This window comes from Novosphingobium sp. HII-3 (genome assembly GCF_002916655.1).
In the GTDB taxonomy this organism is placed as follows: Bacteria; Pseudomonadota; Alphaproteobacteria; order Sphingomonadales; family Sphingomonadaceae; genus Novosphingobium; species Novosphingobium panipatense.
This window is the reverse complement of sequence record NZ_PPSM01000025.1, coordinates 115,344-230,686: the sequence shown is the minus strand read 5'-3', so window position 1 is coordinate 230,686 and position 115,343 is coordinate 115,344. Positions and strand designations below refer to the sequence as shown.

At 65.0% G+C, this 115,343-nt stretch carries 97 protein-coding genes and 1 tRNA gene (2 of these 98 cut by a window edge); 58 read left to right on the top strand and 40 right to left on the bottom strand.

Annotation, left to right across the window (positions count from 1 at the left end):
* From C2R25_RS10765 to C2R25_RS10750, 4 genes are all read left to right on the top strand, one after another.
* Positions 1-929 carry the 3' portion of a quinone-dependent dihydroorotate dehydrogenase gene (locus tag C2R25_RS10765; RefSeq protein WP_103729178.1) on the top strand. 118 nt of this gene lie to the left of the window's left edge, so 929 of the gene's 1,047 nt are visible here — the last part of the coding sequence; its start codon lies off the left edge, out of view; it ends in the stop codon at positions 927-929.
* Between the two features lie 11 nt (positions 930-940).
* Positions 941-2,674 carry a gamma-glutamyltransferase gene (ggt, locus tag C2R25_RS10760; protein WP_103729177.1) on the top strand — a complete coding sequence of 578 codons (1,734 nt, stop codon included), beginning with the start codon at positions 941-943 and terminating at the stop codon, positions 2,672-2,674.
* Positions 2,675-2,752: 78 nt separating this feature from the next.
* A complete protein-coding gene (locus C2R25_RS10755; RefSeq protein WP_103729176.1) occupies positions 2,753-4,582 on the top strand; it encodes a long-chain fatty acid--CoA ligase in 1,830 nt (609 codons plus the stop codon).
* 59 nt (positions 4,583-4,641) lie between these two features.
* Complete coding sequence (locus C2R25_RS10750) at positions 4,642-5,760, top strand: putative zinc-binding metallopeptidase (RefSeq protein WP_103729175.1); 1,119 nt, start codon at positions 4,642-4,644, stop codon at positions 5,758-5,760.
* Here the strand turns inward: C2R25_RS10750 and C2R25_RS10745 are convergent.
* The 3 genes from C2R25_RS10745 to C2R25_RS10735 are packed head-to-tail and all read right to left on the bottom strand — an operon-like array spanning position 5,757 to position 7,194.
* The gene (locus C2R25_RS10745) at positions 5,757-6,539 is read right to left on the bottom strand and encodes a bifunctional sulfur carrier protein/thiazole synthase protein (RefSeq protein WP_103729174.1); all 783 of its coding nucleotides are present in this window, start codon (positions 6,537-6,539) and stop codon (positions 5,757-5,759) included. The two genes, C2R25_RS10750 and C2R25_RS10745, sit on opposite strands and share 4 nt — an antisense overlap.
* A gap of 53 nt (positions 6,540-6,592) precedes the next feature.
* Positions 6,593-6,805 (bottom strand): sulfur carrier protein ThiS, encoded by a 213-nt coding sequence (thiS, locus tag C2R25_RS10740; protein ID WP_103729173.1) that lies wholly within the window; start codon positions 6,803-6,805, stop codon positions 6,593-6,595.
* 17 nt (positions 6,806-6,822) lie between these two features.
* Complete coding sequence (locus tag C2R25_RS10735; protein WP_103729320.1) at positions 6,823-7,194, bottom strand: MerC domain-containing protein; 372 nt, start codon at positions 7,192-7,194, stop codon at positions 6,823-6,825.
* On the opposite strand from C2R25_RS10735, the gene C2R25_RS20425 reads away from it, so the two are divergent.
* From C2R25_RS20425 to rpsI, 5 genes are all read left to right on the top strand, one after another.
* Positions 7,193-7,330, top strand: coding sequence for a hypothetical protein (locus tag C2R25_RS20425; protein ID WP_158250649.1), 138 nt, complete (start codon positions 7,193-7,195; stop codon positions 7,328-7,330). The genes C2R25_RS10735 and C2R25_RS20425 overlap by 2 nt on opposite strands.
* Entirely contained in the window at positions 7,327-8,397 is a 1,071-nt protein-coding gene (locus C2R25_RS10730) for a COX15/CtaA family protein (protein ID WP_103729172.1), read from the top strand. Before C2R25_RS20425 ends, C2R25_RS10730 begins: the two co-directional genes overlap by 4 nt.
* Positions 8,394-8,714 (top strand): divalent-cation tolerance protein CutA, encoded by a 321-nt coding sequence (gene cutA / locus C2R25_RS10725; protein WP_103729171.1) that lies wholly within the window; start codon positions 8,394-8,396, stop codon positions 8,712-8,714. Before C2R25_RS10730 ends, cutA begins: the two co-directional genes overlap by 4 nt.
* A 132-nt stretch (positions 8,715-8,846) precedes the next feature.
* Positions 8,847-9,326: a 50S ribosomal protein L13 gene (gene rplM / locus C2R25_RS10720; protein WP_103729170.1), complete on the top strand. Its 480-nt coding sequence runs from the start codon at positions 8,847-8,849 to the stop codon at positions 9,324-9,326.
* Positions 9,326-9,844, top strand: coding sequence for a 30S ribosomal protein S9 (gene rpsI / locus C2R25_RS10715; RefSeq protein WP_103729169.1), 519 nt, complete (start codon positions 9,326-9,328; stop codon positions 9,842-9,844). Before rplM ends, rpsI begins: the two co-directional genes overlap by 1 nt.
* 126 nt (positions 9,845-9,970) lie before the next feature.
* Here rpsI and phbB read toward each other — a convergent pair whose 3' ends face one another.
* Both phbB and C2R25_RS10705 read right to left on the bottom strand, forming a co-directional pair.
* On the bottom strand, positions 9,971-10,693 hold the full coding sequence (gene phbB / locus C2R25_RS10710) for an acetoacetyl-CoA reductase (RefSeq protein WP_103729168.1): 723 nt from the start codon (positions 10,691-10,693) through the stop codon (positions 9,971-9,973).
* Between the two features lie 128 nt (positions 10,694-10,821).
* Positions 10,822-11,547, bottom strand: a complete 726-nt coding sequence (locus C2R25_RS10705) for a hypothetical protein (protein WP_103729167.1) — start codon at positions 11,545-11,547, stop codon at positions 10,822-10,824.
* Between the two features lie 308 nt (positions 11,548-11,855).
* Here C2R25_RS10705 and C2R25_RS10700 point away from each other — a divergent pair, with 308 nt between their 5' ends.
* From C2R25_RS10700 to C2R25_RS10680, 5 genes are all read left to right on the top strand, one after another.
* Positions 11,856-12,335 (top strand): DUF3576 domain-containing protein, encoded by a 480-nt coding sequence (locus tag C2R25_RS10700; protein ID WP_103729166.1) that lies wholly within the window; start codon positions 11,856-11,858, stop codon positions 12,333-12,335.
* A 56-nt stretch (positions 12,336-12,391) separates the two neighbouring features.
* Positions 12,392-14,911 carry a leucine--tRNA ligase gene (gene leuS / locus C2R25_RS10695; RefSeq protein ID WP_103729165.1) on the top strand — a complete coding sequence of 840 codons (2,520 nt, stop codon included), beginning with the start codon at positions 12,392-12,394 and terminating at the stop codon, positions 14,909-14,911.
* Complete coding sequence (lptE, locus tag C2R25_RS10690) at positions 14,908-15,408, top strand: LPS assembly lipoprotein LptE (RefSeq protein WP_103729164.1); 501 nt, start codon at positions 14,908-14,910, stop codon at positions 15,406-15,408. Before leuS ends, lptE begins: the two co-directional genes overlap by 4 nt.
* A 6-nt stretch (positions 15,409-15,414) precedes the next feature.
* Positions 15,415-16,449 (top strand): DNA polymerase III subunit delta, encoded by a 1,035-nt coding sequence (gene holA / locus C2R25_RS10685; protein ID WP_103729163.1) that lies wholly within the window; start codon positions 15,415-15,417, stop codon positions 16,447-16,449.
* A gap of 144 nt (positions 16,450-16,593) precedes the next feature.
* Positions 16,594-17,994, top strand: coding sequence for a sugar transferase (locus C2R25_RS10680; RefSeq protein WP_103729162.1), 1,401 nt, complete (start codon positions 16,594-16,596; stop codon positions 17,992-17,994).
* Between the two features lie 27 nt (positions 17,995-18,021).
* Here the strand turns inward: C2R25_RS10680 and C2R25_RS10675 are convergent, their stop codons facing one another.
* The 3 genes from C2R25_RS10675 to C2R25_RS10665 are packed head-to-tail and all read right to left on the bottom strand — an operon-like array spanning position 18,022 to position 19,843.
* A complete protein-coding gene (locus C2R25_RS10675) occupies positions 18,022-18,546 on the bottom strand; it encodes an LptA/OstA family protein (RefSeq protein WP_103729161.1) in 525 nt (174 codons plus the stop codon).
* Positions 18,543-19,190, bottom strand: a complete 648-nt coding sequence (lptC, locus tag C2R25_RS10670) for an LPS export ABC transporter periplasmic protein LptC (protein WP_103729160.1) — start codon at positions 19,188-19,190, stop codon at positions 18,543-18,545. Before lptC ends, C2R25_RS10675 begins: the two co-directional genes overlap by 4 nt.
* Before the next feature lie 29 nt (positions 19,191-19,219).
* Positions 19,220-19,843: a ribonuclease D gene (locus C2R25_RS10665; RefSeq protein WP_103729159.1), complete on the bottom strand. Its 624-nt coding sequence runs from the start codon at positions 19,841-19,843 to the stop codon at positions 19,220-19,222.
* An 80-nt stretch (positions 19,844-19,923) separates the two neighbouring features.
* Here C2R25_RS10665 and C2R25_RS10660 point away from each other — a divergent pair, with 80 nt between their 5' ends.
* Positions 19,924-20,655: a uracil-DNA glycosylase gene (locus C2R25_RS10660; RefSeq protein WP_103729319.1), complete on the top strand. Its 732-nt coding sequence runs from the start codon at positions 19,924-19,926 to the stop codon at positions 20,653-20,655.
* On the opposite strand, the gene C2R25_RS10655 is transcribed toward C2R25_RS10660, so the two are convergent.
* The 5 genes from C2R25_RS10655 to C2R25_RS10635 all read right to left on the bottom strand — a co-directional run bounded on the left by C2R25_RS10655 (position 20,616) and on the right by C2R25_RS10635 (position 30,369).
* Positions 20,616-20,924: an antibiotic biosynthesis monooxygenase gene (locus C2R25_RS10655; RefSeq protein ID WP_103729158.1), complete on the bottom strand. Its 309-nt coding sequence runs from the start codon at positions 20,922-20,924 to the stop codon at positions 20,616-20,618. The genes C2R25_RS10660 and C2R25_RS10655 overlap by 40 nt on opposite strands.
* Before the next feature lie 159 nt (positions 20,925-21,083).
* Positions 21,084-22,517, bottom strand: coding sequence for a glutamate synthase subunit beta (locus C2R25_RS10650; protein ID WP_103729157.1), 1,434 nt, complete (start codon positions 22,515-22,517; stop codon positions 21,084-21,086).
* A gap of 19 nt (positions 22,518-22,536) precedes the next feature.
* Positions 22,537-27,174, bottom strand: a complete 4,638-nt coding sequence (gene gltB, locus C2R25_RS10645) for a glutamate synthase large subunit (RefSeq protein WP_103729156.1) — start codon at positions 27,172-27,174, stop codon at positions 22,537-22,539.
* Positions 27,175-27,436: 262 nt separating this feature from the next.
* Positions 27,437-29,098 (bottom strand): hypothetical protein, encoded by a 1,662-nt coding sequence (locus C2R25_RS10640; protein WP_103729155.1) that lies wholly within the window; start codon positions 29,096-29,098, stop codon positions 27,437-27,439.
* 35 nt (positions 29,099-29,133) lie between these two features.
* On the bottom strand, positions 29,134-30,369 hold the full coding sequence (locus tag C2R25_RS10635; protein ID WP_103729154.1) for a TIGR04063 family PEP-CTERM/XrtA system glycosyltransferase: 1,236 nt from the start codon (positions 30,367-30,369) through the stop codon (positions 29,134-29,136).
* 67 nt (positions 30,370-30,436) lie between these two features.
* Between C2R25_RS10635 and C2R25_RS20715 the strand changes: the two genes are divergently transcribed.
* From C2R25_RS20715 to ctrA, 3 genes are all read left to right on the top strand, one after another.
* On the top strand, positions 30,437-30,613 hold the full coding sequence (locus C2R25_RS20715) for a hypothetical protein (RefSeq protein ID WP_199183810.1): 177 nt from the start codon (positions 30,437-30,439) through the stop codon (positions 30,611-30,613).
* On the top strand, positions 30,606-31,973 hold the full coding sequence (locus C2R25_RS10630) for a putative O-glycosylation ligase, exosortase A system-associated (protein ID WP_103729153.1): 1,368 nt from the start codon (positions 30,606-30,608) through the stop codon (positions 31,971-31,973). Before C2R25_RS20715 ends, C2R25_RS10630 begins: the two co-directional genes overlap by 8 nt.
* A 181-nt stretch (positions 31,974-32,154) precedes the next feature.
* The gene (gene ctrA / locus C2R25_RS10625; protein WP_007688003.1) at positions 32,155-32,850 is read left to right on the top strand and encodes a response regulator transcription factor CtrA; all 696 of its coding nucleotides are present in this window, start codon (positions 32,155-32,157) and stop codon (positions 32,848-32,850) included.
* Between the two features lie 68 nt (positions 32,851-32,918).
* On the opposite strand, the gene C2R25_RS10620 is transcribed toward ctrA, so the two are convergent.
* Complete coding sequence (locus C2R25_RS10620) at positions 32,919-33,617, bottom strand: LrgB family protein (RefSeq protein ID WP_103729152.1); 699 nt, start codon at positions 33,615-33,617, stop codon at positions 32,919-32,921.
* The gene (locus C2R25_RS10615) at positions 33,614-33,970 is read right to left on the bottom strand and encodes a CidA/LrgA family protein (RefSeq protein WP_199183809.1); all 357 of its coding nucleotides are present in this window, start codon (positions 33,968-33,970) and stop codon (positions 33,614-33,616) included. The genes C2R25_RS10620 and C2R25_RS10615 overlap by 4 nt, the downstream gene beginning before the upstream one ends.
* A gap of 128 nt (positions 33,971-34,098) precedes the next feature.
* Here C2R25_RS10615 and C2R25_RS10610 point away from each other — a divergent pair, with 128 nt between their 5' ends.
* Complete coding sequence (locus tag C2R25_RS10610; protein ID WP_103729150.1) at positions 34,099-34,815, top strand: tRNA (guanosine(46)-N(7))-methyltransferase TrmB; 717 nt, start codon at positions 34,099-34,101, stop codon at positions 34,813-34,815.
* Between the two features lie 57 nt (positions 34,816-34,872).
* On the opposite strand, the gene C2R25_RS10605 is transcribed toward C2R25_RS10610, so the two are convergent.
* Positions 34,873-37,137: an NADP-dependent malic enzyme gene (locus C2R25_RS10605; protein WP_103729149.1), complete on the bottom strand. Its 2,265-nt coding sequence runs from the start codon at positions 37,135-37,137 to the stop codon at positions 34,873-34,875.
* Between the two features lie 116 nt (positions 37,138-37,253).
* Here C2R25_RS10605 and mutS point away from each other — a divergent pair, with 116 nt between their 5' ends.
* Positions 37,254-39,857 (top strand): DNA mismatch repair protein MutS, encoded by a 2,604-nt coding sequence (gene mutS, locus C2R25_RS10600; RefSeq protein WP_199183808.1) that lies wholly within the window; start codon positions 37,254-37,256, stop codon positions 39,855-39,857.
* Between the two features lie 19 nt (positions 39,858-39,876).
* Here mutS and C2R25_RS10595 read toward each other — a convergent pair whose 3' ends face one another.
* From C2R25_RS10595 to gluQRS, 5 genes are all read right to left on the bottom strand, one after another.
* Entirely contained in the window at positions 39,877-40,194 is a 318-nt protein-coding gene (locus tag C2R25_RS10595) for a hypothetical protein (RefSeq protein WP_103729147.1), read from the bottom strand.
* Between the two features lie 88 nt (positions 40,195-40,282).
* The gene (locus C2R25_RS10590) at positions 40,283-41,152 is read right to left on the bottom strand and encodes a 3-hydroxyacyl-CoA dehydrogenase family protein (protein WP_103729146.1); all 870 of its coding nucleotides are present in this window, start codon (positions 41,150-41,152) and stop codon (positions 40,283-40,285) included.
* Between the two features lie 62 nt (positions 41,153-41,214).
* Positions 41,215-41,784, bottom strand: a complete 570-nt coding sequence (locus tag C2R25_RS10585; protein WP_103729145.1) for a cob(I)yrinic acid a,c-diamide adenosyltransferase — start codon at positions 41,782-41,784, stop codon at positions 41,215-41,217.
* Between the two features lie 118 nt (positions 41,785-41,902).
* The gene (locus C2R25_RS10580; RefSeq protein ID WP_103729144.1) at positions 41,903-42,136 is read right to left on the bottom strand and encodes an HIG1 domain-containing protein; all 234 of its coding nucleotides are present in this window, start codon (positions 42,134-42,136) and stop codon (positions 41,903-41,905) included.
* Complete coding sequence (gluQRS, locus tag C2R25_RS10575) at positions 42,133-42,978, bottom strand: tRNA glutamyl-Q(34) synthetase GluQRS (protein ID WP_103729143.1); 846 nt, start codon at positions 42,976-42,978, stop codon at positions 42,133-42,135. The genes C2R25_RS10580 and gluQRS overlap by 4 nt, the downstream gene beginning before the upstream one ends.
* Positions 42,979-43,134: 156 nt before the next feature.
* Here gluQRS and C2R25_RS10570 point away from each other — a divergent pair, with 156 nt between their 5' ends.
* Positions 43,135-43,743, top strand: coding sequence for an HNH endonuclease (locus tag C2R25_RS10570; RefSeq protein WP_103729142.1), 609 nt, complete (start codon positions 43,135-43,137; stop codon positions 43,741-43,743).
* An 18-nt stretch (positions 43,744-43,761) separates the two neighbouring features.
* On the opposite strand, the gene C2R25_RS10565 is transcribed toward C2R25_RS10570, so the two are convergent.
* Complete coding sequence (locus tag C2R25_RS10565) at positions 43,762-45,042, bottom strand: dicarboxylate/amino acid:cation symporter (RefSeq protein ID WP_103729141.1); 1,281 nt, start codon at positions 45,040-45,042, stop codon at positions 43,762-43,764.
* A 233-nt stretch (positions 45,043-45,275) separates the two neighbouring features.
* On the opposite strand from C2R25_RS10565, the gene glmM reads away from it, so the two are divergent.
* From glmM to thiD, 3 genes are read left to right on the top strand one after another with little or no spacing between them, the layout of a single operon-like run.
* Positions 45,276-46,616 carry a phosphoglucosamine mutase gene (gene glmM, locus C2R25_RS10560; RefSeq protein ID WP_103729140.1) on the top strand — a complete coding sequence of 447 codons (1,341 nt, stop codon included), beginning with the start codon at positions 45,276-45,278 and terminating at the stop codon, positions 46,614-46,616.
* A gap of 31 nt (positions 46,617-46,647) precedes the next feature.
* Positions 46,648-46,884 carry a DUF1272 domain-containing protein gene (locus C2R25_RS10555; protein WP_103729318.1) on the top strand — a complete coding sequence of 79 codons (237 nt, stop codon included), beginning with the start codon at positions 46,648-46,650 and terminating at the stop codon, positions 46,882-46,884.
* Between the two features lie 29 nt (positions 46,885-46,913).
* A complete protein-coding gene (thiD, locus tag C2R25_RS10550; RefSeq protein WP_103729139.1) occupies positions 46,914-47,663 on the top strand; it encodes a bifunctional hydroxymethylpyrimidine kinase/phosphomethylpyrimidine kinase in 750 nt (249 codons plus the stop codon).
* Between the two features lie 3 nt (positions 47,664-47,666).
* Here thiD and C2R25_RS20420 read toward each other — a convergent pair whose 3' ends face one another.
* Complete coding sequence (locus C2R25_RS20420; protein ID WP_158250648.1) at positions 47,667-47,834, bottom strand: hypothetical protein; 168 nt, start codon at positions 47,832-47,834, stop codon at positions 47,667-47,669.
* A 120-nt stretch (positions 47,835-47,954) separates the two neighbouring features.
* The gene (locus C2R25_RS10545) at positions 47,955-48,830 is read right to left on the bottom strand and encodes a TIGR00730 family Rossman fold protein (RefSeq protein ID WP_103729138.1); all 876 of its coding nucleotides are present in this window, start codon (positions 48,828-48,830) and stop codon (positions 47,955-47,957) included.
* 91 nt (positions 48,831-48,921) lie between these two features.
* Between C2R25_RS10545 and C2R25_RS10540 the strand changes: the two genes are divergently transcribed.
* Positions 48,922-49,986: an LD-carboxypeptidase gene (locus C2R25_RS10540; RefSeq protein ID WP_103729137.1), complete on the top strand. Its 1,065-nt coding sequence runs from the start codon at positions 48,922-48,924 to the stop codon at positions 49,984-49,986.
* A 7-nt stretch (positions 49,987-49,993) separates the two neighbouring features.
* On the opposite strand, the gene C2R25_RS10535 is transcribed toward C2R25_RS10540, so the two are convergent.
* The 3 genes from C2R25_RS10535 to C2R25_RS10525 form a co-directional block, all read right to left on the bottom strand.
* A complete protein-coding gene (locus C2R25_RS10535; RefSeq protein WP_103729136.1) occupies positions 49,994-51,244 on the bottom strand; it encodes an MFS transporter in 1,251 nt (416 codons plus the stop codon).
* Positions 51,245-51,534: 290 nt separating this feature from the next.
* Positions 51,535-52,839 (bottom strand): MFS transporter, encoded by a 1,305-nt coding sequence (locus C2R25_RS10530; protein ID WP_103729135.1) that lies wholly within the window; start codon positions 52,837-52,839, stop codon positions 51,535-51,537.
* Positions 52,840-52,902: 63 nt separating this feature from the next.
* Entirely contained in the window at positions 52,903-53,700 is a 798-nt protein-coding gene (locus C2R25_RS10525; protein WP_103729317.1) for a 2-keto-4-pentenoate hydratase, read from the bottom strand.
* Between the two features lie 275 nt (positions 53,701-53,975).
* On the opposite strand from C2R25_RS10525, the gene C2R25_RS10520 reads away from it, so the two are divergent.
* From C2R25_RS10520 to C2R25_RS10500, 5 genes are all read left to right on the top strand, one after another.
* Positions 53,976-54,995 (top strand): LacI family DNA-binding transcriptional regulator, encoded by a 1,020-nt coding sequence (locus C2R25_RS10520; RefSeq protein ID WP_103729134.1) that lies wholly within the window; start codon positions 53,976-53,978, stop codon positions 54,993-54,995.
* A gap of 103 nt (positions 54,996-55,098) precedes the next feature.
* The gene (kduI, locus tag C2R25_RS10515) at positions 55,099-55,935 is read left to right on the top strand and encodes a 5-dehydro-4-deoxy-D-glucuronate isomerase (protein WP_103729133.1); all 837 of its coding nucleotides are present in this window, start codon (positions 55,099-55,101) and stop codon (positions 55,933-55,935) included.
* A 76-nt stretch (positions 55,936-56,011) separates the two neighbouring features.
* A complete protein-coding gene (gene kduD / locus C2R25_RS10510; protein WP_103729132.1) occupies positions 56,012-56,767 on the top strand; it encodes a 2-dehydro-3-deoxy-D-gluconate 5-dehydrogenase KduD in 756 nt (251 codons plus the stop codon).
* Complete coding sequence (locus C2R25_RS10505; protein ID WP_103729131.1) at positions 56,767-57,792, top strand: sugar kinase; 1,026 nt, start codon at positions 56,767-56,769, stop codon at positions 57,790-57,792. Before kduD ends, C2R25_RS10505 begins: the two co-directional genes overlap by 1 nt.
* A gap of 117 nt (positions 57,793-57,909) precedes the next feature.
* Positions 57,910-59,460, top strand: coding sequence for a carboxylesterase/lipase family protein (locus C2R25_RS10500; RefSeq protein WP_103729130.1), 1,551 nt, complete (start codon positions 57,910-57,912; stop codon positions 59,458-59,460).
* 4 nt (positions 59,461-59,464) lie between these two features.
* Here the strand turns inward: C2R25_RS10500 and C2R25_RS10495 are convergent, their stop codons facing one another.
* Entirely contained in the window at positions 59,465-59,815 is a 351-nt protein-coding gene (locus tag C2R25_RS10495) for a cupin domain-containing protein (RefSeq protein WP_233203926.1), read from the bottom strand.
* A gap of 349 nt (positions 59,816-60,164) precedes the next feature.
* On the opposite strand from C2R25_RS10495, the gene C2R25_RS10490 reads away from it, so the two are divergent.
* The 3 genes from C2R25_RS10490 (at position 60,165) to C2R25_RS10480 (ending at position 65,231) form a co-directional block, all read left to right on the top strand.
* Positions 60,165-63,056 (top strand): TonB-dependent receptor, encoded by a 2,892-nt coding sequence (locus tag C2R25_RS10490; RefSeq protein ID WP_103729128.1) that lies wholly within the window; start codon positions 60,165-60,167, stop codon positions 63,054-63,056.
* 74 nt (positions 63,057-63,130) lie between these two features.
* Positions 63,131-64,129: an alpha/beta hydrolase gene (locus C2R25_RS10485; RefSeq protein ID WP_103729127.1), complete on the top strand. Its 999-nt coding sequence runs from the start codon at positions 63,131-63,133 to the stop codon at positions 64,127-64,129.
* A gap of 49 nt (positions 64,130-64,178) precedes the next feature.
* Positions 64,179-65,231: a LacI family DNA-binding transcriptional regulator gene (locus C2R25_RS10480; RefSeq protein WP_103729126.1), complete on the top strand. Its 1,053-nt coding sequence runs from the start codon at positions 64,179-64,181 to the stop codon at positions 65,229-65,231.
* Here C2R25_RS10480 and C2R25_RS10475 read toward each other — a convergent pair whose 3' ends face one another.
* Both C2R25_RS10475 and uxaC read right to left on the bottom strand, forming a co-directional pair.
* Positions 65,232-66,662, bottom strand: coding sequence for a mannitol dehydrogenase family protein (locus C2R25_RS10475; protein ID WP_103729125.1), 1,431 nt, complete (start codon positions 66,660-66,662; stop codon positions 65,232-65,234). It lies immediately after the preceding gene.
* A complete protein-coding gene (gene uxaC / locus C2R25_RS10470; protein WP_103729124.1) occupies positions 66,659-68,116 on the bottom strand; it encodes a glucuronate isomerase in 1,458 nt (485 codons plus the stop codon). The genes C2R25_RS10475 and uxaC overlap by 4 nt, the downstream gene beginning before the upstream one ends.
* 80 nt (positions 68,117-68,196) lie before the next feature.
* Between uxaC and C2R25_RS10465 the strand changes: the two genes are divergently transcribed.
* The 10 genes from C2R25_RS10465 to C2R25_RS10420 all read left to right on the top strand — a co-directional run bounded on the left by C2R25_RS10465 (position 68,197) and on the right by C2R25_RS10420 (position 82,488).
* Entirely contained in the window at positions 68,197-69,711 is a 1,515-nt protein-coding gene (locus C2R25_RS10465) for a UxaA family hydrolase (RefSeq protein WP_103729123.1), read from the top strand.
* 109 nt (positions 69,712-69,820) lie between these two features.
* Entirely contained in the window at positions 69,821-71,449 is a 1,629-nt protein-coding gene (locus C2R25_RS10460; protein ID WP_103729122.1) for a family 43 glycosylhydrolase, read from the top strand.
* Positions 71,450-71,463: 14 nt separating this feature from the next.
* Positions 71,464-72,615 carry a fumarylacetoacetate hydrolase family protein gene (locus C2R25_RS10455; RefSeq protein ID WP_103729121.1) on the top strand — a complete coding sequence of 384 codons (1,152 nt, stop codon included), beginning with the start codon at positions 71,464-71,466 and terminating at the stop codon, positions 72,613-72,615.
* Between the two features lie 24 nt (positions 72,616-72,639).
* Positions 72,640-73,431 carry an SDR family NAD(P)-dependent oxidoreductase gene (locus C2R25_RS10450; RefSeq protein ID WP_103729120.1) on the top strand — a complete coding sequence of 264 codons (792 nt, stop codon included), beginning with the start codon at positions 72,640-72,642 and terminating at the stop codon, positions 73,429-73,431.
* The gene (locus C2R25_RS10445) at positions 73,431-74,294 is read left to right on the top strand and encodes an SMP-30/gluconolactonase/LRE family protein (protein WP_103729119.1); all 864 of its coding nucleotides are present in this window, start codon (positions 73,431-73,433) and stop codon (positions 74,292-74,294) included. Before C2R25_RS10450 ends, C2R25_RS10445 begins: the two co-directional genes overlap by 1 nt.
* 41 nt (positions 74,295-74,335) lie before the next feature.
* Entirely contained in the window at positions 74,336-75,775 is a 1,440-nt protein-coding gene (locus tag C2R25_RS10440; protein WP_103729118.1) for a sugar porter family MFS transporter, read from the top strand.
* Positions 75,772-76,614: an aldose 1-epimerase gene (locus C2R25_RS10435; RefSeq protein WP_103729117.1), complete on the top strand. Its 843-nt coding sequence runs from the start codon at positions 75,772-75,774 to the stop codon at positions 76,612-76,614. Before C2R25_RS10440 ends, C2R25_RS10435 begins: the two co-directional genes overlap by 4 nt.
* Before the next feature lie 69 nt (positions 76,615-76,683).
* Positions 76,684-77,760 (top strand): LacI family DNA-binding transcriptional regulator, encoded by a 1,077-nt coding sequence (locus tag C2R25_RS10430; RefSeq protein ID WP_103729116.1) that lies wholly within the window; start codon positions 76,684-76,686, stop codon positions 77,758-77,760.
* Positions 77,761-77,917: 157 nt separating this feature from the next.
* Positions 77,918-81,775 (top strand): LamG-like jellyroll fold domain-containing protein, encoded by a 3,858-nt coding sequence (locus C2R25_RS10425; RefSeq protein ID WP_103729115.1) that lies wholly within the window; start codon positions 77,918-77,920, stop codon positions 81,773-81,775.
* Positions 81,775-82,488, top strand: coding sequence for a LamG domain-containing protein (locus C2R25_RS10420; protein ID WP_103729114.1), 714 nt, complete (start codon positions 81,775-81,777; stop codon positions 82,486-82,488). Before C2R25_RS10425 ends, C2R25_RS10420 begins: the two co-directional genes overlap by 1 nt.
* Before the next feature lie 236 nt (positions 82,489-82,724).
* Here the strand turns inward: C2R25_RS10420 and C2R25_RS10415 are convergent.
* Positions 82,725-82,798, bottom strand: a tRNA-Gln gene (locus C2R25_RS10415).
* Between the two features lie 153 nt (positions 82,799-82,951).
* Here C2R25_RS10415 and C2R25_RS10410 point away from each other — a divergent pair.
* On the top strand, positions 82,952-84,310 hold the full coding sequence (locus C2R25_RS10410; protein WP_103729316.1) for a Ppx/GppA phosphatase family protein: 1,359 nt from the start codon (positions 82,952-82,954) through the stop codon (positions 84,308-84,310).
* Positions 84,307-84,966 carry an RlmE family RNA methyltransferase gene (locus tag C2R25_RS10405; protein ID WP_103729113.1) on the top strand — a complete coding sequence of 220 codons (660 nt, stop codon included), beginning with the start codon at positions 84,307-84,309 and terminating at the stop codon, positions 84,964-84,966. Before C2R25_RS10410 ends, C2R25_RS10405 begins: the two co-directional genes overlap by 4 nt.
* A gap of 112 nt (positions 84,967-85,078) precedes the next feature.
* Here the strand turns inward: C2R25_RS10405 and C2R25_RS10400 are convergent, their stop codons facing one another.
* Positions 85,079-85,735, bottom strand: a complete 657-nt coding sequence (locus C2R25_RS10400; RefSeq protein ID WP_103729112.1) for a cytochrome c family protein — start codon at positions 85,733-85,735, stop codon at positions 85,079-85,081.
* A 136-nt stretch (positions 85,736-85,871) separates the two neighbouring features.
* Between C2R25_RS10400 and C2R25_RS10395 the strand changes: the two genes are divergently transcribed.
* Entirely contained in the window at positions 85,872-86,771 is a 900-nt protein-coding gene (locus C2R25_RS10395) for a prephenate dehydratase (RefSeq protein WP_103729111.1), read from the top strand.
* 139 nt (positions 86,772-86,910) lie between these two features.
* Here C2R25_RS10395 and C2R25_RS10390 read toward each other — a convergent pair whose 3' ends face one another.
* On the bottom strand, positions 86,911-87,924 hold the full coding sequence (locus C2R25_RS10390) for a M48 family metallopeptidase (RefSeq protein ID WP_103729110.1): 1,014 nt from the start codon (positions 87,922-87,924) through the stop codon (positions 86,911-86,913).
* A gap of 430 nt (positions 87,925-88,354) precedes the next feature.
* Here C2R25_RS10390 and C2R25_RS10385 point away from each other — a divergent pair, with 430 nt between their 5' ends.
* The 4 genes from C2R25_RS10385 (at position 88,355) to ispG (ending at position 93,194) form a co-directional block, all read left to right on the top strand.
* Positions 88,355-88,597, top strand: coding sequence for a hypothetical protein (locus tag C2R25_RS10385; protein WP_233203911.1), 243 nt, complete (start codon positions 88,355-88,357; stop codon positions 88,595-88,597).
* 768 nt (positions 88,598-89,365) lie between these two features.
* On the top strand, positions 89,366-91,189 hold the full coding sequence (gene glmS, locus C2R25_RS10380; RefSeq protein WP_103729109.1) for a glutamine--fructose-6-phosphate transaminase (isomerizing): 1,824 nt from the start codon (positions 89,366-89,368) through the stop codon (positions 91,187-91,189).
* Between the two features lie 192 nt (positions 91,190-91,381).
* Positions 91,382-91,894, top strand: coding sequence for a GNAT family N-acetyltransferase (locus C2R25_RS10375; protein ID WP_103729108.1), 513 nt, complete (start codon positions 91,382-91,384; stop codon positions 91,892-91,894).
* 172 nt (positions 91,895-92,066) lie between these two features.
* Entirely contained in the window at positions 92,067-93,194 is a 1,128-nt protein-coding gene (gene ispG, locus C2R25_RS10370) for a flavodoxin-dependent (E)-4-hydroxy-3-methylbut-2-enyl-diphosphate synthase (RefSeq protein ID WP_103729107.1), read from the top strand.
* A 145-nt stretch (positions 93,195-93,339) separates the two neighbouring features.
* On the opposite strand, the gene C2R25_RS10365 is transcribed toward ispG, so the two are convergent.
* The 3 genes from C2R25_RS10365 to rpoB form a co-directional block, all read right to left on the bottom strand.
* Complete coding sequence (locus C2R25_RS10365; protein ID WP_103729106.1) at positions 93,340-93,915, bottom strand: opacity protein; 576 nt, start codon at positions 93,913-93,915, stop codon at positions 93,340-93,342.
* 328 nt (positions 93,916-94,243) lie between these two features.
* Positions 94,244-98,542 (bottom strand): DNA-directed RNA polymerase subunit beta', encoded by a 4,299-nt coding sequence (gene rpoC / locus C2R25_RS10360; RefSeq protein ID WP_103729105.1) that lies wholly within the window; start codon positions 98,540-98,542, stop codon positions 94,244-94,246.
* A gap of 74 nt (positions 98,543-98,616) precedes the next feature.
* Entirely contained in the window at positions 98,617-102,783 is a 4,167-nt protein-coding gene (rpoB, locus tag C2R25_RS10355; protein ID WP_103729104.1) for a DNA-directed RNA polymerase subunit beta, read from the bottom strand.
* 614 nt (positions 102,784-103,397) lie between these two features.
* On the opposite strand from rpoB, the gene rplJ reads away from it, so the two are divergent.
* Positions 103,398-103,913, top strand: a complete 516-nt coding sequence (gene rplJ, locus C2R25_RS10350; protein WP_103729103.1) for a 50S ribosomal protein L10 — start codon at positions 103,398-103,400, stop codon at positions 103,911-103,913.
* An 88-nt stretch (positions 103,914-104,001) separates the two neighbouring features.
* Positions 104,002-104,379 (top strand): 50S ribosomal protein L7/L12, encoded by a 378-nt coding sequence (rplL, locus tag C2R25_RS10345; protein WP_103729102.1) that lies wholly within the window; start codon positions 104,002-104,004, stop codon positions 104,377-104,379.
* A gap of 209 nt (positions 104,380-104,588) precedes the next feature.
* Here the strand turns inward: rplL and C2R25_RS10340 are convergent, their stop codons facing one another.
* On the bottom strand, positions 104,589-104,957 hold the full coding sequence (locus C2R25_RS10340) for a nuclear transport factor 2 family protein (RefSeq protein WP_103729101.1): 369 nt from the start codon (positions 104,955-104,957) through the stop codon (positions 104,589-104,591).
* Positions 104,954-105,391: a cytochrome c family protein gene (locus tag C2R25_RS10335; protein WP_103729100.1), complete on the bottom strand. Its 438-nt coding sequence runs from the start codon at positions 105,389-105,391 to the stop codon at positions 104,954-104,956. The genes C2R25_RS10340 and C2R25_RS10335 overlap by 4 nt, the downstream gene beginning before the upstream one ends.
* A gap of 133 nt (positions 105,392-105,524) precedes the next feature.
* Between C2R25_RS10335 and C2R25_RS10330 the strand changes: the two genes are divergently transcribed.
* From C2R25_RS10330 to C2R25_RS10315, 4 genes are all read left to right on the top strand, one after another.
* Positions 105,525-106,943: an MATE family efflux transporter gene (locus C2R25_RS10330; protein ID WP_103729099.1), complete on the top strand. Its 1,419-nt coding sequence runs from the start codon at positions 105,525-105,527 to the stop codon at positions 106,941-106,943.
* 183 nt (positions 106,944-107,126) lie between these two features.
* Positions 107,127-107,414 (top strand): co-chaperone GroES, encoded by a 288-nt coding sequence (gene groES / locus C2R25_RS10325; RefSeq protein WP_103729098.1) that lies wholly within the window; start codon positions 107,127-107,129, stop codon positions 107,412-107,414.
* A 45-nt stretch (positions 107,415-107,459) separates the two neighbouring features.
* Positions 107,460-109,103: a chaperonin GroEL gene (gene groL, locus C2R25_RS10320; RefSeq protein WP_103729097.1), complete on the top strand. Its 1,644-nt coding sequence runs from the start codon at positions 107,460-107,462 to the stop codon at positions 109,101-109,103.
* A 263-nt stretch (positions 109,104-109,366) separates the two neighbouring features.
* Entirely contained in the window at positions 109,367-110,413 is a 1,047-nt protein-coding gene (locus tag C2R25_RS10315) for a serine hydrolase (RefSeq protein ID WP_103729096.1), read from the top strand.
* Positions 110,414-110,482: 69 nt separating this feature from the next.
* Here C2R25_RS10315 and C2R25_RS10310 read toward each other — a convergent pair whose 3' ends face one another.
* Positions 110,483-110,809: a hypothetical protein gene (locus tag C2R25_RS10310; protein ID WP_103729095.1), complete on the bottom strand. Its 327-nt coding sequence runs from the start codon at positions 110,807-110,809 to the stop codon at positions 110,483-110,485.
* A 203-nt stretch (positions 110,810-111,012) separates the two neighbouring features.
* Here C2R25_RS10310 and polA point away from each other — a divergent pair, with 203 nt between their 5' ends.
* Both polA and C2R25_RS10300 read left to right on the top strand, forming a co-directional pair.
* Entirely contained in the window at positions 111,013-113,868 is a 2,856-nt protein-coding gene (gene polA / locus C2R25_RS10305) for a DNA polymerase I (RefSeq protein ID WP_103729314.1), read from the top strand.
* A gap of 87 nt (positions 113,869-113,955) precedes the next feature.
* Positions 113,956-115,107 carry a mechanosensitive ion channel family protein gene (locus C2R25_RS10300; protein WP_103729094.1) on the top strand — a complete coding sequence of 384 codons (1,152 nt, stop codon included), beginning with the start codon at positions 113,956-113,958 and terminating at the stop codon, positions 115,105-115,107.
* A gap of 50 nt (positions 115,108-115,157) precedes the next feature.
* On the opposite strand, the gene C2R25_RS10295 is transcribed toward C2R25_RS10300, so the two are convergent.
* A protein-coding gene (locus C2R25_RS10295) for a DUF4142 domain-containing protein (protein WP_103729093.1) crosses the window boundary here: on the bottom strand, positions 115,158-115,343 show its final stretch. It continues 357 nt past the right edge of the window; the window shows 186 of its 543 coding nt (coding positions 358-543); its start codon lies beyond the right edge, outside the window; the stop codon is at positions 115,158-115,160.

Genomic DNA, 115,343 nt, shown 5'->3' with positions numbered 1-115,343 from the left:
CGCTTGCCACCGAGGTTGCCGGTATCGCTTTTCCCAACCCGGTGGGAATGGCGGCCGGGTTCGACAAGGACGGAGAAGTGCCCGATGCCCTGCTGGGACTGGGCTTCGGTTTTGCCGAAGTGGGCTCGATTACCCCTTTGCCGCAGGCTGGCAATCCCAAGCCGCGCCTGTTCCGCCTGGAAGAGGATAAGGCGGTCATAAACCGCATGGGCTTCAACAACGGCGGCGCGCAAGCGGCGGTCTACCGGCTTGAAGCGCGACTCGGGCGCCCGGGCGTCGTCGGCATCAACATCGGGGCGAACAAGGATTCGAACGATCGCGTGGCCGACTATGCCATCATGGCCCGCCTGATGGCGCCGCTGGCGAGCTACCTGGCCGTGAACATCTCCAGCCCGAACACCCCCGGCCTGCGGGCGCTGCAGGACGAATCGGCATTGGTCGGCCTGCTCGACGCCGTCATCGAGGCTCGGGACGCCGCCTGCTCGGAAGCGGTCCGCCCTCCCGTGTTCCTCAAGGTGGCGCCGGATCTCGAGCCTGCGGACATCGATGCGATCGCACGGATCGCAATCGAAAAAGGGCTGGGCGCGCTGATCGTCTCTAACACCACGATCTCACGGCCGGCTCTGGCCTCCGCCCACAGGAATGAAACCGGCGGGCTCTCCGGGGCTCCGCTGCGCGACCTCGCGCAGCAGCGGCTCCGTGACTTCCGGCAGGCGACCGGCGGCGCCGTGCCGTTGATCGGTGTTGGCGGCATCGCTACGGCCGACGATGCCTGGGCGCGGATCAGGGCGGGGGCGAGCCTCGTTCAGCTGTACAGCGCGATGGTCTACGAAGGGCCGCGGATTGCCAGATCGATCGGCAAAGGCCTGCGCGAGCTCATGCGCCGTGATGGTTTCGCCTCGATTGCAGAGGCGGTGGGAAGCGAATAAGCCTGCCCCTGATGTCCGGAAAGCTGATCCTGGGGCTCGCCGCCTCGCTCGTCCTGTCTGGTTGCGCCGGCCTGGTGGCAACCACCTCCCCCACGACCCGTCCCGAAGCGGCGGCACCGGCTGCGCCTGCCGTGTTCGATGCCGGGATGGTCAGTGCCGCCGATCCGCGCGCCGCAGAGGCCGGCGCAACGATCCTGCGCCGGGGCGGGAGCGCGACCGATGCGGCCATAGCCACCATGCTGGCCCTCACCGTGGTCGAGCCGCAAAGCTCGGGCATCGGAGGAGGCGGATTCCTTCTTCTGGCGGACGCAGCGGGCGCCGTTCAGTCCCTCGACGGGCGTGAAACGGCACCGCAGGCGGCTACGGCGAACCGCTTTCTCGATGAAGCGGGCAAGCCCCTGCCATTTCGCAGTGCCGTCGTCGGTGGCCGCAGCGTGGGCGTGCCCGGCAACATCGCCCTTGCCGCAAAGGCGCATGCCGCGAAGGGCCGCCTGCCCTGGGCGGATCTGTTCCAGCCCGCGATCCAGCTTGCCCGTGACGGGTTCACGCTGACGCCTCGCGGATACCGTTCCCTCTCGAGGCAACCCGATGCGGGGGCTCACGACGAAGAGGCCCGGGCGATCTACTACGGAGCGGACGGAAAGCCGCTCCCGCTCGGCACGACGATCCGCAACCCCGCGCTTGTCCGCACGCTGGAGGAGCTTGCGCGCAACGGCCCGGACGGTTTCTACAAAGGCGAACTGGCGCAGCGGATCGTGGCCGAGGTCGCGGCGGAGACGCCGTCGGACGGAAAGATGACCGAGGCCGACCTGGCGGCGTTCACCGCGCCGGAACGCCCTGCTGTCTGCGGTACTTACCGCGTTTACCGGATATGCGGCATGGGGCCGCCGTCTTCCGGAGCCACGACGGTGCTCGCGGCGCTGATCCAGCTGGAAGGCTTCGATCTTGCTGCCCTCGGGCCGGATTCGCCGGTTGCCTGGCATCTGATCGCGGAGTCCCAGCGGCTGGCCTACGCCGATCGCGACCTGTTCCTGGCCGATCCTGATTTCGTCGACGTGCCGGTAGCGCAATTGCTGGACCGCACGTATCTGCGCCGCCGCGGCGCGCTCATCCAGCCTGACCGGACGATGGAGACAGTGACGGCCGGTCTTCCGACCAGGACCCTCGCGCGCGGAGCGGGATACGAAGAACGCGGCACCACCCATTTCGTCGTGATCGACCGGCAAGGCGAAGTCGCCTCGTGGACGTCGACGATCGAGAGCGCGTTCGGCTCGGGTATCATGGTCGGGGGATTCTATCTCAACAATGAGTTGACGGACTTCAGCTTCGTGCCGCATCGGGACGGCCGCGAGGTGGCGAACCGGGTCGAGGGCGGCAAGCGGCCGCGCAGTTCGATGTCGCCCACCGTCGTCTACGGACCCGATGGCAAGCTGCTCCTCGTCGTCGGCGCCGCTGGCGGCGCGACGATCCCCGTGCAGGTGATCCGTGCGCTGGTGGGGGTGCTCGACTGGAAGCTGCCGGTCGATCGCGCTCTCGCCCTGCCGGTGCTGTTCGCCCCGGGCGACACCGTCACCGTCGAACAGGGGTCGAAGCTGGAGACGATGATCCCGGCGCTCCGGGCGCTGGGCCATGGTTCTGTCCGCGCGGCGGAGATGCCGCTCAAGACCAACGCGGTCCAGGTCATCGACGGCCGCCTCGCCGGGGCCGGGGATCCGCGCTCCGAAGGCGTGGCCATCGCGCAGTAACTTCGCGGCAACCTGCCGCCGCACACAGACGTTCGAAAAGATCAGCCAAAAAGACAGCCGAGAGGATACCGGGCCACTATGGAAATCGCCGACTTCGATCGGAGCCCCAATGTTGTGTCGTTGTTCTTCGCCCGTGCGGATGCACTGGGCGAGGTTCCCATGCTGTGGTCCAAGCAGGGCGGCCAGTGGCGCTGCATCACCTGGGCCGAGGCGGCTCGCCGCGTCAGCCTGATCGCGGCCTCCCTGCGCCGGAACGGCCTGAACGATGGGGACCGCGTGCTCATCGTGGCGGAGAACCGCCCGGAATGGTGCCTGGCCGACATCGGGATCATGGCTGCAGGTTGCGTGACGGTTCCGACCTACACGACCAACACGATGCGCGATCATACCCATATTCTCGAAAATTCGGGTGCTCGCGCGGCCATCGTTTCCACCGAGAAGCTGGCACGTACCCTGCTTCCGGCCGTGGTCCAGACCGACCTGTGCCAGCTGGTGGTGGGCATGGAGACGCTGCCGGCCATGCAGGGCGGGGCCTACGAGACGCTCGCCTGGGAGGATCTGCTGCAGGGAGATGCGGCCGCCGCGCGGGCGGAAGTGGACCAACGGATCGCCGGGATCGGGCGTGGGGACCTGGCATGCGTCATCTACACCAGCGGCACGGGCGGGGCGCCGCGTGGCGTGCGCCAGCATCACGGTATGCTTTTGTGCAATGTCGCGGGCGCGGCCGAAGTCATCGCCGACGATTTCGGCTGGGATCAAGGCGGCCGCTCGGGCCAGGGGCAGCGAGAGATCTTCCTCTCCTTCCTGCCTCTTAGCCATGCCTACGAGCATACCGGCGGGCAGTGGCTGCCGATCGGCCTGGGTGGCGAGATCTACTACTCCGAAGGACTGGAGAAGCTGGCGGCCAATATCGAAGAGGTCCGCCCTACGGTCATGGTGGTGGTGCCGCGCCTGTTCGAGGTGCTGCGTACGCGGATCATGAAGCAGATCGAGAAGCAGGGCGCCGTGGCCAGCCGGCTGATGGACTGGGCCATCGCGGGGGGCGTGCGCAGCCAGTCGGGCAAGCCCGGTCTGCTTGATCGCCCGCTGGATCTCCTGCTCGAACGCACGCTGCGGCCCAAGGTGCGGGCACGCTTCGGCGGCCGGATCAAGGCGCTCGTGTCGGGAGGAGCGCCGCTGAACCCGGAAATTGGCGTGTTCTTCGAAGCGATGGGGCTGACGCTGCTGCAGGGGTACGGACAGACCGAAGCCGGCCCGATCATCAGCTGCAACCGGCCGGCGGCGGGCGTGAAGTTCAGCACGGTCGGCCCGCCGCTGCGGGGGGTGGAGCTCAGGATTGCCGACGATGGCGAGATCCTCGTCCGGGGCGAGCTCATCATGTCCGGCTACTGGCAGAACGAGGCGGCGAGCGCGAACGTCCTCAAGGACGGCTGGCTGCACACAGGAGACATCGGCTTTATCGACGAGCGTGGCCGCATCGCCATTACGGATCGCAAGAAGGACATGATCGTCAACGACAAGGGAGACAACGTCTCCCCGCAGAAGGTGGAGTCGATGCTCACGCTCCAGCCAGAGATCGCGCAGGCCATGGTGTCGGGTGATCGCCGCCCGTACATCGTGGGACTGATCGTACCGGACGCGGATTGGGCCTTTCAATGGTCCCGGGAGAATGGGGAGACGTTCGATTTCCGCAGGCTGCAGGATCTTCCCGCTTTCCGCGCCGCCATCCGCGGTGCGATCGACCGGGTGAACGCCGAACTCTCCGTCATCGAGAAGGTGCGCCAGTTCACCTTCGCCGATGAACCGTTCTCCATCGAGAACGAGGAGATGACACCCAGCCTGAAGATCCGGCGGCACAAGCTGAAAGACCGGTATGGCGCTCGTGTGGACGCACTGTACCGGGCTTGAGGAAACGGTCGCGCGGCTGCTGCGTTGACGGGCCGAACGTCAACGATAGCGAGTGCGCGATGCGTGCCTTCCCGTGCCCCAACTGCAGCCGCCTCAACCACTTCGAGGTGCGGGTCTGTCCCGGCTGCGCGGCGACGCTGGGCTATGATCCGGCCATCGACGGTTTTCGCTTCCTGGCGGACGAGGCGACCGTGTGGAAGGATGAAGCCGGAAGCGTCGCGTCGGTCGTCGTGTGTGCCAACAACAACGACTACCAGATCTGCAACTGGCTGGTGGGCACCAACGACTGGACGCCCATGTGCCGCGCCTGTCGGCACAACCGCACCATACCGGACCTTACCGAACCTTCAGTCCCGCCGCGCTGGAGCAAGATCGAGGCTGCGAAGCGACGGCTCTTCCACACCCTTATGAAGCTCGGGCTCCCGCTGGACACCAAGGCGCAGGAGGCCGCCGGGACGGCATCCGGGGTACAGGGCCTCGCCTTCGATTTCCTTTACGACGCGGCGGCGGAACGGGCGGGGAGCCCCCGGATATTCACCGGCCATGACGGGGGCGTGATTACCCTGAACCTGATCGAAGCCGATGATTCGCAGCGCGAGCGCATGCGCAGCGCGATGGGGGAGCCGTACCGCACACTGCTGGGGCACTTCCGGCATGAAGTGGGGCACCACTTCTGGTCGCGCCTTGTCGAGACCGACCAGGCCGAGCTGGACGCGTTCCGCTCGCTGTTCGGCGATGAGCGCAGCGATTATCAGCAGGCGCTAAAGGCGCATTATGGCGAACAGGAAGCGAAGGTCTGGTCGGAGGACTATGTCAGCTACTACGCGACCGCGCACCCCTGGGAGGATTTTGCGGAAACGTTCGCGCACTACCTCCACATCGTCGACGTCCTGGCTACCGCAAAAGGCTTTGATCTGACCTTTGCGCCCTTTCCCAACGCGCCAGGCGACAGCGGGCTGCAGCTGGATATGGATCCCTATACGGCAGACGCCCGCACTCTCGTGCGGGCGATGAAGCCGCTGTCCTTTGCCATGAACGCCATGAACCGTTCGATGGGCCAGCCGGACCTCTATCCCTTCCACCTGTCGGACACGGTCGTCGGCAAGGTGGACTACGTCCGCAAGCTGGCCTGCAAGGCCCGGGCCGTTCCGGCCCGGGCCCTGATGGCGAACGGTTAGATCAGGCCGGCCAGAGGGCTGGAGGGATCGGCGTAGCGGCGCTGTCCCATGCGGCCGGCGAGATAGGCATGACGGCCCGCCTCCACCGCAAGCCTCATCGCGCGGGCCATGCGGACCGGGTCTTTCGCTTCCGCGATGGCGGTGTTCATCAGCACGCCGTCGCAGCCAAGCTCCATCGCCACGGCTGCTTCGGAGGCCGTTCCCACGCCCGCGTCCACAAGCACCGGCACCTTCGCGCCTTCGACGATCAGGCGCACGGTTACCTTGTTCTGGATGCCCAGTCCGGAGCCGATCGGTGCGCCCAGCGGCATCACGGCGACCGCTCCGGCGTCCTCAAGCTGCCGGGCGGCGATGGGATCGTCCACGCAGTAGACCATCGGAAGGAAGCCTTCCTTGGCGAGAATCTCCGTGGCCTTCAGCGTCTCGCGCATGTCGGGATAAAGCGTGCGAGCCTCGCCCAGAACTTCCAGCTTCACGAGATCCCAACCGCCCGCCTCGCGCGCGAGCCGCAGGGTCCGGATGGCGTCCTCGGCGGTGAAGCAACCTGCCGTATTGGGCAGGTAAGTGATCTTCTTTGGGTCGATGAAGTCCGTCAGCATCGGTGCCTTTGGATCGGACACGTTCACCCGGCGTACCGCCACCGTGACGATTTCCGCGCCGGATGCTTCGACTGCGGCGGCGTTCTGCGCGAAATCCTTGTACTTGCCTGTGCCCACGATCAAGCGCGAGGTGAAGGTTCGTCCTGCAACGGTCCAGGTGTCGGCGGAAGTATCAGTCACGAAGCGCGTCCTTTCGGGAAGCGGAAGATCAGGAAGGGCGGAGAGGGGAAGGCTCAGCCGCCACCGACGAAGTGAACGATCTCCAGTACGTCGCCGTCGGTGAGCGTCACGTCGCCGAGCGTGGAGCGCGGGGCGATCTCGCCGTTGCGCTCGACCGCAACTTTCTTCGGATCGAGCCCGATGGCGGCGACAAGGTCGGCGACGCTGGAGCCGGCAGGAACGCGACGGGATTCGCCGTTGACGGTAAGCAGGAGTTCGTCAGCCATGTGCGGCGAAATAGCGTTCAGCCGCCGCGGTGCAAGTTCCGAATGTGCGCGTAAGCCACCAGGGACACGCCGATGATCGTCAGCACGGTTTCCGCAGGGCCATGGCCAACCGCCAGAGCAAGCCCCATCAGGCCAAGACCTGCGCCGCCGATGACCAGGGGCGCGAGCTTGCCATGGCGCGCCACCCCGAATCCCAGCGAAACAAGGCCGACGACCAGCGCCAGGCCTAAGCCGATTCGGTGGATTTCCGGTGCCAGCAGCACCTCGCCGCCAAGTCCAAGTATGCCGACGAGCAGCACGCCAAGAACGCAGTGGACCGCACAAAGGCCGCTGAGGATGATTCCGGCGCGGTCGAGGCGGTCACGAAGGGCAAGGATGGCTGTGCGCATGAAGGTCATGTATGTGATGTTGTATCATTATTCAAGGCCGGACTCGGCAGGGGCACATCCGGTCGACGCAGCCCTTGCGCTCTTCGTCGCGAAACCGCAGGGGAGGGGTGTGCCGGAAAAAGAAGCGGAAACATGAGAGTGAATGACGGGCGCCCGATCATCGGGACCAGTGACGACATAATCGCAATGGTACGTTGGCTGCTCTTCGTGGCGGTGCTCGTCATCCTCATTGTGGCGGTGGGGGGCATAACGCGCCTCACCGAATCGGGACTGTCCATCACAGAGTGGAAACCGATAACGGGTGCGATCCCACCACTGACGGAGGTCCAGTGGGAGGCGGAATTCGCGCGCTACAAGCAGATCCCGCAGTACGTCGATGTAAACGGCCCGGCGGGAATGACGCTCGCGCAGTACAAGTTCATCTACTTCTGGGAGTGGGTCCACCGCCTGCTGGCGCGCGTGATCGGGTTAGCCTTCGCAATTCCCCTGGCGTGGTTCTGGTATCGGCGCACGATCCCTGGCGGGTACAAGCCGCGCCTTGTCGCCCTGCTGGCGCTTGGCGGCCTGCAGGGGGTGGTGGGATGGTGGATGGTGTCCTCCGGCCTCAGTCCGGAGGCGCTGGACCGGGTCAGCCACTTCCGCCTCGCCGCACACCTGCTGGTGGCGCTGTTTACTCTTGCCGGGCTGGTCTGGACCGCGCTTGACCTCAGGGGCTTGAAGCGGGGCGAACCGCGCGCCCGACTGACCGCCTTCGGTGCGCTGGCGCTGGGCGTGCTGGCGCTGCAGCTCTTCATGGGAGCGATGGTGGCGGGGCTGCGCTCCGGCTATGTAGCCGGTGCCGGATGGTGGAACTGGGACGCCTGGCCGCTGATGCAGGGCAGCTTCTTCCCCGAAGGTGTCGAATGGACACGTGGCGCGCTGTCGGCACTGGTCAACGATCCTTACCTCACGCATTTCGTCCACCGCTGGTGGGCCTGGGTGGTCGTGCTCATCCTCGTCGTGATGGGCCGCAAGCTGCGGGCACGGCGGCAGCGATTGGTCTCCGTCGCGGTGCACAGCGCGTTCGGCCTGCAGGTCCTGCTCGGCATCTTCACAGTCTGGTCGGGCCTGACGCTCTGGATCGCCGTCGCGCACCAGCTGTGCGGTGCGCTGCTGGTGGCCGCAACCGTTTGGGGGGCTCACGCCCTGGGCCGCCGAGTGTGAAAGGTGCGCTCATCTGGTGTCCGTTCCCGGATGAGACGGCGGCGCTGGCGGCCGTGGACACGCTGCTCCACGAGGGGCTGGTCGCCTGCGGCAATCTCGTTCCTGGCATGACCAGCGTCTTTATCTGGAATGGCGAGCGGTGCACCGCCCGTGAGGTCGGTGCGCTGTTCAAGACCACGAACGACCGGCTTGAGGAGGCGATCACCCGTCTCGGACAAGTGCATCCCTACGAAGAACCGACCGTTTTCGGCTGGGTGTGCGATGGGACCGCTCCCGCAACGCTGTCCTGGCTCGCCGGAGCGGTGGCAAAGGCGTAAGGTATTATTTTACCTCCCGGGAAAGCCGCGGATTGCTTGACTTGGCGCCCTGTTTCGACGATTTGGCCGCCTTCCGCGCCTTCAGGGATTCGATTCCGTGGCTGGCGCTCGAATTATAGGGATAGACCAGCCATGAAGGCGCTCACGAAGGTCACCCGGTCGATCAAGCCGGCCGAGGTGGAAAAGAAGTGGCATCTGATCGATGCCGAAAATCTGGTCGTCGGCCGTCTCGCCGTCGTCATCGCCGACCTGCTGCGCGGCAAGCACAAGCCGAGCTTCACCCCGCACGTCGACTGCGGCGATCACGTCGTCGTGATCAACGCGGAGAAGGTTCGCTTCACCGGCAACAAGCTCAAGCAGCAGACCTACTACAAGCACACCGGTTATGCCGGCGGCATCAAGGAAGTCACCGCAGACAAGGTTCTTGCCGGTCGCTTCCCCGAGCGCGTGCTCGAGAAGGCTGTCGAGCGCATGATCCCGCGCGGCCCGCTCGGCCGTGACCAGATGCGCGCACTGCACATCTATGCCGGCACCGAGCACCCGCACGGTGGCACTCAGCCCGAAGCGCTCGACGTCGCTTCCATGAACCGCAAGAACAAGGTGGGCGCATAATGTCCGACAACGAAACCGTGCAGAGCCTGTCCGACCTCAAGGACATCGCCGGCAACGTCACCGTTGCTGACGAGACTGTCACCGCCGCTCCCGTCTCGAACGCTCCGCTGCGCGAGCAGCAGATCGACGCGCAGGGCCGCGCCTACGCAACCGGTCGCCGCAAGGACGCCGTTGCCCGCGTGTGGATCAAGCCCGGCTCGGGCAAGATCATCGTCAACGGCCGTGACCAGGAAGTCTACTTCGCGCGTCCGACCCTGCGCCTCGTGATCAACCAGACCTTCCAGGTCGCTGGCCGCGAAGAGCAGTACGACGTGATCGCCACCGTCAAGGGCGGCGGTCTCTCGGGTCAGGCCGGCGCCGTAAAGCACGGCATCGCACAGGCTCTCGCCAAGTACGAGCCGGCCCTGCGTGCCGCCGTCAAGGCCGCCGGCTTCCTCACCCGCGACCCGCGCGTTGTCGAGCGTAAGAAGTACGGCCGCGCCAAGGCACGTCGCAGCTTCCAGTTCTCGAAGCGCTGATCGCTTCAAGGGCTTCGGCTTGCAAAAAAGGGGTCGCGGGAAACCGCGGCCCCTTTTTTCATGCCGGCGCAGCCCTGGTCGACAAAGGCCGGCTCCGGAGAGCCGGCGAAGAAGCCGGGCTCGGCCTCAGTACATGTGCTGGCCGCCGTTGATGCTCAGCGTGGAGCCGGTCACGAAGGCTGCATTCTCGGAGCAGAGGAAAGCGCAGCCGCGAGCGATTTCGTAGGCGCTGCCCAGCCGGCCGACCGGTATTTTGGCGACGATCTTCTCCAGCACCGGTGCGGGCACGGCTGCGACCATGTCCGTGTCGATGTAGCCGGGGGCGATGGCGTTCACCGTGATGCCGTACTTCGCACCCTCTTGGGCAAGAGCCTTGGTGAATCCGTGGATGCCGCTCTTGGCTGCGGCATAGTTTACCTGGCCGTACTGTCCGGCTTGGCCGTTGATCGATCCAATGTTCACGATGCGGCCCCAACCGCGGTCCCGCATTCCGGGAAACGTCGCCTTGGCGGTGTTGAAGCACCCGCCCAGATTGATGCGCATGACGTCATTCCAGTCGTCGAAGCTCATCTTGTGGAGAACGCCGTCGCGGGTGATGCCGGCGTTGTTTATGACGATGTCGATCGCGCCCACGTCCGCTGCGATGCGCGCGCAGCTCTCCTGCGTCGCATCGAAGTCGCCCACATCGAACTTGTAGGCCGGGATGCCGGTCCTCTCGGTGAAAGCCCGCGCCTTTTCATCGTTGCCGGCGTAGTTCGCCACCACCGTGTGTCCACGCTCCTTCAGAGCAAGGGAGATGGCCTCGCCTATACCCCTCGTGCCACCCGTGACGATTGCAACGCGCGCCATTCGTAACCCTTCCGTGTCTGAAGATCGACCGAGAGCACAAGGCTATGGAAGGATTATGACGGCGGCAAGACCATCACTTGATCAATTTCCCACGAACGTCATTGCATGTGCTGCAACCGGTGGCCTGCTCAGAACTTGAACTGAGTTCCTACATAGACCGCCTGGCTGTCCTGCTTGCCATCGGTCAGCGGGACGAGCCGCTCGCGGTCCTGGGAGTAGCGTACGCCTGCAGTGACATCGAGATTCTCTGTCACGCGGTAAGCGCCGCCGAAGTCGACCTCGCCGCCATCGACGGCGAAAGTTCGCGGCGCGCGCCCTGCAGCCTTCTTCTCATCGATCGAGATCCGGGGCGAGAAACGCGATTCGTCCTTGCGGCTGCTACCGGGCGAGAGGCTGAAGCGCTTGAGATCGGGCAACTGCGCCAGGGGGCGGGCAGGCGCCTGAGGGACCAGGTTCTGCGCGAAGTTCTGATACCCGCGCGAGACGCCGAGATTGAACGCGGTGGGCGCCATGTGGAGGCGATCAGCCGGTGCCGGGGACGACGAGGAGGGCGCGCGTCCCCTGACGATGATCGCCTGTGCCGCCTCGGGATCGACGCGGACCGCGACCGTCACCGCACGGTCCGGCCGGTTGGGAGTTCCGGCGGGCGTGAAGGGAAAAAGCTGTCCCTTGGCAAGCGAGCGCATCGATATGGCGCGGGAGAGATTCTCCTGCGTCGTCTCGCTCGCCAGCGGATCGATTTCCCCGCCACTCCGCGCGGAGGTGCCCTGCGTGAAATCGGCGGAGAACGCGAGCACCGCGCTCGGCAGGGCCAGAAGGCATACGCAACCGGCCAGCAGCAGGCTGCCCTTCATCCCACCTCGTGTCGCTGCCGCTCGTTCGCTGTTCATTTCCAGACCTGCCGCCTCTCACCGGCCGCCCATCCCCGGTGCGACCATGAGCTCCCGTTCAACACCGAGCGATGTTAACACGGGCTGATCGCCTCGAAAAGCCGGGTTCAACCCTGGCTGCGGACGTTCAGCGACGGCTAAGCCGCCCGGTGCTTGGTCGTGCTGCGGCAAGCCGCTCTTGCCGCTGGGCCAACGGCGGTTATAGAGGCGTCTTGACGACAGGTTCGGTATGGCCGTGCCTGCAGCCTCTGACAGCGGATTTGGGAACGAACATGACAGGCAGCACCGACAAGGGCCTCTTCACCGCGCGCACGCTGGCTTCCAGGGGGATTGCCCTCGGCTTCGGCGCTGTGGCTGCACTGGCGCTCGCCGGATGCGGCGGCGGGGAGAAGCGCGAAGTGGCCGCGCTGGCGCCCTCGCAGGTGACGACGATCGGGGTGAACAGCTACCTCTGGCGCGCGAGCCTCGATTCGGTGTCCTTCATGCCGCTCCTTCAGTCCGACAGCGCGGGCGGCGTCATCATCACCGACTGGTACGTGAATCCGAAGACCCCGACGGAGCGGGTGAAGGTGTCGATCGCTATCCTGGACCAGGATCTGCGCGCCGATGCGCTGCGGGTGACAGCGGTGCGCGAAGTGCAGCAGGGCGGCAGCTGGGTACCTGCGCCGGTGCAGGCCGCGACGGTCCAGAAGCTTGAGGACATCATCCTTACCCGCGCCCGTGACCTTCGCCGCGATTCGATCGGCGGCTGATCCTTAGACTCTAGACCAAAGATGCGGGCCGCGTGCGCGCAGGAGATCACACTGAAATGACCGAGCGGTTCGATCCTGCACAGGCGGACACGCGCTGGCAGGCTGCGTGGGACGAAGCGCAGAGCTTCCGCGCCGATGATACCTCGACCAAGCCCCGCAGCTACGTCCTTGAGATGTTCCCGTATCCTTCGGGCCGCATCCATATCGGCCACGTGCGCAACTACACGATGGGCGACGTGCTGGCGCGCTACAAGCGGATGAAGGGCTTTGAAGTCCTCCACCCGATGGGCTGGGACGCCTTCGGCATGCCGGCAGAGAATGCAGCGATGGAAAAGGGCGTCCATCCCGGTGGCTGGACGCGTGAGAACATCGCCAACATGAAGGCGCAGTTGAAGCGCCTCGGCTTCGCGCTCGACTGGAGCCGGGAGATCGCAACGTGCGAGCCCGAATACTATGGGCAGGAACAGTCGCTGTTCCTTGATCTTTACGAACACGGCCTGGTCTATCGCAAGGAATCGGCGGTCAACTGGGATCCGGTCGACCAGACGGTGCTCGCCAACGAACAGGTGATCGACGGGCGTGGATGGCGTTCGGGCGCGCTGGTGGAGAAGCGCAAGCTCTCCCAGTGGTTCCTCAAGATCACCGACTTTGCAGAGGAACTGCTCGAAGGCCTCTCCACACTGGACAAGTGGCCCGAGAAGGTCCGTACGATGCAGGAGAACTGGATCGGCAAGTCGCAGGGCCTGCAGTTCAGCTTCGATCTTTCGACGGGCGGCAAGGTCGAAGTCTACTCGACCCGGCCCGACACGATCTTCGGCGCAAGCTTCGTCGCCGTCGCCGCCGATCACCCGATCGCCCAATCCGCAGCTGTCGGTCGCCCCGAGGTCGAGGAATTCATCGCGCTGTGCAAGCAGGGCGGCACCACCGCGGCAGAGTTGGAAACCGCGGAGAAGCTGGGCTTCGACACCGGCATCACCGCGAAGCACCCCTTCACTGGTGCCGCGCTTCCGGTCTTCATCGCGAACTTCGTGCTGATGGATTACGGCACGGGCGCGGTCATGGCGGTTCCCGGCCACGACCAGCGCGATTTTGAATTTGCGACCAAGTACGCCCTCCCGATCGTGCGCGTCGTCGCATCGAGCGCTGAGGAAGCCGACAAGCCCTTCGCGGGCGAGGCCGAGACGGGTGACGGCGTTCTCGTCAATTCCGATTTCCTCAACGGCATGTCCGTAGCCGATGCCAAGGCCGCCGTGATCGGGCGCGCCGAAAGCGAAGGCTGGGGCTCGGGCCAGACGGTGTGGCGCCTGCGCGACTGGGGCGTCTCGCGCCAGCGTTACTGGGGCACGCCGATCCCGTTCATCCACTGCGAAGTCTGCGGCGTGGTGCCGGTGCCGAAGAAGCACCTGCCGGTGACCCTCCCCGAGGACGTCGATTTCCAGACGCCCGGCAACCCGCTGGTGCGCCACCCTACCTGGAAGCACGTGGACTGCCCGCAGTGCGGCCATGCAGCGCGCCGCGAAACCGACACGCTCGACACCTTCGTCGACAGCTCGTGGTACTTCCTGCGCTTCGCCAGCCAGCCTGACGACCGCCCGTTCGACCCCGCAAGAATTGCCGAGTGGCTACCGGTAGAACAGTACATCGGCGGCATTGAGCACGCGATCCTGCACCTGCTCTATGCCCGCTTCTGGACCCGGGCGCTTGCGCGCATCGGCAAGATCGAGGTCAAGGAACCGTTCGGCAGCCTGTTCACGCAGGGCATGGTCACGCACGAGACCTACAGCCGCATCAACGATGCGAACGGCCAGCCGGTGTTCTTCTCGCCCGGCGAAATCGACCGCACCGGCGAAGGCGCGACGCTCAAGGCCGATGGGGCGCCCGTCGACGTGGGTCGCGTCATCAAGATGTCGAAGTCGAAGAAGAACGTCGTCGACCCCGACGAGATCGTCGCGACCTACGGCGCCGACGCGATCCGCTGGTTCATGCTCTCCGACAGCCCGCCGGAACGCGACTTGCCCTGGTCGGAAGCGGGCATCGAAGGATGCGGTCGCTTCGTGCAGCGCTTGTGGCGCCTTTTCGGCCAGTATGATGCGGGTGCGACGGGCGAGGACAAGGCGCTTGACCGCAAAGTTCACCAGACGGTCGATGCCGCCGCCCGCGACATCGAATCGCTGGGCTTCAACAAGGCCGTGGCGCGCATCTACGAACTCAACGGGGCTATTGAAAAGGCAACCCCTTCGGCTAGCCGATCCAGCGCGATCCGCACGCTGTTGCTGCTTGTCTCGCCGATGATGCCGCATCTTGCGGAAGAAGCCTGGGCAGGCATCGGAGAGGGCCTGATCGCTGACGCCGCCTGGCCGGAAGTTGACCCGGCACTGCTGGTGGACGATGAGGTCACCGTGGCGGTTCAGGTCAAAGGCAAGCTGCGCGATACTCTTACCGTTGCCAAGGGCACTTCCAGGGAGGACCTCGAGGCGCTTGCCCTGGCGAGCGAGAAGGTGCAGCGTGCGCTGGATGGTGCGGAAGTGCGCAAGGTGATCGTTGTGCCGGATCGATTGGTGAATCTCGTCGCGTGAAGGCTCTCGTCGCTCTCACCGGTGCCGTGCTCCTCGCGGGTTGCGGGCTTCAGCCGATGTATGCCGGCGGGGGCAGCGGTGTCGTTGCCCGTGGACTGGCCGACGTGCAGGTTTCCGCGATTGAGGGGCGTGCGGGATGGCTCGTGCGCAACGCCCTTGTCGATGAACTCGGCGTTGGCGCAGGCAACGGCAGTGCCGCGCGCTACCGCCTCGATGTGCGTCTCGACGATCGGCTGGAAAGCTTCGCGCTGCTGTCGGACGACACCGTCGGCCGGGAGCGGCGCACCCTGCGAGCCCGCTACCAGTTGGTCGAGGTCGGCAGCGGGGAGATCGTGCTGGACCAGACGGCAGGATCCGATGCCGGCATCGATGTCGTGTCGTCGGACTACGCGACTATCGCCGCGGAACAGACCGCTCTGGAAAACATGGCAAAAGAGGTGGCGAACCGTATCGTCACCAATGTTGCGCTGCGTCTGCGCGGCGACACCAGCCAGTAAGCCGCGGTGAAAGCCACCCAGAAGGATTTTGCGAGCCTTGCGCAGCGGGCGGCCCGCGACGGGCGGGTGTTCTTCTTCTGCGGCCCCGACGAGGCCGGTGCCGCCGATGCGGCGGAAAAGATCGCTGCCCTGCTGCCCGACGCGGGCGAGCGCATCGAGATGGCAGGTGCGGAACTGCGCCGGGATCCGGTCAGGCTGGGAGACGAGGCGCGCTCCACCTCCCTGTTCGGCGGTGCCCGCCACATCTGGGTGCGTGCGCAGGGCGACGAAGCTCACGACGCCGTACAGGTGCTGTTCGAGAACGAGGTCGAGGGATGCCCGGTCCTGATCGTGGCCACCGGCGCTACGGACAAATCGCGTACAGCCAAGCTTCTAGCGGCGCGGCCGGATGGTCTGGTGGCGATGTTCTACCCACCCGATCTGAACTCAGCCACCGCCTCGGTGCGCGCAATGGCAAACGGGGCGGGCCTGAAGCTGGGCAGCGAAATAGCCGAGCGTATCGCGCGCGGAGCCGGTTTCGACACCCGGCTGGCCCGATCGGAAGTGTCCAAGCTCGCCCTCTACCTGGATGCGTCGCCCGAAACGCCGCGCCCGGTGACGAGTGCCGACCTCGATGCGATCGGCGCTTCCACGGAGGATGACGGCTTTGGATCCCTGGTCGATGCCGTCCTCTCCGGACGCCGCGAGGCCGTTGGTCCCGAATTCAGGCGGATGCGGGAGCAAGGCATGAACCCGGTCGGGCTGCTGCTCGCCTTTGAGCGCCGGGTCGCTCAACTGGCTGCGCTCAATGCCCGGATGGGGGGCAGCCGCGATGTGTCCGGCTTCCTCAAGGCTGAAGCGGCCGCGCGGCGCATCTTCTGGAAGGACCAGCCGGCGCTGGGGGCTCAGCTCCAGCTCTGGAGAGGCCCGCGCCTGGAGAGGCTCGTGGCACGGCTGGTTGCTCTCCACCAGAATCTCCTGGCCAATAGCCAGGATGGAGAGCTTCTATTGTCTGAAGGCCTGCTTACAATCGCGCGGTCGGCTCGTCCCAAAACCCGCTGAGAGTAGCGGGGCGCGGCCTGATGCACGCGCCTCTGTACTGACCGTCTTTGCAGCAATGCTGGAAGGCCAGGGCTTTGACGGCGCGTAGCGGCAGCCTGCTTCAGGAGACGCTAACGTGAGTTCGCCAATCGCGGTGCCGCCGTCATGAATGCGCCCTTCGAACCGCGCGTGCTCGCGAATCCCGGAGTGATCGCCGATGACCTGATCGTCGCACCTTCACGGCAGCGACGGCGCCTCCAGTGTTACGCCACCCTTGTCGCGGGCGATATCGTGGCCATCTTCGCCGCGTTCCTCGCCGTCGGCTATCTCCTGACGGGATTGCCCGGCCTGCGCGAGGGCGCGATTCATGGTCAGCTGATTCTCCCGATCTACCTTGCGCTCGCGCTTTACAACGGGGCGTACTCCGCCGCGGCGCTTCAAGAGCCATGGAAGGGGATCTGGCGCGCTTTCGTGGCAATTATGATCGGCGTCGTCGCGCTGGTCTTCACTCAATTCCTGATCCGACCGCAGACGGACCTGTCCCGCTCGGCCTTCAACGGAGGCGCCATCGCGGCGATGGTGTTCACGGCGTCGATGCGGCTGCAATTGCGGGCTTTCATCCGCTGGCGTTGCGGGATGAGCATCCTCAACGAACTCATCATCGATGATGGCGGCCCTCAGGTGCACATCCGTGGTGCCATCCGGATCTCCGCCGCGGCCATGGGGCTCCGGCCCAACCTCAACGACCCTCACGCACTGGACCGCATTGGCCTCGTCCTTCGCAACATCGATCGCGTGATCGTCAGCTGCCCCGTTGGCCGCCGGGTGGAGTGGGCAAGGATGCTCAAGGGGGCCAACATCGACGGGGAGGTGTTGGACAACGAAGTGGCCCGCCTCGGGGCGCAGGGTGCGCGGGTGGTCGGCAAGCACGGACTTCTGATGGTTTCCGCCGGTCCTCTGGGGCTTCGCGACAGGGCGATAAAGCGGCTGTTCGATGTGGCTTTTGCCGGTACGGCCATACTGATCCTGTCCCCGCTTCTCATCGTCGTCTCGATGGCCGTGAAGCTGCAGGACGGTGGCCCGGTGTTCTTCAGGCAGCGCCGGATGGGGAGGGGTAATCGCTTCTTCACCATGTACAAGTTCCGGTCGATGACGACAGGCTTGTGCGACCTCAACGGCAACGTCTCCGCGTCGCGCGACGATCGGCGCGTCACCCGGGTGGGCGGCTTCATCCGCCGCACCAGCATCGACGAGCTTCCGCAGCTGTTCAACGTGCTGCTGGGGGACATGAGCCTTGTCGGCCCCCGCCCCCATGCAACGGGTTCGCTGGCGGGCGACAAGCTGTTCTGGGAAGTCGATCTGCGGTACTGGCAACGCCACGGCCTGAAGCCCGGACTATCCGGACTGGCGCAGGTTCGCGGTTTCCGGGGTGCCACCGATCACGAAGAGGATCTGGTGAATCGGCTACAGGCTGATCTGGAGTATCTGGAGGGGTGGACGATCATGCGCGATCTGCAGATCGTCTTCCTCACCCTTCGCGTGCTGGTTCACGACAAGGCGTTCTGAGCCAACAGGGCCTGCTGGGCTGGATCGTCAGTTACCGCCTTGCTTGGGGACGGAGAACGTACCCGAAACGCGGCCGCCCGGTCCCGCCGAAGCTGTGGATACGCCGCTGTTCAGATCGACGACGAGGCGACCCCCGCGCAGGACATCGCCGTTGCTGCGCTTGATCGTGGCATTCCCCGTCATCGTGATGATCTTCTGGTTGAAGTCGTAAATGCCGACGTCGCCTGTTGCGGTTTCGTTGGGGCGCGAAACGGTCACGCCGCCGCTCGCGGTGATCCGCTGGATCTGCATCGACCCTTGATTCGTGAAGTTCACCACGGTCCGAGCCGCACGCAGGCGCAGGTCGGCCTGCTTGACATCCACATTGCCGGACAGGATGACCCGGTCCTGCCTGTCTTGCAGTTCGATGCGATCCGCAGCGTAATCCACCGGCGCGTTGGAGTTGTGGCCCGAGAAAACCTGCGCCCCCAGCTGCTGCGATCCTGCCAGGGCGGCAAGGGCGAGCGCGGGAAGCGCAATCGCGATGCGGGGCAGCGTCTTTGAGGCGGTCATCGGGGTATCCTGAGTTTTCCGGGAGTCATGTGCAGGCGCGCATTCCCCTCCAGCGTCACGGTGCGGTTTTCGAGATCGGCCTTCATGGAGTCGGCACGAAACGTGCCGGTCGGCACCGTACCGTTAACCCCGCCGGACGCTATCGCAATCTGCTTGTTCACGTCCACGGCGACATTGCTCGTGGTCATGCTGTAGCCGTCGGGAGCGGCGAACTTCACCGGTCCTTCAACGGCGAGCTGTTCGCGTTCGTAGTTGTACGCGCCGCGCGGAGCGACGATCCGGGCCGGTCCGTCGTTGAGGTTGAGCAGTGCCTGCAGTTCCAGCATCTCGACGATCGGAGTGGCGGCGGATTTCTGCACCGCACTGCCGGACTTCACCACGAAATCGCGGTTCTTGTTGTCCTTTCCGCGATAGGCCGCCGCATCGGCCCGCAACCGCTCGTTGGTGACGGCGACCTTGTTGCGGTCCAGCAGGAAGCTGATTTCGCCCCGGGGGGAGAGGGGCACGAGGATCATCACCGCCGCGATCAGGCCGATGCCCGCAGGCAGGATCTTGGCCAAAAGCGCCACCAGCCGGTCATGCGAACCGCCCGGCGCGGCGAATTGCCGGCGACGATTACGGATCTGAACGGCTTCAACGGACATGACGGATCACACAACTCCCGAAAGGGCGATCAGGCTGCTTCGTGGCTGAAGATGTCGTGCTCGGGCCAGCCGGCAAGGTCCAGACGCGCACGCGCCGGGAGGAAATCGAAACAGGCCTGGGCGAGTTCCGTCCGGTTTTCCCGGGCGAGCCGGGTCACGAGGATTTCGTGCATCGCATGCAGGTGCCGCACGTCCGACGCGGCGTATTCCTTCTGCGCATCGGTCAGTTCCGCAGCGCCCCAGTCGCTCGACTGCTGCTGCTTGGACACTTCCTTGCCAAGGAGTTCGCGCACGAGATCCTTGAGGCCGTGGCGGTCGGTGTAGGTGCGCACGAGCTTGCTGGCGATCTTCGTGCAGAAGACGGGCGCCGCCGTGACGCCGAGGTAATGCTCGATCGCGGCCAGGTCGAACCGCGCGAAGTGGTAAAGCTTCAGGCGCTCCGGGTCGGCCAGCACGGCCTTGAGGTTCGGTGCATCGTACGTGCTGTCGACGCCGAAGCGGACAAGATGCTCGTCCCCTCGGCCATCGGAGATTTGCACGACACACAACCGGTCACGAGCCGTGATGAGGCCCATGGTTTCGGTGTCGATTGCGACGGTACCCGGCGCCAGGACGCCTTCGGGGAGATCTTCTTCGTGGAGATAGACAGCCATGATCCGGAAATGCTTAGGGACTGGCCGGGGCTTTCGCAATGGCGCGGCGCGCTCCGGGATGGTTTTTCCAGGAGGTCGGCATGACGGCAACACAGAACAGGCAGAGCGTTCCCGCCGGTTGGGCAGCGGCGCTGCGCCCTGTGCTCGACGCGCCGGAGGCCCGCAGCTTGAGTGAATGGCTCGAGGCCGAGGAAGCAGCGGGCAAGCGGATTCACCCAGCACGGGACTTGCGGCTTCGCGCGCTCGAACTGACGCCCCTTGATGCCGTGCGCGTCGTGATCCTGGGGCAGGACCCCTACCACGGGCCGGGACAGGCGCATGGCCTGTCGTTCTCAGTGCAGCACGGTGTTCGTACACCGCCCTCGCTGAAGAACATCTACAAGGAACTGGCCGCCGACTGCAGCGTGCAGCCTCCCGCGCACGGCAATCTGGAGCACTGGGCGCGACAGGGCGTGCTGTTGCTGAACAACGCCCTCACCGTCGAGGAAGGCCGCGCCGGATCGCATCAGAAGCGTGGCTGGGAAGCCATCACCGATGCGGCTGTGGCGGCTGTGGCTGCGAAGCCGGAGCCCTGCGTCTTCCTGCTCTGGGGCAATCACGCTCAGAAGAAGGCCCTCAGCGTTCCGGGACTGGCGGATAGCCACCACCTGGTGCTGACCGCACCTCACCCAAGCCCGCTGTCCGCGCACGCCGGCTTCTTCGGATGCCGGCATTTCAGCAAGGCCAACGCGTTCCTGAAGGCGCACGGACGCGGAACGATCGATTGGCAGGATCAGGCGGCCGGTCCCGGCACGGCATCGTCCATGACGTAGTGGTTCATGGACCCTGCGGTCGTCAAATCCCCGAAACAGGCGCGGAACTTGCCAAAGGCTTCGAGGTCGCGAGCTGCCTCGTGCGCTTCCAGCGAGGTCCAGATGACGTTGAAGGTGAAGCGGGAAGAGTTCTCGACGCCGCGGCCGAACCGTACGGAGACGACGCCGTCACAGGCGGCGAGGTGTGCGATGCCGGCGCTCCGCATGGCGGCGGCGAACTCATCCTCGGAGCCCGTACGAACTTCGATCTCCGCGATTTCAAGCAGCATTGATGTCTCCCTTGCCAGGACGAAGAAGCCGTGAGCTCTGCTGCGGGTCAAGGCGCGCACGCAAGTGATCGCCGGTGCGGCCGTTTCTCCGTATCCTGAACGGACAACAGAAAAGGGCGCGCCGCGTGGCACGCCCTTTTCCCTGCCGATGTGACTGCGTCAGCGGGGGAGGACGCTGGCGCCCATGAGCGCTTCGTCCACCGCGCGGGCGCACTGGCGGCCCTCGCGGATCGCCCACACGACCAGCGACTGGCCGCGGCGCATGTCGCCGCAGGACCAGATCTTCTCGTCACTGGTGCGGTACTCGAAGACGTTGGCCTTCACGTTTCCACGCGGGTCAAGTTCGACACCGGACTGGTCAAGCATGCCGGCCTTGCGCGGGCCGACGAAGCCCATGGCCAGCAGGATGAGGTCGGCCTGGAGCGTGAACTCGCTGCCCGGGATCTCCTGCATCCTGCCGCCCTGCCATTCGACACGGACACATTCCAGCCCCTTGACGTCATTGTCGCCGATGACACGCTTGGTGAGCACGGCCCAGTCGCGGGTGGCGCCTTCCTCGTGGCTCGACGAGGTGCGCAGCTTCAGGGGCCAGAACGGCCAGGAGAGCGCCTTGTCCTCCTTTTCGGGCGGACGCGGCATGATCTCGAGCTGGGTCACCGAAGCGGCGCCCTGGCGATTGGAGGTGCCTACGCAGTCCGACCCGGTGTCGCCGCCGCCGATGACAATGACGTGCTTGCCGGTGGCGACGAGCGACCCGCGCGGAGCCGCGCGCACTTCGTCGTCACCGGCGTTACGCTTGTTCTGCTGGGTCAGGAACTCCATGGCGTAGCGCACGCCCGGAAGTTCGAAGCCCGGGATCGCCAGCGGACGCGGATCCTCCGCGCCGCCCGCGAAGACCACCGCATCGAAGTTTTCCTTCAGCGAGGCGACCGAGACGGTAACGCCGACCTCGACCGAGGTTTTGAACTCCACCCCCTCGGCCATCATCTGCACCATGCGGCGATTGATGAGGTGCTTCTCCAGCTTGAAGTCAGGGATGCCGTACCGCATCAGCCCGCCCACGCGGTCGCTCTTCTCGAACACGGTGACCGAGTGGCCGGCGCGGGCGAGCTGCTGCGCACAGGCCATGCCTGCCGGGCCGGAGCCGACGACAGCCACGGACTTGCCGGTGCGCTTTTCCGGCACCTGCGGCGTGATCCAGCCTTCCTGCCACCCCTTGTCGACGATCGCGCATTCCACTGACTTGATGGTGACGGGTTCGTCGATGATGTTCAGCGTGCAGGCCGCTTCGCACGGGGCGGGGCAGATGCGACCGGTGAACTCGGGGAAGTTGTTGGTCGAGTGAAGGACTTCCAGGGCGGTCCGGAAGTCATCCTCGTAGACCAGGTGGTTCCAGTCCGGGATCATGTTGTTTACCGGACAGCCGGTGTGGCAGTGCGGCACGCCGCAGTTCATGCAACGCGATGCCTGCCCCTTCAGCGCCTCCGGCGCCAGGGGTACGACGAACTCGTTATAGTTCTTCAGGCGATCCTCGACCGGACCGTACGTACGGTCCTGACGGTCGAGTTCGAGGAAGCCGGTTTCCTTGCCCATCTTCTTGTGTTCCTAAATCTTATTCTGCTGCGACCAAGGTGGCTTCGCGGCGCTCGGCCTCCTGCTGGCGAAGTGCCCTCGCATAGTCGCGCGGCATCACCTTCACGAACTTGCCCAGCGTGTTCGACCAGTCGTCGAGCAGCGCACGGGCCCGCTTCGAGCCGGTGTGCAGATGGTGGCGTTCAAGCAGGATGCGCAGGCGCTCCGCATCGTGCCGCAGCGGGTCGCCCATCCCCAGATCAGTGACCGAGGCGGTGCGCTGCTGGGGACGACCGGTGCCTTCATCCTCGTCAGCTTCGGGCGAGATCCTGAGCAGGTCGACCATGGCAGGGTTGACGAGCTTCTCGAACTCGCCGTCCTCGTCGTAGATGTAGGCGATGCCGCCCGACATGCCGGCGGCGAAGTTGCGGCCGGTCTTGCCCAGCACCGCCACGACACCACCCGTCATGTATTCGCACCCGTGATCACCGCAGCCTTCGACAACGGCGATCGCGCCGGAGTTACGGACGGCGAAACGCTCGCCACCGACACCGTTGAAGAACGCTTCGCCGGAGATGGCACCGTAAAGAACGGTGTTGCCGACGATGATGTTCTTGGTCGGATCGCGATCGACGTGGGCGGGCTGGCGCACGATCACGCGGCCGCCGGAAAGACCCTTGCCGACATAGTCGTTGGCATCTCCGGTCAGGTCGAGCGTCACACCGTGGGCAAGCCAGGCGGCGAAGCTCTGGCCGGCGACGCCGGTGAGCTTCACGTTGATCGTGTTGTCGGGAAGCCCCGCATGGCCATAGCGACGGGCGACCTCGCCCGACAGCATGGCGCCGACGGTGCGGTTGACGTTGATGACGTTCTTCTCGATGCGCACGGCCTGGCGGTTTTCCAGCGCGTCGGCCGCGGCTTCGATCAGTGTGTTGTCGAGTGCGTTCTCAAGGCCGTGATCCTGCACTTCGCTCCAGCCGAGGGACGGGCTGTCTCCCTGCGGTGCCTGGTAGAGCACCTTGGAGAGGTCGACGCCCTTCGCCTTCCAGTGGCTGATGGCCTTCTTCATGTCGAGCTTGTCGACGCGTCCCACCATCTCCGCGATGGTGCGGAAGCCGAGTTCGGCCATGATCGCGCGCAGTTCCTCGGCGACGAAGAAGAAGTAGTTGATCACGTGCTCGGGCTGGCCGGTGAAGCGCGCGCGCAGCACCGGGTCCTGCGTGGCGACGCCGACCGGGCAGGTGTTGAGGTGGCACTTGCGCATCATGATGCAGCCCGCCGCGATCAGCGGTGCGGTGGCGAAACCGAACTCCTCGGCACCCAGCAGGGCGGCCACGGCAACGTCGCGGCCGGTGCGCAGGCCGCCATCGGCCTGCACCACTACGCGGCTGCGCAGGTTGTTGAGCAGCAGCGTCTGCTGGGTTTCGGCAAGGCCGATCTCCCAGGGCGAGCCCGCATGAGTCAGCGACGTCAGCGGCGAAGCGCCGGTGCCGCCTTCGTAGCCGGCGATCGTGATGTGGTCCGCGCGGGCCTTGGAAACCCCTGCGGCAACGGTGCCCACACCCACTTCGGACACCAGCTTGACCGACACGCGGGACGTCGGATTCACGTTCTTGAGATCGTGAATGAGCTGCGCGATGTCCTCGATCGAGTAGATGTCGTGGTGCGGCGGGGGCGAGATCAGGCCGACACCGGGCGTGGAGTGACGGGTGGCGCCGATCGTGCGGTCCACCTTGTCACCGGGCAGCTGACCGCCTTCACCCGGTTTCGCGCCCTGCGCCATCTTGATCTGGATGTCATCGGCGTTGACGAGGTACTCGGTGGTGACGCCGAAGCGGCCGGAGGCGACCTGCTTGATCGACGACCGCATGGTGTCGCCGTTGGCCAGGGGCTTGAAGCGCGTGGGATCCTCGCCGCCTTCGCCGGTGTTCGATTTGCCGCCGATGCGGTTCATCGCCAGCGCCAGCGTGGTGTGCGCTTCCCAGCTGATCGAGCCGTAGCTCATGGCGCCGGTTGCGAAGCGCTTCACGATTTCGCTGGCGGGCTCCACGTCATCGATGTGGATCGACTGGCCGGGCACGAATTCCATCAGACCACGGATCGTGAGCATGCGCTCCGACTGATCGTTGATGGTCTGCGCGAATTCCTTGTATTTTTCAGGGATGTTGCCGCGCACGGCGTGCTGCAGCAGGCCGATGTTGGTGCTGGTCCAGGCGTGTTCCTCGCCGCGGATGCGCGCGCCGTAGATGCCGCCCACGTCCAGCATGTTCTTGTAGATCGGGTTGTCGCCGTAGGCCGCCGCGTGACGGCGCACGGTCTCTTCCGCGATCTCGGCCAGACCTGCGCCCTCGATCGAGGTCGCGGTGCCGGTGAAGTACTTGTCGACGAAAGCCGTCGAAAGGCCGACGGCATCGAAGATCTGCGCGCCGCAATAGGACTGGTAGGTCGAGATGCCCATCTTGGACATGACCTTCCGAATGCCCTTGCCGATGGCGTAGACATAGTTCTTCGCCGCCTGCTCGGCCGAAACCGGCAGGTTCTTACGGACGCGGATGTCCTCGATCGTCTCAAGCGCGAGGTAGGGGTTGATCGCTTCCGCGCCATACCCGGCCAGAGCGCAGAAGTGATGCACTTCGCGCGCTTCGCCGGTTTCCACGACAAGGCCGGTCTGCATGCGCAGGCCTTGGCGGACGAGGTGGTGGTGGACGGCGGCGGTCGCCAGCAGTGCGGGCATCGGTATGCGGTTGGGGCCTTGCGCACGGTCGGACAGGATCAGGATGTTCTTGTCCGCCAGCACCGCTTCGGTCGCGGCCCAGCACATTTCCTTGATAGCGAGTTCGAGGCCCTCGGCACCGGTGCGAGCGTCCCAGGTCATGTCGATGGTGTCGGTGCGGAATGCGCCGTCAAGCGCCGCCTCGACCGAACGGATCTTGGCAAGGCCCAGGTTCGTGAGGATCGGCTGGCTGACTTCGAGGCGCTTGTGCGTACCGGCATCGTGGCCGAGCAGGTTGGGGCGCGGACCGATCATGGTGACGAGGCTCATCACCAGTTCCTCGCGGATCGGATCGATCGGCGGGTTGGTGACCTGCGCGAAGTTCTGCTTGAAGTAGTCGTAAAGCAGGCGGGACTTGTTCGATAGCACCGGGATCGGCGTGTCGGTGCCCATCGAGCCAAGCGGGTCGTCCGCCATCAGCGCCATCGGCTCGAGGAACCGCGACACGTCTTCCTGCGTGTAGCCGAAGGCCTGCTGGCGATCGAGCAGGGTGCCGGTCGGCTTGGGCAGCTCGGCCAGTTCCGGTTCGATCACGTCGAGGTCAGCGAGCTTGTACTGCGCCTGTTCCAGCCACTTTTCGTAAGGTTCGGCCTCGGAGAGCTTGGCCTTGATTTCCTCATCCTCGATGATGCGGCCTTCTTCGAAGTCGATCAGGAGCATGCGGCCGGGCTGCAGGCGCCACTTGCGCACGATGTTCTCTTCCTTGATCGGAAGAACGCCGCTTTCCGACGCCATCACGCACAGGTCGTCGTCGGTCACGAGGAAGCGGGCCGGACGCAGGCCGTTGCGGTCGAGCGTCGCGCCGATCTGGCGCCCGTCGGTGAACGCTACGGCGGCAGGGCCGTCCCATGGCTCCATCAGGGCGGCATGGTATTCGTAGAAGGCGCGGCGTTCCGGCGTCATCAGCGGGTTGCCCGCCCAGGCTTCCGGTATCAGCATCATCATCGCGTGGACGAGGCTGTAACCACCGGCGAGCAGCAGTTCGAGCGCGTTGTCCAGGCACGCGGTGTCCGACTGACCGTGGGGGATCAGCGGCCACATCTTGTCGAGGTCGGCGCCCAACAGCTCCGATTCCATGGTGCGGCGACGTGCGTTCATCCAGTTCACGTTGCCGCGAACGGTGTTGATCTCGCCGTTATGAGCCATGAAGCGGAAGGGGTGCGCCAGCTTCCAGCTGGGGAAGGTGTTCGTCGAGAAGCGCTGGTGCACGAGCCCGAGTGCCGAGACGAACTCCGGATTGCGCAGGTCGTCGTAGAAGGAGCCGACCTGGGTCGCCAGGAGCAGGCCCTTGTAGACGATCGTGCGGCTGGAGAAGCTCGGCATGTAAAGCTCGGTCAGCCCCGGCATGTCGTGCTTTTCGGCCAGAGCCTTGAGCGGATTCTGCGTCTGCTTACGGATCGCCAGGATCTTGCGCTCGAACGCATCCTGGTCCGCGCAATTGTCTCCACGGCCCACGAAGCACTGGCGGATGACCGGCATCGACTCCAGAACGGTCTTGCCCAGACCGTCGAGTGTCACGGGCACGTCGCGCCAGCCCAGCAGGGTCTGGCCTTCCTTCTTGATGAACTTCTCGAAGATCGCGACGATCATCTCGCGGGCGGCATCGTCCTGCGGGAGGAAGCACATGGCCACGGCGTAATCGCCCGCCTTCGGCAGTTCGACGCCTTCGGCCTGGGCCCAGGTGCGGAACAGGGCATCGGGAATCTGCGTCAGAATGCCCGCGCCGTCACCCAGCAGGGGATCTGCACCCACCGCACCGCGATGGTCGATGTTTTTCAGAATCTCCAATGCCTGGGTAATGATTGCGTGATTTTTCTGGCCCTTGATATGGGCGACAAAGCCCACGCCACAGGCGTCGTGTTCATTGCGCGAATCATAAAGGCCCTGGGGCTTAGGAAATCCCATCGATAAAACCCATCCTGTCATTTTCTGCGAGGCTCACCGGGTATGCCTGCGGATTCGCACGACTCGTGCGAGCGACCCCACGCGGCATAGTGACCCCACGGTCCCCATGACGATTACGGCACCATTTTGCAATGCCGAAGAGCCAGTGTTGCGCATTAAGGTGACGCAGAAAGGTTAGTTGCTGGCATTTTATTATCAAAAAACCCGCAAGGATTGCTCCTTGCGGGTTTATCGAAGCTTCGTGGTGCTTCTAACCAGTGGGTCAGCCAACCCCGCTCATGCGCTGCAGCGTGGCCAGTGCATCGCGCAGCGCCTTCTCTGTCGCCTCGGTCTTTCCAGATCCGGGAGCGTCGAAGGGACGACCGGCGGAGGACTGCGTTGGATCACTCCCGAAGGGCTGGGCCGCAGCGTCTGCGGCGTCATCGTCGTCCTGCTGCCCATCTTCATCCCACTGCGCCGGCGTGGAGTGCGCCATCTCGTCGCCGGCATCATCCGGATCGCCGAACTGGAGAACGGGCTTGCGCACCGCCGCCTGCCGCGAAAGGCTGAGCAAAGAGGAATAGCCCTGCTGCAGGACCACCTCGTCGCCATCCCCCTCGGGCTGGACATCAGGCGTGATCCGGTTCGCGGGGAACGGGACAACGCCGAGGCCGCCATCGGCCGAGCCGCCATATGCGTGTTCGCTGCCAGCAGCGTAGGTGTCCCGAGATGTCTCCGCGTCCTCCCGGGGATCGGCGGGACGCGCCGACCGGGGGTCGATGAGCGACGGCAGGGGAGCCGCTTCGCTGCCCGTAGCGATGGTATCGACGTTAGGGCCTCCGACAGGAAACGCTCCGGTGGCCGCGCTGGCGAGTGCTGCGCTTGAGGCCTCACGAGCCGCCTTGCGGATGCTGTCGCGGCGGCGCTCCATGGCGATGGCAAGACGCTCGACGAGTTCGACCTGCGAAAGGGTGGCCAAGTCGGCACCCGCAATACGCTCGGCGCTGCTCGCGTCCAGCGCGGAGGCGGTCGGGTGAGCCTCTGCCGTCAAGGGCGGCAGTGCATCGACGGGTTCGGCATGATCGGCGTCGACGGCATCAGCCTCAGGAGAAGGCGCGAACAGGCTGAAGCCGGGTCCTTCAGCCGCCCCGCGTGTCGGCGCACCTTCGCTGGCATACACATCGAACGGGTCCGGGCGCGCTTCGGTCAGCCTTTGCGCTCCTGTGTCAGCCGGATACTGCGGCGCGGGTCTGAAGATCTGGGCGCCGGGCGGCGGCGATGCCTCCGGCTGGCCGGTGCTTTCCCCGGCTTCGGCAGAGCGCTCCGCGTGCGCCTCCAGCCAGACGGGGAAGTTCTCGGGCTCGGGCAGCGGCGCCTGTTCGAAGGGCGGGGACCGCCGGAAAGGTGCTGCCTCGAACGCCTCGTCGAAGTGTGCGATCTCGAAGTCGGCGACGTTGAGGATGGGAGTCTCGGTGGCCGGAGAGGGGGAAGCGTCCGCCACGATCGTGTCGAACGGTGCGGCAACGTCTTCGTCGACGACGGGTGCGGCCTCCGGCTCGATCGTGCGGGCGCGACGCCGGCGGGCGCCGACCTGAGGCAGCGCGTCGGCGGCATGGTCGTTGCCACCCGCAAGAAGAGGGCTCTGTTCCAGCGCGGGGCCGGGGCGCACCAGACGGCGGGTCGCCAGAGCGCCAACCAAGGCTCCCGCAACGGTGACCGAGAGCGCGAAGAGGATGCGCATCGTCGCCCCGAGCGGGGGGGCAGCCATGGGCAGGACCTTGTCGATCCCCAGCAGCAGCACCAGTCCCTCGATGGTCGAGGAACTGACCGCCAGGCTGCAAAGTCCGGCGATCGCACCGCACCAGAGCGCCACGATAGCGGGAAACAGAGGATGGCGGGTGATCGGCTGCTCTGCGCCTGTGGAGCTGCGCTTGGTCTCGGCCACTGAACTTACCCCGTGTGTTGAACTGGTACCGGCCGTCAGGCAGCGAGTCCGGCGTGATTGGTTCGTGCTGCCAGCATTTGGTAAATGACTGAATAATGGCGGGCGTTCCGGGCCCAGTCATGCCCGATTTCGACGTGTTCGCGGGCGGAGCGGCGGTATACGTCCCAATCGGCCCGGGCGTCCAGCAGACGCGCCAGCGAATCGGCGCAGGCCTGCACGTCGTCCGGCCTGAAGAGAATTCCGGTCCGGCCATCGGCGATCAGCTCCCGATGTCCGCCCACGTCGCTGGCGGCCACCAGCTTGCCCTGCGCCATTGCTTCCAGCGGCTTGAGCGGCGTCACCAGGTCCGTCAGCCGGCTCTTCTTGCGGGGGTAGGCCATGATGTCGCACAAGGCGTAGTAGCGGTCGACGTCCTCATGCGGCACTCGTCCGACGAAGCGGATCGCTCCGGCCGCCGGAGAGGCGCAGGCCTGCGCGCGCAACGCCTCCTCGCGCGGGCCGCCGCCGACGAGCAGCAGTCTCGCCTCGGGCTGGCGCGCGATCAGGGCGGGCATGGCGTCGATGAGGATATCAAGGCCCTCGTAGTCGTAGAAGCTGCCGATGAATCCGATCACCGGGCATGGCCCGTTCGGCCCCTCGAACCCGAGAGAGCGGGCGAGTCCGGGATCGCGCGGCAGAGGGGTGCCGAACAACTTGAGGTCGACGCCATTGGGCATGACGCTGATCCTGTCCTGTGCGATGCCGCGACCGATGAGATCGGCGCGAAGCCCCTGGCAGATCGTGACCACGGCATCGGCCCGGCTCACGACATGCGTTTCCAGGGCGCGTGTCAGGCGATACTTGAACGAGCCCTGCGTGCCGGTGCCATTGCCCACGGCGGCATCTTCCCAGAACGCGCGGATCTCGTAGACGAGGGGAAGACCATGGCGGCGCGCCACCCGCAGGGCGGCCTGTCCGCACAGAACCGGCGAATGCGCATGGATGACGTCCGGGCGCCACTCGGCCACAACCCGCTCGATCGCCTGTGCGAAAAGGGCGATCTCATGCCATTCGCGCAGGATCGGCACGCCTCTGGGCTTGCCCGCTGCACGGTGGAAGAGCAACCCGTCGTGTTCCTCCACCAAGGTGTCGCCATCGTTGTACCGGGGTCCGGTGACGCCGCGAACCTCCAGCCCCATGCTCTGCTGCGCCTTCAGGATTGCGCGCGTGCGAAACGTGTAGCCGCTGTGGATCGGCAGCGAATGGTCGAGGACGTGGAGGATGCGGGTCATGGCTTTGCAGGAGTAGACACGATGGCTTAACGCGGCGTCAACTCGCGGCTGCTAACCGGACCTCCTCATGGTCGATATCCTCGCTCTCGCCATCTCGCACGGCCTGCTTCTGCTTGCCGCATGGCGCTTGCTGTGGCGTCCGGATCTCGATGAGGAAAAGGGCCGGTCCGACGAGCCGCCTTCGCGCAAGGGCATACGCACGATGAAGGTCTGTCGTGACGAACCGGGGGGCAGCGATGCTTAACCTCGCCCTGACCGGGTTTTTCGCCGTCATGCTGCTGATGGGATTCCGGCGCCCGTTCCTCTGGGTGCTCTGTTACCTCTACGTCGATATCGTGGCGCCCCAGATCATTTCCTGGGGTTTTCTCAGCCGCCTGCCGATTTCGTTAATGGCGTTCGCCGCGGCTTTTCTCGGCTGGCTGGTTTTCGACGACAAGCGCGATTCGCGATTCACCTGGCGGCAAGGCCTCATGGGCCTGCTGCTGGCGTACTGCGCGTTGACCACGCTGACGGCCGACTATCCCCAGGAGGCGCTCACGAAGTGGTCATGGGTCTGGAAGGCTCTGGTCTTCGCCATGTTCCTGCCGCTTACTCTTCGCACCCGGTTGCGGATCGAAGCGGTCGCGCTGGCGATGGTGCTTTCCGCCAGTGCGCTCATCATCGATGGCGGCCTCAAGACGGCCATGGGCGGGGGCGGCTATGGCGCGCTGGTCATCTTCGTGGAGAACAACACCGGCCTCTACGAAGGCTCGATCCTCTCGTGCGTCGCCATCGCTATCATTCCGCTGGCGATCTGGCTTGCGCGCTACGGCACGATCTTTCCGCCGGACTGGCGGGTATGGCTCTTCGCCGGTGCGCTCGTTTTCGCCTGTTCGCTGATTCCGGTGGGCACGCAGGCCCGCACCGGCCTCGTTTGCCTCGCGATCCTTTGTGTTCTGTACCTGCGTACCGCGAGGCACCGGGTGCTGATCGCCGCCGGGATGGGCCTTGCCCTCCTGATCGCCGTCCCGTTCCTGCCGCAGTCCTACCTCGAGCGCATGAACACGATCGAGAATCACCAGTCCGATCAATCCGCCAGCACCCGCATCGGGGTGTGGAAGTGGACCTGGGACTACGCGAAGAATAATCCACTTGGCGGCGGCTTCGAGGTCTACCTCTCCAGCAAGGCCTCCTACGAGACGGTCACGACCCAGACATCCGGCAGCAGCGTGAGCATCACGCGCACGCCGATCGTGGAAACCGGGCGCGCTTTTCATTCGAGCTACTTCGAAATGCTGGGCGAACAGGGCTTCCCCGGCCTTGTGCTATGGCTGCTGCTGCAGATCTCGGGTCTGGTGCAGATGGAGCTGATCCGCCGGCGCTGGAAAAACCGCAGGGAAGCTCAAGAGGCCTGGGCGGCGCCGCTTGCGGTGGCGCTGCAACTGGCGCAGATCGTCTATCTGTTCGGTTCTCTCTTCGTGGGCATCGCGTTCCAGCCCTTCATCCTCATGCTGGTCGGCCTGCAATGCGGGTTGTGGAGCTACCTGCGGCGGATCGATCAGCCCGATGCTCCCGTGAGGCCAGCGCGCCGCATCATGCAGGCGCCCATGGCTCCGACAGGTTGACAATCTGGCGGTCAGAGATGCGGCCAGTCCGGCCTTTAAGGTTCTGGTGCACCATCTTAAGGACAAATGCGGTGTTTACTGCGAATTAACCTTTAACCTTCATTGGTCATATGGTTAATAGAACGCAATGTCCGTAAAGGCTGCGTAAGCTGCGGGCATCGGGGCAAGAAGGGACTGACCCATGCGAGTGCTGCTGATCGAGGATGAACCGACGACGGCCCGTGCGATCGAGCTGATGCTCACCGCAGAAGGGTTCAACGTCTACTCTACAGACCTTGGCGAGGAAGGCCTCGATCTGGGCAAGTTGTATGATTACGATATCATCCTGCTCGACCTGAACCTGCCCGATATGCACGGCTATGATGTGCTCAAGAAGCTGCGGGTGGCCAAGGTGCAGACCCCGGTCCTCATCCTTTCCGGCATCTCCGAAATGGACAGCAAGGTTCGCTCCTTCGGTTTCGGCGCGGACGACTACGTGACCAAGCCTTTCCACCGTGAGGAACTGATCGCCCGGATCCACGCCGTGGTGCGCCGTTCCAAGGGCCATTCGCAGTCAGTGATCCGCACCGGCAAGCTCGTCGTGAACCTCGATGCCAAGACGGTCGAGGTCGACGGCGCACGCGTGCACCTGACCGGCAAGGAATACGCGATGCTCGAGCTGCTGTCGCTGCGCAAGGGTACAACGCTGACCAAGGAAATGTTCCTGAACCACCTCTACGGCGGGATGGACGAACCGGAACTGAAGATCATCGACGTGTTCATCTGCAAGCTGCGCAAGAAGCTTGCGCATGCCTGCGGGGGCGCCAACTACATCGAAACCGTGTGGGGCCGCGGCTACGTTCTGCGCGATCCGGATGAGGCTGCCGAAGCGGCCTGACGGACGTACTCCTGCACCCTTGCAGGACTCATGACGGCCCGCCCTCACACGGGGTGGGCCGTTTGCCTTCAGGCCAGCAGGGCGATCATCGACAGCAGCGCCGCCGTGGCGATAGCGTTGAGAGCCATGCCAAGGCTGGCAAGAGCGCCGGCCGTGGCGTCCACCTGAAACGCCCGCGCCGCACCGATTCCATGAGAGGCGATGCCGAGGGCGAAGCCTCTCGCACGGTAATCCCGCACCTTGATAGCGTTGAGAAGCGGCGTCGCCACCATGGCGCCGAGCACACCAGCGAACAGAACTATAATGGCGGCAAGAGCCGGAATGCCGCCGAGCTGCCCGGCCACCGCCATAGCCACCGGGGTTGTCGTAGCCCGGGGCGCGATCGAGGCGAGTAACGTGGTAGGCGCGCCGAACAGGGCCAGCACGCCCACCGCGCTTACGATCGACGTCAGCGCTCCCGCCATCAGCGACAGGAGGATCGGCAGGGCGAGGCGGCGGATGCGCCGCCGTTCGGCCCAGATCGGAACCGCCAGACCAACCACGGCCGGACCGAGCAGGAAGCTCAGCGGGAATGTGGCCTGGCGATATGTGTCATAGGACGTGCCCGTGACGAGCAGCGCGCCGATCAGGACCGGCGTCGACCAGAGCACGGGATGCAACAGGGGGTGCCGGTTGCAGCGCTTCGAGATGCGGTCGAACAGCTCAAACACGCCGAGCGTTCCCGTCAGCCACAGCAGCGGCATCGCCAACAGGGCACCTTCGCTCATCGTCCGCTCTCCGGTGCGTAGCGCTGCAGCGCCCACCGGAACACCAGCGCCGTCACCACCAGCGTCAGCACGGTCGACAAGGTCGTCGCCACGATGAGCCCGGCGCCGTGGCGGGAAAGCACCGGACCTTCCTCTACGAGGCCGACCGCCGCGGGCACGAACATGACCGCCAAGTGAGCGGTCAGCCACGCGGTCACCGCCGAAAGCGCCGGCCGTTCGCGGGGAACAAGAGCCAGCCAGGCCACAAGCAACACCATGCCGATGACCGTGCCCGGAAGCGGAAGGCCCGTGAGCCTGTGAAGCGCTTCGCCCGCCAGCTGGCAGGCAAGAAGGAGAAATATGGCGCGCAGCATGCCGGCCATAAAGCAGGGCCACCTGCAGCCGGCAATCCGCTTTTCCGCGACACAAGTTGCGCCGCGCAACTCCCGGCCGGGCGCGAGTCCATTGACCCGAACGCCGCGCAGTGTCACTGGCGCGCGCCATGACCGCTTACAAATCCGGCGATCCGACTACGCTGAACCGTCTCTATGGCCGCGCCAAGGGCAAACCGCTGCGCGCGGGCCAGCAGAACCTGGTGGACGATCTGCTCCCGCGCATTGCCGTGCCCGATGAAGGCCCGGTCACCGCCGCGCGTCTGTTCGGCCACGACTGTCCGCTGCACTTCGAAATCGGCTTCGGTGGGGGCGAGCACATGGCCAGTCGCGCGGACATGCTGCCTGACCACGGCTTCATCGGAGCCGAGCCTTTCCTCAACGGTGTGGCGCAGGCCCTGCTGCACGTCAGCGGCGACAACGGCGCGCATCCGCCCATCGGCAATGTGCGCATTCATCACGGCGATGCGCTGGAAGTTCTTGCCCGCATTCCGGACGAGTCGCTCTCGTTCCTGTACCTGCTGCACCCGGATCCATGGCCAAAGGCCCGTCACGCGAAGCGCCGGATGATGAACGACGGCCCGGTGAACATGTTTGCGGCGAAGCTTAAACCGGGCGGCGAATTCCGGTTCGGCACCGATCACGCGGTGTACCTGCGCCATGCTCTCATGGTCATGCAGCGCCACAGGCACCAGTTCGATTGGCTATGCGAGAAGCCTGGCGATTTTCAGGTGCGCCCAAGCGGTTGGCCGGAGACGCGGTACGAAAACAAGGCCCGAACCGTCTACGGCCACGAGGTCTGGTACTTCCGCTATCGCCGCAAATAAAAAGAGAGGCCGAAGCCATCGCTTCGGCCTCTCTTTTTTCTTGATCCTTTGAAAGGCTCAGCCGGTGATACCGGCAGCCGCCAGCGCGGCGAGCGTCAGGACGTCGGGTGCGATCGCGGTCATCGGAGCCACCTGCACCGGCTTTTCCATGCCCAGCAGCATCGGCCCGATCGAGGTGGTGCCGCCGATCTCCTTCAGCAGCTTGGCCGAGATGTTGGCGGACTGCAGGCCCGGCATGATGAGCACGTTCGCCGGCGCGGTGAGGCGCGAGAACGGATAAAGCTCCATGATCTTGGGATTGAGGGCAGCGTCCGGCGCCATCTCGCCTTCGTACTCGAAATCGACCTGCTGTTCGTCAAGCAGGCGGATTGCTTCGCGCGTGGTCTCCAGCCAACGCCCCGAAGGGTTGCCGAAGGTGGAGTAGCTCAGGAACGCGACGCGCGGCTCATGCCCGAGCTTGCGGGCGACCGTCGCCGTCTCTTGGGCGATGACGGCGAGTTCTTCGGCGGAGGGACGCTCGTTGATCGTCGTGTCCGCCATGAAGACGGTGTGATTCTTGCCGACGAGCATGTGAATGCCGAAAGGCAGCTTGCCCAATGCGGGGTCGAGAACGCGGCGCACTTCCTTCATCGACTGGGCGAAGGGGCGCGTCATGCCGGTAACCATGGCGTCGCCTACGCCGAGCTTCAGCAGTCCGGCCGCGAATATGTTGCGGTCGGTGTTGCACATGCGCTGCACGTCGCGCTTGAGGAAGCCGCGGCGCTGGAGACGCTCGTAAAGCATCTCGACCATCGGTTCGACGTGAGTCGAGATCATCGAGTTCTCGATGTGGAAGCTCTCGGGATTGGACACGCCGAGTTCGACCATCTTGTCATGAATGACCTGGGTGCGGCCCACCAGGATCGGTTCGCCATAACCGAAGTCGCGATACTGGATCGCGGCGCGCAGGACGACCTCGTTGTCAGCCTCGGCGAAGATCACCCGCTTGGGGTTGGCCTTGACCTGTTCGTAGACGCGGGTGAGCACCGAGGTCGTCGGGTTGAGCCGCGCCTTGAGCTGGTCGTGGTATGCCTCGAAATCCTCGATCGGCTTCTGCGCCACGCCCGAATCCATGGCCGCCCTGGCGACGGCCATCGGCACCACCTCCATCAGGCGTGGATCGAACGGCGCTGGGATGATGTAGTCGCGGCCGAACTGCTGCGTCGCCCCGCCGTAGGCGGCCGCCACGTCCTCGTGAACCTGTTCGCGCGCCAGTTCGGCAATGGCCGTGGCCGCCGCGATCTTCATCTCCTCATTGATAGCGGTCGCCCGCACGTCGAGCGCGCCGCGGAAGATGAAGGGGAAGCCGAGCACGTTGTTTACCTGGTTCGGATAGTCCGAACGGCCCGTGGCAACGATCGCGTCGGGACGCACTGCCTTGGCCTCGGGTGGCGTGATTTCGGGATCGGGGTTGGCCATCGCGAAGATGATCGGTTCGGGCGCCATGTTGCGCACCATCTCGGGCGTGATCGCGCCCTTGGCGGAAAGGCCGAGCACGACGTCCGCGCCTTCGAGCGCTTCGGTCAGCGTGCGCTTGTCAGTGGCGACGGCATGGGTGGACTTGAACTGGTCCACGCGTTCGCGGCCCGGATAGATCACGCCGCGCGTGTCGCAGACGAGGACGTTCTCATGCCGAACGCCCATCGACTTGATGAGCGAGGTGCAGGCCAGCGCCGATGCGCCCGCGCCGTTCACCACGACCTTGATCTCGTCCAGCTTGCGGCCCGTGATGAGACAGGCGTTGATGAGGCCCGCCGCCGCGATGATCGCGGTGCCGTGCTGGTCATCGTGCATGACGGGGATGTTCATCCGCTCGCGCAGGGCCTGCTCGATGATGAAGCATTCGGGCGCCTTGATGTCTTCAAGGTTGATGCCGCCGAAGCTCGGCTCCATCATCGCGATCGCCTCGATCAGTGCTTCGGTGTCTTCGCTGGCCAGTTCAATGTCGATCGAGTCGACGTCGGCAAAGCGCTTGAAGAGCACCGCCTTGCCTTCCATCACCGGCTTGGAAGCCAGCGCGCCCAGATTGCCCATGCCCAGGATCGCCGTGCCGTTCGAGACCACTGCCACGAGGTTGCCCTTGGCCGTGTAGTCGTAGGCCGTGGATGGATCGTCAGCGATGGCCTGCACGGGCACCGCCACGCCGGGCGAGTAGGCAAGGCTCAGGTCACGCTGGGTGGCCATGGGTTTGGAGGCGATGATCTCGATCTTACCCGGGCGCTGCGTCTGATGGTAGAACAGCGCCTCGCGATCAGTGAACTGCACCTTGGACTTTTCGGACAAGTGTGGTCTCCCCGGTTTCGGGAAGGGGCACTAACGGATGTTACCGCCACGCGATAGGGGAAAGGCGGCAGCTTCGTGCTTCCCAAGACGACGCCCGCACCGCTAACGCCGGAGGCATGACTTCCGGCGCAACTCCGATGATGGCCCAGTACCTCGCGCTTCGCGAGGAGGCCGGCGACTGCCTGCTGTTCTATCGCATGGGCGACTTCTTCGAACTGTTCTTCGAAGACGCGAAGACCGCCAGCCAGGTGCTTGACATCGCGCTGACCACGCGAGGCGAGCACCTGGGGCAGCCGATCCCGATGTGCGGGGTGCCGGTCCATGCGGCGGAAGGATACCTCGCCCGCCTCATCAAGGCGGGCTGCCGGGTCGCCATCGCCGAGCAGACGGAGACACCCGCCGAGGCCAAGAAACGCGGCGGCTCGAAGGCTCTCGTTGCGCGTGGAATCGTTCGGTTCGTCACCGCCGGAACGCTGACGGAAGAGGCTTTGCTGGAGCCGCGTCGGGCTAATGTCCTGGCTGCTGCCTGCGAGGTGCGCGGCACCGTCGGCATTGCCGCCTGCGACATTTCGACCGGGCGCATGGAGCTTGAAGAGTGCCCCGCAGACCGGCTGGCGGCCGCGCTTGCCCGGCTCGGCGCAAGCGAACTTGTCGTGCCTGACGGGTGGGACGAGGCGCCGGAAGCCGCCATTCGCCGGTCTGCGCACGAGTTTTCCTCCGACGGGGGCGAAGGCAGGCTGAAGCTGGTGCACGGCGTCGCCACGCTGGACGGCTTCGGGGCGTTCACCCGGCCGATGCTGGCGGCGGCAGGCGGTCTTATCGCGTACCTCGACCATGTCGGGCGTGGCGCCCTGCCGTTGCTGCTGCCACCCGAAGCGCGCGCGGCGGATGCGGCCCTGGCGATGGACGAGGCGACCCGTGCCAGCCTCGAAATCCTCGAATCCTCTCAAGGCGGCCGCAAGGGTAGTCTGATCGACGCGATCGATCGCTGCGTCACGGGCGCAGGTTCGCGGCAGCTGGCGGACGACCTTTCGGCGCCGCTGACGAGCCGACTGGCTATTGCCGAGCGGCTTGAACTGGTCGAATGGCTCCACGACGACGCTTTGCTGCGCGAGGATCTGCGTGCCGCCTTGCGAGCACTGCCCGATGTGGGCCGCGCACTGGGCCGTGTGGTTGCGGGCCGCGGATCGCCGCGCGACCTGGGGCAACTTCGCGACGGGCTTTCCGGCGCCCACCGCATCGGCGAGCGGCTGGCCCAGAGGAACGACGTGCCGGTGCTGCTTGAGCGCTTGCTGCCGGAACTGGGCGGTCACGGCGCGCTGGTGGACCATTTCGCCCGCGCCCTGGTGGAAACGCCGCCGACCGAGCGCGGGCAGGGCGGTTACATCGCCAGCGGGTACGACGCCTCACTCGACGAACTGCGCGTGATGTCGGGCAACGCTCGCCGTGCCATCGCCGCTCTGGAAGCGAAGTACCGCGAGGACACCGGCGTCGCTTCCCTCAAGATCAAGCACAACAACGTGCTCGGCTACTTCATCGAAGTGCCACAGCGCCATGCCGACAGGCTGATGGAGCCGGAAAGCGGATTTTCCCACCGGCAGACGATGGCAGGCGCCATGCGGTTCAACGCGCTGGCCCTTCATGAGGAAGCGGCCCGGATCACCGAAGCGGGGGGACGCGCCCTCGCCGCCGAGGACGCACATTTCGAAGCGCTGGTGGGCGAAGCCGTTGCCGCGCGTTGCGGAATCGCCCGCACCGCCGCTGCCCTGGCGCGGATCGACGTGGCCGCCGGGCAGGCCGAGCGCGCCGCCGAGGGAAACTGGGCACGTCCGCAGGTGACCGAGGGGCTTGCGCTGGAAATCGAGGGCGGCCGCCATCCCGTCGTTGAAGCCGCACTCAAGGTGCAGGGGGAGCGCTTCGTCGCCAACGACTGCCGCCTTGCCAGTCACGACCGTCTCTGGCTGATCGGCGGCCCCAATATGGGCGGCAAGTCGACTTTCCTGCGCCAGAATGCGCTGATCGTCCTGCTGGCACAGGCCGGAGGCTTCGTGCCCGCGAAGTCGGCGCGGATCGGCATGGTGGATCGCCTGTTCAGCCGCGTGGGCGCTTCCGATAACCTGGCGCGGGGTCGGTCCACGTTCATGGTGGAGATGGTGGAGACCGCCGCCATCCTCGCTCAGGCGACCGAGCGGAGCTTCGTGATCCTCGATGAGGTCGGCCGCGGAACCTCGACGTACGACGGGCTTGCACTTGCCTGGGCTGTGGCGGAGGCGGTCCACGAGACGAACCGCTGCCGCTGCCTTTTCGCCACCCATTATCACGAGCTGGCGCGGCTTGCGGAATCCTGCGAAGCGCTGTCGCTTCACCACGTCCGCGCGCGCGAGTGGAAGGGGGATCTGGTCCTTCTTCACGAACTGGCGGACGGACCAGCGGATCGCAGTTACGGCTTGGCGGTGGCGCGGCTGGCCGGCGTGCCTCCCAAGGTCATCAGCCGGGCCAAGTCCGTGCTCGAGAAGCTGGAGAAGGGCCGCGCGGAGACCGGCGGGCTGGCGGCGGGGCTTGGCGATCTGCCTCTGTTCGCAGCGGCGCTGGATGCTCGGGAAGAGGTCTGCGACACCGTGCGGGACAAGCTGCGGAACATGGACGTGGACGCGCTCTCACCGCGCGACGCGCTCGAGATCCTCTACGATCTCAAGCGCGAGGCGGGATCCGGGGACTGAGGATCAGTCGCCGCCGCGATCAGGAATCGTCGGCGGAAAAGTCTGGATCGGCGGCGTTGCGCTGGCCGTAGCGGTTCTCCAGATCATCCATCGTATCCTCGCCATCATAGGCGGACATGTCGATGTTCCCGCTGGTGTCCATCTGGTTCATGTGGTCGACGATGTCTTCCACGTCGTCTTCATCCAAAACGCCGCCCTTGACCTTTTCCGTGTCGCTCAGGCCCTGTGCGGCGCTGTTGCGGCCCATGGCCTCATCGGTGACGGTCTGGGCCTGGGAATCTTCTTCCATCTGGTCTTCGAGGGCTTCGGGCGGAACGTCATCGGCGCGATCAATCATCGAAAATCTCCTTTGCCGGTACAACGGACCGGCAGAGGAGGGGGTTCCAAAGCGAAGGAGGCGGTGCCGTCTCCCTCACGTGGATTGCTCAGCGCGTTGGAACCGGGACTTCGCCTGAGTAGTCGTAGAAGCCCTTTCCGGTCTTGCGACCGTACCAGCCCGCCTCCACGTACTTCTGGAGGAGGGGGGCCGGGCGGTACTTCGGATCGCCGGTGGTCGAGTGGAACACCTTCATGATCTCGTAGAGGGTATCGAGCCCGACGAAGTCAGCCAGGGTCAGCGGTCCCATGGGGTGGTTGAGGCCGATCTTGCAGCCGGCGTCGATATCCTCGACCGAACCGATGCCCGCGCCCAGCACGAAGATCGCTTCGTTGAGCATGGGGCACAGGATGCGGTTGACGACGAAGCCCGGCTCATCGCCCGCCAGGACGACCGTCTTGCCCAGCTTCTCGCCGAAGGCCTTCATGCGGTCAATCGTGTCCTGCGAGGTTGCAAGGCCGGGGATGACCTCGACCAGGCCCATGAGCGGCACCGGGTTGAAGAAGTGCAGGCCGCAGAAACGCGCTGCGTCCGGTGTCCCCGCCGCCATCCGGGTGATCGGGATCGAACTGGTGTTCGATGCCATGATTGCGTGGGGGCCAAGAACCTTGCCGGCTGCCTCGAAGATCTTGGCCTTGATGTCCTCCCGCTCGGTGGCGGCTTCGATGATGAGATCGCAGCCGGACAGGGCGGCGTAGTCTCCGGCCGGGGTGATACGGTCAAGCAGCGCGTCGGCATCCGCCTGCGTCAGCTTTTCCTTGGCGACGAGCTTCGCAAGGCCCTTGGCGATGCCGGCCTTGCCCTTTTCGGCCAGTTCCAGGCTGACGTCCGTGAGAACCACGTCCATGCCCTTGCTCGCCACGGTCTGGGCGATGCCCGAACCCATGATGCCTGCGCCGATTATGCCGACTGACCGCACTGCCTAACTCCCTCTCAAGTTGATGCAGCGGCTGGGTAGCCGCTGCACGCGCGGGAGGGAACCTAGCGATTTTGTCCGGGGACCCAAAGAACGTCGTCTGCGCCGTCGCGATTGACTGCACGGGCGAGCACGAAAAGATAGTCGCTGAGCCGGTTGAGGTAAGCAAGCGCGGCCGGATTGACGGCGTCGCTCGCCGCGAGTGCGGTCGCCCTGCGCTCGGCGGCGCGGACAGAGGCGCGCGCGATGTGGATACGCGCAGCGGCTTCGCTTCCGCCGGGAAGGATGAAGCTTTTCAGCGGCGCAAGCCGTTCGTTCACTGCATCGATCGCCGTCTCCAGCCACTCCGGCTGCGCGGAAACGATGCGCAGGGTCATCTCGCCGGGTGTGAAATCGTCCCCGGGCGTGGCGAGGTCGGCGCCAAGATCGAACAGGTCGTTTTGGATGCGCGTCAAGGTGGCTGCGTGATCGCTGTCCCCAACAGCGCAGACGGCGAGGCCGATCGCGCTGTTGGCCTCGTCCACGGCGCCGATTGCCTCCATCCGCGCCGCATGCTTGGGGAGGCGCGAGCCATCGACCAGGCCGGTGGTGCCATCATCGCCGGTGCGGGTGTAGATCTTGTTGAGGCGGACCAAGTTCGTTCCTTTCAAGGGAGGACGTCGGGCGCGTCGTGGCCATCGCGTGAAGGCAGGTGCCCGTGCCAGGCGGACAGCTTTCCGCCGTCACATACCGGCCGGATGAGGGCCTGCGCGTTCAGCGCGCCATTGCGAGCAGGAGGGCGCAGACCAGCACGGCCGCCATCTGGTACTTGATGCGGTTGAACATCATCCTGTTCTGCAGGATCTGATTGGGCGACGGCCCGATGGCATTCGGGTCGCGGTTCAGATCTTCCTTCGTGTTGTTCATGAAGGCGATGATGCCGCGCACGAGGCTGACGATGACCATGATCACCAGCACGATGATGATGGGAACAAGGATGTAGTTCATGGCGTCTGGTGTACGCCCCGGGACAAGGAAATACCAGTCGGGAAGCGCCCTTCGCGCAGTGCCTGGGCGATGGTGCGTCCATCCTCGCCGGCCCGCCGCCGGTCTCCCAGTGAGGGTGAGCCTCGCCGCTTCGCCAGCTTGCGACCGTCCGGCTCCACCAGCAACGGGTGGTGAAGCCAGGTGGGCACCGGCAGGTCGAGAAGCGCCTGGAGAAGGCGGTGTATGTGCGTTGCGTAGAACAGATCCATCCCGCGTGTCACAAGGCTGATGCCGTCAGCCGCATCGTCGAGCGTGGCGGCAAGGTGGTAGCTTGCGGGCAGGTCCTTGCGCAGAAGTACAATGTCGCCGAACATCATGGGGGTGGCCGTTTGCCGGCCCGCGACCTCGTCCGTCCATGACAGCGGTCCGGTCATGGTGAGGGACCGTTCCACATCAAGCCTCCAGGCGGCAGCGGCCGCAGGATCGACCCGCCGGTCGCGGCACGTACCGGGGTACACGGGCCCATCGGGTCCGAACGTGGTCGCGGCAGCGCCTATCTCGGCGCGGGTGCAGGTGCACGGGTAAAGAAGGCCCATCGCTTTCAGCCGCTCTCCCGCGGCGGCGTAGCTTTCGAGCCGCTGCGACTGGAACACCGGTTCGCCATTCCAGGGCAGGCCCAGCCACTTTAGATCCAGCAGGGTTTCCTCGACGAAGGCGGGGCGGCTTCGTTCCCCGTCTATGTCCTCGATGCGCAGGATGAACGCGCCGCCGCGCGCACGTGCCGTGTCGTGGGCGACAAGGGCTGCATAGGCATGCCCGAGGTGAAGCGGGCCATTGGGGCTGGGGGCGAAACGCGTGCGCATCGCTGCGGGTCGTAGCGTGCGTGGCGGCGCAGGCAAGCCGTGCTGTGGATCGGCGGGGCTCCGGTCATGCGGCATCTTGACGTACTCGCACGCAAGTGCTCGAAATAGCCGCATGGAGTGCCATGAAACCGCAATCCGGGCCTGCGACAGGAGGCCATGCTCAAGTCGGAGCTGATCGAGCGCGCGGCCCGGTTCCGCAGCGCGGAGGGGGACTCCTCCCGAAGTCTTTCAGACTGCCCTGCTCTTGTTCTCAACGCGGATTACACGCCGCTTTCCTATTACCCCCTCAGCCTGTGGCCCTGGCAGACCGCGATCAAAGCCGTGGTGCTGGAGCGGGTGGATATCGTCTCCAGTTACGAGCGTGCCGTCCACAGCCCGAACTGGACGATGCAGATCCCGTCCGTGATCGCGCTGCGCCAGTACGTGAAACCCAGTGAGTTTCCCGCCTTCACCCGGTTCAACGTCTTCCTGCGGGACCGCTTTTCCTGTCAGTACTGCGGCAGTCCGCACAACCTGACCTTCGATCACGTGGTGCCGCGCCGGCTGGGCGGCCGCACAAGCTGGGAAAACATCCTGACCGCCTGTTCGGCCTGCAACCTGCGCAAGGGCGGGCGAACACCGAAACAGGCCAAGATGCCGCCGCTCGTCCCGCCAATCCGCCCCACAAGCTGGCAACTGCAGGAGCGGGGGCGCGGATTCCCGCCAAACTACCTGCACGAAACCTGGCGTGACTGGCTGTACTGGGACATCGAACTGGAGGAGTAGCGGGCAGGCTGCTCCCGCTCAGTGAAGAGTCTCCTCGGGCGCTTCCTCCGTCTTCATCCCGGCATCGACGGCCGTCGATACCGCCACGTCCATGGTGACGTTGCCCAGCGTCCGCATAAGATCGGGCACCACTTCGACCGCCACCAGTACGCCGAGCGGCCCTAGCGGCACACCCATCGTGGCGGCGATCGGTCCGATGGAGGAGACGAAGCTGATCGTGCCGGGCAGCGATACCGCGCCAAACGTGGTGGCGAAGGCGACAAAGGCGCCCGCCGCCAGAGCGCCTGCGCTCAGTTCCACCCCGGCGAGCTTCGCCGCGTAGATCGCCACGCCCATGTTCATCGCCGGCCCGGTCGCGCGGAACAGAGTGACGGCGAGCGGAAGGGCGAACTCCGCCGTGGTGGTCGCAACGCCCAGCCTGCGGCTCGCCGCCAGCATCGTCGGCAGGGTGGCCAGCGAGGACTGGGTGGACACGGCGACGACCTGCGCCGGAAGCATGGCCTTGAAGAAGGCCGAGAGGCTGCGCCGCCCCGCGATGACTGCGATCGCATAGCCCGCGATCATCACCACGGTGCCGACGGTGACGACAAGCACGATGTAATGCGCGAGCGCCCCGAGCGCCGCACCGCCGCTGCGCACGCCAAGCGACAGACCCAGAGCGAAGACGCCGATCGGAGCGAGCTTCAGGACCCAGCCGATGACGACCATCATAGCGCCGGCAAGCCCTTCAAACAGCAGTGCGAGAAGCTTGCGGGGCTCGTCGCGAAGCCGCGTGGACGCGAAGGCGAACAGCCCGACGAAGACGATGACCGGGAGCATCGCGCTGGCCGCCGCAGCCGAGACCACGTTGTAGGGCAGCAGGGATGCGAGGAAGTCGGACAGGCCCGGTACCTTCCCCGGGGTGACGCCCTGCGCGAAGCTGACGCCGGCGGGGGCGGGGAAGAGGTCGAGCAGTAGCGGCATTGCCACGGCACCAAGGATGGCACTGAAGGCGAGGAAACCCACGATGATGCCCAGGGTCCGCCGCGCCATGAGGCCGGCCTTGGCCGCAGCCACCGTCTCCACAATGCCGGAGAAGAGCAGGCCGGCGACGAGCGGGAGGATCGTCATCTGCAGGCCCTGCAGCCACAACGAGCCGACCGGGGCCGCAATCGCCAGGGCCGGCTGCGCCTGAGGCTTGCCCGCGAGGATGAGCCCAAGGACCAGTCCGCAGATCAGGCCTGTCAGCGTCAGCGCGCCGGGAACGCGGATTTCAGGGATGCGCGAGGTGCTTGATGAAGCGGGGGATAGCGAAGTCATGCGCAGCGACAAATAAGCGTCAGTGCTCCGGATGGCAATTTGCCCCAGGGGCCTTCGAAGCATTATCCTTGCGCTATGCTTTCGTCGCGAGCAGACGGCGGGTGACGGTTATCTGTTCGACGGATCAACGATCAAGCTGTAAGGGCGCGCCAAAGTCAGGGTGCCTATGTCGCGCCAGACAAGGCATCGGCGTTTCGAAGCTATATTGAACGCTGCATAGAAAAGGTCAGAGAATGGGGAAACAGTTCTTCGGCACGGACGGTATCAGGGGCCGAACCAATCAAGGGACGATGACCGCGGCCACGGCGATGCGGGTGGGCCAGGCGGCTGGCACTCATTTTCTTCGCGGCGCCCACCGCCACCGGGTGGTCATCGGCAAGGATACGCGGCTTTCCGGATACATGCTGGAGAACGCCATGGTGGCCGGTTTCACCAGCGTTGGCATGGACGTCGTCCTCCTCGGCCCCATGCCCACGCCCGCCGTGGCCTTGCTGACGCGGGAACTGCGGGCCGATGTGGGCGTCATGATCTCGGCCAGCCACAATCCGTACGAGGATAACGGCATCAAGCTGTTCGGCCCTGACGGATTCAAGCTCTCCGACGCGGATGAGCTGGCGATCGAGGCGATGCTTGCGCAGGATCTGCCCCTTGCGCCATCCGCTGAAATCGGCCGCGCCCGCCGCGTTGACGACGCCAACGGCCGGTACATCCACGCGGTGAAGGCCGCGCTGCCTTCGTCGGTGCGGCTCGATGGCCTGAAGATCGCCGTCGACTGCGCGAATGGCGCGGCCTACCAGGTCGCACCCGCGGCCTTTTGGGAACTCGGGGCGGAGATCGTCTCGATCGGCGTGTCCCCCAATGGACGAAACATCAACGAGCGCTGCGGCTCGACTCACGTCGATCTGCTTCAGGAAACCGTAGTCTCCTGCGGCGCTGATATCGGCATCGCTCTCGACGGTGACGCGGACCGCCTGATCGTCGTGGACGAAAAGGGCAGGACTGTGGATGGCGACCAGATCATGGCGCTCACCGGAAGCCAGCTTGCCGCCCGGGGTGAACTGCGCGGCGGCGGCGTCGTGGCTACCGTCATGTCCAACCTCGGGCTGGAGCGCTTCCTCAACGGACAGGGCCTCTCGCTCGAACGCACGGCCGTGGGGGACCGCCACGTCCTCGAGCGCATGCGGGAGGGCGGCTTCAACGTGGGCGGGGAGCAGTCCGGCCATATGATCCTGCTCGATCATGCGACGACGGGCGATGGAACGGTGGCAGCGCTGCAGGTGCTGGCGGCCCTGGTTCAGTCGGGCAAGCGGGCGAGCGAATTGCTCCATCTGTTCGATCCCGTGCCGCAGCTGCTGCGCAACGTGCGCTTTGCCGGCGGCCGCCCGCTTGAGGAGGACAGCGTCAGGGCGGCCATCGCCGATGCGCAGGCCTCGCTCGACGGTCGGGGGCGCCTCGTGATCCGCCCCTCGGGCACGGAGCCGGTCATCCGCGTGATGGCCGAAGGCGACGATGCCGGCGAAGTGGAAGCGGCCGTGGCCTCGATCTGCCACGCCGTCGAGAAGGCAGCGGCATGATTCTCTTGGAATTCCGGGGAGGATGCTGCTGATGCTAGAGATGCGGCCTGACTGTGAACGCTGCGGCACGTCCCTTCCTGCAGAGGCGCCCGGCGCGTTCATCTGCTCGTTCGAGTGTACCTATTGCGCCGAATGCGCGGATGCGCTGGACGACCTGTGTCCGACGTGCGGGGGCGAACTCGTCGATCGTCCCACCCGCGCCAAGCGGCACCACGATTCGGCGCCTCCATCGAAGCAGCGACGTTTCAAGGGGCAAGGCTCGACTTGATCGGGGGTGAGGGGATAAGGAGCGCGGTCATGAACCAGCCCCCTCGCATCCTCTCCATCGCCGGGTCCGACAGTTCCGGCGGCGCCGGCATCCAGGCCGATATCAAGACCATCACGATGCTGGGTGGCTTCGCGATGACGGCGATTACGGCTATTACCGCCCAGAACACTCGTGGCGTGACGGCGGTGACCGCCTTGTCCGCCGACATGGTCGGCGCGCAGATAGACGCCTGCGCGTCCGACATCGGGGTGGACGCTGTGAAGATCGGGATGCTGGGAAGCCCGCAGATCGCAGGCGTGGTAGCGGATCGGCTGGAAAAGCTCGGCGTGCCTGTGGTCTTCGACCCTGTCATGATCTCGACCGCGGGGTCGGTTCTCGCGGACGAAGCGACGGTGCAGCAGTTCGGGCGACTTATGGCGATCGCTTGCCTCACGACTCCGAACTTCGATGAACTCGCAGCGCTTGGCGGCGATGAAGCGTTCGTTGGCCGGGGCATACCCTATCTCGCGAAGGGAGGAGACGCGCCCGGCGAGATGGTGGTGGATCGCCTGATCGTGGACGGCACGGACCCGGTGGTATGGACCGGCTCGCGCATCGACACCCGCCACACACACGGTACCGGCTGCACGCTCTCAAGTGCGATCGCCACCCTCCTCGGGAAGGGCGCCACGCTTGAGGAAGCGGTGCGGGATGGCCGGGAGTTCGTTCGGGCAGCGTTGCTCGCAGCGCCGGGGTTTGGCGCAGGCCATGGACCGATGGGGCATCAGGCGGTGCGTTGACCGTCAATCCTGGGACTGACGGTGCCGCCGTAGCGCCGTGTCCGCAAGCATTCCTGCGGCGGCCATGGCACCGCCGGTGATGCCCGCAGTGCCCAGCGCCAGAATGACGGGCTGCACGTAATCAGCAAGCATGCGGGCCCGCTGGTGCAGCGGCTCTACAAGGGTGCTCATGGGTTTGCATCTGCTTGGGTCATGCCCCTGCAGATGCACCCGATTCCCTTATCGATGCACCCGGATAAGTTCGCTCATTGTGTTCGATATTTCCGAACAGTGCACCGGGCGCCTGCTGCTTCAGCCGCAGTCCAGATCGTAGTACTTCTTGATGTGACCCCAACCTTCCTCCGCCGTTTCGCACCAGTGGAAGAGGTTGACATCGTCGGGGCTGATGACGCCCTCTTCGGCCAGGGCTTCGAAGTTCACCACGCGTTCCCAGAACTCGCGTCCGTAAAGCAGGATGGGGATAGGCTTCATCTTCCCGGTCTGTATCAAGGTCAGCAGTTCGAAGAACTCGTCGAATGTGCCGAAGCCGCCGGGGAACACGGCAACCGCGCGCGCGCGCAGAAGGAAGTGCATCTTGCGAAGCGCGAAGTAGTGGAACTGGAACGAGAGGCGCGGCGTCACGTAGGGATTGGGCGCCTGCTCATGAGGCAGGACGATGTTCAGCCCCAGCGACTCCGCGCCGACGTCTGCCGCGCCCCGGTTGGCCGCTTCCATGATGGAGGGGCCGCCACCGGAGCAGACGACGAACTGGCGCATACCCTTCTCGACGATGGCGCACTGGCTGGCCAGGCGCGCCAGCGTGCGGGCTTCCTCCCAGTACTTGGCCTTCGCGGCCAGCCGTTCGGCCACCTTGTGCTGGTAGTCGGTCGCGGCCGCCGCCACGAGCGCGTCCGCACGGTCCGGAGAGGGTATGCGCGCGGATCCATACATGACGAGGGTGGAGCCGATGTTGGCTTCCTCAAGCAGCATTTCCGGCTTCAGCAGCTCCAGCTGGAAGCGAATGGGGCGCAGTTCGTCCCTCAGCAGGAAATCGGTGTCGCGGAAGGCGAGACGATAGGCCGGATGCTCGGTCTGGATGGTGTCGGCTTGCTTTTCGGCGAAGCCGGCCTCCTGTTCGGCCTTGTAGAAGCGGCGTTCGGTGAGGTCTTTATCTTCTTTTTCGGTCATTGGTGCTCCATGGCCCGACGCGTCGGGCGGGTCCAGAACAGTTGTCGGTGCCGCTGGTTGCACGGCGTTGCATACAGGCTAGGCTGTGAGGATGATGAACAGTCGGACTTTGACGCGGCGAGGCGCACTTGTGGGGATCGGCGGCGGTCTCTGCGCGCTTCCCGCCCGGGGGGCGGTGGCGCGCGGAGGCCTGCCATCGGCACCGGTCAATATGGTGAAGCCGCCGCGCCTGCGCAACGGCGATGTCTTGGGCATCGTGGCGCCTGCCGGCTTCGTAGCCGACCGCTTCGGGATCGAGGAGGTCGCCGCCACGGTTCGTGCCATGGGCCTCGTGCCCCGCGTAGCGCCGCATCTGACTCAGCGGCACGGCTATCTTGCAGGCACGGACGACGTGCGCGCCCGCGATCTCATGAGCATGTTCGCTGACGATGATGTCAGGGGCATCCTGGCGGTTCGCGGCGGGTGGGGATCGGCTCGACTGCTGCCTCACCTCGATTTCGCCACCATCCGCAAGAAGCCGAAGCTTTTCGCGGGCTTCAGCGACAACACGGCCCTCTGCCTGGCGCTGGCCAGCCAGGGTGTCGTTTCGATACACGGGCCGAACGCCTCGGCTTCGTGGCCGCAGGCCTCGTGGGAGTCGTTCCACCGGGTCGCGTTCGAAGGCAGGCTGCCGACCTATTCCGTGCCCGTGCGGGATGGCCCCGGCCTTGGCGGGCGGGGAACCGGCGTGAGGACGTTTCGCGGAGGCAAGGCTCAAGGGCGACTGGTCGGGGGCAACCTCACGGTCCTGAGCGCGCTTGTCGGCACGCCTTTCCTTCCGTCTTTCGACCGCGCCATCCTCTTCCTGGAAGATACCAACGAGGCAGAGTACCGGATCGACCGAATGCTGACCCAGCTCGCTTTGTCAGGCGCGCTCGACAAGGTGGCGGGTGTGGTTTTCGGTCAGTGTACCCGGTGCGAGAATCCGGATGGCGGCTATTCCAACTTCACTCTCTACGAAGTGCTGGACCAACGCTTCGGCTCTCTTGGCAAGCCGGCCTTCCAAGGCCTCATGATAGGGCACGTGGCAAACCAGATCAGTGTTCCCGTAGGCATCATGGCCGAGATGGATGCAGACGCGGGAACGCTCCGTCTGCTTGAGCCGGCGGTCGTCTAGGAATGCGTCAGCGCTTCACCTGCACGGCCATGAGCCCGAACAGGCTGAGCAGGGCCGCCGCCGAGATGTAGAGGCCGACGAAGAGAACGCCGCCACTGTCCGCCAGCGCCTGCGCGGTGGCCGGTGCGAAGCCGCCGCCGATGATGCCACCCACGTTGAACGCGATGGAGGCGCCTGTGTACCTTACCCGAGCCTTGAACAGGCGCGGCAGCAGTTCCGCGATCGGGCCGTAGACCAGCCCCATCGTGAACAGCGCGAGGCAAAGGAACAGGCCAATGACAAACAGGGATCCGGCCGAGAACATCAACCCCATGATGGTGCCGAGGAGCACCGCACAGAAGCATCCGAACATGAGGACCGAGCGCGAGGACCGCCGGTCCGCCGCGTATCCCGCAACCACGATCCCCGCAGCCATGAAGAGGATCGCGAACAGCTGCACGCTCAGGAACTGCTGGCGTCCATAGCCCAGCGTGCCCGTCCCGTAGCCGAGTGCGAAGGTGGTGGCGAGATAGTAGAGGGCGAAGCAGGCGATCACCGCGAAGGTTCCGGCCACCGTCTCGCGCAGGTGCGTGCGGAACAGCTCGACCACGGGGATCGCGCGGTGCTTTTCATCTTCCTGCACGAAGACGGGGCTTTCCGAGAGACGAAAGCGGATCCACAGTCCGAGGCCGACCAGCACCGCGCTCAACAGGAAAGGAACGCGCCATCCCCAATCGGCGAACTGCTCGTCCGTCAGCACCGAGCTTAGGACGAGGAAGAGCCCGTTCGCCGCGAAGAATCCCACAGGCGCACCAAGTTGCGGGAACATGCCGAAGCGCGCCTCATAGCCCTTCGGGGCGTTCTCCACCGCCAGCAGGGCAGCGCCGCCCCACTCACCGCCCAGCCCGAGTCCCTGGCAGAAGCGCATCAGGCACAGAAGGGCGGGTGCCATCCATCCGGCGCTTTCGTATGTCGGCAGCAGGCCGATCAGCACGGTTGCGCCCCCCATGAGCAGGAGCGATGCGACAAGGGTGGACTTGCGTCCGACTCTGTCCCCGAAGTGGCCGAACAGCGTTGCGCCTACCGGCCGGGCGATAAAGGCGATGGCGAAGCTGGCATAGGACGCGAGGTGCTGCACCGCCGTCGATTCGGCCGGGAAGAACAGCGGCCCGAAAACCAGAGCCGCAGCCGTGGCGTATATGTAGAAGTCGTAGAACTCGACCGCGGTGCCCACCAGGCTTGCAGTGAGCACCCGGGCATTCTGGCGGTAGACGTTCATCGATGGCTCCCCTCGCGTAGCACCCCTCTAGCCGGACCCGGGGCCGATGACGAGAGGGCGAAAGACCCGGGGCATGTCGCGAAGATTGGAAAACCTGATGGCGCTGGCGGTGTCGGCATGAACCCGGCTCCTCGGCCGGGCTCCGCTTCATCGCTGCGATTCGGGAGAGCGATCTCGGGAACGGCCCGCGTTGGAGGAGGTGCCAGGGAATCCCGGATGTGGTCCGTGATTCCCTGACCGTGAGGAATAACGCGCTGTCCCTTCCCCGGGGACCGCCTGGCGCGGGTCCCTTACTTCGCTTCGATGCTCACCGGTCTGAGGCGCGGGCTGAGCACGTGGACCGCGAGCAGGGCGAGCAGGTAAGCGCTTGCACAGATGGCGAAGAGCACCTCGTAACTGTGAGTCGCATCGAGGATGTAGCCCGCGAACAGGGCCATACCCATGCCGCCCACGGCGCCTGCGGTGCCGCCGATGCCCACCACCGAACCGACCGCTCCGCGCGGGAACACGTCGGAAGGCAGGGTGTAGAGATTGGCGGAGAAGGCCTGGTGGGCTGCGGTCGCAAGGCCAATGATCAGCACGGCGGTCCAGACGTTGTCGACGCCCTGGACGAACCAGATTGGCAGCACGCACACTGCGCACAGCAGCATCGTCGCCTTGCGCGCGAAGTTGGGGCTGCGGCCAGTGGCAATCAGCTTGGACGACATCCAGCCGCCGGCGATGCTGCCAACGTCCGAGATCAGGTAGATTGCCGCCAGCGGCAGGCCGAAGGTCTTGAGGTCCAGGTCGTAGCGGTCGAACAGGTAGCCCGGCAGCCAGAACAGGAAGAACCACCAGATCGGGTCGATGAGAAACTTGCCGAGCGCATAGGCCCAGGTTTCGCGCACGATGAGCAGTCGCCCCCAACCGATCTTCTCGACTGGATCGGCCGGGTCCTGACGGATGTAGGCCAGTTCCTGCGGCGTCACGTGGGGATGGCTGCTCGGGTGGCGATAGAATGCCCACCAGGCGCCCAGCCACAGGATCCCGAACAGGCCGGTGACGAAGAACGCCATGCGCCAGTCGAACCACAGCACCAGCAGCGGCACCAGCAGCGGGGTCACAATCGCGCCGACGTTCGCGCCGGCGTTGAATATGCCGATTGCCAGTGCCCGTTCCTTCTGTGGGAACCAGTCGGTCACGGCGCGGATGCCGGCGGGGAAGTTACCCGATTCGCCCAATCCCAGTCCGAAGCGGGCCATCGCGAAGGAGGTGATGCCGGTCGCGAAGCCGTGGGCCATGTGGCTGACGGTCCAGATGACGATGGCCAGAACATACCCCAGCCGGGCGCCCAAGGTATCGACGATCTTGCCGAAGGAGAGATAGCCGATGGCATAGGCCAGCTGGAACCAGAAGACGATCCCGGCAAAGTCGGATTCGGTCCAGTTGAATTCGGCGGACAGCGTGGGCTTGAGCACGCCGATCATCTGGCGGTCCACATAGTTGATGGCCGTCGCTGCAAAGAGCAGCGCCACCACTACCCAGCGGTAGCGCCCCACCTTCAGCGGAGCGCCTGTCCTTGCCTGGCCGGCCGTGCTGCCGGTTTCTGCATCCATTTTCCTGCTCCCTTGCGACCTCGCGCCGTTCACCACGGCCATATTTTCCGATCGCTCTTTTCGTCAGTCCTGCCTTGCCGCGATAATGCCGCAAGCGACCGTACCGTGGCCGTCGAAGTTCGCCAGTATATGCTGGCCCGGCGTGACGGGATGAACACCCGTGACCGCGCCGGTCGAAACCCAGGTGCCGGCGCTGCAGTCGATCCCGCGCGCCGAGAGATGGCCCAGCAGGAAGCGGACGGCGCCGAGCGGTCCGTCCAGCATTGTCGTCGTGGTCGCCTCACCGGCCGTGTCGCCATCGATGTCCAGTCGGACGGTGATGGCGTTGAAGTCAACGGTTTCCCAGCCTTCCAGCAGCGGGCCGATGACCATGCCGTAGTTGTTGCCGTAATCGGAGACAGTCACCGGCGGTCCATCCGCGTTGATGCCGGGGTAAGGGGAACTGGCGACCTCGATGCCGATATGCACTGCGTCCAGTATGGCGCGCGTGCCCGCATCGTCCTGCGGCACCATGCCATCCCAGCCGGGCGCGACATGAAGCAGGAACTCCGCCTCGGCTGCGGCAAAACCGTCCGCGAAGACAGGCATCGCCGGTGCTTCCCCGTCAGCCACGGTCACCACGCTGTCACTGAAGATAGGCCCGGCCAGGCGGTTGCTGGCCAGTTGCACGTCAAGCGGCGGGTTGATCTTGCCGACCTTCCAGCCTGCGATCTCGCGGCCGTCAAACCGGATGGCGATGTCCTGGATGGCATAGCCGCCGCCGAGATCGGCGGGGATCTGCCCCGGATAGGTATCCAGTGCGCGTTTTTCGCGCCGTGCCGTCACGAAAGCTTCGGCCACTGCTTTTGCGGTGTCTGTCAAAACGATCCCCAACCCATTTCCTATCGTGCCCGGATCGTCTGGACACCGGTGTCACCCAACGCCAATAGCAATCCGTCGTATTCAGAGTGTCCGCTCTGTCGGGAGGGTCACCGACAGCGCCATCCTATGGATGGACCTGCTTTCTTTCCGCCGATGACATGATAAACGGAAAGATGGTAACCGGTGTCATATTGCCTTTCACCTCGCGGGAAGGCAAGCCGAAAAAAAGCGCCCCGGTTCCTCGATAGCCCGGCGTACATCAACAAGGATGCCGCATGGCAGAAGGCCAGAAACCGACGATCAATGATGTGGCGCGCCTTTCGGGCGTGTCCAAGAAGACGGTCAGCCGCGTGATCAACAAATCGCCGCTGCTCAATGCGAGCACGCGCGAGAAGGTGGAATCGGTGATCGCCGAACTGGGTTACGTGCCCAATCCGCAGGCGCGGGCGCTGGCGTTGCGGCGCAACTTCCTGATCGGTCTCATCCACGACAACCCGAACGCGCAAATGGTGCTGGGGGTGCAGGAAGGCATTCTCGACACCATCCGCGATACTGAATTCGCGCTCGTCGTTCATCCGGTGAACCGCTATTCGCCGACGCTGCATGACGATATCCGCCGCTTCATTGAGCAGCAGCGGCTGTACGGCGTCATGCTCCTGCCGCCGCTTTCCGAGCGCGATGATCTGGCCGATCTGTGCCGTGATCTTGGCTGCACCGTCGTGCGCATGGGCTCTGCCAGGCTGGACGAAGATGCTCACCTGGTTGCCTCCAACGACCGGCAGGCCGTCCGCGAGGCGGTGGGCTGGCTGGCGGAACTGGGCCATTCGCGGATCGGCTTCGTAGCGGGTCCTGAAGGCTTCCGCTCGGCCAACGAACGCGAGCAGGGTTTTCTCGAAGGTCTGGCGGGGGCAGGGCTCAGCCCGGACCCGGCGATCATGGCCCGCGGCACGTACCGCTTCGAATCGGGCAAGGCCGCAGGCGAGAAGCTGCTGGCCGCGGACATTCCCCCGACCGCCGTCTTCTCCAGCAACGATGAGATGGCGGCCGGCATCCTCCATGCGGCGCGCGAGCGCGGGCTGAATGTGCCGGATGACCTCTCAATCATCGGCTTCGACGATACCGCCACCGCTGCACACATCTGGCCGCCGCTCACTACCGTGCGCTGGCCGATCCGCGCCATGGCGAAGACGGCGGCCGCAAAGCTGATCAGGCCCGCATCGGCGGCTTCGGAGCCTTCGTTCTTCCTTTCCGACCTCATCCGGCGCGCCTCCGCAGTTCCCCGCAGCGCCGCGTGAGGGCCTGTGTAAAGGCGGACGCCAATTTGGCCGAAGCCGCATTGACACCGGTTACCTAAAGCGGATACGCTTCACGCCGAAGAGATGAACGGGAGAGTTCGCAGTGTTCTGCAAGACGTACCACGCCACCCATCCGGACATGATGGAGTGTGTCTCCAATGAGGAGCTGCGCGATCGTTACCTGGTGACGGGCATGTTCAAGGCGGGTGAGGTCAACCTCAACTACTCGCACAACGAACGCTTCATCATCGGTGGCGCGGTTCCAGGGGCGATGCCGCTGGCCCTGCCGCTGCAGACCGCGCCCAAGAGCGCCGAAGGCAAGTCGTTCTTCGAGCGCCGCGAAGCCGGCATCACCAACATCGGCGGCCCGGGCGCGATCACGGTCGACGGTCAGCGCTTCGAAATGAAGAACAAGGAATGCCTCTACGTGCCGATGGGCAGCCAGGAGGTCATCTTTGAAGGCGAAGGCGCGCGCTTCTACATCGCGTCGGTTCCTGCGCACAAGGCGCTGCCGATCAAGCACATCACGCCTGACCAGGCCAATCCGCTGGCGCGCGGAGACCTTGCCAACTCCAACCAGCGCACGATTTACCAGCTGGTCATCCCCGGCGTATGCGAGAGCGCGCAGCTGCTGCTGGGCCTGACCGTGCTTGAAGAGGGTTCGGTGTGGAACACCATGCCGCCGCACCTCCACGATCGTCGCAGCGAGATCTACCTGTACTTCGAACTCCCCGAGGAGAACGACCGCATCTTCCACTACATGGGCGAGCCGGATCAGATGCGTCATATCGTGATCGCCAACGAAGAAGCCGTCATCAGCCCGCCGTGGTCGATCCACATGGGTTCGGGCACTAAGAAGTACGCCTTCATCTGGGCTATGGGCGGGGAAAACCTCGACTACACTGACATGAACGTGCTCGACATCTGCCAGCTGCAGTAAGCGGCACTGTCTTCAGGCCCGCGTCCCGGAATAAGAGAGGGACGTGGGCAAGACACATACTGACGGGATAGGACACATGGCAATTTCCTTCGACCTGACGGGCAAGGGTGCGCTCGTCACAGGTGCCAACACGGGCATCGGCCAGGCCATTGCCGTGGCTCTGGCAGAAGCCGGCGCCGATGTTGCGGTGGCTGGCCGGTCCGAGCCGACCGAGACGCTCGGCGCGATCGCCGCCACCGGGCGCAAGGCGGTGAACATCAAGGCCGACCTGTCGAGCATCGAGCCGGTCGGACGCGTCATCGACGAAGCGGTCGCGGGTCTTGGCAAGGTGGACATCCTCGTCAACAACGCCGGGATCATCCGCCGCGACGATCTGCTGGAGTTCTCCGAGGAAGACTGGGATGCGGTGATCGACACCAATCTCAAGACGCTGTTCTTCCTCAGCCAGGCAGCGGCGAGAGGCATGGTGGAGCGCGAGGGCGGCAAGATCGTCAACATCGCCTCCCTGCTGACCTTCCAGGGCGGCATCCGTGTCCCCAGCTACGCGGCGGCGAAGTCGGGCGTGAGCGGGGTGACCAAGGCAATGGCGAACGAACTCGCCCCCAAGGGCGTGCAGGTCAACGCGATCGCGCCTGGCTATATCACCACCAACAACACCGCCGCGCTGGCCGCCGACGAGACGCGCAACCGCCAGATCCTGGAGCGCATCCCAACCGGCCGCTGGGGCCGGCCGGAAGATATCGCGGGGGCCGCGGTGTTCCTCGCCTCGCAGGCATCCGATTACGTCACCGGCCAGATCCTGGCCGTCGATGGCGGCTGGCTCGCGCGCTGATGCCACGTTTCACCCGCACCGGCCACGTCGTCACCTTTGGCGAAGTCCTCCTGCGTTTCGCGACACCGGGCGGGCGGCTGATGGTCCAGTGTGATGCGCTGGACATGGTGGTGGGCGGAGCAGAGGCCAATGTCGCGGCGGGGCTGGCCTCGCTGGGGCATGACGTGACGATGCTCACGCGCCTGCCGTCCAGCCCACTGGGCGACCGGGCGCGCGCGGCGCTTAATGCCGCCGGGATCGATACCGCCCACATCGGGCGCGATGCCGGCCGCATGGGACTTTATTTCCTCGAAAGCGGAGCGGGCTTGAGGCCCTCGTCGATCACGTATGATCGCGCGGGTTCGGTGTTCGCAACCTCCAAGGCGACCCAGTTCGACTTCGCCTCCGCTTTGGAGGGTGCCCGACTGCTCCACCTGTCGGGCATCACGCCGGCGCTCGGCCCCGGGGGCGTCGCGCTTGCGCAAGCCGCCGTCGCCGCAGCCGTCAGCGCCGGCGTGCCTGTTTGTTTCGATGGCAATTACCGCGCCCTGCTGTGGGATGCCTGGGACAGCAACCCGCGTGAGATCCTGACGGACCTGATGCAGTCGGCCACAATCATGATCGGCAACCATCGCGACATCTCGCTGCTGCTAGGGAAGGCGTTTTCCGGCGACGGTTCCGAACGGCGGCGTGAAGCGGCACTGGCGGCTTTCGACGCCTTTCCGAAGCTGCAACTGATTGCCTCTACCGCGCGGCACGTGGTCAATTCCGGGCATCATCGCATCGCAGCCCGCGTCGATGCGCGCGACGGCGCCCACCAGACCAGCGAAGTGGACGTGACCGGTATCGTCGACCGCATCGGTACCGGCGACGCTTTCGCAGCGGGCGTACTGCACAAGTGGCTGGAAGGCGCAGACCTTGTCGCTACGGCGCAGGCGGGGTTGGGCTACACGGTGCTCAAGCATACCGTGCCGGGCGATATGTGCCTGGTCGGGCCGCAGGAGCTTGAATCCTTTTCGGCCAGCGGAGGGGATGTGCGGCGGTAAGGCCGGGGATTGTCAGACCTTCGGCAGAGCGCCTCGACGCCGAGGCAGGCAGACCTCAAGAGAGCCACCGCTGCCGGAGCAATTCGCGGATAATGAGCGGGGCCGGGAGAGTTGAACATGACGTACGCCAATTTCACCCGCCGCACCCTTGTTGCCACGGCCGCTGGGTCGGCCGCCGCCTTGGCGTCGCCGCTGCCGGTTCTTGCCCGCACCGCCAAGGCTCCGCGAGCGGGCCGCTATGCGGGCCTCACCGAAAACGGCGTCTTCGCCTTCAAGGGTATCCGCTACGCCCGCGCCGAACGCTTCGCCCGGCCCGTGGCGGAGCCGTGGCACGGCTCTGCCCTTCAGGCCACCTCGTTCGGGCCGATCTGCCCGCAGCGGGCGCTGGGGGATGAAGCACAGGCGGAAGATTGCCTCTATCTCAACGTCTGGACACCAGAGATCAATCCTCGGGCGAAACGGCCGGTCATGGTGTACTTCCACGGCGGGGCCTACACCACTGGTTCGGTGACGGACCCGCTGACTCACGGCGGCAGGTTGGCGGCGGACGGCGACGTCGTGGTGGTGACGGTCAACCACAGGCTGAATGCGCTGGGCTATGCCTGGCTCAAGCCGTTCGGCACGCGATACTCGGACAGCGGCAACCTTGGCCAGCTGGACCTGATATTGGCGCTTCAATGGGTGCGGGCGCATGTCGAGGCGTTCGGTGGGGATCCTGCGCGGGTCATGGTCTTCGGCCAATCCGGCGGAGGCGCCAAGATCGCCACGCTGATGGCGATGCCTGCGGCAAGGGGGCTGTTCCACAGTGCTGCGACGATGAGCGGCCAGCAGGTTCAGGCCAGCGGACCTGCGCACGCCTGGGCGCGCACGCAGGCTTTTTTGGCGGCATTGAAAACCGATGTCGAAGGCCTGCGCACCATGCCGATTGAGCGGCTGAGGGAAGGGCTGGCGGCGGTCGATCCGATACTGGGCGGAAGCGTCTATTTCGGGCCGGTACTCGACATGACCAACCTTCCGCGTCATCCCTTCTGGCCCGACGCCGCGCCGCAATCGCTAAGTGTTCCGATGATCCTGGGCAATGTGCGCGACGAAACCCGCGCCTTCCTCGATCCCCGCGGCCCGAAGCTGAAGGGTCTCGACTGGAGCAATCTTGCCGCGCGCATCCAGCCCGAGATCAAGATAGACCTCGATCCAGTCTGGGTGGTGGAGCAGTATCGCCTTCATGAACCGGCCTGGACGCCCGAGCAGGTCTACTACGCGGCGACCACCGCGGGCCGCTCCTGGCCGGGGCAGGTGATCGAAGCCGACGAACGCGCTGCTGCGGGGGCAACGGCGACGTGGGTCTATCAGCTGGACCGCAGTTCGCCGCGCGACCCGCTGCGGGGCGCCGCGCACACCGACGACATCCCCTATGTCTTCGGTACCCTTGACGCACCGGGCAGCTATTCGGGCACCGATGCGGTCGCGCGCGGCCTGAGCACTACGATGATGACGGCCTTCACCGGGCTGGCCAGGACAGGCAGCCCCGGGCTGGCGGAATGGTCGTCCTATCGCCTGCCCAATCGCGCAACCATGGTCTTCGATGCGCGATCGCGGGTGGTGAACGACCCCCGCCGCTGGGAACGGGAGCTTTGGGCGAAGGCGCCCTACGTGCAGCCGGGGGTGTGAGCGGTCACTTCTTCGGAGGGTTGGGGTAAGCGACGATCAGCGAAAGCGGTTCCTCGCCGCGCTGCCAGATACCCACCACCGCGCCATCGTAGAGGTAGGCCGTCATGCCCGCGCGCAGCGTCTCACGCCTGCCATCCGACACCACTTCGCCAACGCCCGAGAGGACGTAGTAGACCTCGTCATGGGCAATCGGATGTTCTCCGATCGCAGCGCCCTTGTGAAGGACGCGGCGACGGAATTCCATTGTGCGGGGCGGAGGGGCGGCATCGGAGATGCGGTAGGCGGTGCTCATGCCGATGCTGCCATGCGGCGGGGCTTCCTCGCGGACGGTATCGCGCTCGTCGATCACCACCATGGGCGGCGCTGCCGCGAGGAGCAGCAGAGTCGCGGCAATCACGCTGCCGGCTCCGAATGGGGTGCGAAATGCTTTGAAATACGCCAGATTTGCATCGTCTTCTCCCATGTTTATCGTGTTGCGACCGGGCTATTGACACCGCAGTCCCGCTGCGTCACATATTGATGACACCGGTTACCACTGATCGCAAGGATGATCTTCGGAACTGGTGAGGCGATCCCCCGCGGGTCGCCGTCGTGCTCCGGAAGGAGCGGGAGTAGAGGTGCCGGAAGTAGTGCTGCGGAATGCGCGCTTCCTTTTGACACCGATGTCATAAGTGCCTTTGACCGGGCTGTGAGGGGATGTTGTCATGCGCAGGCATGTTACCGGAATTACGCTGTTGAAGGCTGCTCTGTTCGCAGGCAGCGCTCTGACCGCATCGAGCACACTTGGGCAGGCGGCGCTGGCGCAGGAAGTGAGCGAGGCTGCGGCCGATGCCGCAACGGCAGATCAGTCGGCCACCGCGAACGAGATCATCGTCACCGGTTTCCGCAAGTCGCTCGAAGCGGCGCTCAATGTGAAGCGCGAAGCGATCTCGGCCGTCGATGCCGTCGTCGCCGAGGACATGGCCAAGTTTCCGGACCAGAACCTTGCCGAATCGCTGCAGCGCATTCCCGGCATCTCGATCCAGCGCGACGGCGGTGAGGGCCGTGCCATCACCGTGCGCGGTCTTGGCGCGCAGTTCACCCGCGTGCGCGTGAACGGCCTTGAAACGATCGCCACCAGCTCGGACGGCGCATCCGCCAACCGCGACCGCGCGTTCGACTTCAACGTCTTCGCCTCGGAACTGTTCAGCAGCCTTGTCGTCCACAAGACCGCCGAAGCCAGCCTTGATGAAGGATCACTGGGCGCCGTGGTCGACCTCAACACCGGCAATCCGCTTGCGGGCAAGGCGGGGTTCACAGGGGTGCTCAACCTCCAGGGTTCGTACAACGACCTGTCGGACAATGTCGGCCCCCGCGCCGCCGGCCTCCTGTCCTGGAGGAACGATGCAGGCACCTTCGGCGTCAACCTGTCGGCTGCGTATTCGCATACCGATACGCTTGAAACCGGCAACAATACCGTGCGCTGGGCGCAGGCTTACTTCAACTCGGTCAACGGAACGCCTTGCTTCTACTCGGACGTGGGTCCGACGGGGGGCAGCCCGGTGAACTCGGGCGGCGGCTATCGTCCGTCCGCAGCCTGCGACGCTGCCGCGCTTTCGTTCCACGCCCGCATCCCGCGCTACGGCAAGGTCGAACATGACCGCCGCCGCCTGGGCCTCACGGGCTCGGTCCAGTTCGAGCCGACCGACCGCACCAAGATCTCGATCGACGGGCTCTATTCCTCGTTCAAGGAAGACCGCAAGGAACAGTGGCTCGAGGTTCTCGCCCGCTCCAACGAGCGTCGCTTTAATCTGGTGAACCCGGTCTACGACGATACCGGCACAATGATCGGCGGTACGTACAACAACGCCTGGGTCCGTACTGAAAGCTACCTGCGCAAGTCGGAAACCGAGTTCTACCAGGTTGGCGCGACCTGGGAGCAGGACGTCAGCGACACCTTCCGCTTCACCCTGCTCGGCGGCTTCTCGCAGTCTGACGCCGACATCCCGGTCGAGACGACGTTCGCCTACGACAACCGCAACGCCAACGGCTTCAGCTTCGACTACAGCGACATGAAGTCGCCGGTGCTGAGCTACGACCTCGACGTCACTGACCCGGCGAACTTCCAGCTTGCCGAAATTCGCGACCGTCCCTCCTACGTCAAGAACCAGTTCAAGACCGCGCAGCTGCGCACCGAATGGGACATGACGGAAGGCTTCACAGTGAAGGCAGGCGCCGTGTGGCGTCGCTACGACTTCCGCACTCAGCTGTTCATGCGTGATACCGCCGCCTGCGCCGCGAACGGTCAGCCCGACCTGATCCTGGGCCAGGTGACCTGTTCGTCCAGCGTCTACGGCCTGCCCGTCCTGGCCGACTTCTCGCGCCTGATCGAGCTTGGCGACGCGGGCCAGCCCGGCGGCACCACCAGTTCGTGGCTGGTGGCCGACATCGACAAGGCGGCCGACTACACCAACCTCTACGGGCGCACCGCCATGGAGGACCTAGGCAACAATCGCCGCGTGCGCGAAGAGACTTCGGGCGGCTACGTGCAGTTCGACGTCAAGGGCGAGATCTTCGGGTTGGAGTACGCGGGCAACGCCGGCATCCGCTACGCCCACACCAAGCAGACGTCGACCGGCTACACCGCCGGGGTGGCGGCCACTGTCGAGCGGACCTACGACGACTGGCTGCCGTCGATGAACCTGGCGTTCTACCCGCACTCCGACGTGATCGTGCGCGGCGCGATCGCCAAGGTGATCACCCGGCCCTCGCTCGGCAACCTCAATCCGGGCGGCTCCGTCGATGGCTTCAACTATCGCGTGACCTTCGGCAATCCGTTCCTCGACCCGTTCCGTGCGACCAACTTCGACGCTTCGGTCGAGTGGTACTTCGCGCCGCAGGCCCTGGTTTCGGTCGCGGGCTTTATCAAGAAGATCGAAAGCTTCCCGGTCGCTGGTACGTATACCGCCACTCTGCCGCAGCTCGGGCTGGGCCGTGACGTGCTGGGCACCAGCACGCCTGCCTACCTCAACTACGATCCGAATCAGGAATACGTGGTGTCGTCGCAGGTCAACGGCGAGGGTGCGACGCTCAAGGGTGTCGAGATCGCGCTGCAGATGCCCTTCACCTTCCTGCCGGGCATCCTGCGCAACACCGGCTTCCAGGGCAACGCGACCTTCATCGACAGCAGCGCCGACTACCAGATCACCGGCCCGGCGGTCACGGCCTGCACTCGCAATCCCACGACGGGCGCCTGCGGTCTCACCGGCGTTTCGGCGATCTACAACAACACGCTCCTGGGTGTGTCGGAGAAGGCCTGGAACGCGACGCTCTACTACGACGACGGCAAGTTCTCGATCCGCGGCTCGGTCAGCTATCGCGGGCCCTTCAGCGACGCCACCAGCGCGACCGGCAACATCTTCGAAGGGTACGGCTCGTACACCAGCGTTGATGCGGCGATCCGCTACAAGGCTACCGAATGGCTGGAACTCTCGATCGATGGCAATAACCTGACCGACGAGTATCGCTACCGCACCAACGACATCTACGCGAACCGCAACTACGAGAACAACCACTTCGGACGCACGATCCTGTTCGGCGCGCGCGCAAAGATCTGATTCCCTCCCCCTGACGCGTGGCTCGTCGCCTTTGCGGCGGGCCACGCATTTTTTCTTTTCGAAGGGAGCCGTCGTTGGACTTCGATCGCAGGACCCTCATCGCCGGTTCCCTTGCCGCTGCCGGCTTTGCCGCGCGGGCGGAGGCACAGACGCCGCCGCCGACCGCTTCGAACGCGCTGCCGCCCGGACTGCCTCAACCGCACGAGACGATCGACCTGTGGCCGAAGGGCCCGCCGGCCAGGCTCAAGGCAGCGCTGACCGAGACGGTGAACGAACGCTCCGCCGACGCCCTCGTGACCGATCGCGCCGTTTACGGCATCACCCGTCCGCGCCTTGCGGTATTCCGGCCCGACCGGCCTAACGGCGCGGCGGTGATGATCACGCCGGGCGGCGGCTATCGCTGGATTGTGGTCGACAAGGAAGGCTACGAGATTGCCCGCTGGCTCACCGCGCGCGGCTTCACCGCCTTCGTGCTGTTCTACCGCCTGCCCGGTGAGGGCTGGTCGAGCGGAGCCGACACCGCCCTTGCGGATGCGCAGCGCGCCATGCGCCTGATCCGGCATCGCGCAAAGGAATACGCCATCGATCCGGAGAGAGTCGCGGCGATGGGTTTTTCGGCGGGTGGACACCTGTGCGCGGATCTCAGCACGCGCTTTGCCGCCAGGGTCTACGATCCGGTGGATGCGGCGGACGGTCTGTCCGCCAGGCCGCACTGTGCCGCGCCGATCTACCCGGTGGTGAGCATGGATCCGGCGATCGCCCACGCCGGATCGCGCAATCTGCTGCTCGGCCCCGCGCCGTCGCTGCAGGACGCAGCGGTGCATTCACCCGACCAGACAGTGCCGGCCGATGCACCGCCGCACTTCCTGGTCCACGCCGAGGACGACGATGTCGTGCCGGTGGAGAACAGCGTGCGTCTGCGCGCGGCGCTCAAGGTACGGGGCATACTGGTGGAAACGCACCTCTTCGCCAATGGCGGCCACGGCTTCGGCCTGCGCCGGGCGATCGGCAAGCCGGTGGAAGCCTGGCCGGACTTATGGCGCGCCTGGACGCGGACGGTGGGTTTCGCCTGAAGCGACGCTGGCGCTTGATCGGGGCGGCGCAGGGCATAGAAGTCTGCCAATGGACGATGCCCCTACAGCCCCGCACGCCGTGAAGCCCCACGGCGGTGACGCCACCATCGAGGATGTCGCTGCGGCAGCAGGCGTTTCGATCCGCACGGTATCGAGGGTGCTCAACAAGTCTTCCAAGGTCAACGCGGAGACGCGCGCGCGGATCGAAGACGCGATCGCGGCGCTGCAGTTCAAGCCCAGTGCGCGGGCGAGGGCGCTGGCGCTGCGGCGTTCCTTTCTGATCGGGCTGATCCACAACGACCGCAATGCGCTGGTGCTTGACGCCATCCAGCGTGGCGTGGCGGCACGAACGGCTGAGAGCGGCTATGAACTGATCGTGCATCCCACCCCGCTCGACCCGCGCGAAGCGGCCCGCGACGTGCTGGCGTTCGTCGATCGCTCGCGGGTCGACGGGCTCGTCGTGCTGCCGCCGGTATCCGGCATATCCGGTCTGGCCGCCGCGCTCGCGGAGGCGCAGGTGCGCGCCGTCGCACTGTCGTCCGTCCCTATTCCGGGCTTTAGCGAAGTTATCATCAGCAAGGAGCGTGCGGCGGGGGCCGACGTGGCCCGTCACCTGCTGGCCCTCGGCCATCGGCGGCTCGGGATCGTCAATGGTCCGGCGCACGTCTCCTCCGCGTCCGAACGGCGCGCCGGCTTCATCGAGGCCGCGCTTGAGGGTGGAGCGGAAGTCCTCGAAGCGCCCGGCGACTACGACTTCGCCTCGGGTGTCGCCGGTGCGGAGCAACTTCTGTCTCAGACCATGCGTCCGACGGGGATCTTCGCCGTCAACGACATCATGGCCGCCGGCGTGCTTAAGGTTGCGGCGATCAGAGGGATCGCGGTTCCAGAGGCGCTTTCGGTGATCGGCTTCGATGGAAGCCTGCTTACCCGCATGCTGACGCCCGCGCTGACGTCGGTGCAGCGCCCCTTCGCAGAAATGGCCGCCGCCGCCGCTACAAGGCTGATCGCGGCCATAGAGGGAACGCAGGTCCCGCCCTTGCCGGAGATGGCGCTCAGGCTCGTACCGGCCGAGTCGACGGGACCAGCCCCGGCCGCAAGCTGATCAGACGCCTGCCGGTGCCCGCTGTCCCGCCTCGAGCGAGGCCAGTCCGGCCGCCACCGCATGTGCGAAACGCGGCTCGCTGCCGAGATCGCCGAAGACCTCGCGCAAGGCCAGAACGCTGCGCCAGTCTCCGGCGCGCGCCAGCAACATCGGGCCGAGCGGGTCAGTGATCGTGCGGCCCTCGTTCGCTGCCCTCACCAGAAAGCGCAGCCATGCCGCGATGGGCAGCGCCAGCCGTTCCACGCTGCGTCCGGCGGCGAGGGCATCGCGCACGGTGTCGAGCAGGCGGTAAGGCAATTTCTGCGAACCGTCCCAGGCAATCTGCGAGAGCAGGTGCCGGATTGCGGGATTGCGAAACCGTGCCAGCACGTCCGAGATGTAGCCGTCGAGATCGAGGCCGGGTGGCGGGGTGACCGATGGCGCGATATCCACGCGCATCAGCCGCTCGACGAAAGCGGCCAGAGTGCTGTCGGCCATGGCTTCGGCCACCGTTTCAAGGCCCATGCCCAGCCCGATATAGGCCAGCGAACTGTGCGCGCCGTTGAGCAGGCGCAGCTTGGCAGTTTCGAACGGACGCACGTCGGATGCGAAGGTGACGCCCGCGACGTCGAGCGCCGGACGCTCGCCGGCGAAGCGGTCTTCGATGACCCACTGGGTGAAGCGTTCGCGCTGGATCGGCCAGGCATCTTCAAGGCCGGTCTCGTGCGCCACGCGCGTGCGCAGGGCCGGGTCGGTGGCGGGAGTGATGGAATCGACCATGGCATTGGGGAAAGCGACGTTGTCGGCGATCCATCGCGCGGTGTCTGGATCGATCTCGCCTGCCAATGCGAGGGCTGCCGCTTCCAGCTTGCGGCCGTTGTCCGTCAAGTTGTCGCAGCACAGCACCGTTACGCCCGGCAACCCGGCGTGGCGGCGGACCTGGAAGCCCCGAACCAGCCAGCCGGTGAACGAGACCGGCGTCCAGTCGTCGGCTCTGGCCGCCTCGAGGTCCGTCGCGATGGCCGGGTTCGCAAGATCCAGAGCGCCGTCGGCGTTCAGACAGTATCCTTTCTCCGTCACGGTGGAGGAGATCACACGGGTATCATGATGCGCCAGTGCCGTGAGGATCGCCTCCGGATCATCCCGGGTCAGTACCCGTCCGATCGACCCGATGACACGGTAGCTCGTCTCCAGATCGAGCAGCGCCAGCGTGTAGAGCCCGTCCTGTGGGTTCAGGGCGTCGGCCACTCCGCGCGAATTGAGGCTGATGCCGGTCAGCCCCCAGCGCGGATCGTGCGCCAGCAGGGTGTCGAACGCAGCCGCCTGATGAGCGCGATGGAAGGCGCCGGGGCCGAAATGAACGACGCCCTTCGTGACGGTTGAGCGGTCATACCGTGGCGCTGCGATGCCTTCGGGCAGAGCGGTCAGAGCTGCCTGGGAGAGCCGGGTCATGCCGGTTCCGCAACGCGCACCGGCGCTTCCAGGCCGTACGCCTTGCGCACCAGTCCGACGGTCAGCTCCTGTGCAAGCTCCGCGGCTTCCCAGTCCTGCAACCGGTGTTCGGCAACCAGGCGGGCGAGGAATCCGCAGTCGATCCGCCGCGCGACGTCATGGCGCGCCGGAATCGAGAGGAAGGCGCGCGTGTCATCATTGAAGCCCACGGTGTTGTAGAACCCCGCTGTCTCGGTTGTCATCTCCCGGAAGCGGCGCATGCCTTCGGGGCTATCGTGGAACCACCACGCCGGGCCGAGCTTCAGGCACGGATAATGCCCGGCGAGCGGCGCCAGTTCGCGGGCATACGTCGTCTCGTCCAGTGTGAAGAGGATGACTTTCAGGTCCGGTTCGTTGCCCAGCAGGTCCAGCATGGGGCGCAGCGCCTCGACGTACTCGGTCGCGCGGGGGATGTCCGCGCCCTTGTCCCGCCCATGGCTGGCGAAGAGGCGGGCGTTGTGGTTGCGGGTGGCGCCCGGGTGGATCTGCATCGTCATGCCGTCCTCCACGCTCATCCGCGCCATTTCCGTGAGCATCTGCGCGCGGAACAGTTCGGCCTCCTCGGCGCTCGGCCCCGTCTGCCCGTGGGCCCCGCGCATCACCTTTGCAAACAGCGCTTCGCACTCCGCCGTCGAGAGATTGGCGGTGCGTGCCGTGAGGAATCCGTGGTCGGTCGCCGTCGCCCCCATGGCGCGGAAGTCGGCCCGGCGCTTGCGGTGGGCGGCCAGGTAGCCGGACCATGTCTCGACATTCTCGCCCGAAAGCTCGGCGAAGCGGGCAATGTCGCGTGCGAAGCTGTCATGCTCTGGGTCGATCACCGAGTCGGGCCGGTACGTGGTGACGACCTTGCCCTTCCAGCCCGAGGCCCGGATTGCCTTGTGGTGCTTCAGATCGTCGCCAGCGCCCTCCGTGGTGGCGAGCAGTTCGATGTCGAACCGTTCGAACAGGGCGCGGGGGCGAAACGCGGGAGAGGCGAGCGCCTCGCCGATGGTATCGTAATAGTGGTCTGCCGTGTCCGCATCCAGCGCGACGTCGATGCCGAAGACTTCGCTGAAGACATGCGGCAGCCACATGCTCGACGGCGTGCCGCGGAACAGGTGCCAGTGGCTGGCGAACACGCGCCACGCCTCACGCGGGTCGGTTTGCGGCACGACGCCACCCTTACGGGGGACCGCCAGCGCGTCGAGGTCCACGCCTTGCGAATAGAGCATGCGGAACAGGTAATGGTCAGGCGCCAGCAGCAGCTCGGTCGCGTTGGTCCAGGCCGCATCGGTGGCGAACCACTCCGGGTCTGTGTGGCCATGCGGGCTGATGATCGGCAGTCCGGCCACCTGCGCGTAAAGCTCCCGGGCGATCGCGCGAGTGGTCGGGTCTGCGGGGAGCAGGCGGTCGGGGTGCAACGACAGGTTGGGCATCAGGATACTCCCGGGCGTCAGTGGCTTTGACAGCCGATTACCGAGTTGTGCCAGCGCTGGCAATGCGATATTGGCGGGGCATGGTCGATACTCTTGCTTCCCCTGTGTCCGTAATGAAGATTGGCGCTGAAGACGACGTCGCCGTTGCTCTTCAACCGCTGGAGGCGGGGGTGGACGTGAAGGTGGACGGTGAGGCGATCCGGCTGCGCGAGGCGATCCCGGCAGGCCACAAGTTCGCTGTCGCCCCGATCGCTGCAGGGGCTCCGGTGCGCCGCTATCGCGCTCCCATCGGCCTTGCCACGTGCGACATCGCGGTGGGCGAGCATGTGCACACCCACAACGTCCGGACCGCGCTTTCCGGCGAACAGGTCTATGCCTTCACCGGCTCTCCTCCGCGTGTTGAAGCCACTGCCTCGTCGCGCACCTTCCGGGGGTATGTTCGCGCCGATGGCAGCGTGGGCACGCGCAACGAACTCTGGATCTTGCCGACAGTCGGCTGCGTCGGCCGTCTTGGTGAAAGGCTCGCGGCCAGAGCCAATCTGAAGCAGGCGCCGGGCGTCGATGGTGTCCATGCCTTCAACCATCCCTTCGGCTGTTCGCAGCTGGGAGCGGATCTGGAAGGTACGGCGGCGGTGATCGCCTCGCTGGCGCTCAACCCGAACGCAGGCGGCGTGCTGCTGCTGGGGCTGGGCTGCGAATCGAACCAGCTGGAGCAGTTGCTGCAGCGCATCCCCGAGGATCGGCGGGAGCGTCTGCGCGTGCTGCGCGCCCAATCGGCCGGTGACGAATTCGCTGCCGGAGAAGCGCTGGTGGAGGAACTGATCGGGCTCATGGCGGCGGACAAGCGCACCGAAGTGCCGCTGTCGAAGCTGCGGCTGGGTGTGAAATGCGGCGGGTCGGATGCGATGAGCGGTCTCACCGCGAACCCGCTCATCGGGCTGATGGCGGATGCGGTGACTCAGGCGGGCGGCGCTGCCATCCTGACCGAAATTCCCGAGATCTTCGGCGCGGAGAACCTGCTGCTGGAACGCGCCACCAGCGAAACCGTGTTCGAACGGCTTTCCGAGCTGGTGAATGGGTTCAAGCGCTACTTCATCGAGCACGGCGAACCGGTTTCGGAAAATCCCAGCCCCGGCAATATCGCGGGCGGCATCACCACACTGGAGGAGAAGTCGCTGGGAGCGGTGCAGAAAGGTGGCCTTGCCCCGGTGCAGGACGTCATCGCCTATGGCGAGCGCATCTGTGCAAGGAGGGCGCCGGGTGGCCTGACAGTGCTGGAGGCGCCTGGAAACGATGCCGTTTCCACTACGGCGCTGGCAGCGGCAGGGGCTACGATCACCCTGTTCTCGACCGGGCGGGGCACTCCCCTGGGCAGCCCCGTGCCGACGGTGAAGATCGCGTCCAATCATGCGTTGGCCGAGCGCAAGGCCGGTTGGATCGATTTCGACGGCGGGCAAGTGCTTGAACTGGGCATGGCAGGCGCGGCGGAAGCGTTGCTGACCCGCATCCTTGCCATCGCCAGCGGCGAACCCGCCCGCAACGAAAGCAACGACGAGCGCGCCATCGGCATCTGGAAGCGTGGTGTCACGCTCTGAGAGCTGAAGGCCCGCATTAGTGCTCAGGAAAATGTTTCATCCCGAATTCGCGTTGACACCAAAGCCAGGAATAATAGCGCTAGCATAAATAGCGAAAAGGGAGAGAGGCATGAAGTTCGACCGGCGGGAAGCGTTGACGGCGGGCATAGGGGCACTGTCGCTGGCCAGCGTCCAGACCTCGCGCGCCGCGGCGAAAGACGAGTGCCCGGCTACCGCTTCAACGGCCGGGGTAAGCGGACCTGTACCCCCCTATCGACGCGGGTTCGACAACCAGCGCATCGCGGATCTGGGTGACGGCCGTTACCTCAACCCGCTGATGGCCGGCGACCATCCCGATCCCACCATCGTGAAGGACGGGAAGGACTACTACATGACCTTCTCGACCTTCGATTCCTATCCGGGTCTGGTGGTCTGGCACTCGCGCGACCTGATCAACTGGCGGCCGCTCACGGCGGCGCTGCAGAAGAACCTTGGATCGGTCTGGGCGCCGGACATCAGCAAGCACGCCGGGCGCTTCTTCATCTATTTCACGGTCAAGGCCTCACCGAACGCGCAGTACGTGGTGTGGGCCGATAAGGCGGAAGGGCCGTGGAGCGAGCCGGTCAGCCTCGGTTTGCCCAATCACATCGATCCGGGCCACGCCGTGGGCGAGGATGGCTCGCGCTGGCTGTTCCTTTCAGGGGGGGACCGCATCCGCCTTGCCCAGGACGGCCTTTCCACCGTGGGCGAGGTGGAGCATGTCTACGATCCATGGCGTTATCCCGACGATTGGGAAGTGGAGGGGTTCTCTCCCGAAGGTCCCAAGATCGTGCGCCGCGGCGAATATTTCTACCTCGTGACCGCGGTGGGTGGCACCGCCGGTCCACCGACGGGTCACATGGTGATCGCCGCACGATCCCGGTCGATCCACGGTCCCTGGGAGAACTGCCCGCACAATCCCATCGTGCGGACCACCGACATATCGCAAGCCTGGTGGTCGCGCGGGCACGCGACTGTTTTCGAGGGGCCGGCGGGGGACTGGTGGTCGGTCTACCACGGGTTCGAGAAGGACTTCTGGACGCTGGGCCGCCAGACCCTGCTCGATCCGGTGACCTGGACGGCCGACGGCTGGTTCCGCATGGACGGCGGCGATCTTTCGCGACCGCTGGCCGCACCCAAGGGGGGCAGCAAGGCCGGACCCCACGGCATGCCGCTTTCCGATGACTTCTCGACGCTGGAGATCGGGCGGCGCTGGAATTTCTTCAAGCCCGCGCCGGACGAAGCGAAGCGCCTCCGGGTGGCGGACAAGCGCCTGCATCTCACGGCCAGCGGCACCGCGCCCGCCAATTCCTCGCCGCTGCTGCTGATTGCGGGTGATACCGCTTACGAGTTCCAGTGCGAGATCGAGATCGATCCCGGCGTCACGGCCGGACTGCTGCTGTTCTACGATCATCAGCTCTATTGCGGTCTGGGCTTCGACGGGCAGAAGTTCGTGACACACCAGTATGGCTTGGAGCGTGGGCGGCCGGCCAATCCGCACGGTAGCCGTATGCTGATGCGCGTGCGCAATGACCGCCACATCGTCTCGTTCCACACCAGCGGCGATGGCGGGAAGACCTGGAAGCGCTTCGACCGGGGCATGGAGACATCCGGCTATCACCACAATGTCCGTGGCGGCTTCCTCATGCTGCGGCCCGGCCTCTATGCTGCGGGGAAGGGGGCTGCCCGGTTCCGCGATTTCAAGTTCCGCGCCCTCTGAAGGAGCCTCACGACATGGCCGACGTTCTATCGATGCTCCCTTCGGACTGGCGTGAAGGCCTGTTCCTCGGCCGGCTTGACCTGGGGGAAGGCCCCACCCCGGTCCTGCTGGAAGGCGGCTTCGTCCACGACATGTCCGGCGTTGCACCCACCGTTTCCGACCTCGTCGCTATGGGCGCCTTCGATCCGGCGCGTGGCAAGGCGGTGGGGCCGGTGGAGGAGGTGCTGGCGATGGCCACGCTGCTCAGTCCGATCGACCTGCAATGCGTCAAGGCGGCGGGCGTCACGTTCGCCGTCTCCGCGCTGGAGCGCGTGATCGAAGAGCGCGCGCGCGGGGACGCGGAAAAGGCGCAAGCGGTGCGCAGCGGGCTGGAGGCGCGCATCGGGGGGTCCATCCGCGCCGTCGTGCCGGGCAGTCCGGAGGCCGCGGCGCTCAAGGCGGCTCTGATTGAGGACGGGATGTGGTCGCAGTATCTGGAAGTGGCGATCGGGCCGGATGCCGAGATCTTCACCAAGGCGCCGGTGCTTTCCACGGTCGGATCGGGCGCCGAGATCGGCGTGCGGTCGGATTCCGGCTGGAATAACCCGGAGCCTGAAGTGGTCATCCTTGCCGATGCGGGGGGCACGGCGATAGGCGCAACGCTGGGCAACGATGTCAATCTTCGCGACTTCGAGGGGCGCTCGGCGCTGTTGCTGGGCAAGGCCAAGGACAACAACGCCAGCTGCTCGATCGGCCCGTTCGTGCGCCTTTTCGACGCGGCTTTCGGCGTCGACGACATCGAGACTGCGCAGGTTCTGCTGCGGATCGATGGCACCGACGGCTTCACGCTGGAAGGCGAAAGCCGTATGTCGCAGATCAGCCGCCCACCGCTTGAGCTGTTGCGCCAGTGCTTCTCCGAACATCAGTATCCCGACGGCGTGGTGCTGTTCCTGGGAACGCTGTTCGCGCCCACGCAGGACCGCGATGCATCCGGGCGCGGCTTCACGCACAAGGTGGGGGATGTGGTGACCATCTCGAGTGCACGGCTGGGCAGGCTGGTCAACACCGTGACCACATCGCGTGATGCACCCGCCTGGGAAACCGGCATCTCCGCTCTCTACCGCAACCTGGCTTTGCGCGGGCTGACGGTGGCAGGCCACGCCACCCGCTCCGATGCGCTGGCCTGACTCATCCAGACCCGAAGGACGATCATGCTGACCACCGCCTCCCCCCGGCCCGAAACGCCTACGGCGCGTTATCCATCGCTTGCGGGCAAGGGGGTATTCGTCTCGGGCGGTGGCTCCGGCATCGGTGCGGCCCTTGTGGAGGCTTTCGCGCGGCAGGGAGCGAAAGTCTTCTTCGTCGACATCGCAGCCGAACCCTCGCACGCGCTGGTGGAGCATCTGGCCGATACGGTCGAGTTTGCCCCGCGCTTCGTTGCGGGCGATCTGCGCGATCTGGCCTTCGTGAAGGCGCAGGTGGCTGCGGCGCATGACCAGCTGGGCGGTCTTCACGTGCTTGTGAACAACGCCGCCAACGATGATCGCCATGCACTGGAAGACGTGACGGCCGAATACTGGGACGACCGCATGGCGGTGAACCTGCGGCACCTGTTCTTTGCCGCGCAGGCTGCCGTGCCTCTGATGGAAGCGGCAGGCGGCGGCGTGATCCTGAACTTCGGTTCGATCAGCTGGCACCTCGCGCTCGATCAGCTCTCGCTCTACCAGACGGCCAAGGCCGGTATCGAGGGCATGACCCGGGCGATGGCCCGGGAACTGGGTGAGCGCAACATCCGTGTCTGTGCGATCGTTCCGGGGAATGTCCAGACCCCGCGGCAGGAAAGATGGTACACGCCCGAAGGCGAGCGCGAGATCCTTGACGCCCAGTGCCTCAAGGCGCGGGTGCAGCCTGCTGATGTAGCAGCCCTTGCGCTGTTTCTCGCCTCCGACGATGCGCGCATGTGTACCGGGCACGAGTATTTCGTCGATGCGGGCTGGCGCTGATGATGATTCCCGAAGTCGCCGTGAAGGTCGGCGCTGCGCTGGGCGAGGGGCCGGTCTGGGACGCCGCGCGCGAATGCCTGTGGTTCGTCGATATCAAGGGCCATCGTTTGCATCGCTTCGATCCGAAGACGGGCGCGCTGGAGAGTACGGCCGCTCCCGAGGAACCGGGCTGGGTTGTCCCGCTGCGTGACGGCGCGCTGCTGGTCGGCGCGAAGGCGGGCGTGCACCGCCATGCCCGCGGCGCCTTCACGCTGCTTCATGCCGTGGAGCAGGACCTGCCGGGCAACCGCCTGAACGACGCCGCCGTCCACCCGGACGGTTCGGTCTGGCTGGGCACCATGGACAATGCCGAGGACGCGCCAAGCGGCGGCTACTATCGCCTCCATGCGGGCGTCTGCACGGCACTCTCGCCCAAGCCGATGGTCATCACCAACGGTCCGGCCTTCTCGCCCGACGGGCGGACCGTCTACTTGGTCGACACGCTGGAGCGAACGATCCTGTCTGCGCCGGTGGATGCCGAGGGTCACCCCGGCGTGACGCGGATCTTCGCGCGTGTGCCTCCTGGCATGGGTTACCCCGACGGCCCGGCCGTGGACAGCGCGGGTACTGTGTGGGTCGGGCTGTTCGGGGGCTGGGGCGTGGTGCGTTTCGCGCCGGATGGGACGATGCTCGGCAAGGTGGAATTCCCGGTCGCCAATGTGACCAAGATCGCATTTGGCGGTGCCGACCTCACCACCGTCTACGCCACTACCGCGCGCAAGGGCCTGTCGCAAGGCGAACTGGCGGCGCAGCCCGCCGCCGGGGACCTGTTCACATTCACGGTTAAGGTGCCGGGGCTCGCGCCCGAATATCCTTCGGTCTAGAACGACCGGCACGAGCAAGACAACGGGAAGAGGATCAGCGGATGGCGTCGGTGGATATCGGCAGGACGGATGGGGGGCTCGCGCCCGAAGGCAGGGTCAACATGGCCTTCGTCGCCATGATCGTTGCGGTCGCGACGATCGGTGGCTTCATGTTCGGCTATGACAGCGGGGTGATCAACGGCACGCAGGACGGGCTGGAAAGCGCCTTCGACTTGTCCGACCTCGGGACCGGCCTCAACGTCGGGGCAATCCTGCTGGGCTGCGCCGTCGGCGCCTTCGTGGCGGGGCGGCTGGCCGACGTCTGGGGCCGGCGCAGCGTCATGATGATCGGCGCGGCGCTGTTCGTGGTCAGCGCCCTGGGCGCCGGGGCTGCGACAAGTTCCGCGCTGTTCATCATCGCCCGCTTCATCGGCGGCGTGGGCGTGGGCGCGGCCAGCGTGCTGGCACCGGTCTATATCAGCGAAGTGACGCCCGCCTCGATCCGCGGGCGGCTGTCCAGTCTGCAGCAGATCATGATCATCACTGGCCTGACGGGCGCTTTCGTGGCCAACTGGGCGCTGGCAAGGAACGCCGGTTCCAGCACCGATCCGCTGTGGCTGGACCTTCCGGCATGGCGCTGGATGTTCTGGATGCAGGTGATCCCCGCCGTGATCTACCTGGGAGCGCTGTTCATGATTCCGGAGAGCCCGCGCTATCTCGTCGCGCGCGGCCGTGAAGCCGAGGCTTACGCCGTCCTGAAGCGCATCTTCGGAAGTGCTACCGCGACCGGCATGGTCGCCGACATTCGCGCGAGCCTTGCTGCGGATAACCACCGCCCCAGCTTCGCCGATTTGAAGGATCCTGCCACCGGTCGCCTGCGCCGGCTGGTCTGGGCGGGTATCGGTATCGCCATCTTCCAGCAACTGGTCGGCATCAACATCGTGTTCTACTATGGCGCCGTGCTGTGGCAGTCGGTCGGCTTTTCCGAAAGCGACGCGCTGCTGATCAACATCCTGTCCGGTTCGCTTTCGATCCTGGCCTGTCTCGTGACGGTGCTGCTCATCGACAGGCTGGGACGCAAGCCGCTGCTGCTCGCCGGCTCGGCAGGCATGGCGGTCACGCTCGGCACGATGGCGGTCTGCTTTGCCAGTGGCACCTTCGTGGACGGTCACCTGACGCTGTCCGACCAGACCGGCCTTGTCGCGCTGATCGCCGCGAATGCCTACGTCGTGTTCTTCAATCTGAGCTGGGGCCCGGTCATGTGGGTGATGCTGGGCGAGATGTTCCCCAACCAGATCCGCGGTTCGGCCCTGGCCGTCTCGGGCTTTGCGCAGTGGATCGCCAACTTCGGCATCTCGGTCAGCTTCCCGGCGATGGCATCGGGGCTGGGCCTTCCACTCACTTACGGGTTCTACGCGATGAGCGCGCTTCTCTCGTTCTTCTTCGTGCGCGCCATGGTCACTGAAACGCGCGGCCGGACGCTGGAGGAGATGGCGGGTTGATCCACCTGCGCGCCGGCAGCAGCGAAGCGATGCTGCTGCCTCATCTGGGCGGCGCGATCGGCAGCTTTTCGGTGGCCGGGCGCGCCGTTCTTCGGCCGACAGCATCCGCTGCGGCGCATCCGCTGGACAGCGCGTCATTTCCGCTGGTGCCCTATTGCAACCGTATAGCCAGGGGCCGGTTCACTTTCGACGGCGAGGACCACGCCCTGCCGCGGAATGTTCCCGAGTTCGCGCATCCGCTGCATGGCCTTGGCTGGCTGAAGACGTGGACCGTCGACCGTCAGACCGTAGACAGCGCCCTGCTTTCCTGCACGCACGAAGCGGATGCCGACTGGCCATGGGACTGGTCCGCCACCCAGCACTTTATGCTGGAGGACGGCGCGCTGCGCGTCACGCTCGATGCCGTCAACCGCTCGTCCAGGCCGATGCCCTGCGGACTTGGCCATCATCCCTATCTCGTGCGAAGGCCGGGTGCGGTGCTGGCGTTCACGGCAAAGGGTGTTTGGCGCAACGACGCGGATGATCTGCCGGTCGAGGCGATGCCCGCTGATAGCTTCGGCGATTTCGCAAAGGGTGCGGAGCCGCAAGGCGCCGGCATGATCGACAACTGCTGGCACGGCTGGGACGGTACGGCGACTTGGGATAAGACAATCATCGTGTCATCGCCAGAAGCGCGCTACCTGCATGTCTTCGCGCCGCCCGGTAAGGACTTCATCTGCCTGGAGCCGACCAGCCAGATGCCCGATGCCGTGAACCGGCCGCCTTTTGCCGCGGCAGGCGGCAGGGTCCTGTCAGCGGGTGCGACGCAGCGCCTTGCCATGGAGATCCGCGTCCGCTGATGGGGGTGGATTTGCAAGCGGGTCTCCCGCAGGATAGCACCGCCGGCTCCATCCGGGAGAGGATCGCGCATGGTTGACGAAATCGAGGGCCTGCCCGTGCGCGCGCGTTCTTCCCGCCGTTCGCGGGCCGGGCCGACGATATCGGACGTCGCGCGCGAGGCCGGGGTCTCGCTGATGACCGTATCGCGCGTGATGAACGGCAAGACCAATGTGCGGGAGGAAACCCGCGAACGGGTGCAATCCGCGATCAAGGCCTTGAACTATTCGCCGAGCATGGCAGCCCGCAATCTCGCCGCCGCCAGCGAGATCCGCATTGGCCTGCTCTACAGCAACCCGAGCGCAGGATACCTGAACGAGTTTCTTGTCGGCAGCCTGGACCAGGCCAGCCGCGCGAACGTGCAACTGGTGGTGCAACTCTGCGAGAGGCCGGAAGAGCGGGCCGCCATCGTGCAGCGGTTGGTCGAAGGCGGGGTGGACGGTGTGATCCTGCCGCCGCCGCTCTGCGACGCCGATGCGATCCACCGCTTCCTGCAGGAAGCCGAGATTCCCGCGGTCGTGGTCGCCTCGGGCCGTCCGCCGGCTGGTTTGTCCTCCGTCAGCATCGACGACCGCGCCGCGGCAGCGGCCATGACACGCCACCTGACAGAGCTGGGGCACCGGCGCATCGGCTTCATCTCCGGCGCTCCGGACCAGACAGCGTCGGCGCTGCGCCTGCAAGGCTATGGCGATGCCTTAAGCGAAGAACAGCTCGCCTCCGAACCTGAACTGGTGGTGCAGGGGCTCTTCACCTACCGATCGGGGCTTGAGGCAGCGCAACGGCTGCTGGCCCTCGTGCCTCCCCCAACTGCCATCTTCGCCAGCAATGACGACATGGCGGCAGCGGCGGTAGCGGTCGCGCATCGGCTGGGGCTTGATGTGCCGGGCGATCTAAGCGTGGTCGGTTTCGACGATGCGCCCCAGGCGACGACGACCTGGCCGGAGCTGACGACCATACGCCAGCCCATCGCCGACATGTCCCGCGCGGCGGTGCAACTCTTGGTGGACGACATCCGGACGGTTCGTGACGGCCGCAGTCCGTCGCCGCGTCATACCCGAATGGGGTTTGAACTGGTTCTGCGCCAGTCTGACGCCGCTCCCCCCGCCTGACGCCCTCCTCTCTGCCACCAGGGGCCGATCATTCGGGAGGAATTATCCGGGAAAAACATCGAGCATCGGCTATTGACACCGGTATCATCAGGGCCGGATACCAAGCGTATAACTTGTTGGGGCACGCCTGATGCCCAGCCCGGGAAGAGGATCGACTATGTGGCAGCGTGATCGGCGCATTACCCGCTATCTGAAGACATCGCTGATTGCCCTGGTTGCCGCGGGCATCTGCGGTTCGGCTTCAACGGCCGATGCCGAGGAGGCGAGCGGGCTTCTTTTTCACGCGCCGCTCGACACCGGTTTCGACGCCAGCATCGCCGGCGGAGAGGCGCGCCCCAATTTCAGGAGCGACGTGTCGGTCGTGAGCGACGGCGCCATCGGCGGGGCGGGGCGCTGGAGTGACGGGGGCTACGTTGCGTGGCAGGCACCGGGCAACATCTATGCGCAGCGGGGCACCTTGTCGTTCTTCTGGCGCAGCCATACGCCGGTGGGAGAGGCCCCCTTCGTGATCTTCCGCGCCAGCGCAGGGGATCATTCCAGTTGGGACATGGCGTTCCTGCGGATCGACTGGAACGGCAGCGGCTTCGATGCCTTCGTCACCGATGCCAACCTCTCGCGCGTGCGCGTCAGCTGGACATTGCCTACGACCGGTTCTGCCGAAAAGCTGTCTCCGGACGCGTGGCATCATATCGCCTTCGCCTGGGATGAGAACGCCGGGGTGAAGCTGTTCTGGGACGGCCGGGAAGTCGCCGCGAAGGCGCAGGCGGCCGACCTCGACATGGCGCTGGACCAGTTCGGTCTGGCCGGCCGCGTCATCGCCCCGCATCAGGTGCAGAGCCGCTACAATTTCATGCGCGGGTCCGATCTCGACGACGTACGCGTCTACGATCACATGCTCGACGGCGCGCAAGTGGCGCAGCTGGCGAACCGCCAGGACGTGAAGCCTGTTGCGTCCAGGCCCGACCTGCGAAAGGCTTGGCTGCACCGCTTCGGCTGGGACACGCAGAGCCCGCCGGTGCTGAGCGATCCTGTCACCACCGTACGCAAGATCGAGTTTGCCGACGCCAAGGATCTCAAGCAATGGATGTGGAAAGGGGTGGACGGCATCGCCGAGACGACCTGGCCCGGCGTCTATAACCGATCGGGCCTGCCGGGGCGGAACGACTATTTCGAGCTTCCCGACTGGAACGTCTATGTCGATGGCGGCAAGGCCTACGAGCTGACCCTGCCCCAGAATGCCAGCTTCAACCGCGTCGAAATCCGCGGCGCGGCCTATGGCGAGCTGGAATGGTCGGCGGATGGCAGGTCAGCCTGGCAGAAGCTGGCGACGCGCCCGCGCGGCGTGGTGCGTTCGCTGACTGACGTACCCACACGGAAGGGCGGGACGCTGCGCTTCACCAACGTGATGCAGGAACAGCCGATCCAGGAGATCTGGGCCTACGGCATCCACGCCGGCGACGTTCCCAGGGGCACGTTCCAGTTGAGCTACACCGTACGCACCGATGCCGCAGCGGATCTGGGAGCGCTGGAGGCGCTCAACGCCCATATCGCCGGGCGCTATCCCGCGCATGAACGCGCGACCGTCGTGGCGCTGCCGACGAGCGGGGTGAAGGCGGCCGTCGGCGCAGGCAGCGCGGCCGGGTCCGGCACCGCGCAGCCCTCGGCAGGGGCTCTGCCGATCGTGCATGTCCTGATCCCCTCCAACTTCGGCGATGCGCCTGCGGACCGTCCGCTCGCGCGGGCGTGGAACTACGGCTGGGAGAACGTCCACGACGGTCTGGACGGCATCGCCATCGTCCTGCCGCCGATCGACGCGGAACCCGATGCGAAGGGCGTGATCCCTCTCGACATCCGCGTGAAGGATCCGATCTGGCCTGACCGTGATCTGATCGACGTGCAGGTTTCGGTCCGCCCCGGGCAGCCGCGCACCCTCTGGCTGGACCTGCGCGACCGCATTCTGACCGCCGATAGTCTATACCTCACGATCGCCTCGGCCGCTCCGGATTTCGGCACGAAGTCGCTGGACGGAATGACCGTGCAGATGATCTTCAAGGATCGGGAGGCGGCCAAGGTGGAGCACGTCGCCGATCGTTTCAATCAGGTGAAGGACAATTGGGCGTTCCTCGTCGAGGAACACACCGCATCCAAGCGGGCGGCGCTCTACCGCCGGCTCTACGGGGACATCACGGACCTGCTGCGCGTCGATCCCGGCAATCTGGAAGCCCGCCGCTACTGGGCCGACATCGGTTATTCCGAAGCGCAGCTGCCGCCTTTCGTCCAGCCCGAGCCGCCGGCCGGAATGCCGCTCTGGGCCTTCCGCCAGCTGGAAGACCTGAAGCTGACGCGCCAGTTCGTGAACTGGTGGATCGACAAGAGGCAGGTGCCCTACGGCGACTTCGGCGGCGGCATTTCCGACGATACCGACCTGACGCAGCAGTGGCCGGGGCTGGCGTTGATGGGCGTCGATCCGGACAAGATCAACGCTTCGCTGCGGGCGCTTTCGGACGCCGTCTACAAGAATGGAATGATCGTCGACGGCCTCAGCGCCATCACTACCGACGAACTGCACGTCTACGAGGAAGGCATCAATTCGGACGCCGAGCGACTCTACCTCAATTGGGGGGAGCCCAAGGCGGTCGAACGGATGATGGCCACTGTAAAGGCGCTCGGCCGCGTGATCCGCACGAACCCGGCGGGCCACATGCACATCTCGTCCAGCTGGTACGGTGGGCGCAGGATCTATATGGATGACCCCTGGGCCTGGCAGAAGCCCTATGGCTTCGTCGTCATGCACACGCCTGTGCTATTAGGCACCTACAACGCCGATCCCACCGCGCGCGGGCTGGTCACCGGGCTGATGGACGGGCTGCTCGCGCATGGCAAGCAGGGGGCGGACGGGCTCTGGACATTCCCCAACGACATCAGCTTCCTGCATGATACCGAACGCCCCGGCGACGGCGGCGGCGCCTCGCTTCCGATGCAGTCGGCCTGGGCGGCGTGGCGCTTCACAGGTGACGACAAGTACCTGCGCCCGATTCTCGGCCGCGTCGGCAAGGACAACTTCGGCGCCCTGACGGAGATTAACGAAAACGCGCTGACCCTTCTGGGAAAGCGCGACTTCGCGAGCGACGTCATGCTGCGCCGCGCGCGCAGCGGTGACGACTTCGCCCGGTTCGAAGCCTGGAACACAACCGGTGACAAGGCGTGGCTGGAGGCGCTCAACGCCCATGGCATCTCCGACAAGGCGCAGCACATGTACATGTACACCGAAGGCCACTGGTGGAGCGACCGTGTCGATGCACCCAACGAATATCTGCAGCGCGAACGGCTGGGTGGCATCGCTCTCAAGCGGAACCAGACTTATCCGGGCAATGCGGTGAGCTGGCGTTTTGCCGATCCGGAAAGCGCCGTGAAGGTTGCGATTCTCGTGCGTGATGCGACGCCCGAGCAGTTCACCGTCATAGGCTACAACACCACCGCCCGCGAACAGCATGCGGAGATGGGCACCTGGAATGTCGTGGCCGGGACCTGGGAGATGACGCAGGGCCTTGCCCCTGATGGCGGCGATGTCGCGCAGGGAGACGTGACCCACCGTGAGATTGAGCTGGAGCGCAGCGGCTCCCTGCCGGTCTCTTTCGCGCCGGGCACCACCACGGTCATGACCTTCCGCCTGAAGGAGAAGGCGGCCGTCCAGCCCGAGCACCGCCCGGACCTCGGCATCGGCACGGACGACGTCGTGCGCAAGGGCAACCGGGTGACGGTGACCGTCCACAGCCTCGGTTCGGTGGCGGCGCCTGCGGGCACGGTGACGCTTGAGACGCCCGAGGGCAGGGCGCTTGCCACTGCTGCGGTGCCTGCGCTTGAGGCGCCGACGGACCTGGCGCCCAAAACGGCGCGGATCGCTCTTGCCGTTCCGGCCGGTGCGCCGGAAACCCTGCATGTCCGGGTCACTTCCGGCGTGGCGGAGGTCACGCGCCGGAACGATGTCGTCGTGCTGGGCAGGGAGAACCACTGATGCATCGCATACCGGGCATGTGCGTGCTGGCGCTGGCAGCCCTTCCTGCTTCCGTGCAGGCAAAACAGGAGACGTGGAATTTCGACCGCCTCGACCGGATTGGAGGGATATCCACTCAGGTCATCGGCTCACCGGTGGTCGAGGATGGCGCCATCGCCTTCGATGGGGTGGACGACGCCCTTTATCTTCCCCGTCATCCTCTCGCCGGGGCGCGCCAGTTCACCGTGGAGGCGGTGTTCCGGCCCGACGGCGGTGCATTCGAACAGCGTTGGCTACATCTCGCCTCCGACGATCCGGCAAACCAGACCCGGTTGCTGTTCGAGATCCGTGTGACCGGCCAGTCCTGGTATCTGGACAGCTTCATCAAGGGGAAGGGCTATTCGCAGGTCCTGATCGACCCGGAGAAGCTGCATCCCATCGGCCGCTGGTACCACGTTGCGCAGACTTTCGACGGCACGATGTACCGCAGCTATGTCAACGGGGTGCTGGAGAGTGAGGCGAAGGTCTCAGGCTTCACGCCGCAGGGGCCGGGCAATACCTCCGTGGGAGTCCGCTACAACCGCGTCAACTTCTTCCGCGGTGCCGTGTGCAAGGTTCGCTTCACCGACCGCGCTCTGGCGCCAGCGAAATTCGTCGGAGCTTCCAGGATGCTGAGCGAGAAAACGCCCTTGTCTCCTTCGTGCGGAGCGCGAAAGTCCGGTGACCGCCGATAAGTGCAAGATCCGCCGAATTCGCGGCCCCGCCAGATGCCTGATGCGGACGCGCGAATCGCGCCTACACCATCGCCGTTTTTCATCACGGCTGCAGAAAGCTCTGCGCACCTGTGTGAAAGGCAAAGTATCCCGTGGAGCTGGGCTTGGCTGAGACGGGGTAAGACGCAAATGCCAGAAGAACCAACGCCTACGCAGGGGCGCGCTGCGCTTGGTTGAGATCGGCTGATATGGGAGATTGGATGCCCCGCGAGGATTCGAACCTCGATAGACGGAATCAGAATCCGTAGTCTTACCATTAGACGACGGGGCAACCGGAGGGCGCCCTGTAGTAGGGCGATTGATTCGGGTCAAGCTCCTTGTTTCATAGAAAAGTGCAGCCCTTGCCGGTTGGGCCGCAGGTCGTTAGCATCGTGCTCAGGTGCCCGCCCGATCGGCGGGAAGACATTTGAAGAGTATCGATATCATGGCGGAGCACGATCCGCCGGCAGCTAAAGTCGAAGTGTCGGGTAAAGTTGAAGCGCCGGGGCGACCGGCGCGAAAACGCAAGGGGCGAAGGGGAAGGGCGAAAGCACCAGGCAACCCCAAGTCCGCCGGTACGGCAGCCAAGGCGAAGGCGCGCCCATCAGGAAGCGCCGGGAAATCCGAGGCAGGCAAGGCGCCGCGCGCAGAAAACAAGGCGGGCCCGTCCGAGGCGGCGGCTCCGCAGGTCCGCAAGGCTCCGGCAGCGGCCGCTGGGGCACCCTCCGGGCAGCCTCTGTCTGCCAGCCCGCTGTCGGGCCGGCAGGCCTATGCCGCGATCGATCTGGGAACGAACAACTGTCGGCTCCTGATCGCGCGCCCGTCCGGTGAGAACTTCACCGTGATCGACGCCTTCAGTCGCGTCGTGCGGCTGGGAGAAGGTATCGCGCAGTCGGGACGTCTGTCGGACGCGGCGATGGAGCGGACGCTTTCGGCGTTGCGGGTCTGTGCCGACAAGCTGATGCGGCGCAACGTCTACCTTGCGCGTTCGGTTGCCACCGAAGCCTGTCGCCGCGCATGCAATGGTGCTGAATTCATTGAGCGGGTGCGCCAGGAAACCGGCATAGCGCTGGACATCATCTCGGCACGCGAGGAGGCGCGGCTGGCCGTGCTGGGTTGCCACGTGCTGCTGGAAGATGGTTTCGGGCCTGCGATGATCTTCGACATCGGCGGCGGCTCCACCGAACTGGTGCTGATCGAAAGCACCGGCACGGTGCCCCGTATCCTAGACTGGCAGAGCGTGCCTTGGGGCGTGGTCTCCCTGACTGAGAGTTGCGGGCCGGAGGGCACCACGCGGGATGAACGCCTGGCCCGCTACCGCTACATGCACAGCCTCGTTGCGGAGAGTTTCGCCGCGTTCTCCAAGCGGGTGGCTCCCGCGCGGGAGAGTGCCAGCCAGGAGGGCCCGCTGCGGCTCCTCGGCACCAGCGGCACGGTCACGACGCTCGCCAGCCTCCACCTGGAGCTGCCGCAGTACGACCGCCGCATGGTCGACGGCCTCATCGTCCCGGCGGAGTCCATGCGGGGCATCAGTTCGCGCCTTTCGGCGATGGCGATCGAGGAGCGGCGCGAACTGAACTGCATCGGGCGTGAACGGGCCGATCTCGTCGTCGCCGGCTGCGCGATCCTTGAAGCCATACTCGACCTCTGGCCCGCAGCCAGGCTTGGCGTTGCCGACCGCGGCATACGCGAGGGCATCCTGCGCAGCCTCATTGCCTCGCACAGCCCGCTTTCAGGCGCGGAGCGAGCTTCCGGAATACGAACCATGTCACACACGATCCGCAACGCAGTACACGCCCGATGAGCCGGTCTGGCCGCGACCCCGGCGAACGTCTTCGCACCGCCAAGAAGCGCTCCACCAGTTCGGCGCGATGGCTGACCCGCCAGCTCAACGATCCTTACGTGAAGAAGGCCAAGGCCGACGGCTACCGCAGCCGTGCAGCCTACAAGCTGATCGAACTGGACGAGAAGTTTGACCTCTTCAAGGGCGTGGAGCGCGCGGTGGACCTGGGCATCGCACCGGGGGGCTGGAGTCAGGTGCTGCGGCTGAAACGCCCGAAGGCGAAGATCGTCGGCATCGACCTTCTGCCCACCGACCCCATCGAAGGCGTGACCATCTTCGAGATGGACTTCATGGCGGATGAGGCACCGGCCGCGCTGGAAGGCGCGCTTGACGGGGCTCCCGATCTGGTCATGTCGGACATGGCGGCCAACACCGTCGGACACAAGCAGACGGACCACCTGCGTACGATGGGCTTGGTGGAGACGGCGGCGGACTTCGCCATTCAGTATCTCGCGCCCGGCGGAACGTTCGTCGCAAAGGTTCTCGCCGGAGGAACCGACACGCAGCTCCTGACGCTGCTGAAAAAGCATTTCACGAGCGTCAAGCACGCCAAGCCGCCGGCTAGCCGCAAGGATTCCTCGGAATGGTACGTGATCGCCAAGGGGTTCAAGGGCTGACGCCACCGGGCTCGACGCGCGGTAAGGCGGGAGCATGTCTCTCGGACGAAAACGGCCCGCTAGCGACTCGGTGGCGCTAGCGGACCGTTTTCAGCCGGCGGTGCCGGACTCGTTACTCGCCGACGGTACCGACCGCGCGGTTCGCCGCGTCTGCCGGTTCGGCCGGAACGCCGGTAGCCTCTCCGTCGGGAGCGGCGGCGGCATCACCTTCCGCTGCGGCATCGGCGGCGGGAGCAGCCTCAGGAGCCGGCAGCGGCAGATTGGAACCCTGCGAATTCAGGAACGCGATGACGTTGGCGCGATCTTCCGGCTTCGAGAGGCCGGCGAAGGTCATCTTGGTGCCCGGAGCGAACGCCTTCGGGCTCTTGAGCCAGTCGTTCATCATCTCGAACGTCCAGGTGCCGCCCTTGCTCTTCAAGGCATCGGAGAACGGGTAGCCGCCGGCACCCTGGCCGACAGGTTCACCAAGGACGCCGTGGAGATTGGGCCCAATGCCGTTCGCCCCGCCTGCATTGATGGTGTGGCACGAGGTGCACTTCGCGAAGGTGGCCTCACCCTTCGCCACGTCGGCTGCAGCCAGCAGATTGGCGATAGGAACTTCGCCGCCGCCTTCTCCTTCTTCGGCGACGCCTTCGACTTCGTACCCGGGAGTTTCCGGGGCATGATGCTTGTCAGCTTGGAAATACATCGAGCTGGTGATGCTCAGTCCCAGGCCTACGATGCCTGCAAACAGAGTCCAACCGGCGATTGTATTGAAACGATCGTCCATTCAGCATGCCCCGCGGGTGATTATTAGCTCATCCTGTTGGTGTGCGGCTCTACTGTCCGCCTTGGGTCAAAGCAAGTGCCATTGCCGATTTCCGCCATTGCGCAACCTCGTTGCTACGCCTAATCGCGCGCACGTCATGCATGCCTATCCCCAGCCCGCCATTGCTCTTGTCAGCGAGATGGAAGCCACCGCTGCCGCGCAGCCCGTTCGCGCCGTTTCGTTCCAGGGGGCCCCGGGGTGCAATGGCCACCGCGCGGCGCTCGAATACGACGCCGCGTGCCTGCCGCTGCCATGCTTCTCGTTCGAGGATGCGCTGGACGCGGTGAAGGAAGGACGCGCGGATCGGGCCATCATCCCGATCGAGAATTCCCAGCATGGCAGGGTCGCGGACATCCACTTTCTGCTGCCGGAAAGCGGACTGGCCATCGTGGGTGAACATTTCATGTCCATTCACCACGCCCTGATGGCGTTGCCCGGCGCGCGGGGGCCGTTCGCCGCCGCCTACAGCCATCCGCAGGCGCTGGGGCAGTCCCGCCATTACTTGCGGGAGCGGGGCATCGTTCCCATGGCCTATGCCGATACGGCGGGCGCCGCGGCGCTGGTTCGGGAGAAGGGCGAGCAGGAGGCGTGCGCCATTGCGCCAAGGCTCGCGGCGGAGCTCTATGGGCTCGACGTGATCGAGAACAATGTCGAGGATGCCGCGAACAATACCACGCGATTCGTGGTCCTCGCCCGCGAACCACTCGACCCATTTCTCCTGAGCGACGTACAGGCGGTGACGACCTTCATCTTCGAGGTGAAGAATATTCCGGCGGCGCTTTACAAGGCCTTGGGAGGCTTCGCCACGAACGGCGTGAACATGACCAAGCTGGAGAGCTACCAGATCGGTGCAAGCTTCGCCGCGACGACTTTCTACGCCGACATCGAGGGGGCCCCGGGGGATCCGCGTGTGGACCTGGCGCTGCAGGAACTGGCCTTCCATTGCAAATATGTGCGGCCGCTGGGGACATACAGGCAGGCGCGTGTGCGGGGGTGATTGACCGCCCTCGGGCCTTTCGCATGATGTGTGCATCAGACCGATGCGCACCAGGGGTGTCGACGCAGGCCGCTTTCGTCCGGTAGCGTTGACGGGCAAGCGTGGCTGGATCGGCGAGGGCCCAGCTGTTCCGCTTTGTTTATTGCGCCTTCACCAGAAGAGACTGCCAATCGCCGTCGAGCGGCCGATCTCTTGTGTCGAGAATGGCGGGCCGATGCGGGCGTGCAGCGCCCAGGCCGGCGATCGCCCGTTCCATCGTGGCGACCCTGTCTCTCCAGGCCGGATGGGAGCGGCTGCCTAACGGCCCCATGTCCTGCGAGGGACCAAAGCGGCTCCAGAAGCGCAGAGCGATGGCAGGGTCGTAGCCGGCGTTGGCAAGCAGCGACACGGACAGGATGTCTGCCTCCAGCTCTGTCTGCCGAAAGTAGCGGACGTTCCGGCCAAAGCCTGAGAGAAGGCCGAAGCTGACCCCCCTGGCCTCAAGCCGCTCCCGATGGCGGAGTATGTTGTGGGCGAGCTCGTGCGCGATGGGTGCGGGGACCAGGTCCGGGTACTCGGCGAAGAAGCGGCTTCCGATCTGCACCATCTCTCCGTCGGCCTGCGCCGCAAACTCAGGACCGACCGCCAGCTCGAAGCGGGTTCGGCAGGATGGTTTGGGCTTCACCGTGAAATTCGTATCGCTGCCGTTCCGCCGGACATAAAGCCTGAGCGGTCGATCTGCGGGTAGTTCGGCGATCTGCTTTTCGACCTTGATGAGAGCCGCGGTGCTCGCCTTCGCATCCCGCCGGGGCGGGGCAAAGCGAATCGCCTCGATCCCCAGCAGCGTGTCCCCGGCGCGCAGGCCTGCCATCGCTGCGGGGCTATTTTCCAGGACCGCCTCCACCCCGACGGGGCCGTCGATCTGAAAATGACGTATCGCCGCCTCGCGGGTTTCGGGCGCATACTGCTCCGGCGTGTGTAGCAGCAGTCCCAGGCCGGGCTTCTGGCGATCACACAAGGCGGCATTTGCGACGGCCAGCCTTTCGCCGATCCGTGCCAGATCGCTGTCGATGGCACGAATATCCTCGAACAAGGCGCTGTCGGGCCCTGCAGTCACCGGAGCAGGGCCGACGATCATCGCTGCGGCGAGAAGGAGAGATTTGAAGCGCAGCATCAACCTTCTTCTGGCATTTGAAAGAGCACAGGTTTTCACGTGCTGTCGGCCTTGTGGGAAGATAGTTTTTGCGACGTGCGGCAGAGGTTTGGAACCGATTCGCCCACCCCGCGTTCCCGCCAAAAGTCTTGAATAGTGCGCAAGTTCATCAGCAATATATATCTTGATATTTGTTATGCACCGGCGTGCGATCTTCTGTATAGTTGATGTTGCTATGCTGCCACTCCAGGCAAATTTCCGGTTGCGAGGCTGCATCTGCGCAAAGGCGGGTGTATAAAAGTTAATCAGGGCTGTGTCACAAGTTTTAGGATTGTTGTGTAAAATCAACACTGGACACGGCATTCCGCAAAGACCATGAAGCCGCTTGCATGACCTGGCTGCCGATGATAGCGGATAGTTGGAGTTGTGTTTTTAAAAAGGACAAAAAGATATGCGTATTAGCAATCTGCTTGTTGCCGGTGTCGTTGCATCTTCACTGGTGGCTACCCCGGTTCTGGCAAACTCGGCCTCGTCGCTCTCGGTCGCTAACGCGTCGAACGTGAAGGCTGCCACTTCCTCGAAGAAGGCCAGCAAGCTTCAGGGCGGCGCTCTGGTCGGCGTCCTGGCTGCTGCTGCAGTTGTTGCCGGTGTTGTTATCGCAGTCGACGGCGACGACGACAGCGACAGCAACTAATCGGTTCTCGGAACGGATGGAAATGGCGGTCTGAAAGGGCCGCCATTTTTCTTTTGGAAGGTGGCGGTTAGCTAACGGGAGAGCTGAATTGGCCAGCATTACACGCGAAGAAGTAGCGTACTTTCTGATTGCTATGATGATTCTTGTTCCTTCCATAGTCTACCTCAAGAATCTTCCTCGCAAGAAGCGCGAAGCGCTGCGGCGTCGAGGCGTAAAAACGCACGGCCATTGAGGATCAGGCATTCTTTAGAAGCGTTCATCATCTTGTCCCAATAAAGGGCACTTTCGCTCCCTCCTGCCGCTTGTGAAACCGGGCAGACCACGATATCGCGCCCGGATGCGGCATGATCTGGCTGGCTTTTCTGGCTTTGACATTTACCTGCGGAGCGAGAAGGCTGCTGCGCTGAGGATCCCACACATGCAGATGCCGTGTAGGATCCGTGCGATGCGCAGCGCCGGATTTTCTAGGGCCGGCATCACTGCCCCGCGATCGATGGTTTCGACTCGCTCGATCCCCACTGATCGCGGCGGGTGGGGGCAAGTTGGCGAACCAGCACCTTTCGCTGATCGTACGCCCCGGACTTCATCGACACGTTCAGGCGGCAGCCTTGCGGTGGACGCTTTCGGCCGGGTCCCACCCGCGACCTGCTGTGCGCCCTACGAAGCCGATGCAGCAAAAACGTATCTCAAACCTGCGATATCAGGGATCTGCCGGACACGAGATCGGAGATCCGCGTCCCCTGTACTCTTTAGCGAAAGACGAGCTTAATGTGTGGCATCATCGGCATTGTCGGTAAGGAAGACGTGGCAGATCGCCTGGTCGACGGCTTACGGCGTATGGAGTACCGCGGCTATGACAGCGCAGGCGTCTGTACGCTTTTCCAGGGCGAGCTTGTCCGTCGCCGCGCCGAAGGGAAGCTAAACAACCTGGTGAAGGAAATCGGCGGCAATCCTGCCCCTGGCTTCACCGGTATCGCGCATACCCGCTGGGCGACCCATGGAGCACCGACAGCTGTCAATGCCCACCCCCATGCGACGTCCGAACTGGCGCTGGTTCACAACGGCATCATCGAGAACTTCAAGCCGCTGCGCGAGGGGCTCGAAGCCCGTGGTCGGACATTTGAAAGCCAGACCGACACGGAAGTGGTGGCTCACCTCATATCGGAGCAGGTAGAAGCGGGACTGGCGCCGGAAGACGCGGTCAAAGCTGTCCTTCCAGAACTGCGCGGTGCCTTCGCCCTGGCAATCGCCTTCAAACGCTACCCGAACATGCTGATCGGCGCACGGCTGGGGTCGCCGCTCGTGGTCGGCTATGGAGACGGTGAAACCTACCTAGGTTCCGACGCTCTGGCTTTGGCGCCTTTGACCCAGCAGATCACGTATCTGGAGGAAGGCGATTGGGTCGTCATCACGCGCGACGGCGCGCGCATCTATGATGCCCAGAACAATCCGGTCGAGCGCGAGGTGGTCCACTCGGGCGCTTCGGTCATCGCGATCGAGAAGGGGAACTATCGCCACTTCATGCAGAAGGAGATCTTCGAGCAGCCGACTGTCGTGGCGCAGACGCTCCGTTCCTATCTCCGCCAGGTCGATCAATCTGTGGCTCTGCCGCAGATCGATTTCGATCTTTCCACGATCAAGCGCATCACCATCGTGGCATGCGGAACGAGCTACTATGCGGGCATGATTGCCAAGTACTGGCTCGAGACATTCGCGCGGCTCCCGGTCGATATCGATGTCGCCAGCGAATTTCGCTACCGCGATCCGGTCCTCGAACCGGGCGGGCTGGCACTTTTCATTTCCCAGTCGGGCGAAACGGCCGACACCCTTGCCGCCCTTCGCCATTGCAGGGCGGCCGGTCAGACCATTGCCGTTGTCGTCAATGTGCCGACCAGTTCCATGGCGCGGGAGGCGGACCTCCTCCTTCCCACACACGCGGGTCCGGAAATCGGCGTCGCCTCGACCAAGGCCTTCACTTGCCAGCTCGCCGTTCTGGCCGCGCTGGCTGCTCACCTCGCGGTGAAGCGGGGCCGGATGGACCGGGCGGAAGAGGCCGAGGTCGTCCAGCATCTGCTCGAGGTGCCTGCCTGCTTCAACGCCGCACTGGCCCATGACGACGAGATCGCGGCTATGGCGCACCTCATCGCTCCCGCACGCGACGTGCTGTATCTCGGCCGTGGGCCGGATTACCCGCTTGCTCTCGAAGGGGCGCTGAAGCTGAAGGAAATCAGCTACATTCATGCTGAAGGCTATGCTTCCGGGGAGATGAAGCATGGCCCCATCGCGCTCATCGACGAGGCGGTGCCCGTCATCGTTCTGGCCCCTTCAGGCCCGCTGTTCGAGAAGACCGTCAGCAACATGCAGGAGGTGCGCGCCCGCGGCGGCAAGGTCGTGCTGATCTCCGACGCTGCCGGCATTGCCGAAGCCGGTGACGGCTGCATCGCGACGATCGAGATGCCGCAGGTGCATCCCCTGATCGCTCCGCTCATCTACGCAGTGCCGGTCCAGCTTCTGGCCTATCATGTGGCTTGTGCAAAGGGCACCGACGTGGACCAGCCCCGAAACCTCGCCAAAAGCGTGACGGTGGAATAAAGCTGATAGCCTGTTCACCGCCTTGGAACGGTCGAATACCGCCTGAGCGGTAAGCGGTTCCCGTCACGAGGCGGTGGGTCGGCAGGCGCGATTGTGGTCAGCGTCAGCGTGGGTGCCCTTTGAACCCTCGCGGCAACCTCCCGCTGGTCCGTCGGCCCCTCATCTTTGACAGGGACAAAGCAGCAATTGACGATGAGCCTACGCCTCGCGCGCACCGATGATGCTTCGGCACTCGCAGATCTTGGCGCCCGCAGCTTCGTTGCCAAGTTCGGTCACCTCTACGTGCCGGAAAATCTGGCGGCCTTTCTTGCGGCTTCGCACTCGGAAGAAAAGATAGCCACGGAACTTGATGATCCCGGGATGCGCATCATGGTGGCCGAAGAGCAGGGGCGTCTGCTCGGGTTCTGCAAGCTGGTGATGAACTGCGCCTGGCCCGAGTATGCACGGGGCCAGCGCACCATCGAGCTCAAGCAACTCTACACCGACCCCGAGGCGACGGGACAAGGTATCGGCTCGCAACTGATGGACTGGGCGCTGGCGGAAGCCGCGATCTTCGGGGCGGACGAGATGCAGCTGTCCGTCTATTCGGACAATCCAGGCGCACAGAAGTTCTACGCTCGCTATGGCTTCTCGAAAGTTGCGGACATTCATTTCATGGTTGGGGATCACCGGGATGAGGAGTTCCTCTTCGCCAGGCTCCTTTAGGCGCGCGCTCCGGCCCGTCTGGAGCTTCGCCACCCTTTGAACACTTCGGAGAGGCTCGGGAGGGTGGACGGATCACAGCTGATACACCCCCTGCTTTCAGGGGAAGAAGACCCGGCGTTGTTGCGACGTAAAGCGGCTTCAAACCGTCACCTCATGCGCCTATAGAGAAGGCATGTCCTCCGTTCGTCCATGGCGCGATATCGAGCGCCGCAAGAGCCGCCAGATCATGGTCGGCACCGTGCCCGTGGGTGGCGACGCCCCGATCACGGTCCAGACCATGACCAACACCCTGACATCCGACGCGAAGGCGACGATCGACCAGATTCGCCGCTGCGAAGATGCAGGGGCTGACCTCATCCGCGTTTCCTGCCCGGATGTGGAAAGCACGGCAGCGTTCCGCCAGATCGCCCGAGAGGCGCGAGTGCCGCTGATCGCCGACATCCACTTCCACTACAAGCGTGCGCTGGAAGCGGCGGATGCGGGGGCGGCCTGTCTGCGCATCAATCCGGGCAACATCGGCGGCGACGATCGCGTTGCCGAAGTGGTGCGGGCTGCCAAGGCGAATGGCTGCGCAATTCGCATCGGCGTCAACGCCGGGAGTCTCGAGAAGGATCTTCTTGAGAAGTATGGCGAACCTTGCCCCGAAGCGCTTGTGGAATCAGCGCTTGATCATATCAAGTTGCTGCAGGACCACGACTTTCACCAATACAAGGTGGCCGTGAAGGCCAGCGACGTCTTCCTCGCCGTTGCCGCTTACCAGGGGCTGGCCGAGGCGGTTGACTGCCCGCTGCACCTGGGGATTACTGAGGCGGGCGGCCTGATCGGCGGCACCGTGAAGTCCTCGATCGGCATGGGAATGCTCCTGTGGTCAGGCATCGGCGACACCCTGCGCGTGTCGCTCTCGGCCGAACCGGAGGAGGAAGTGCGCGTCGGTTTCGAGATGCTGAAGGCGCTTGGCCTGCGCACCCGCGGCGTTCGTGTCGTTTCCTGCCCGTCCTGCGCGCGTCAGGGTTTCGACGTCATTCGCACCGTGGAAGCGCTGGAAGAGCGCTTGCAGCACATCAAGACACCGCTTTCGCTCTCCGTACTTGGCTGTGTCGTGAACGGTCCCGGAGAGGCGCGAGAGACCGACATCGGCCTGACGGGCGGCGGCAACGGCAAGCACATGGTCTACCTGTCAGGCGTGACCGACCATACCGTCCAGAGCGAGGAGATGCTGGACCACATCGTCTCGCTGGTGGAGGCCAAGGCAGCGCAGATAGAGGCTGCAAACGCCGTTGAGGCTCAGGCGGCGGAATGAGCTGAGCAGACGGAGCTGCGCGCCAGTGCGGCTCCTGATTGCTGAACCGACCGTCTCTTCAGGAACAGAAAAGCCGCCCCGCGGGTGAACCGGGGGCGGCTTCTTCTTTGTCAGGCGAGGCTGACGTGCTGTTCGCTAAAGGCGATCAGAAGTGGAAGACGGCGCCGGCCATCGGACGGATGCTGTCGAAGTCGTAGGTGTCGACCTCGAAACGGAAGCGGATGCCGCTGTTGCCGGTGATGCCACCCAGACCGATGTCCTTGGGGCCAACTTCAACGCCGACACCGTAGATCCAGTCCTTCTCGTCGGAATAGGCGCGCTTCCCGTTTACCCATTCGTGCCCGGCGCTGGCGTAGATCATGCCGCTATCGCCTGCGCGGGCGCCAAGGCGACCCTTCACCCCGTATTCCCAGTCGATATCTCCAAAGCCTTTCGCCACATTGCCTTCGACACCAACGAAAACGGGGCCAAGCGGGACATTCACGCCAAGCACACCCTGGATGAGTCCGCCGTTCATGTTGCCACCGCGAGGCGAGCCGAACTCGCTGTTGCGATCATAAGTGTCATAGCCACCCATGATGCCGACGTAAGGCTCGATGCCGAAGGCGGGGGTGCCGTCGGGTGCCGTGTCCGCGGCGGTGGTGGTGCTTTGGTCCTGTGCGAAAGCCGCTGCGGGAAGCGAGGCCACCAAGGCGGCCGCCAGAAGGGCGATTTTCTTCATCATAATACTCCGTACCGAGGAAGCATTCGGCTTCCCGACATGTGTTCACCGGGCGAGGGTGGTGGACGCATCCCTGAGGACCATGAGTGCCCGGTCCGGCGGCAAGTCTGCCTGGTACAGGAAACCCCGCCAGGCCCGATCAACCGGCTGCACTCAACGATCTCGACGTTCCATCCGTCTCGCAGGTTAAGCGCCCGGCGGAATGCAGGGTTCCGGTGCGGTGCAAAGATGCAGAAGGTGTGACTTTTTGGTTACAGAAGCGGTTCACGAAAAAGCCCCGCCGGATCGCTCCGACGGGGCCAATTCGTTGGCTTGCGGTCAGGCCGGCTTATTCGGCCGTGTCGCCCTGATCGTCACCCTTGATCAGGTAATCGCCTGCATCGGCGTCGGTGCCGTGGGTTTCACCCTCGACCGCCGCGAGCGGGCTATCGCCGAGATCGTCCGCAGGGTCGCGGGCCAGTTCCGCCTGATGCTCTTCCTCAGCCGTGTTGGCGAGGATCATGGCTTCCTGCATGCGGCGGGTGGCCGCGCGCAGGGCTGCGTCGCGGCTGGAGGCCGCAACCCGGACGCGGTTCATGCCGGCACCGGTGCCCGCCGGGATAAGGCGACCCACGATGACGTTTTCCTTCAGACCGATCAGCGAGTCCTTCTTGCCTTCCACGGCCGCCTGCGTGAGCACGCGGGTGGTTTCCTGGAAGGACGCTGCCGAGATGAACGAGCGAGTCTGCAGCGAGGCCTTGGTGATGCCCAGGAGGACCGGCTTGCCGACCGCCGGGCGCTTGCCCTCGGGAAGCTTGCCGTTGATCTCGGCCATTTCCTCGTAGTCGACCTGCTCGGCCGCGAGCAGCGTGGTGTCGCCGCCGTCGGTGATCTCGACCTTCTGCAGCATCTGGCGAACGATCACCTCGATGTGCTTGTCGTTGATCTTCACGCCCTGCAAGCGGTAGACTTCCTGGATTTCCGCCACGAGGTACTCCGCCAGCGCTTCCACGCCGAGGACTTCCAGGATGTCGTGCGGATCGGGTGAGCCCGAAACCAGGTTGTCGCCCTTCTTGACCCAGTCGCCTTCCTGAACGTCGACGACCTTTGACTTGGGGATCAGGTACTCGACCGGATCACCCTCTTCCGGGATGATCGCGATCTTGCGCTTCGCCTTGTAGTCACGGACGAATTCAACGCGGCCGGAGACCTTGGCGATGACCGCGTTGTCCTTCGGCTTGCGGGCCTCGAACAGTTCGGCAACGCGCGGCAGACCGCCGGTGATGTCGCGGGTCTTGGCGGCTTCGCGGCTTGCACGGGCAATGATATCGCCCGCTTCGACCACCTGGCCATCCTCGACCGAGAGCGTCGTGCCCGGCGCCAGCATGTAGCGCGCAGCTTCGCCCGAAGCATCGTCGAGAAGGGTAAGGCGTGGACGAAGGTCCTCCTTCTTCTTCGAACGTGCGGACGAACGGTCTTCGGTCACGACACGGCTGGTCATGCCGGTCGCATCGTCGACCTGCTCGGTCAGCGTGCGGGTGTCGATCAGGTCCTGATACTTGATCACGCCCGAGGTCTCGGTGATGATCGGCAGGGTGAACGGATCCCACTCGGCCAGGCGTTCGCCCTGTTCGACCTTGGCGCCGTCCGTGTGGAGCAGCACCGTACCGTAAGGCACGCGGTGGATGGCGCGCTCGCGGCCTTCGTTGTCGAAGAGCACGATTTCGCCATTGCGGGCCAGCGACAGGCGACGGCCACGCTTGTCGACGATCGTCGGGATGTCGCGGTATTCGACATGGCCCGCGCTGATCGCTTCCAGGTGCGAGGTTTCGTTCAGCTGCGCCGCACCGCCGATGTGGAAGGTACGCATGGTCAGCTGCGTGCCCGGTTCACCGATCGACTGCGCCGCGATGACGCCGACGGCTTCACCGATGTTCACCGGCGTACCACGAGCGAGGTCACGGCCATAGCAGGTGCCGCATACGCCCTGGGTCGCTTCGCAGATGAGCGGCGAGCGGATGCGTGCAGCCTGGAGGCCGGTTGCTTCGATCGCAGCCACTGCCGCTTCGTCGAGCAGCTGGCCCTTGGAGGCGATGGCGTTGCCTTCCTTGTCGACGATGTCCTCGGCCAGAGTACGGCCCAGGATACGCTCGCCAAGCGAGGCGATGGTGGAGCCGCCCTGCACGATCGAACGCATTTCCAGCGCGCGCTCGGTGCCGCAGTCGTCGACGACGACCACGCAGTCTTGAGAAACGTCCACCAGACGGCGGGTCAGGTAACCCGAGTTCGCCGTCTTGAGCGCCGTATCGGCCAGACCCTTACGAGCACCGTGAGTCGAGTTGAAGTACTCGAGAACGGTGAGGCCTTCCTTGAAGTTCGAGATGATCGGCGTTTCGATGATCTCGCCCGACGGCTTGGCCATGAGGCCGCGCATACCGGCAAGCTGCTTCATCTGCGCCGGGCTACCACGCGCACCGGAGTGGCTCATCATGTAGATGGAGTTGATCTGAGCCATGCGGCCCGTCTCCGGATCGATCGGCTGCGCCTTGATCTCGTCCATCATGGCGTTCGCAACCTGGTCGCCGCAGCGGCTCCAGGCGTCGATCACCTTGTTGTACTTCTCCTGCTGCGTGATGAGACCGTCCTGGTACTGCTGCTCGTAGTCGGCAACCAGTTCCTTGGTTTCGGCAACCAGCGCTTCCTTCGAGTCCGGGATGATCATGTCATCCTTGCCGAAGGAGATGCCGGCCTTGAACGCGTTGCGGAAGCCCAGCGACATGATGGCGTCAGCGAACAGCACCGTGTCCTTCTGGCCGGTGTGGCGGTAGACCTGGTCGATGACGTCACCGATTTCCTTCTTGGTGAGAAGGCGGTTGACGACGTCGAAGGGCACCGTGTGCGACTTGGGCAGGCATTCGCCCAGCAGCATACGGCCCGGCGTGGTCTCGAAGCGCTTCATGTACTGCTGGCCGTTCTCGTCGGTCTGCGGCACGCGGGCTTCGATCTTCGAGTGCAGGGTCACCGCGCCGACGTGCAGCGCCTGGTGAACTTCGGCCATGTCGGCGAACTTCATGCCCTCGCCCGGCTCACCGTCGCGGTCGAGCGACAGGTAGTACAGCCCCAGCACCATGTCCTGCGACGGCACGATGATCGGCTTGCCGTTGGCCGGCGAGAGGATGTTGTTGGTCGACATCATCAGCACGCGCGCTTCGAGCTGGGCTTCCAGCGAGAGCGGCACGTGGACGGCCATCTGGTCGCCGTCGAAGTCGGCGTTGAAGGCCGAGCAGACGAGCGGGTGCAGCTGGATCGCCTTGCCTTCGATGAGGACGGGCTCGAACGCCTGGATGCCCAGGCGGTGCAGCGTCGGCGCGCGGTTCAGCATGACCGGGTGCTCGCGAATGACTTCGTCGAGAATGTCCCAGACTTCCTTGCGCTCCTTCTCGACCCACTTCTTGGCCTGCTTCAGGGTCATCGAGAGACCCTTGGCGTCAAGGCGGGCATAGATGAACGGCTTGAACAGCTCGAGCGCCATCTTCTTGGGCAGACCGCACTGGTGCAGCTTGAGTTCCGGACCGGTCACGATCACCGAACGGCCCGAGTAGTCGACGCGCTTACCCAGAAGGTTCTGGCGGAAGCGGCCCTGCTTGCCCTTGAGCATGTCGGACAGCGACTTGAGCGGACGCTTGTTGGCGCCGGTGATGACGCGGCCGCGACGACCGTTGTCGAACAGCGCGTCGACGGCTTCCTGCAGCATGCGCTTTTCGTTGCGCACGATGATGTCGGGCGCGCGCAGCTCAATCAGGCGCTTGAGGCGGTTGTTGCGGTTGATGACGCGGCGGTAGAGGTCGTTGAGGTCCGAGGTCGCGAAGCGGCCACCGTCCAGCGGCACCAGCGGGCGCAGTTCCGGCGGGATGACCGGTACGACGTCGAGGATCATCCACTCGGGGCGGTTGCCTGAGTCGATGAACGATTCGACGACCTTGAGGCGCTTGATGATCTTCTTGGGCTTGAGTTCCGACTTGGTCGTCTCAAGCTCCTGGAGAAGGTCCGCGCGCTCCTGCTCGAGGTCGAGGCTCATGAGCATCTGCTTGACCGCTTCGGCGCCGATGCCGGCCGAGAAGGCGTCTTCGCCATACTCGTCCTGCGCGTCGAGCATCTCGTCTTCGGTGAGGAGCTGGTACTTCTCGAGCGGGGTCAGGCCCGGCTCGATGACGATGTAGCTCTCGAAGTAGAGGACGCGCTCAAGCAGCTTGAGCTGCATGTCGAGCAGCAGGCCGATGCGCGAGGGCAGCGACTTCAGGAACCAGATGTGCGCGACCGGCGCGGCCAGCTCGATGTGGCCCATGCGCTCACGGCGCACCTTGGTCACGGTGACTTCGACGCCGCACTTTTCACAGACGACGCCCTTGTACTTCATGCGCTTGTACTTGCCGCAAAGGCACTCGTAGTCCTTCACGGGACCGAAGATGCGGGCGCAGAACAGGCCGTCACGCTCGGGCTTGAACGTGCGATAGTTGATGGTTTCCGGCTTCTTGATCTCGCCGAAGGACCAGGAGCGGATACGCTCGGGGCTCGCCAGACCGATCTGGATCTGGTCGAACGTCTCGGGCTTCGCCATCTGGTTCGTGAACTTGGTCAGGTCGTTCATAGTTCAATCCCTCTGGGGGTGAATTCTTTTTCCGGGCGGGGAGGGGGCGAGGCCGAAGCCCCGCCCTGAGTTCCTTACTCCGCCGCCAAGGCCACGCCGTCGTCGTCCTCGTCGTTGTCGAGCGAGGAGAGTTCGACGTTGAGACCCAGCGAGCGCATTTCCTTGACGAGAACGTTGAAGCTCTCGGGAATGCCGGCCTCGAAGGTGTCGTCGCCCTTGACGATCGCTTCGTAAACCTTGGTGCGGCCGACCACGTCGTCCGACTTCACCGTAAGCATTTCCTGCAGGGTATACGCCGCGCCGTAGGCCTGGAGAGCCCAGACCTCCATCTCGCCGAAGCGCTGGCCACCGAACTGCGCCTTACCGCCCAGCGGCTGCTGGGTGACGAGCGAGTACGGACCGATCGAACGGGCGTGGATCTTGTCGTCGACAAGGTGGTGCAGCTTGAGCACGTACTTCATGCCCACGGTCACCTTGCGGTCGAACTTGTCGCCCGTGCGGCCGTCGAACAGGTTCACCTGGCCCGATTCGTCGAGCCCGGCGAGCTTGAGCATGGCGGACACGTCAGCTTCGACCGCGCCGTCGAACACCGGCGAGCCCATCGGCACGCCCTTGCGGACGGAATCGGCGAACTCGACGATCTGGTCGTCCGTGCGCGTCGCGATGTCCTCGGCATAGTTGTCGCCGTAGATCTCGGTCAGCAGTTCACGCACGGCCTCGGGCGGCTGCCCTGCGACCGGGTTCGGGTTGGCTGCACGCCATGCATCCAGAGCCTCGCCGATGCGTGCGCCCAGACCACGTGCGGCCCAGCCGAGGTGCGTCTCGAAGATCTGGCCGACGTTCATGCGCGAAGGCACGCCGAGCGGGTTCATGACGAAGTCGACAGGCGTGCCGTCCTCAAGGAAGGGCATGTCTTCCAGCGGCAGGATGCGGCTGATGATACCCTTGTTGCCATGACGGCCGGCCATCTTGTCGCCCGGCTGAAGCTTGCGCTTCACCGCCACGAAGACCTTCACCATCTTCAGGACGCCCGGAGCCAGCTCGTCGCCGCGCTCCAGCTTTTCCTTGCGATCCTCGAACTTCTCCTGGATCGCCTTGACGGTCAGGTCGTACTGGGTCTTGACCGCTTCGAGCTGCGACTGGACATGGTCGTCCGCGACCGCGAACTTCCACCACTCGTGACGCTCGACCTCGTCCAGCACCTCGTCGGTGATCTCGATGCCCTTCTTGAGGCCCTTGGGCGCGGCGGTGGCGACCTGGCCGAGGAGCATGTCCTTCAGGCGGTTGTAGGTGGCGCGGTTGAGGATCGCACGCTCGTCCTCACGATCCTTGGCGAGGCGTTCGATTTCCTCGTTCTGGATCGCGCGGGTACGGTCATCGACCTCGATGCCGTGACGGTTGAAGACGCGCACGTCGACGATCGTGCCTGAAACGCCCGGCGGCAGCCGCAGCGAGGTGTCACGCACGTCCGACGCCTTTTCACCGAAGATGGCGCGCAGGAGCTTTTCTTCCGGCGTCATCGGGCTTTCGCCCTTCGGCGTGATCTTGCCGACGAGGATGTCGCCGGGGTGAACCTCGGCGCCCACGTAGACGATGCCCGCTTCGTCGAGGTTGCGCAGGGCTTCCTCGCCGACGTTCGGGATGTCGCGGGTGATGTCCTCCGGCCCGAGCTTGGTGTCGCGGGCCATCACTTCGAACTCGTCGATGTGGATCGACGTGAACACGTCGTCCTTCACGATGCGTTCGGAGATGAGGATGGAGTCCTCGTAGTTGTAGCCGTTCCAGGGCATGAACGCGACGAGCACGTTGCGGCCCAGCGCCAGCTCGCCGAACTCGGTCGACGGACCATCGGCGATGATCGTCCCCGCCTCCACCAGTTCACCCACCTTCACCAGCGGGCGCTGGTTGATGCAGGTCGACTGGTTCGAACGTTCGAACTTCTGCAGGCGGTAGATATCGACGCCCGACTTGCCCGGTTCAATGTCGCCCGAGGCGCGGATGACGATACGCGTCGCGTCGACCTGATCGACAATGCCTGCACGCAGGGCCGAGATTGCCGCGCCGGAGTCACGGGCGACCGTCTCTTCCATGCCGGTGCCGACGTAAGGCGCATCGGCCTTGACGAGCGGCACGGCCTGACGCTGCATGTTCGAGCCCATGAGAGCGCGGTTGGCGTCGTCGTTTTCCAGGAACGGAATGAGCGAGGCGGCGACCGAGACGAGCTGCTTGGGCGAGACGTCCATCAGCGTGATCTGGTCGCGCGGGCTCATCACGAATTCGCCGTTCTGGCGAGCCGAGACGAGTTCCTCGACGAACGAGCCGTCACCGTTGAGTTCGGCCGAAGCCTGCGCGACGGTGTGCTTTTGCTCTTCCATAGCGGAGAGGTAGACGACGTCGCCGGTTACCTTGCCGTCGATCACCTTGCGGTACGGGGTTTCGATGAAGCCGTACTTGTTGACGCGGGCGAAGGTCGACAGCGAGTTGATCAGACCGATGTTCGGGCCTTCCGGCGTTTCGATCGGGCAGATGCGGCCGTAGTGAGTCGGGTGGACGTCGCGGACTTCGAAGCCGGCGCGCTCACGGGTGAGACCACCTGGCCCGAGCGCCGAGACGCGGCGCTTGTGGGTGACTTCCGACAGCGGGTTGGTCTGGTCCATGAACTGCGAGAGCTGCGAGGAACCGAAGAACTCGCGAACGGCGGCCACTGCGGGCTTGGCGTTGATGAGGTCGTTCGGCATGACCGTCGACACGTCCACCGACGACATGCGCTCCTTCACGGCGCGCTCCATGCGCAGCAGGCCGACGCGGTACTGGTTCTCCAGCAGCTCGCCCACCGAACGCACGCGGCGGTTGCCGAGGTTGTCGATGTCGTCGATCTCGCCCTTGCCGTCCTTAAGGCCGACAAGCTCCTTCACCACGGCGAGGATGTCCTCGACGCGCAGCGTGGTGACGGTGTCCTCTGCGTCGAGTCCGAGGCGCATGTTCATCTTGACGCGGCCCACGGCCGAGAGGTCGTAGCGATCGGCGTCGAAGAACAGGCCGTCGAACAGCGCTTCGGCGGTTTCCTTCGTCGGCGGCTCGCCGGGGCGCATGACCTTGTAGATCGCTTCCAGACCCATGTCGCGATTCTCGGCCTTGTCGGCCTTCATCGTGTTGCGGATCCAGGGGCCGGTGTTCACATCGTCGATATCGAGCAGTTCGATCCGGTCAATGCCGGCCTGGTCCAGCGCGTCGAGGTTCTCGGGCGTCACTTCATCGCCGGCCTCGATGTAGATGCGGCCGGTCGACTCGTCGATGAGGTCCTTGGCCGAATAGCGGCCGAAGATTTCCTCCGTCGGGATCAGCAGTTCCTCAAGTCCGTCCTTCTGGGCCTTGTTGGCCGCGCGCGGACTGATCTTCTGACCGGCGGGAAACACGACTTCGCCCGACTTGGCGTCAACGATGTCGAACGCCGGCTTGGCACCGCGCCAGGCTTCAGGCGCGTAAGGCAGCTGCCAGCCGCCCGAGCCGCGCTTCCAGGCGACGGTCGAGTAGAAGTGCTCGAGGATGGCTTCGCTGTCCAGGCCGAGGGCATAGAGCAGCGAGGTGACCGGCAGCTTGCGCTTGCGGTCGATACGCACGTTCACGATGTCCTTGGCGTCGAACTCGAAGTCCAGCCAGGAACCACGGTACGGAATCACGCGCGCAGCGAAGAGGTACTTGCCGGAGGCGTGCGTCTTGCCCCGGTCATGGTCGAACAGGACGCCCGGCGAACGGTGCATCTGCGAGACGATCACGCGCTCGGTGCCGTTGATGAAGAAGGTGCCGTTCTCCGTCATCAGGGGCATGTCGCCCATGTAGACGTCCTGCTCCTTGATATCGAGGACCGAACGGGTTTCCGTCTCGGCGTCGACCTCGAACACGATGAGGCGCAGCGTGACCTTCATCGGCGCGGCATAGGTGATGCCGCGCTGGCGGCATTCGGTCACGTCGTACTTGGGATCTTCCAGCTCGTAGTGGACGAAGTCCAGCTCGCTGGTGCCGGCGAAGTCGCGGATCGGAAACACCGAGCGCAGCGTCTTCTCCAGGCCCGAGACATAGCCGGTCGCCGGATCTGAGCGCAGGAACTGCTCATAGCTTTCGCGCTGGACTTCGATCAGGTTCGGCATCTGGACGACTTCGTGAATGTCGCCGAAGATCTTGCGGATGCGCTTCTTTGCAGTGCGCACCAGCGGCGTGGTGTCGATGGGCTTGGTGGCCATGAGCTGGTCTTGCCTCTTCGTGTGAGAGCCGATTCGCTACCGAAGCGGCCCCATGAAAATTCGTCGTCGCGAGTGACGGTCGCCTGCCGCGAGGCAAGCCATCCGGAACGCAAGAAAGGCCGCCTGGCACATGGAAATCCGCCATTCGGAACTCCTGCGGCCTGCAGCCTTCTACGTCGGATGAAATCCCGACCGCCTCCTTCCCGGGCGTGTCCCCGCGCATGGACCCGCCTTGCTCGAAGCGGTCGAGCGAGCGCCGCATATATGGCACGTGCCCCGCAGAGTCAATTCGGCGCGGGTTTTCGCGGCTTTTCGGAACCGTGCCGCCTTGACTCAGATGCGGTCATCAGCCATTGGGCCGCTCGACCGGCGGGTTGATTCCCATCGGTCATCCGTCCGAGACCGCTGCCGAGAGCTTCTCTCTTAATTTGCAGCCTAGACGGGGAAAAGGAAATTACCCGGTTCTCGCTCCTTAGAGCGTGGTGCCAAATTCGTGTTCAACACGAAACTCCTTCCCCTTCGACGGACTCGCCCAGGGTGCTGACAGTGCTCTGGACAATACGTAGCCGGCTGCGGTGGGTTCGCTCATTGCAGCCATTGTGAAGGAGTAAGGCATGGATCGTTCGCAGAAAGCCGAATCGGTCGCCCAGCTCAACGCGGTCTTCTCCGAGGCCGGCGCGGTGGTGATCACCCGCAACCTCGGCATGTCGGTGGCGCAGTCCACCGCCCTGCGTGGAAAGATGCGTGATGCGGGTGCGACCTACAAGGTTGCGAAGAACCGTCTTGCCAAGCTTGCAATCGCGGACACCGACTATGTCGGTATTGGCGACTTCCTGACCGGCCCGACGGCCATCGCGACTTCGGTCGACCCCGTCGCTGCCGCCAAGGCTGTCGTTGATTTCGCCAAGACGACCGACAAGATCGAGATCGTCGGCGGCGCGATGGGTTCGCAGGTTCTGACCCCCGAAGGTGTCAAGGCGCTCGCCTCGATGCCCTCGCTCGACGAACTGCGCGCCAAGCTCATCGGCCTCGTCCAGGCTCCGGCGACCAAGATCGCTCAGCTTTCGACCGCTCCGGCGGCCAAGCTGGCGCGCGTCTTCGCCGCCTACGCCGACAAGGACGCTGCCTGAGCTTCAAGCCCAGCATTCGATTCTTAAGCGATTTATCCCGTTGCCGGCATGAGGCCGCGGCGGGACCACAGATCAGGAGTGAAGTAACATGGCCGATATCGCCAAGCTTGTTGAAGAACTGTCGCAGCTGACCGTCCTCGAGGCCGCTGACCTCGCCAAGGCTCTTGAAGAAGCATGGGGCGTTTCCGCCGCTGCTGCCGTTGCCGTAGCCGCTCCGGCTGCCGGTGGCGACGCTGGCGCCGCTGCTGAAGAGAAGACCGAATTCGACGTGATCCTCACCGGCGACGGTGGCAAGAAGATCCAGGTCATCAAGGAAGTCCGCGCCATCACGGGCCTGGGCCTCGCTGAAGCCAAGGCTCTCGTCGAAGGCGCTCCGAAGCCCGTCAAGGAAGGCGCTTCGAAGGCTGAAGCCGAAGACATCAAGAAGAAGATCGAGGAAGCTGGCGGCACCGTCGAGCTCAAGTAATCTTCTTCCGGTTGTTGCCGGACGAAAACAGGAAGGCGGCTCCGCGAGGGGCCGCCTTTTTTCATGTGCGCGGCTCGCGTTGCGCAGCGGCTCGTGCTGTGTTCCGGAAGGTTGCAGGAAGCGCGCTACCGGTGTTTGGCGCCTTACCGCTGGTGGAGCACGCTGCTCGGGCTGACCCAAAGCGTCCGTGGGCGGCGACAGGAAACGCGTCAGGCGGCAGTCACGCAGCGCAGCTGGTCGACGTAGTAGCCGCTGTGGTCGAGACCGGCAGCGCTCATGACGAGCCAGTAGGTGCGGGCTGTGGCGCTCTGGAGGTCGGCGAAGGTGACGTGGCACGTCGTAAGGTGATGGCTGACGAAGCCCGGGGCGGCGCCGGGCGGGGGCGGTATGGGGGATGGCGCGTGCATCCAGGCAGCGATGGCGTCTTGACCGGTGATCGTCTCGTGCGCGAGCTGGAGAACGCCATCCGCCGTGAAGCAGCCTGCGTAGTCCTCCGCCCGGCGAGTGTCTCCGGCCTGGGCGCACTTCGCGAGGAGCTGGTGTATCTGGGCCAGGGCGGCCACCTCATGAGCGGTCACTTCAGGGTTTCCAGATAATCGATGATGGCCTTGCGCTTTGCGGCGTCGGGCACGGGCAGGACCATTCTGGTTCCGGGAACCATCTTGATCGGACCGGCGAGCCAGGTGTCGAGCGAATCGCGCGTCCATGTGATGCCGGCATTCTTCAGCGCAGGGGTGTAGGCATAACCCGGCACACCGGCGGCCTTTGCGCCGACGATGCCGTGCAGGCTCGGCCCTATGCCGTTTTGGCCCGGCTGCGTGGAATGGCAGGAGCGGCAGGTGGCGAAGGCCGGCGGCGCGGGATCGCTGAGGGCGGCGGCACCGGCCGGCGCGGGTGCAGCGGCAGGCGATGAAGATACTGTGGGGGAGGCGGCCTGATCCGGGGCCTTGTCACCGCAGGCGGCCACCGTTGCGGCCATTGAGAGAGCCAAGAGGGTCGCCGGCTTCGTCATGCAGTCTGCTCCTTGTTCAGCACCGGGGTAGTGCGATCGTCCGCTTCAGGGAAGGGGGCACCTCGCCGTCCTCTGCCACGCGGACAGGAATCGCTTCCCTCTGCTGGACGGCGTCTCTATCGCCCGGCTCGACATGCCTGAGAGCGACAACATCCATCCCTTTCGCTGCGAGCTCGGCGCCACCCTGCGTCTCGCCGGGCCCCTTGCCGTCGCGAACATGCTGCAAATGGCGGTTTTCGCGGTGGATGTGATATTTGTCGCCCGGCTGGGGCAGGAGGCGCTTGCGGCGTCGAGCCTCGCCATCGCCATCGTCGCTGTCCTGATGATGGGCCTGAACGGCGTGACGGGCGCGGTCGCCCCACTGATCGCCGCCGAAATCGGGCGCAGGAGCAACGCGGTTAGGGAGGTGCGCCGCTCGACCCGAATGGCCTTGTGGCTGGCCGTAGGGCTTGGGGTCTTGGCTGTCGGGATCTGCATCCAGGGTGAGCGGATCATGCTGCTGACGGGTCAGGACCCACAGGTGGCGCGGATCGCCGGCCACTTCATCCGGGTCGTCTCGCTGGCTCTGGTGCCGATGGCTGTATCGAACGTCCTGCGCACCTTCGTATCCGCGCTGGGCTGGCCGGTTTTCGCCACTGTCATCACGGCTCTTGCGATCGGGGTGAACGCGCTGGGCAACTATATCCTGGTGTTCGGCAACTTCGGCGCTCCGGCGTTCGGCCTGACCGGCTCGGCGATGGCGAGCGTGATCACGGCGTGCGCGACGGTAATAGCGTACGTCCTGGCGATCCGTTTCAACCAGAGGCTGCGGCGGTTCCATGTCTTCGGGCGTTTCTGGCGGCCGGAGTGGCAGCGATTGAAGCAGATGCTGCGCCTGGGGCTGCCGATCTCGGCGACCCTCGTCGCGGAAGGCGGGCTGTTTTCCGGCGCGGCATTCCTGATGGGCCGCGTTGGCGAGACGGAACTGGCCGCTCACACGGTGGCGCTGCAGATCGCGGCCTTCGCGTTCCAGGTTCCCTTCGGCATCGGCCAGGCTGCGACCATTCGTGTGGGCTATCACTACGGCGCGGCCGACCGCGACGCCATCGGGCGCGCCGGCTGGGCTGCCATCGCGACCGGCATGGCTTTTGTCGGCCTCTCGGCCCTCGTCATGTTCCTGATCCCGCGCACGATCATCTCGGCCTATGTGGATGTCGGGGCACCGGAAAATGCCGAGATGGTGGCATTCGCGGTGCAGTTTCTGTTCGTGGCAGCGGTATTTCAGCTCACCGACGGGCTTCAGGCCGTGGTGGCGGGGGCCTTGCGCGGAGTGCAGGATACGCGGGTGCCTGCCGTCATAGCGATCGTGGGCTACTGGGTAGCCGGCTTCGCGACATCGGTGGTGCTGGGCCTGTTCACTCCGATGCGGGGCGTGGGCGTATGGATCGGACTTGCTGTGGGGCTGACGGTTGCGGCCACGCTGTTGCTCGGCCGGTGGCACTGGAGGGATCGTTTCGGCCTTGTTCCGGCGTCTGCCCTGCCGATCATGCCACAGTCGGGCAACCCGGGCTGAGCGCTGTCACAGCTCCTTCGCATGGAGAGGTTATACCCGGACGGGTAACCTGAACATCAGCTAAATTTTTCTGCCGCGGCCCGCTTGACGCTCAGGGGGCAGCGGACCATATCCTCGCCGTTGGCACTCTCAGCGAGAGAGTGCCAACCAGTTTTCAGTTCGTTGGATCAAGGGAGACACCCAATGACTTTCCGCCCGCTGCACGACCGTGTTCTCGTGCGCCGCGTCGAGGCCGAGGAAAAGACGGCCGGTGGCATCATCATCCCCGACAGCGCCAAGGAAAAGCCCGCTGAAGGCGAAATCGTCTCGGTCGGCACCGGCGCCCGCGCCGAAAACGGCACTGTGACCCCGCTCGACGTGAAGGTGGGTGACCGCGTGCTGTTCGGCAAGTGGTCGGGCACCGAAGTCAAGGTCGGCGGCGAAGACCTGCTGATCATGAAGGAATCGGACATCCTCGGCGTCATCGCCTGAGCCGGATCCGCTTTCATCCAACCGATTATCTGAAGGAATTCTACAATGGCAGCCAAGGACGTACGCTTTTCGCGTGACGCTCGCGAGCGCATTCTCGCCGGTGTCGACACCCTCGCCAACGCCGTCAAGGTGACCCTGGGGCCCAAGGGCCGCAACGTCGTGATCGAGAAGAGCTTCGGCGCTCCGCGCATCACCAAGGACGGTGTCTCGGTCGCCAAGGAAATCGAGCTCAAGGACAAGTTCGAGAACATGGGCGCGCAGATGCTGCGCGAAGTGGCTTCGAAGGCCAACGATAAGGCGGGTGACGGCACCACCACCGCGACCGTCCTTGCTCAGGCGATCGTTCGCGAAGGCATGAAGTCGGTCGCCGCCGGCACCAACCCGATGGACCTGAAGCGCGGCATCGACCTCGCAGTCGGCAAGGTCGTCGAGAACCTCAAGGCGCGTTCGACCCCGGTCGCCGGTTCCTCGGAAATCGCCCAGGTCGGCATCATCTCGGCCAACGGTGACACCGAAGTCGGCGAGAAGATCGCCGAGGCCATGGAAAAGGTCGGCAAGGAAGGCGTCATCACCGTTGAGGAAGCCAAGGGTCTCGAATTCGAACTCGACGTCGTCGAGGGCATGCAGTTCGACCGCGGCTATCTTTCGCCCTACTTCGTCACCAACCCCGAGAAGATGACGGTCGAGCTCGAAAACCCGTACATCCTCATCCACGAGAAGAAGCTGTCGTCGCTGCAGTCGCTGCTTCCGATCCTGGAAGCGGTTGTGCAGTCGGGCCGTCCGCTCCTCATCATCGCCGAAGACATCGAGGGTGAGGCTCTGGCCACGCTCGTCGTGAACAAGCTGCGTGGCGGCCTGAAGATCGCTGCCGTGAAGGCTCCGGGCTTCGGCGACCGTCGCAAGGCCATGCTGGGCGACATCGCCACGCTGACCGCCGGTGAGATGATTTCCGAAGACCTCGGCATCAAGCTCGAGAGCGTCACGCTCGGCATGCTTGGCCAGGCCAAGAAGGTCACCATCGACAAGGACAACACCACCATCGTCGACGGTTCGGGTTCGGCTGACGAGATCAAGGCACGCGTCGAGCAGATCCGCGCCCAGATCGAAGTCACCACCAGCGACTACGACCGCGAGAAGCTCCAGGAGCGTCTGGCGAAGCTGGCTGGCGGCGTCGCCGTCATCAAGGTCGGCGGTGCAACCGAAGTCGAGGTGAAGGAGCGCAAGGACCGGGTCGACGACGCTCTCCACGCGACCCGCGCTGCCGTTGAAGAAGGCATCGTTCCCGGCGGCGGCACCGCGCTGCTCTACGCAACGCGTGCCCTGGAAGGCCTCACCGGCGCCAACGAAGACCAGACCCGCGGCATCGACATCGTCCGCAAGGCGATCACGGCTCCTGTCAAGCAGATCGCCGAGAACGCCGGCAATGACGGCGCTGTCGTCGCGGGCAAGCTGCTCGACCAGTCGGACGAAGGTATCGGCTTCAACGCCGCGACCGAAGTGTACGAGAACCTGAAGGCCGCAGGCGTCATCGACCCGACCAAGGTCGTGCGCACCGCGCTGCAGGACGCCTCGTCGGTTGCCGGTCTGCTCATCACGACCGAAGCTGCGATCGTCGAGCGCGCCGAAGAAAAGCCCGCAATGCCCGCCATGCCCGGCGGCATGGGCGGCATGGGTGACATGGGCTTCTAAGAGGCTCTGGGCGGCGGGGCGGATCGCTCGATCCGCGCCGCTGAACCACTCGCATGACAAGAGGCCGGAAGGGACGCCCTTCCGGCCTTTTTCATTGGCAAGCCGCTGCCTTCACCGGCGCAAGCAAAATCCAGTGCCGGGACAGGAACGTGCGCTTGCGGGTAATCACCGCAAGTCCGATGCAGTTCGTCGCTGCCCGCTGGCGTTTCGTCGCTATCCGCATAACCATCTCGAAAGATGGACAAAGGTAGGGTGTGGGCTGCATGACCGGGGCAGACCGACTTTCCGCGCGGTGGAGCGCGGGCATTGGGCGCATATTCGGCGTCGCTGTGGCGATGGCGGCGTGGATCGCGCCGATCACGACCCAGGCGGAAACATTCAGCGGCCAGAACCAGGTTGCCGAAGTTCAGAACAGCTTCGATGACCTTTTCGGCACTGACCAGCGTGGGCCGCGTACGTACGCGTCCCCCTTCGGACAGCAACTGGCGGCCGTCGCCAACGCATCCCAAGGGCGCATCGGCGTGGCGGCCATGGATCTGACCTCGGGGCGGATGGTGGATGTGCTGGGCGACCAGCGCTTTCCAATGGCCAGCACCAGCAAGATCGCCATTGCCGCCACGTTCCTCGAAGGCGTGGACAACGGCAAGTGGAGCCTGTCGAGCGAGTTTCCGCTCCTCGTGCCGGTGGCGTCACGTCCCTTTTCCAGCGCCATCGCGCCGGTTCGTCCGGGTGAGTACATGAGTGCTGCACGGCTGATCGAACTGATGATCACACGTTCGAACAACTACGCCACGGATGCGCTGCTCAAGGTGGTCGGCGGGCCCAAGGCTGTAAACGCCTGGGTGGAGCGTGCCGGAATTGAGGACTGGCACATCGACAGGGACATCGCGACGCTCGTGCGTGATGACGGAGCCATCGATCCGGCAAAGGTCGTTGACAAGCGTGACAGCGCCACACCCAAGGCGATGGTGAAGATGCTGGCAGGCATTTATCAGGGCAAGTGGCTCAGCCCGTCGAGCCGTCGGGTGCTGCTTGGCGCGATGAGCCGGTGCCTTACCGGCAAGCGTCGCATCCCGGCAGGGGTGCCGGCAGGCGTGCAGGTGTCTCACAAGACCGGCTCGCTCAACAACACGTCAAGCGATGTGGGGATCATCGAGACGCCCGACGGCCGGGTGTTCGCAGTGGCGATCTACGTCACTGGCCAGGGCGGGCGACCGGGACGGGAATCGCGCATCGCCAGCATCGCGCGCACCATCTACAACGGCTACCACGCGGAGGGGCCGAACTATCCCCGCACTGCGTCCCGCTAGAAAACGGGCGTACAGCGGGCAAAGAAAAAGGGGCCGGAAGGCCCCTTTTCCGTCTGGATGATCGGAAGATCAGTTGGTGTGCGGGTTGCCGTCCGTGTGGTCGTCCAGCTCCTTGGCGACGTCGTTCGCGGCCTTTTCGGCGTCGGCGGCGATGTCGTCCGTGGTCTTTTCGGCGCTCTTGGCAGCGTCCCCGGCTGCGTCAGCCGTGTCATTCGCGGCTTCCGACGCCTTGTCACCGGCATTGCCGAGGGCATCGCCCACGTCCGAAGCGGCTGCCTCGATGTCGTTACCGGCCGACGAGGCGGCAGCCTCGGTGGCGTCCTGGGTCTTTTCCGAGCAGGCTGCCAGCGACATGGCGGCAGCGGCGGCCGTGGCAACGAGAACGATTTTGCGCATTAACTTATCCCTCTTCTTGCGAATTACCCCGTCGGCGACAACGCCGCGTGAGCCTCCTTACGACGGGCTCGATACCGTGGTTAGGAAGCGCGGCGAGACGTTTCAAGCGCTGGGCCAAAACTCCTGAGGACGGCCCAAGTTCCCCGCAGCCGGCAAAACGAGCGATGCTGACGGCGCGGTGCGGCGCTGCTAGAGGTCTTGCCATGGATTCCAAGCAGCACCTCTACCTCGTCGATGGGTCGGCCTATATCTTCCGCGCCTATCACCGCCTCCCGCCGCTCACCAACCCGCAAGGCACGCCCGTGGGCGCGGTCTACGGCTACACGACGATGCTGTGGAAGCTGGCCGAGGACCTCAACAAGGCGGATGGGCCGACACATCTGGCCGTCATCCTGGATGCCGGTTCGATATCGTTCCGCAACGACATCTATGACCAGTACAAGGCAAACCGGCCGCCACCGCCTGAAGACCTGGTGCCGCAGTTCCCGCTGATCCGCGAGGCGACCCGCGCCTTCTCCCTGCCCTGCATCGAGGAGCAAGGTTTTGAGGCGGACGACCTGATCGCCTCTTACGCCCGCGCCGCCACCCGGCGCGGCTGGGACGTAACCATCGTCTCCTCCGACAAGGACCTTATGCAGCTGGTGGGGAAGTGCGCCCAGCCGGATGAAGGTTTCGAAGGCGGTTGCATCGATATGCTGGACACGATGAAGAACCAGCGCATCGACATCCCGGAGGTGATCGAGAAGTTCGGCGTCCCGCCCGAGAAAGTCGGGGATGTTCTCGCCCTCATGGGGGACGCGGTGGACAATGTTCCTGGCGTCTTCGGCATCGGCCCCAAGACGGCGACGAAGCTGATCCAGGACCACGGTGACCTGGAGAGCGCGCTTGCGGCCGCACCCGGCATGAAGAAGTCCAAGCTGCAGGAGCGGCTGATCGAGCAGGCCGAGCAGGCCAGGCTCTCCAAGGTGCTGGTCACTCTGAAGGAGGACTGCGTCCTTCCCACTCCGCTCGATGATTTCAAGCTCGATGCCATTCCGCCCGAACCTTTGGCCGCATTCCTGTCATCCCATGGCTTCACCAGCCTGTTGAAGCGGCTCGATGCAGGCACTGGATCGCCTGCCATGGCGACGCAACTCAACCCCGCCAAGCCGTCGAATGCGGGCGCAAATCCGACCGAAGGCGCTGCACGCCAGCCCTTGCCCGAATGGCCACCCGTCAACCGGGAAGCCTACACCTGCGTCACGACCGAAGCCGAACTGGACCAGTGGATCGCCCGCGCCGCGCAGACGCGCCTGGTGGCGATCGATACCGAGACGTCCATGCTCGATTCGATGCGCGCGGACCTGGCCGGAATCAGCATGGCAGTGGGACCGAACGAGGCGTGCTACGTGCCCCTGGGGCATGGCGGTACCGACATGTTCGCTGAAAAGCCGCAGCAGGTGCCGCTGGACGTCGCGCTGGGGCGCCTGAAGCCGCTTCTGGAAAGCGACGCGGTGCTGAAGGTCGGGCAGAACATCAAGTACGATCTCAACGTGCTGGCGCGCCACGGCATCGACGTGCATCCGATCGACGATACGATGATCGTCAGCTTCTGCCTTGACGCCGGCCGGTCTCTGGACGGCATCGGCGGCGGGCACGGCATGGACGAGCTGGCGCAGCGGCACCTGTCGCACACCACCCTCACGTTCAAGGATATCTGCGGCACCGGCAAGAAGGCGATACCCTTCGGCGAGGTGCCGCTGGACCGGGCGACGCAATACGCGGCGGAAGATGCGGACGTGACATGGCGCCTGCACAGCCGCCTGAAGCCCCGTCTCTCCTATGAAGGCGGAACTCGCATCTACGAACGCGTGGACCGCCCGCTGATCCCTGTCGTGGCGCAGATGGAGCGTCACGGCATCAAGGTCGATCGGGAAAAGCTCGCCGGGCTGTCGAGCCAGTTCGCCGAAGCCATCGGCGCGCTTGAGGCGGAGATCTTCGCCACGGTCGGACAGGAGTTCACCATCGGCAGCCCCAAGCAGCTTGGCGACATCCTGTTCGAGAAGCTTGGCTACAAGGGCGGCAAGAAGGGCAAAAGCGGCCAGTACTCCACTGACCAGTCGGTGCTGGAAGGCCTTGCCGGACAGGGTGCCGTAGTGGCGACGAAGGTGCTCGAATGGCGGCAGCTTTCCAAGCTGCGCTCCACCTACACCGAAGCCCTGCAGGCGGCGATCAATCCGGCGACCCAGCGCGTTCACACCAGCTACAGCCTCGTGGGTGCGCAGACCGGCCGCCTGTCGTCGACCGACCCCAACCTGCAGAACATCCCGATCCGCACCGAGATCGGTCGGCAGATCAGGGACTGCTTCGTTGCGGAAGCGGGCAACGTGCTGCTGGCGGCGGATTACTCGCAGATCGAGCTCCGCCTCGCCGCTCACATGGCTGACGTACCCAGCCTCAAGGAGGCTTTCGCGGCGGGAGAGGACATTCACGCGCGCACGGCGATGGAAATGTTCGGCACCGTGGACCGCGACACCCGCGGCCGCGCCAAGACGATCAACTTCGCGATCCTCTATGGCATTTCGCGCTGGGGGCTTGGTGGAAGGCTTGGCGTCGGGGCGGACGAGGCCCAGGCCATGATCGACCGGTACTTCGAACGCTTTCCCGGTATCCAGCGCTACATCCATGAAACGCTGGAGGGCGTTAGGGCGAAGGGCTATTCGGAGACGCTCTTTGGGCGCAAGACGTGGTTCCCGCGCATCACCTCCAAAAACCAGGCCGAACGGCAGGGTTCAGAACGCGCCGCCATCAACGCACCGATCCAGGGTACCAGCGCCGACATCATCAAGCGGGCCATGGTGCGGATGAACCCGGCGTTGGCGGCGGCGGGTCTGTCGCATGTCCGCATGCTCCTGCAGGTGCACGACGAACTCGTATTCGAGCTGCCTGAAGCGGATGTCGCGGCCGCCTCTCCGGTGATCGAGCGGGTGATGGCTGAAGCGGCGCTTCCGGCGGTCACGCTCGACGTGCCGCTGGGTATCGAGATCGGCTTCGGTGCAAGCTGGGGCGCGGCCCACTGATCGTGCAGGGGCGCCGAACCCGGATGCGGCGCCCCTCTGTCACGCCGAGCGGCGAAACTGGTGCGCTGCAGCATCGTTTCTACCGCCATGATCGACTTCATCGAACAGACCATCGCAGAATTGCCGGACTGGGCAGGGGAGTTGACCCTGGCCTTCCTGGCAGCGGCGCTCGGGGTGGCGGTGGCGCTCCTTGCACACCGGGTGCTGTTCCGTGTCCTGCACCGGATCGCGCGTACCAGCGCCAGCCAGTCGGACGACCTCGTCGTCAACCGCCTGTGCCGACCCACCCGGTGGGCGTTCATTTCCATCGGCATCGTCCTTGCAGCGCGTGAGACGGCGGCGCTGGAGGCGGTGTGGGAGCGTCTTGCCCCATTCGTCATGCCGCTGCTCACGGGCTGGGTCGCGATCGCGGTACTGCGGGCCTGCGTGGAGGCCATGGTCATCCGCGCCGACATATCCGTCGAAAACAACCGCAATGCGCGGCGGCGTCGTACCCGCCTTGCGATCTTCAGCCGCATCGGCACCTTCATCATCGTTTTTCTCACGATCGCCGGGATGCTGGCCTCGATTCCCGGGGTGCGAGAGATCGGCGTCACGTTGATGGCTTCGGCAGGTGTGGCGGCGCTCGCGGTCGGTGCGGCGGCGCAACCCGCTCTAAAGGCGTTGATCGCGGGCTTTCAGATGGCCCTTACCGAGCCCATCAGCATCGACGACGTGGTCATCCTCGATGGGGAATGGGGGCGCATCGAGGATATCCGCACTACGTACGTCGTCGTGCGCCTCTGGGACGATCGACGGCTCGTCGTGCCTTCCAGCCGGTTCCTTGAGGATACGTTCCAGAACTGGACGAAAACCACATCGCAGCTGCTGGGCACCGTGTTCCTCTACCTGGACCACGCAGCGGATGTCCCGTCGATCCGTGAGGAGTATGTCCGCCAGATCACGCGTCACCGGCTTTGGGACAAGCGTGCGCAGGTTCTGCAGGTGACGGATTGCCGGGATTCGACACTGGAAATCCGCCTGCTGATGAGCGCCAAGGATGGTCCCACTCTGTTCGACCTGCGCTGCGAAATCCGTGAGAGCATGATGGACTGGATTCGCAGGGAAATGCCCGAGGCTGTGGCGCGTCGCCGCCAATTGCAGGTCGCTCCGATGGAGGTGGCGGCCGCGCCATCGCTGCTCGACGGTATCGCGGTGAACGCCGCGCGATCGACGGAAAACCGGCACGAGCCTAACTGAGGCGGTGCCGGGGCAAGGACCGGGCGCGTCCTGCGCCCGGTCATCTCTCATCACATGCCCGAAGCGGTTCCGGTGCCCGCCTGCATCTTCTGGAGCATGGCGAGATGCTGCTGCACGATCGGAACGGCGCTGCGGGCGCTCGCCTTCAGCGCTGCCTCTTCGCCATTGGCGGCATAGCTCTTGTGCAGGTCCAGCGCGGCCTGGTGCGCGGGGAGTTGCTGGCCGATGTAAAGCCG

Bases quoted from the DNA above. Each gene is read 5' to 3' on its own strand.
- leuS (WP_103729165.1), top strand. From the start codon at position 12,392: ATGACCGAGCGGTTCGATCCTGCACAGGCGGACACGCGCTGGCAGGCT.
- C2R25_RS10665 (WP_103729159.1), bottom strand. From the start codon at position 19,843: ATGGCTGTCTATCTCCACGAAGAAGATCTCCCCGAAGGCGTCCTGGCG.
- C2R25_RS20425 (WP_158250649.1), top strand. From the start codon at position 7,193: ATGAAGGTCATGTATGTGATGTTGTATCATTATTCAAGGCCGGACTCG.
- C2R25_RS10620 (WP_103729152.1), bottom strand. From the start codon at position 33,617: ATGAGCGAAGGTGCCCTGTTGGCGATGCCGCTGCTGTGGCTGACGGGA.
- C2R25_RS10410 (WP_103729316.1), top strand. From the start codon at position 82,952: ATGGCGGAGCACGATCCGCCGGCAGCTAAAGTCGAAGTGTCGGGTAAA.
- lptC (WP_103729160.1), bottom strand. From the start codon at position 19,190: ATGTCCGTTGAAGCCGTTCAGATCCGTAATCGTCGCCGGCAATTCGCC.
- phbB (WP_103729168.1), bottom strand. From the start codon at position 10,693: ATGGCGCGCGTTGCAATCGTCACGGGTGGCACGAGGGGTATAGGCGAG.
- gluQRS (WP_103729143.1), bottom strand. From the start codon at position 42,978: ATGCGCACGCGTTTCGCCCCCAGCCCCAATGGCCCGCTTCACCTCGGG.
- mutS (WP_199183808.1), top strand. From the start codon at position 37,254: ATGACTTCCGGCGCAACTCCGATGATGGCCCAGTACCTCGCGCTTCGC.
- C2R25_RS10490 (WP_103729128.1), top strand. From the start codon at position 60,165: ATGCGCAGGCATGTTACCGGAATTACGCTGTTGAAGGCTGCTCTGTTC.
- C2R25_RS10650 (WP_103729157.1), bottom strand. From the start codon at position 22,517: ATGGGCAAGGAAACCGGCTTCCTCGAACTCGACCGTCAGGACCGTACG.
- C2R25_RS10505 (WP_103729131.1), top strand. From the start codon at position 56,767: ATGCCACGTTTCACCCGCACCGGCCACGTCGTCACCTTTGGCGAAGTC.
- C2R25_RS10535 (WP_103729136.1), bottom strand. From the start codon at position 51,244: ATGAACGTCTACCGCCAGAATGCCCGGGTGCTCACTGCAAGCCTGGTG.
- rpoB (WP_103729104.1), bottom strand. From the start codon at position 102,783: ATGGCCACCAAGCCCATCGACACCACGCCGCTGGTGCGCACTGCAAAG.
- C2R25_RS10595 (WP_103729147.1), bottom strand. From the start codon at position 40,194: ATGATTGATCGCGCCGATGACGTTCCGCCCGAAGCCCTCGAAGACCAG.
- kduD (WP_103729132.1), top strand. From the start codon at position 56,012: ATGGCAATTTCCTTCGACCTGACGGGCAAGGGTGCGCTCGTCACAGGT.
- C2R25_RS10330 (WP_103729099.1), top strand. From the start codon at position 105,525: ATGCCTGAGAGCGACAACATCCATCCCTTTCGCTGCGAGCTCGGCGCC.
- C2R25_RS10735 (WP_103729320.1), bottom strand. From the start codon at position 7,194: ATGCGCACAGCCATCCTTGCCCTTCGTGACCGCCTCGACCGCGCCGGA.
- C2R25_RS10300 (WP_103729094.1), top strand. From the start codon at position 113,956: ATGATCGACTTCATCGAACAGACCATCGCAGAATTGCCGGACTGGGCA.
- C2R25_RS10480 (WP_103729126.1), top strand. From the start codon at position 64,179: ATGGACGATGCCCCTACAGCCCCGCACGCCGTGAAGCCCCACGGCGGT.
- rpsI (WP_103729169.1), top strand. From the start codon at position 9,326: ATGTCCGACAACGAAACCGTGCAGAGCCTGTCCGACCTCAAGGACATC.
- C2R25_RS10565 (WP_103729141.1), bottom strand. From the start codon at position 45,042: ATGACTTCGCTATCCCCCGCTTCATCAAGCACCTCGCGCATCCCTGAA.
- C2R25_RS10310 (WP_103729095.1), bottom strand. From the start codon at position 110,809: ATGCGCAAAATCGTTCTCGTTGCCACGGCCGCCGCTGCCGCCATGTCG.
- thiD (WP_103729139.1), top strand. From the start codon at position 46,914: ATGAACCAGCCCCCTCGCATCCTCTCCATCGCCGGGTCCGACAGTTCC.
- C2R25_RS10425 (WP_103729115.1), top strand. From the start codon at position 77,918: ATGTGGCAGCGTGATCGGCGCATTACCCGCTATCTGAAGACATCGCTG.
- C2R25_RS10730 (WP_103729172.1), top strand. From the start codon at position 7,327: ATGAGAGTGAATGACGGGCGCCCGATCATCGGGACCAGTGACGACATA.
- C2R25_RS10610 (WP_103729150.1), top strand. From the start codon at position 34,099: ATGACCGCTTACAAATCCGGCGATCCGACTACGCTGAACCGTCTCTAT.
- glmM (WP_103729140.1), top strand. From the start codon at position 45,276: ATGGGGAAACAGTTCTTCGGCACGGACGGTATCAGGGGCCGAACCAAT.
- C2R25_RS10385 (WP_233203911.1), top strand. From the start codon at position 88,355: ATGCGTATTAGCAATCTGCTTGTTGCCGGTGTCGTTGCATCTTCACTG.
- C2R25_RS10315 (WP_103729096.1), top strand. From the start codon at position 109,367: ATGACCGGGGCAGACCGACTTTCCGCGCGGTGGAGCGCGGGCATTGGG.
- C2R25_RS10450 (WP_103729120.1), top strand. From the start codon at position 72,640: ATGCTGACCACCGCCTCCCCCCGGCCCGAAACGCCTACGGCGCGTTAT.
- C2R25_RS10545 (WP_103729138.1), bottom strand. From the start codon at position 48,830: ATGACCGAAAAAGAAGATAAAGACCTCACCGAACGCCGCTTCTACAAG.
- rplL (WP_103729102.1), top strand. From the start codon at position 104,002: ATGGCCGATATCGCCAAGCTTGTTGAAGAACTGTCGCAGCTGACCGTC.
- groL (WP_103729097.1), top strand. From the start codon at position 107,460: ATGGCAGCCAAGGACGTACGCTTTTCGCGTGACGCTCGCGAGCGCATT.
- C2R25_RS10615 (WP_199183809.1), bottom strand. From the start codon at position 33,970: ATGCTGCGCGCCATATTTCTCCTTCTTGCCTGCCAGCTGGCGGGCGAA.
- uxaC (WP_103729124.1), bottom strand. From the start codon at position 68,116: ATGCCCAACCTGTCGTTGCACCCCGACCGCCTGCTCCCCGCAGACCCG.
- ggt (WP_103729177.1), top strand. From the start codon at position 941: ATGTCCGGAAAGCTGATCCTGGGGCTCGCCGCCTCGCTCGTCCTGTCT.
- C2R25_RS10420 (WP_103729114.1), top strand. From the start codon at position 81,775: ATGCATCGCATACCGGGCATGTGCGTGCTGGCGCTGGCAGCCCTTCCT.
- rpoC (WP_103729105.1), bottom strand. From the start codon at position 98,542: ATGAACGACCTGACCAAGTTCACGAACCAGATGGCGAAGCCCGAGACG.
- C2R25_RS10465 (WP_103729123.1), top strand. From the start codon at position 68,197: ATGGTCGATACTCTTGCTTCCCCTGTGTCCGTAATGAAGATTGGCGCT.
- C2R25_RS10455 (WP_103729121.1), top strand. From the start codon at position 71,464: ATGGCCGACGTTCTATCGATGCTCCCTTCGGACTGGCGTGAAGGCCTG.
- C2R25_RS10680 (WP_103729162.1), top strand. From the start codon at position 16,594: ATGAATGCGCCCTTCGAACCGCGCGTGCTCGCGAATCCCGGAGTGATC.
- ispG (WP_103729107.1), top strand. From the start codon at position 92,067: ATGTCCTCCGTTCGTCCATGGCGCGATATCGAGCGCCGCAAGAGCCGC.
- rplM (WP_103729170.1), top strand. From the start codon at position 8,847: ATGAAGGCGCTCACGAAGGTCACCCGGTCGATCAAGCCGGCCGAGGTG.
- C2R25_RS10335 (WP_103729100.1), bottom strand. From the start codon at position 105,391: ATGACGAAGCCGGCGACCCTCTTGGCTCTCTCAATGGCCGCAACGGTG.
- C2R25_RS10445 (WP_103729119.1), top strand. From the start codon at position 73,431: ATGATGATTCCCGAAGTCGCCGTGAAGGTCGGCGCTGCGCTGGGCGAG.
- C2R25_RS20715 (WP_199183810.1), top strand. From the start codon at position 30,437: ATGGTCGATATCCTCGCTCTCGCCATCTCGCACGGCCTGCTTCTGCTT.
- C2R25_RS10390 (WP_103729110.1), bottom strand. From the start codon at position 87,924: ATGCTGCGCTTCAAATCTCTCCTTCTCGCCGCAGCGATGATCGTCGGC.
- C2R25_RS10580 (WP_103729144.1), bottom strand. From the start codon at position 42,136: ATGAACTACATCCTTGTTCCCATCATCATCGTGCTGGTGATCATGGTC.
- rplJ (WP_103729103.1), top strand. From the start codon at position 103,398: ATGGATCGTTCGCAGAAAGCCGAATCGGTCGCCCAGCTCAACGCGGTC.
- gltB (WP_103729156.1), bottom strand. From the start codon at position 27,174: ATGGGATTTCCTAAGCCCCAGGGCCTTTATGATTCGCGCAATGAACAC.
- C2R25_RS20420 (WP_158250648.1), bottom strand. From the start codon at position 47,834: ATGAGCACCCTTGTAGAGCCGCTGCACCAGCGGGCCCGCATGCTTGCT.
- C2R25_RS10460 (WP_103729122.1), top strand. From the start codon at position 69,821: ATGAAGTTCGACCGGCGGGAAGCGTTGACGGCGGGCATAGGGGCACTG.
- C2R25_RS10405 (WP_103729113.1), top strand. From the start codon at position 84,307: ATGAGCCGGTCTGGCCGCGACCCCGGCGAACGTCTTCGCACCGCCAAG.
- C2R25_RS10475 (WP_103729125.1), bottom strand. From the start codon at position 66,662: ATGACCCGGCTCTCCCAGGCAGCTCTGACCGCTCTGCCCGAAGGCATC.
- C2R25_RS10530 (WP_103729135.1), bottom strand. From the start codon at position 52,839: ATGGATGCAGAAACCGGCAGCACGGCCGGCCAGGCAAGGACAGGCGCT.
- C2R25_RS10395 (WP_103729111.1), top strand. From the start codon at position 85,872: ATGCATGCCTATCCCCAGCCCGCCATTGCTCTTGTCAGCGAGATGGAA.
- C2R25_RS10655 (WP_103729158.1), bottom strand. From the start codon at position 20,924: ATGCTGCTTGAAATCGCGGAGATCGAAGTTCGTACGGGCTCCGAGGAT.
- C2R25_RS10520 (WP_103729134.1), top strand. From the start codon at position 53,976: ATGGCAGAAGGCCAGAAACCGACGATCAATGATGTGGCGCGCCTTTCG.
- C2R25_RS10365 (WP_103729106.1), bottom strand. From the start codon at position 93,915: ATGAAGAAAATCGCCCTTCTGGCGGCCGCCTTGGTGGCCTCGCTTCCC.
- C2R25_RS10375 (WP_103729108.1), top strand. From the start codon at position 91,382: ATGAGCCTACGCCTCGCGCGCACCGATGATGCTTCGGCACTCGCAGAT.
- C2R25_RS10705 (WP_103729167.1), bottom strand. From the start codon at position 11,547: ATGAAGGGCAGCCTGCTGCTGGCCGGTTGCGTATGCCTTCTGGCCCTG.
- C2R25_RS10430 (WP_103729116.1), top strand. From the start codon at position 76,684: ATGGTTGACGAAATCGAGGGCCTGCCCGTGCGCGCGCGTTCTTCCCGC.
- C2R25_RS10635 (WP_103729154.1), bottom strand. From the start codon at position 30,369: ATGACCCGCATCCTCCACGTCCTCGACCATTCGCTGCCGATCCACAGC.
- glmS (WP_103729109.1), top strand. From the start codon at position 89,366: ATGTGTGGCATCATCGGCATTGTCGGTAAGGAAGACGTGGCAGATCGC.
- C2R25_RS10500 (WP_103729130.1), top strand. From the start codon at position 57,910: ATGACGTACGCCAATTTCACCCGCCGCACCCTTGTTGCCACGGCCGCT.
- C2R25_RS10495 (WP_233203926.1), bottom strand. From the start codon at position 59,815: ATGGTGGTGATCGACGAGCGCGATACCGTCCGCGAGGAAGCCCCGCCG.
- C2R25_RS10675 (WP_103729161.1), bottom strand. From the start codon at position 18,546: ATGACCGCCTCAAAGACGCTGCCCCGCATCGCGATTGCGCTTCCCGCG.
- C2R25_RS10700 (WP_103729166.1), top strand. From the start codon at position 11,856: ATGACAGGCAGCACCGACAAGGGCCTCTTCACCGCGCGCACGCTGGCT.
- ctrA (WP_007688003.1), top strand. From the start codon at position 32,155: ATGCGAGTGCTGCTGATCGAGGATGAACCGACGACGGCCCGTGCGATC.
- C2R25_RS10540 (WP_103729137.1), top strand. From the start codon at position 48,922: ATGATGAACAGTCGGACTTTGACGCGGCGAGGCGCACTTGTGGGGATC.
- groES (WP_103729098.1), top strand. From the start codon at position 107,127: ATGACTTTCCGCCCGCTGCACGACCGTGTTCTCGTGCGCCGCGTCGAG.
- C2R25_RS10570 (WP_103729142.1), top strand. From the start codon at position 43,135: ATGCTCAAGTCGGAGCTGATCGAGCGCGCGGCCCGGTTCCGCAGCGCG.
- C2R25_RS10630 (WP_103729153.1), top strand. From the start codon at position 30,606: ATGCTTAACCTCGCCCTGACCGGGTTTTTCGCCGTCATGCTGCTGATG.
- C2R25_RS10400 (WP_103729112.1), bottom strand. From the start codon at position 85,735: ATGGACGATCGTTTCAATACAATCGCCGGTTGGACTCTGTTTGCAGGC.
- C2R25_RS10440 (WP_103729118.1), top strand. From the start codon at position 74,336: ATGGCGTCGGTGGATATCGGCAGGACGGATGGGGGGCTCGCGCCCGAA.
- C2R25_RS10555 (WP_103729318.1), top strand. From the start codon at position 46,648: ATGCTAGAGATGCGGCCTGACTGTGAACGCTGCGGCACGTCCCTTCCT.
- C2R25_RS10755 (WP_103729176.1), top strand. From the start codon at position 2,753: ATGGAAATCGCCGACTTCGATCGGAGCCCCAATGTTGTGTCGTTGTTC.
- C2R25_RS10750 (WP_103729175.1), top strand. From the start codon at position 4,642: ATGCGTGCCTTCCCGTGCCCCAACTGCAGCCGCCTCAACCACTTCGAG.
- polA (WP_103729314.1), top strand. From the start codon at position 111,013: ATGGATTCCAAGCAGCACCTCTACCTCGTCGATGGGTCGGCCTATATC.
- thiS (WP_103729173.1), bottom strand. From the start codon at position 6,805: ATGGCTGACGAACTCCTGCTTACCGTCAACGGCGAATCCCGTCGCGTT.
- C2R25_RS10660 (WP_103729319.1), top strand. From the start codon at position 19,924: ATGACGGCAACACAGAACAGGCAGAGCGTTCCCGCCGGTTGGGCAGCG.